The organism is Pantoea sp. AS-PWVM4 (assembly GCF_000468095.1).
GTDB classification, from domain to species: domain Bacteria; phylum Pseudomonadota; class Gammaproteobacteria; order Enterobacterales; family Enterobacteriaceae; genus Pantoea; species Pantoea phytobeneficialis.
In genome coordinates this window covers 1-115343 of the sequence record NZ_ASZC01000022.1, presented here as the reverse complement: position 1 = coordinate 115343, position 115343 = coordinate 1, and the positions used below count along the sequence as shown (strand labels likewise).

At 54.7% G+C, this 115343-nt stretch carries 111 protein-coding genes and 1 other RNA gene; 68 read left to right on the top strand and 44 right to left on the bottom strand.

What is annotated here, in order from left to right:
- Positions 1–206: 206 nt before the first annotated feature.
- Complete coding sequence (locus L579_RS19685; RefSeq protein WP_021185917.1) at positions 207–404, top strand: hypothetical protein; 198 nt, start codon at positions 207–209, stop codon at positions 402–404.
- Positions 405–481: 77 nt separating this feature from the next.
- Here the strand turns inward: L579_RS19685 and L579_RS19680 are convergent, their stop codons facing one another.
- Positions 482–1843, bottom strand: coding sequence for an amidohydrolase family protein (locus tag L579_RS19680; RefSeq protein WP_021185916.1), 1362 nt, complete (start codon positions 1841–1843; stop codon positions 482–484).
- 89 nt (positions 1844–1932) lie between these two features.
- Complete coding sequence (locus L579_RS19675; RefSeq protein ID WP_036627585.1) at positions 1933–2793, bottom strand: LysR substrate-binding domain-containing protein; 861 nt, start codon at positions 2791–2793, stop codon at positions 1933–1935.
- Between the two features lie 87 nt (positions 2794–2880).
- Between L579_RS19675 and L579_RS19670 the strand changes: the two genes are divergently transcribed.
- From L579_RS19670 to yniD, 6 genes are all read left to right on the top strand, one after another.
- Positions 2881–4053, top strand: coding sequence for a cyanate transporter (locus tag L579_RS19670; RefSeq protein ID WP_021185915.1), 1173 nt, complete (start codon positions 2881–2883; stop codon positions 4051–4053).
- Between the two features lie 215 nt (positions 4054–4268).
- Entirely contained in the window at positions 4269–5924 is a 1656-nt protein-coding gene (gene lldP, locus L579_RS19665; RefSeq protein ID WP_021185914.1) for an L-lactate permease, read from the top strand.
- A complete protein-coding gene (gene lldR / locus L579_RS19660; RefSeq protein WP_013508051.1) occupies positions 5921–6706 on the top strand; it encodes a transcriptional regulator LldR in 786 nt (261 codons plus the stop codon). Before lldP ends, lldR begins: the two co-directional genes overlap by 4 nt.
- Positions 6706–7896 (top strand): FMN-dependent L-lactate dehydrogenase LldD, encoded by a 1191-nt coding sequence (gene lldD / locus L579_RS19655; RefSeq protein ID WP_021185913.1) that lies wholly within the window; start codon positions 6706–6708, stop codon positions 7894–7896. Before lldR ends, lldD begins: the two co-directional genes overlap by 1 nt.
- Positions 7897–7957: 61 nt before the next feature.
- Complete coding sequence (locus L579_RS19650) at positions 7958–8386, top strand: OsmC family protein (protein WP_021185912.1); 429 nt, start codon at positions 7958–7960, stop codon at positions 8384–8386.
- 80 nt (positions 8387–8466) lie between these two features.
- On the top strand, positions 8467–8574 hold the full coding sequence (gene yniD, locus L579_RS24215) for a small membrane protein YniD (protein ID WP_223300457.1): 108 nt from the start codon (positions 8467–8469) through the stop codon (positions 8572–8574).
- Positions 8575–8689: 115 nt separating this feature from the next.
- Here the strand turns inward: yniD and L579_RS19640 are convergent, their stop codons facing one another.
- Together L579_RS19640 and L579_RS24070 are read right to left on the bottom strand one after the other, a co-directional pair.
- Entirely contained in the window at positions 8690–8920 is a 231-nt protein-coding gene (locus L579_RS19640) for a hypothetical protein (protein ID WP_036627577.1), read from the bottom strand.
- Between the two features lie 112 nt (positions 8921–9032).
- Positions 9033–9203: a hypothetical protein gene (locus tag L579_RS24070; RefSeq protein ID WP_021185909.1), complete on the bottom strand. Its 171-nt coding sequence runs from the start codon at positions 9201–9203 to the stop codon at positions 9033–9035.
- Positions 9204–9418: 215 nt separating this feature from the next.
- On the opposite strand from L579_RS24070, the gene L579_RS24065 reads away from it, so the two are divergent.
- On the top strand, positions 9419–9586 hold the full coding sequence (locus tag L579_RS24065) for a hypothetical protein (protein ID WP_013508057.1): 168 nt from the start codon (positions 9419–9421) through the stop codon (positions 9584–9586).
- An 85-nt stretch (positions 9587–9671) separates the two neighbouring features.
- Here L579_RS24065 and L579_RS19635 read toward each other — a convergent pair whose 3' ends face one another.
- Positions 9672–10322, bottom strand: a complete 651-nt coding sequence (locus L579_RS19635; RefSeq protein WP_021185908.1) for a CPBP family intramembrane glutamic endopeptidase — start codon at positions 10320–10322, stop codon at positions 9672–9674.
- Positions 10323–10541: 219 nt separating this feature from the next.
- On the opposite strand from L579_RS19635, the gene L579_RS19625 reads away from it, so the two are divergent.
- Both L579_RS19625 and L579_RS19620 read left to right on the top strand, forming a co-directional pair.
- Positions 10542–13115, top strand: a complete 2574-nt coding sequence (locus L579_RS19625; RefSeq protein WP_036627574.1) for a bifunctional diguanylate cyclase/phosphodiesterase — start codon at positions 10542–10544, stop codon at positions 13113–13115.
- 271 nt (positions 13116–13386) lie between these two features.
- The gene (locus L579_RS19620; protein WP_021185905.1) at positions 13387–13686 is read left to right on the top strand and encodes an I78 family peptidase inhibitor; all 300 of its coding nucleotides are present in this window, start codon (positions 13387–13389) and stop codon (positions 13684–13686) included.
- 173 nt (positions 13687–13859) lie between these two features.
- Here the strand turns inward: L579_RS19620 and L579_RS19615 are convergent, their stop codons facing one another.
- Positions 13860–14111: a biofilm development regulator YmgB/AriR family protein gene (locus L579_RS19615; protein ID WP_021185904.1), complete on the bottom strand. Its 252-nt coding sequence runs from the start codon at positions 14109–14111 to the stop codon at positions 13860–13862.
- A 391-nt stretch (positions 14112–14502) separates the two neighbouring features.
- Here L579_RS19615 and L579_RS19610 point away from each other — a divergent pair, with 391 nt between their 5' ends.
- Positions 14503–15807 carry a multidrug efflux MFS transporter gene (locus L579_RS19610; RefSeq protein ID WP_036627572.1) on the top strand — a complete coding sequence of 435 codons (1305 nt, stop codon included), beginning with the start codon at positions 14503–14505 and terminating at the stop codon, positions 15805–15807.
- On the opposite strand, the gene L579_RS19605 is transcribed toward L579_RS19610, so the two are convergent.
- Positions 15746–18814, bottom strand: coding sequence for a beta-galactosidase (locus L579_RS19605; protein WP_036627568.1), 3069 nt, complete (start codon positions 18812–18814; stop codon positions 15746–15748). The two genes, L579_RS19610 and L579_RS19605, sit on opposite strands and share 62 nt — an antisense overlap.
- A gap of 253 nt (positions 18815–19067) precedes the next feature.
- Here L579_RS19605 and L579_RS24060 point away from each other — a divergent pair, with 253 nt between their 5' ends.
- The 4 genes from L579_RS24060 (at position 19068) to L579_RS19590 (ending at position 21804) form a co-directional block, all read left to right on the top strand.
- Positions 19068–19226, top strand: coding sequence for a hypothetical protein (locus L579_RS24060; protein ID WP_021185903.1), 159 nt, complete (start codon positions 19068–19070; stop codon positions 19224–19226).
- 220 nt (positions 19227–19446) lie between these two features.
- Complete coding sequence (gene iraP / locus L579_RS19600; protein ID WP_021185902.1) at positions 19447–19701, top strand: anti-adapter protein IraP; 255 nt, start codon at positions 19447–19449, stop codon at positions 19699–19701.
- A 106-nt stretch (positions 19702–19807) separates the two neighbouring features.
- The gene (locus L579_RS19595; RefSeq protein WP_021185900.1) at positions 19808–20110 is read left to right on the top strand and encodes a PsiF family protein; all 303 of its coding nucleotides are present in this window, start codon (positions 19808–19810) and stop codon (positions 20108–20110) included.
- Between the two features lie 167 nt (positions 20111–20277).
- Entirely contained in the window at positions 20278–21804 is a 1527-nt protein-coding gene (locus tag L579_RS19590; RefSeq protein WP_021185899.1) for an FAD-dependent oxidoreductase, read from the top strand.
- 55 nt (positions 21805–21859) lie between these two features.
- On the opposite strand, the gene proC is transcribed toward L579_RS19590, so the two are convergent.
- The gene (gene proC, locus L579_RS19585) at positions 21860–22672 is read right to left on the bottom strand and encodes a pyrroline-5-carboxylate reductase (RefSeq protein WP_021185898.1); all 813 of its coding nucleotides are present in this window, start codon (positions 22670–22672) and stop codon (positions 21860–21862) included.
- Between the two features lie 133 nt (positions 22673–22805).
- Here proC and L579_RS19580 point away from each other — a divergent pair, with 133 nt between their 5' ends.
- Positions 22806–23252, top strand: a complete 447-nt coding sequence (locus tag L579_RS19580; RefSeq protein WP_021185897.1) for a YaiI/YqxD family protein — start codon at positions 22806–22808, stop codon at positions 23250–23252.
- Here the strand turns inward: L579_RS19580 and L579_RS19575 are convergent.
- Positions 23249–23953, bottom strand: a complete 705-nt coding sequence (locus L579_RS19575) for a DUF2076 domain-containing protein (RefSeq protein WP_021185896.1) — start codon at positions 23951–23953, stop codon at positions 23249–23251. The two genes, L579_RS19580 and L579_RS19575, sit on opposite strands and share 4 nt — an antisense overlap.
- 284 nt (positions 23954–24237) lie before the next feature.
- Here L579_RS19575 and aroL point away from each other — a divergent pair, with 284 nt between their 5' ends.
- The 8 genes from aroL (at position 24238) to L579_RS19535 (ending at position 31049) form a co-directional block, all read left to right on the top strand.
- The gene (aroL, locus tag L579_RS19570; RefSeq protein WP_021185895.1) at positions 24238–24762 is read left to right on the top strand and encodes a shikimate kinase AroL; all 525 of its coding nucleotides are present in this window, start codon (positions 24238–24240) and stop codon (positions 24760–24762) included.
- A 182-nt stretch (positions 24763–24944) separates the two neighbouring features.
- The gene (locus L579_RS19565; RefSeq protein WP_021185894.1) at positions 24945–25136 is read left to right on the top strand and encodes a YaiA family protein; all 192 of its coding nucleotides are present in this window, start codon (positions 24945–24947) and stop codon (positions 25134–25136) included.
- Between the two features lie 281 nt (positions 25137–25417).
- On the top strand, positions 25418–26170 hold the full coding sequence (locus tag L579_RS19560; RefSeq protein WP_021185893.1) for an IclR family transcriptional regulator: 753 nt from the start codon (positions 25418–25420) through the stop codon (positions 26168–26170).
- A 160-nt stretch (positions 26171–26330) separates the two neighbouring features.
- Positions 26331–27890, top strand: a complete 1560-nt coding sequence (locus L579_RS19555; protein WP_036627561.1) for an OPT/YSL family transporter — start codon at positions 26331–26333, stop codon at positions 27888–27890.
- 14 nt (positions 27891–27904) lie between these two features.
- Positions 27905–28837 carry a DUF1177 domain-containing protein gene (locus L579_RS19550; RefSeq protein WP_021185891.1) on the top strand — a complete coding sequence of 311 codons (933 nt, stop codon included), beginning with the start codon at positions 27905–27907 and terminating at the stop codon, positions 28835–28837.
- Between the two features lie 2 nt (positions 28838–28839).
- The gene (locus L579_RS19545) at positions 28840–29517 is read left to right on the top strand and encodes an AroM family protein (RefSeq protein WP_021185890.1); all 678 of its coding nucleotides are present in this window, start codon (positions 28840–28842) and stop codon (positions 29515–29517) included.
- A 104-nt stretch (positions 29518–29621) separates the two neighbouring features.
- Positions 29622–29906, top strand: coding sequence for a pyrimidine/purine nucleoside phosphorylase (gene ppnP / locus L579_RS19540; RefSeq protein ID WP_021185889.1), 285 nt, complete (start codon positions 29622–29624; stop codon positions 29904–29906).
- A 294-nt stretch (positions 29907–30200) separates the two neighbouring features.
- Positions 30201–31049, top strand: coding sequence for a hypothetical protein (locus L579_RS19535; protein WP_021185888.1), 849 nt, complete (start codon positions 30201–30203; stop codon positions 31047–31049).
- An 87-nt stretch (positions 31050–31136) separates the two neighbouring features.
- Here L579_RS19535 and rdgC read toward each other — a convergent pair whose 3' ends face one another.
- Positions 31137–32048, bottom strand: a complete 912-nt coding sequence (gene rdgC, locus L579_RS19530) for a recombination-associated protein RdgC (protein ID WP_021185887.1) — start codon at positions 32046–32048, stop codon at positions 31137–31139.
- A 130-nt stretch (positions 32049–32178) separates the two neighbouring features.
- On the opposite strand from rdgC, the gene mak reads away from it, so the two are divergent.
- Positions 32179–33090, top strand: coding sequence for a fructokinase (mak, locus tag L579_RS19525; RefSeq protein WP_021185886.1), 912 nt, complete (start codon positions 32179–32181; stop codon positions 33088–33090).
- 86 nt (positions 33091–33176) lie between these two features.
- Here mak and eat read toward each other — a convergent pair whose 3' ends face one another.
- Positions 33177–34541: an ethanolamine permease gene (gene eat / locus L579_RS19520; RefSeq protein ID WP_021185885.1), complete on the bottom strand. Its 1365-nt coding sequence runs from the start codon at positions 34539–34541 to the stop codon at positions 33177–33179.
- Positions 34542–34804: 263 nt separating this feature from the next.
- Here eat and L579_RS19515 point away from each other — a divergent pair, with 263 nt between their 5' ends.
- The gene (locus tag L579_RS19515; RefSeq protein WP_021185884.1) at positions 34805–35809 is read left to right on the top strand and encodes a phosphotransferase enzyme family protein; all 1005 of its coding nucleotides are present in this window, start codon (positions 34805–34807) and stop codon (positions 35807–35809) included.
- A 161-nt stretch (positions 35810–35970) separates the two neighbouring features.
- Entirely contained in the window at positions 35971–37026 is a 1056-nt protein-coding gene (locus L579_RS19510; RefSeq protein WP_021185883.1) for an AraC-like transcriptional regulator QhpR, read from the top strand.
- Here the strand turns inward: L579_RS19510 and L579_RS19505 are convergent.
- The 3 genes from L579_RS19505 to sbcD form a co-directional block, all read right to left on the bottom strand.
- Positions 36986–37414 (bottom strand): cell envelope integrity TolA C-terminal domain-containing protein, encoded by a 429-nt coding sequence (locus L579_RS19505; RefSeq protein ID WP_021185882.1) that lies wholly within the window; start codon positions 37412–37414, stop codon positions 36986–36988. The two genes, L579_RS19510 and L579_RS19505, sit on opposite strands and share 41 nt — an antisense overlap.
- A 123-nt stretch (positions 37415–37537) precedes the next feature.
- Positions 37538–41065 carry an AAA family ATPase gene (locus tag L579_RS19500; protein ID WP_021185881.1) on the bottom strand — a complete coding sequence of 1176 codons (3528 nt, stop codon included), beginning with the start codon at positions 41063–41065 and terminating at the stop codon, positions 37538–37540.
- Entirely contained in the window at positions 41062–42279 is a 1218-nt protein-coding gene (sbcD, locus tag L579_RS19495) for an exonuclease subunit SbcD (RefSeq protein WP_021185880.1), read from the bottom strand. Before sbcD ends, L579_RS19500 begins: the two co-directional genes overlap by 4 nt.
- A 196-nt stretch (positions 42280–42475) precedes the next feature.
- On the opposite strand from sbcD, the gene phoB reads away from it, so the two are divergent.
- The 6 genes from phoB (at position 42476) to proY (ending at position 49968) form a co-directional block, all read left to right on the top strand.
- A complete protein-coding gene (gene phoB, locus L579_RS19490) occupies positions 42476–43165 on the top strand; it encodes a phosphate response regulator transcription factor PhoB (RefSeq protein WP_021185878.1) in 690 nt (229 codons plus the stop codon).
- Between the two features lie 14 nt (positions 43166–43179).
- Positions 43180–44493 (top strand): phosphate regulon sensor histidine kinase PhoR, encoded by a 1314-nt coding sequence (gene phoR / locus L579_RS19485; RefSeq protein WP_021185877.1) that lies wholly within the window; start codon positions 43180–43182, stop codon positions 44491–44493.
- A 124-nt stretch (positions 44494–44617) separates the two neighbouring features.
- Positions 44618–45544 carry a PstS family phosphate ABC transporter substrate-binding protein gene (locus L579_RS19480; protein ID WP_021185876.1) on the top strand — a complete coding sequence of 309 codons (927 nt, stop codon included), beginning with the start codon at positions 44618–44620 and terminating at the stop codon, positions 45542–45544.
- A gap of 175 nt (positions 45545–45719) precedes the next feature.
- Positions 45720–46826 (top strand): cobalamin-independent methionine synthase II family protein, encoded by a 1107-nt coding sequence (locus L579_RS19475; RefSeq protein WP_021185875.1) that lies wholly within the window; start codon positions 45720–45722, stop codon positions 46824–46826.
- A 402-nt stretch (positions 46827–47228) separates the two neighbouring features.
- A complete protein-coding gene (gene brnQ / locus L579_RS19470; protein WP_036627602.1) occupies positions 47229–48548 on the top strand; it encodes a branched-chain amino acid transport system II carrier protein in 1320 nt (439 codons plus the stop codon).
- A 67-nt stretch (positions 48549–48615) separates the two neighbouring features.
- Positions 48616–49968: a proline-specific permease ProY gene (gene proY, locus L579_RS19465; RefSeq protein WP_021185873.1), complete on the top strand. Its 1353-nt coding sequence runs from the start codon at positions 48616–48618 to the stop codon at positions 49966–49968.
- 103 nt (positions 49969–50071) lie between these two features.
- Here proY and L579_RS19460 read toward each other — a convergent pair whose 3' ends face one another.
- The 4 genes from L579_RS19460 to L579_RS19445 form a co-directional block, all read right to left on the bottom strand.
- On the bottom strand, positions 50072–52024 hold the full coding sequence (locus tag L579_RS19460; RefSeq protein WP_036627599.1) for an acyltransferase family protein: 1953 nt from the start codon (positions 52022–52024) through the stop codon (positions 50072–50074).
- Positions 52025–52340: 316 nt separating this feature from the next.
- On the bottom strand, positions 52341–53618 hold the full coding sequence (locus tag L579_RS19455; protein ID WP_021185871.1) for a histidine-type phosphatase: 1278 nt from the start codon (positions 53616–53618) through the stop codon (positions 52341–52343).
- A gap of 15 nt (positions 53619–53633) precedes the next feature.
- Positions 53634–54443 carry an inositol monophosphatase family protein gene (locus tag L579_RS19450; protein WP_021185870.1) on the bottom strand — a complete coding sequence of 270 codons (810 nt, stop codon included), beginning with the start codon at positions 54441–54443 and terminating at the stop codon, positions 53634–53636.
- 165 nt (positions 54444–54608) lie between these two features.
- A complete protein-coding gene (locus tag L579_RS19445; protein ID WP_021185869.1) occupies positions 54609–55190 on the bottom strand; it encodes an acyl carrier protein phosphodiesterase in 582 nt (193 codons plus the stop codon).
- Between the two features lie 102 nt (positions 55191–55292).
- Between L579_RS19445 and queA the strand changes: the two genes are divergently transcribed.
- Genes queA through secF form a run of 5 tightly spaced genes read left to right on the top strand, consistent with a single transcriptional unit; the run spans position 55293 to position 60727 of the window.
- Positions 55293–56363, top strand: coding sequence for a tRNA preQ1(34) S-adenosylmethionine ribosyltransferase-isomerase QueA (gene queA, locus L579_RS19440; RefSeq protein WP_021185868.1), 1071 nt, complete (start codon positions 55293–55295; stop codon positions 56361–56363).
- Positions 56364–56393: 30 nt separating this feature from the next.
- Complete coding sequence (tgt, locus tag L579_RS19435; protein WP_013508102.1) at positions 56394–57518, top strand: tRNA guanosine(34) transglycosylase Tgt; 1125 nt, start codon at positions 56394–56396, stop codon at positions 57516–57518.
- Positions 57519–57542: 24 nt separating this feature from the next.
- Positions 57543–57875 carry a preprotein translocase subunit YajC gene (gene yajC / locus L579_RS19430; RefSeq protein WP_013508103.1) on the top strand — a complete coding sequence of 111 codons (333 nt, stop codon included), beginning with the start codon at positions 57543–57545 and terminating at the stop codon, positions 57873–57875.
- A 25-nt stretch (positions 57876–57900) separates the two neighbouring features.
- On the top strand, positions 57901–59748 hold the full coding sequence (gene secD, locus L579_RS19425) for a protein translocase subunit SecD (protein ID WP_021185867.1): 1848 nt from the start codon (positions 57901–57903) through the stop codon (positions 59746–59748).
- 10 nt (positions 59749–59758) lie between these two features.
- On the top strand, positions 59759–60727 hold the full coding sequence (gene secF, locus L579_RS19420; protein ID WP_021185866.1) for a protein translocase subunit SecF: 969 nt from the start codon (positions 59759–59761) through the stop codon (positions 60725–60727).
- A 92-nt stretch (positions 60728–60819) separates the two neighbouring features.
- Here the strand turns inward: secF and L579_RS19415 are convergent, their stop codons facing one another.
- The gene (locus tag L579_RS19415) at positions 60820–61371 is read right to left on the bottom strand and encodes a DUF3251 domain-containing protein (protein WP_036627548.1); all 552 of its coding nucleotides are present in this window, start codon (positions 61369–61371) and stop codon (positions 60820–60822) included.
- 194 nt (positions 61372–61565) lie between these two features.
- Here L579_RS19415 and nrdR point away from each other — a divergent pair, with 194 nt between their 5' ends.
- From nrdR to pgpA, 6 genes are all read left to right on the top strand, one after another.
- Complete coding sequence (gene nrdR / locus L579_RS19410; RefSeq protein WP_021185864.1) at positions 61566–62015, top strand: transcriptional regulator NrdR; 450 nt, start codon at positions 61566–61568, stop codon at positions 62013–62015.
- A 3-nt stretch (positions 62016–62018) separates the two neighbouring features.
- Positions 62019–63122: a bifunctional diaminohydroxyphosphoribosylaminopyrimidine deaminase/5-amino-6-(5-phosphoribosylamino)uracil reductase RibD gene (gene ribD, locus L579_RS19405; RefSeq protein ID WP_021185863.1), complete on the top strand. Its 1104-nt coding sequence runs from the start codon at positions 62019–62021 to the stop codon at positions 63120–63122.
- Positions 63123–63203: 81 nt separating this feature from the next.
- On the top strand, positions 63204–63674 hold the full coding sequence (gene ribE / locus L579_RS19400) for a 6,7-dimethyl-8-ribityllumazine synthase (protein ID WP_013508109.1): 471 nt from the start codon (positions 63204–63206) through the stop codon (positions 63672–63674).
- Between the two features lie 19 nt (positions 63675–63693).
- On the top strand, positions 63694–64113 hold the full coding sequence (nusB, locus tag L579_RS19395) for a transcription antitermination factor NusB (RefSeq protein ID WP_021185862.1): 420 nt from the start codon (positions 63694–63696) through the stop codon (positions 64111–64113).
- Positions 64114–64157: 44 nt separating this feature from the next.
- Complete coding sequence (thiL, locus tag L579_RS19390; RefSeq protein WP_021185861.1) at positions 64158–65135, top strand: thiamine-phosphate kinase; 978 nt, start codon at positions 64158–64160, stop codon at positions 65133–65135.
- On the top strand, positions 65122–65616 hold the full coding sequence (gene pgpA, locus L579_RS19385) for a phosphatidylglycerophosphatase A (RefSeq protein WP_021185860.1): 495 nt from the start codon (positions 65122–65124) through the stop codon (positions 65614–65616). The genes thiL and pgpA overlap by 14 nt, the downstream gene beginning before the upstream one ends.
- 35 nt (positions 65617–65651) lie before the next feature.
- Here the strand turns inward: pgpA and L579_RS19380 are convergent, their stop codons facing one another.
- From L579_RS19380 to xseB, 4 genes are all read right to left on the bottom strand, one after another.
- Positions 65652–66626, bottom strand: a complete 975-nt coding sequence (locus L579_RS19380; RefSeq protein WP_021185859.1) for an aldo/keto reductase — start codon at positions 66624–66626, stop codon at positions 65652–65654.
- Positions 66627–66707: 81 nt separating this feature from the next.
- The gene (dxs, locus tag L579_RS19375) at positions 66708–68573 is read right to left on the bottom strand and encodes a 1-deoxy-D-xylulose-5-phosphate synthase (protein WP_021185858.1); all 1866 of its coding nucleotides are present in this window, start codon (positions 68571–68573) and stop codon (positions 66708–66710) included.
- Positions 68574–68592: 19 nt separating this feature from the next.
- Positions 68593–69492, bottom strand: a complete 900-nt coding sequence (ispA, locus tag L579_RS19370) for a (2E,6E)-farnesyl diphosphate synthase (RefSeq protein ID WP_021185857.1) — start codon at positions 69490–69492, stop codon at positions 68593–68595.
- A complete protein-coding gene (gene xseB / locus L579_RS19365; RefSeq protein ID WP_013508116.1) occupies positions 69492–69734 on the bottom strand; it encodes an exodeoxyribonuclease VII small subunit in 243 nt (80 codons plus the stop codon). The genes ispA and xseB overlap by 1 nt, the downstream gene beginning before the upstream one ends.
- A 234-nt stretch (positions 69735–69968) precedes the next feature.
- Between xseB and thiI the strand changes: the two genes are divergently transcribed.
- Positions 69969–71417 (top strand): tRNA uracil 4-sulfurtransferase ThiI, encoded by a 1449-nt coding sequence (thiI, locus tag L579_RS19360; RefSeq protein WP_021185856.1) that lies wholly within the window; start codon positions 69969–69971, stop codon positions 71415–71417.
- Positions 71418–71499: 82 nt separating this feature from the next.
- Here the strand turns inward: thiI and yajL are convergent, their stop codons facing one another.
- Positions 71500–72108, bottom strand: coding sequence for a protein deglycase YajL (yajL, locus tag L579_RS19355; RefSeq protein ID WP_021185855.1), 609 nt, complete (start codon positions 72106–72108; stop codon positions 71500–71502).
- Complete coding sequence (gene panE / locus L579_RS19350) at positions 72062–72982, bottom strand: 2-dehydropantoate 2-reductase (RefSeq protein ID WP_021185854.1); 921 nt, start codon at positions 72980–72982, stop codon at positions 72062–72064. The genes yajL and panE overlap by 47 nt, the downstream gene beginning before the upstream one ends.
- Positions 72983–73108: 126 nt before the next feature.
- Here panE and L579_RS19345 point away from each other — a divergent pair, with 126 nt between their 5' ends.
- A complete protein-coding gene (locus L579_RS19345; protein ID WP_021185853.1) occupies positions 73109–73600 on the top strand; it encodes a YajQ family cyclic di-GMP-binding protein in 492 nt (163 codons plus the stop codon).
- On the opposite strand, the gene L579_RS19340 is transcribed toward L579_RS19345, so the two are convergent.
- Positions 73597–75369 carry a sigma-54-dependent Fis family transcriptional regulator gene (locus tag L579_RS19340; RefSeq protein WP_021185852.1) on the bottom strand — a complete coding sequence of 591 codons (1773 nt, stop codon included), beginning with the start codon at positions 75367–75369 and terminating at the stop codon, positions 73597–73599. The two genes, L579_RS19345 and L579_RS19340, sit on opposite strands and share 4 nt — an antisense overlap.
- Before the next feature lie 291 nt (positions 75370–75660).
- Between L579_RS19340 and L579_RS19335 the strand changes: the two genes are divergently transcribed.
- Positions 75661–77181: an acetaldehyde dehydrogenase ExaC gene (locus L579_RS19335; RefSeq protein ID WP_021185850.1), complete on the top strand. Its 1521-nt coding sequence runs from the start codon at positions 75661–75663 to the stop codon at positions 77179–77181.
- Between the two features lie 32 nt (positions 77182–77213).
- Positions 77214–78254 carry an alcohol dehydrogenase AdhP gene (gene adhP / locus L579_RS19330; protein WP_021185849.1) on the top strand — a complete coding sequence of 347 codons (1041 nt, stop codon included), beginning with the start codon at positions 77214–77216 and terminating at the stop codon, positions 78252–78254.
- A gap of 32 nt (positions 78255–78286) precedes the next feature.
- Here the strand turns inward: adhP and L579_RS19325 are convergent, their stop codons facing one another.
- From L579_RS19325 to L579_RS19290, 8 genes are all read right to left on the bottom strand, one after another.
- A complete protein-coding gene (locus L579_RS19325) occupies positions 78287–79651 on the bottom strand; it encodes an MFS transporter (protein ID WP_021185848.1) in 1365 nt (454 codons plus the stop codon).
- 132 nt (positions 79652–79783) lie between these two features.
- Complete coding sequence (gene cyoE / locus L579_RS19320) at positions 79784–80671, bottom strand: heme o synthase (RefSeq protein WP_036627589.1); 888 nt, start codon at positions 80669–80671, stop codon at positions 79784–79786.
- A gap of 12 nt (positions 80672–80683) precedes the next feature.
- The gene (locus L579_RS19315) at positions 80684–81013 is read right to left on the bottom strand and encodes a cytochrome o ubiquinol oxidase subunit IV (protein WP_036627544.1); all 330 of its coding nucleotides are present in this window, start codon (positions 81011–81013) and stop codon (positions 80684–80686) included.
- Positions 81013–81630 carry a cytochrome o ubiquinol oxidase subunit III gene (locus tag L579_RS19310; protein WP_013508127.1) on the bottom strand — a complete coding sequence of 206 codons (618 nt, stop codon included), beginning with the start codon at positions 81628–81630 and terminating at the stop codon, positions 81013–81015. The genes L579_RS19315 and L579_RS19310 overlap by 1 nt, the downstream gene beginning before the upstream one ends.
- Positions 81630–83612 (bottom strand): cytochrome o ubiquinol oxidase subunit I, encoded by a 1983-nt coding sequence (gene cyoB, locus L579_RS19305; protein ID WP_021185845.1) that lies wholly within the window; start codon positions 83610–83612, stop codon positions 81630–81632. The genes L579_RS19310 and cyoB overlap by 1 nt, the downstream gene beginning before the upstream one ends.
- A 4-nt stretch (positions 83613–83616) precedes the next feature.
- Positions 83617–84543 (bottom strand): cytochrome o ubiquinol oxidase subunit II, encoded by a 927-nt coding sequence (cyoA, locus tag L579_RS19300; protein WP_021185844.1) that lies wholly within the window; start codon positions 84541–84543, stop codon positions 83617–83619.
- Positions 84544–84980: 437 nt separating this feature from the next.
- Entirely contained in the window at positions 84981–86474 is a 1494-nt protein-coding gene (ampG, locus tag L579_RS19295) for a muropeptide MFS transporter AmpG (protein WP_021185843.1), read from the bottom strand.
- 53 nt (positions 86475–86527) lie between these two features.
- The gene (locus tag L579_RS19290; RefSeq protein ID WP_021185842.1) at positions 86528–87106 is read right to left on the bottom strand and encodes a lipoprotein; all 579 of its coding nucleotides are present in this window, start codon (positions 87104–87106) and stop codon (positions 86528–86530) included.
- A 269-nt stretch (positions 87107–87375) separates the two neighbouring features.
- Here L579_RS19290 and bolA point away from each other — a divergent pair, with 269 nt between their 5' ends.
- From bolA to L579_RS19245, 9 genes are all read left to right on the top strand, one after another.
- A complete protein-coding gene (gene bolA, locus L579_RS19285; protein ID WP_013508132.1) occupies positions 87376–87690 on the top strand; it encodes a transcriptional regulator BolA in 315 nt (104 codons plus the stop codon).
- A 305-nt stretch (positions 87691–87995) separates the two neighbouring features.
- Complete coding sequence (gene tig / locus L579_RS19280) at positions 87996–89300, top strand: trigger factor (RefSeq protein ID WP_021185841.1); 1305 nt, start codon at positions 87996–87998, stop codon at positions 89298–89300.
- 339 nt (positions 89301–89639) lie between these two features.
- Positions 89640–90263, top strand: a complete 624-nt coding sequence (gene clpP / locus L579_RS19275) for an ATP-dependent Clp endopeptidase proteolytic subunit ClpP (RefSeq protein WP_013508134.1) — start codon at positions 89640–89642, stop codon at positions 90261–90263.
- A gap of 128 nt (positions 90264–90391) precedes the next feature.
- Positions 90392–91663, top strand: a complete 1272-nt coding sequence (gene clpX, locus L579_RS19270) for an ATP-dependent protease ATP-binding subunit ClpX (protein ID WP_021185840.1) — start codon at positions 90392–90394, stop codon at positions 91661–91663.
- Between the two features lie 190 nt (positions 91664–91853).
- A complete protein-coding gene (gene lon, locus L579_RS19265) occupies positions 91854–94208 on the top strand; it encodes an endopeptidase La (protein WP_013508136.1) in 2355 nt (784 codons plus the stop codon).
- Positions 94209–94421: 213 nt separating this feature from the next.
- On the top strand, positions 94422–94694 hold the full coding sequence (gene hupB / locus L579_RS19260) for a nucleoid-associated protein HU-beta (protein WP_014606441.1): 273 nt from the start codon (positions 94422–94424) through the stop codon (positions 94692–94694).
- 240 nt (positions 94695–94934) lie between these two features.
- Positions 94935–96803: a peptidylprolyl isomerase gene (gene ppiD, locus L579_RS19255; protein ID WP_021185839.1), complete on the top strand. Its 1869-nt coding sequence runs from the start codon at positions 94935–94937 to the stop codon at positions 96801–96803.
- Positions 96804–96942: 139 nt separating this feature from the next.
- Entirely contained in the window at positions 96943–97266 is a 324-nt protein-coding gene (locus L579_RS19250; RefSeq protein ID WP_021185838.1) for a ComEA family DNA-binding protein, read from the top strand.
- Positions 97267–97368: 102 nt separating this feature from the next.
- Entirely contained in the window at positions 97369–97767 is a 399-nt protein-coding gene (locus L579_RS19245) for an acyl-CoA thioesterase (RefSeq protein WP_021185837.1), read from the top strand.
- A gap of 41 nt (positions 97768–97808) precedes the next feature.
- Here L579_RS19245 and queC read toward each other — a convergent pair whose 3' ends face one another.
- On the bottom strand, positions 97809–98504 hold the full coding sequence (gene queC / locus L579_RS19240) for a 7-cyano-7-deazaguanine synthase QueC (RefSeq protein ID WP_021185836.1): 696 nt from the start codon (positions 98502–98504) through the stop codon (positions 97809–97811).
- 26 nt (positions 98505–98530) lie between these two features.
- Positions 98531–100258 (bottom strand): SgrR family transcriptional regulator, encoded by a 1728-nt coding sequence (locus L579_RS19235; RefSeq protein WP_036627523.1) that lies wholly within the window; start codon positions 100256–100258, stop codon positions 98531–98533.
- Positions 100259–100352: 94 nt separating this feature from the next.
- Here L579_RS19235 and cof point away from each other — a divergent pair, with 94 nt between their 5' ends.
- Positions 100353–101177: an HMP-PP phosphatase gene (cof, locus tag L579_RS19230; protein WP_021185834.1), complete on the top strand. Its 825-nt coding sequence runs from the start codon at positions 100353–100355 to the stop codon at positions 101175–101177.
- 34 nt (positions 101178–101211) lie between these two features.
- Here the strand turns inward: cof and L579_RS19225 are convergent, their stop codons facing one another.
- The gene (locus L579_RS19225) at positions 101212–102246 is read right to left on the bottom strand and encodes a PLP-dependent cysteine synthase family protein (RefSeq protein ID WP_021185833.1); all 1035 of its coding nucleotides are present in this window, start codon (positions 102244–102246) and stop codon (positions 101212–101214) included.
- A 115-nt stretch (positions 102247–102361) separates the two neighbouring features.
- Between L579_RS19225 and L579_RS19220 the strand changes: the two genes are divergently transcribed.
- The 5 genes from L579_RS19220 (at position 102362) to amtB (ending at position 108302) form a co-directional block, all read left to right on the top strand.
- On the top strand, positions 102362–102823 hold the full coding sequence (locus L579_RS19220) for an Lrp/AsnC family transcriptional regulator (RefSeq protein WP_021185832.1): 462 nt from the start codon (positions 102362–102364) through the stop codon (positions 102821–102823).
- A gap of 23 nt (positions 102824–102846) precedes the next feature.
- Positions 102847–104616 carry a SmdA family multidrug ABC transporter permease/ATP-binding protein gene (locus L579_RS19215; RefSeq protein WP_021185831.1) on the top strand — a complete coding sequence of 590 codons (1770 nt, stop codon included), beginning with the start codon at positions 102847–102849 and terminating at the stop codon, positions 104614–104616.
- Entirely contained in the window at positions 104609–106384 is a 1776-nt protein-coding gene (locus L579_RS19210) for a SmdB family multidrug efflux ABC transporter permease/ATP-binding protein (RefSeq protein WP_021185830.1), read from the top strand. Before L579_RS19215 ends, L579_RS19210 begins: the two co-directional genes overlap by 8 nt.
- 258 nt (positions 106385–106642) lie before the next feature.
- On the top strand, positions 106643–106981 hold the full coding sequence (gene glnK / locus L579_RS19205; protein WP_007886947.1) for a P-II family nitrogen regulator: 339 nt from the start codon (positions 106643–106645) through the stop codon (positions 106979–106981).
- Between the two features lie 31 nt (positions 106982–107012).
- Positions 107013–108302: an ammonium transporter AmtB gene (amtB, locus tag L579_RS19200; protein ID WP_013508147.1), complete on the top strand. Its 1290-nt coding sequence runs from the start codon at positions 107013–107015 to the stop codon at positions 108300–108302.
- A gap of 72 nt (positions 108303–108374) precedes the next feature.
- On the opposite strand, the gene tesB is transcribed toward amtB, so the two are convergent.
- Positions 108375–109238, bottom strand: coding sequence for an acyl-CoA thioesterase II (tesB, locus tag L579_RS19195; protein ID WP_021185829.1), 864 nt, complete (start codon positions 109236–109238; stop codon positions 108375–108377).
- 206 nt (positions 109239–109444) lie between these two features.
- Between tesB and L579_RS19190 the strand changes: the two genes are divergently transcribed.
- Positions 109445–110002, top strand: a complete 558-nt coding sequence (locus L579_RS19190; RefSeq protein ID WP_021185828.1) for a YbaY family lipoprotein — start codon at positions 109445–109447, stop codon at positions 110000–110002.
- Between the two features lie 53 nt (positions 110003–110055).
- On the opposite strand, the gene L579_RS19185 is transcribed toward L579_RS19190, so the two are convergent.
- Entirely contained in the window at positions 110056–110370 is a 315-nt protein-coding gene (locus tag L579_RS19185; RefSeq protein WP_013508150.1) for an MGMT family protein, read from the bottom strand.
- A 168-nt stretch (positions 110371–110538) separates the two neighbouring features.
- Between L579_RS19185 and ffs the strand changes: the two genes are divergently transcribed.
- Positions 110539–110635, top strand: an RNA gene (ffs, locus tag L579_RS23430) — signal recognition particle sRNA small type.
- A 133-nt stretch (positions 110636–110768) separates the two neighbouring features.
- On the opposite strand, the gene L579_RS19180 is transcribed toward ffs, so the two are convergent.
- The 3 genes from L579_RS19180 to L579_RS19170 form a co-directional block, all read right to left on the bottom strand.
- On the bottom strand, positions 110769–110987 hold the full coding sequence (locus tag L579_RS19180; protein WP_013508151.1) for an HHA domain-containing protein: 219 nt from the start codon (positions 110985–110987) through the stop codon (positions 110769–110771).
- A gap of 24 nt (positions 110988–111011) precedes the next feature.
- On the bottom strand, positions 111012–111389 hold the full coding sequence (tomB, locus tag L579_RS19175; RefSeq protein WP_021185827.1) for an Hha toxicity modulator TomB: 378 nt from the start codon (positions 111387–111389) through the stop codon (positions 111012–111014).
- A 146-nt stretch (positions 111390–111535) separates the two neighbouring features.
- Positions 111536–111889 carry a hypothetical protein gene (locus tag L579_RS19170; RefSeq protein WP_036627521.1) on the bottom strand — a complete coding sequence of 118 codons (354 nt, stop codon included), beginning with the start codon at positions 111887–111889 and terminating at the stop codon, positions 111536–111538.
- Positions 111890–112240: 351 nt separating this feature from the next.
- Here L579_RS19170 and L579_RS19165 point away from each other — a divergent pair, with 351 nt between their 5' ends.
- From L579_RS19165 to L579_RS19155, 3 genes are read left to right on the top strand one after another with little or no spacing between them, the layout of a single operon-like run.
- Entirely contained in the window at positions 112241–112897 is a 657-nt protein-coding gene (locus L579_RS19165; protein WP_021185824.1) for a metal ABC transporter ATP-binding protein, read from the top strand.
- Positions 112894–113733 (top strand): metal ABC transporter permease, encoded by an 840-nt coding sequence (locus L579_RS19160; RefSeq protein WP_021185823.1) that lies wholly within the window; start codon positions 112894–112896, stop codon positions 113731–113733. The genes L579_RS19165 and L579_RS19160 overlap by 4 nt, the downstream gene beginning before the upstream one ends.
- Positions 113734–113755: 22 nt before the next feature.
- Positions 113756–114634 carry a metal ABC transporter substrate-binding protein gene (locus L579_RS19155; protein WP_021185822.1) on the top strand — a complete coding sequence of 293 codons (879 nt, stop codon included), beginning with the start codon at positions 113756–113758 and terminating at the stop codon, positions 114632–114634.
- A 45-nt stretch (positions 114635–114679) separates the two neighbouring features.
- Here the strand turns inward: L579_RS19155 and ykgO are convergent, their stop codons facing one another.
- Together ykgO and L579_RS19145 are read right to left on the bottom strand one after the other, a co-directional pair.
- Complete coding sequence (ykgO, locus tag L579_RS19150) at positions 114680–114823, bottom strand: type B 50S ribosomal protein L36 (RefSeq protein ID WP_013508157.1); 144 nt, start codon at positions 114821–114823, stop codon at positions 114680–114682.
- 11 nt (positions 114824–114834) lie between these two features.
- A complete protein-coding gene (locus L579_RS19145; RefSeq protein ID WP_021185821.1) occupies positions 114835–115095 on the bottom strand; it encodes a type B 50S ribosomal protein L31 in 261 nt (86 codons plus the stop codon).
- Between the last annotated feature and the right edge of the window lie 248 nt (positions 115096–115343).

The window sequence follows — 115343 nt, the reverse complement described above, 5'->3', positions numbered from 1 at the left end:
CTCATGATCATAAAACCATCGCAACTGAAAAAAAGCTGAGTTAATCAGACGATAGCGGCATGCTGGCGGCACGATGGCGACCATTTGCTGCTGTTATGTTTATGTGTCCCGTCTGTTACAGGAAATTCCGATTAAAATCGTTCTCTGGATTGTTTTATATTTAGCGCGCCATTTGGCGATATAAAACAACTTCAGAGGTCACTTCATTGAGTCACTACGTCCAGGGACAAAACGAGGACATTCTGAAAATCGTCGGCCGCGCCGTGTTAACCCTACACATTCACGGAGAGACGCTGTCATCTGACAAAGTCAGCTCCATGATTGCCTGTTACGCGGAAGAAGAGCCTGTCAGCGACGAAGAAAACCAGCGGCTCTATGCGCTGGCTATTCAGATGTTATCGTAATAATCCAGCACGGCAGGGGACGCACCTTGTCCCAGCCTTTACGTTCATAAAGCCTCCTTCCCGGAGGCTTTTTTGCTTCAGGCGGCGTACACGGCGGTACCGCGTCGGAAAGTGGCATGAACCGGCGCAATGCGCGCCACCGCTTCGGCGGAGCAACTGGCTGCCACCAGCATCATGCTGGCCTCATCCTGGAGCTGTGGCCACTGACGTTCACCCTGATTGGATAACGGCAGAATACCGCCGGTGGCGATATGCAATGCCCGGCTCAGGCCAAACTCATCGGAGCCACGGTACAGTTGCGCATACAAATTGGCTTTCTCCAGCATGCTACCGCTGCCAAACGGCGACCAGTGATCGATCACGCTATCGGTGCCGGTCATCACCGTAATTCCTGCCGCCTGCAATTGCGGCAGCGGCATAGTCAGCTTGCCGATAGGGATGGTGGAGGCCACACTCATCTGCTGCTCGGCCATCCCGTCAATCATTTGATCCAACGCTTTTCCTTCCAGCGTGCCCAGTGCAAAGCCGTGACTCAGGGTCACTTTCCCCTTGAGCTGCGGGTTTTTCGCGATGGTATCCACCATATATTGAATCGCCGCCACGCCTGCCGGGGAGGTTTCATGCAAATGGATATCCACGCCGCGCTGGTAATCAAGGGCGATCTGGAACATCGCATCCAGCGATGCCTGCATGGCGCCGTCCACGTTAGTGGGATCGAGGCCGCCGACATATTGCACGCCAAGCGCCATCGCTTCGCGCATCAAGCCATCCACCTTTGAATGCAGCAAACCGTGCTGGGGAAAGGCGACAATTTCGCAGTCGAAATCCGGGTGATTAGCCAGCGCCAGCTTGAGGTGTTCCAGGCTTTTCAGGCCGCTGACGGGATCGATATTGCAGTGGCTGCGCGCTGCGGTGCTGCCCTTACTTTGCAGCAGGCCAATCAGTGCTTCTGCCCGTGCCTGCGAGGTGGGCAGCAGTTGTGGGATCAGCACCTGCTCACGGGCGATCATATCCATAATGGTTTTGCCCTGACGTGGCCGGGGTGCCTGCCAGGGGCCGCTGTAAAAGGTTTTGTCGAGATGGATATGCATATCGCGGGTGCGTGGCAGCAGCAATAAACCCTGTGCATCCCAGTTGGCTAAGTCGCTGTTACGCGCGCTTCCGGCCGGATCGATGGCGATAAATTTCCCGTCGTTAATGGTGATGTCATATAACGCGGTACGCGTGGCAATCACCTCGTTACCTTCACGTTCGAAACCCTCTTCGAGACGTACATTCAACAATTGGTAATGGCGGGTGCGGGGTAGGGCTGGACGTTCGGAGTGGGTGACAACGGTCTGGCTGGCGTGGCCCATACCCGCCGCCAGCAGGCTACCGGCGGCGGTCCAGCGAACTGTCTGGCTAAGGAAATCACGACGGCTGGGGGAAGAGAGTTGCATCAGAGGCTCCAGTCAAAAGGGAAAAACCTAATCTGGCAAAAGCCTCGCCGCTGCGCTGCGATATTTACCACTGGCTGGCAGTGGAAAAATCACTGCCAACGCAACTGACAAAAATCCACCAGCGCGGCGGCCAGTGCCTGTTGCAGAGCGTCCTGTGGCTGACGGCAAAACAGCGCCAGCTCGAAATGGCTGATTATCGGCAATCCCTCGGCCTCGCCCAGCACACGATGTTGCGGCAGGCGGCAACTGGCGGGGAGTAATGTCAGCCCCAGACCCGCCGCCGCCGCGCTGGCTAACGCCACCAGGCTGGTGCTGCTGTAGCTGATGCGCCAGCTACGACCCAGACTATCCAGCGTCTGGCACATCTCCTCGCGATACAAGCCCAGTTGCGGAAAAACCACCAGCGGCAGCGGGTTTTGTGCAAAGCAGGGGTGATCGGCGCTATCGAGCCACAGCAGCGGTTCCGGTCTGGCTGCCAGCGGGCGTTCGCCGCCCGGCTGCTTAATCAGCATGATATCGAGCTCTTCTCGCTGCCATGCCGCGTGCAAATCAACATACATTCCGCTCATCACATCCAGCCGCAATTGCGGGTGCTGGCGGCTAAAATCGGCCAGCAGACCCGCCGTGGGGGCGGCAAAATCTTCCGGCACACCGAGACGCAAAACACCATCCCGCCATTTGTCGCTCAGCACATCGTGTGCCTCACCGTTCAACGCAATGATGCGGCGCGCGTAGCCCAGCAGTTTTTCCCCCTCTTCGGTGACGGCCACCTGATGTGAGGTGCGTTGCAGCAGCGCTTTGCCCACCATCTCCTCCAGACGTCGCACCTGCTGGCTGACGGTAGATTGCGACAAATGCACCCGGTCGGCGGCGCGGGTAAAGCTGGCGGTTTCACACACCGCGACAAAGCTTAATAACTGTTGCGGGGTAAACATCGGCTGACGATTCATTTTTCCACTGTTCACTATGGTGTTATTTCATTTCCAAATAGTAACCGTCCCTGCCATCCTGACAACCTTTTCCCCGCAGGATTGTGTATGACCCGACATTCCAACGGACCGACGCTCGCCGCCCTGGTGCTGGCCGGGCTGAATATGCGTCCGTTACTCACCTCCGTCAGCCCGTTGCTGGGACAGTTACGTCAAAGTATCGGCCTCTCTCCGCTGGCAGCGTCGTTATTGCCCGCCGTCCCGATGATGATGATGGGCGCGGTTGCGCTGCTGGGCGCACCGCTGATGCAGCGCCTGCCATTGCGACGCCTGCTGCTGGCAGGATTAACGTTATTGTTGGTGGCGTTGGCGGCGCGTGGCGCGATCGTCGAGGGGCGCTGGCTGGTGTTGAGCGCATTATGCGGTGGGCTGGGCATTGGTATCGTGCAGATGGTGATGCCAGGGCTGATTCGTCAGCACTTTTCCCGACGCAGCACGGCGGTGACCGGCTTATGGGCCGGGGCGTTGATGGGCGGCGGTGGCCTGGGGGCGGCATTATCGCCGTGGTTGAGTACGCATCTTGGCTGGTCGCTGGCGTTAAGTGATTGGGCGCTGCCGGTGTTGCTGGCGATCCTCATCTGGCTTTGGCTCCGGGTGCCGGGCACTCACGAGAGCAACCCGCTGCCGTTGCCGTCCTTGTGGCGCAAGCCCCGCGCCTGGACTTTGGCGCTGAGTTTTGGCCTGGTGAATGGTGGCTATGCCACCTGTGTCGCCTGGTTGCCGGATGCGTATCAACAACTGGGCTGGTCGGCACAGGCCGGTGGCGCGTTACTCGCGGTGATGATTGCGTTACAGGTGACGGGCGCGTTGCTGATGCCGTTGCTGGCGCGCCGCAGCGATCGTCGTCCACAACTGATATTTAGCCTGGCGTGCCAGCTGATCGGTATGGCTGGTTTTCTGCTGGCCCCGTTGTTGGTTCCGTGGTTATGGGCGGCGATTGCCGGTTTTGGTCTTGGCGCGGCCTTTCCATTGGCAATGGTGCTGGCGCTGGAGCATCTGCCGCAGCCACAGGCTGGCGCGCGGTTGGTGGCTTTTATGCAGGGCTGGGGCTTTATCATCGCGGGCTGCATGCCGTTTATTGCCGGCCAACTGCATGCCGTCACCGACAGTTTTACCCCCGTGTGGTTGATGCAGGGAGCGGTGGTCGTGGGGCTGATCGCGCTTAATTTTCGCTTCCATCCCCGCAGTTATCGTCAGGCCTTTGGTCAACCTGGTCTTTGATTGGTCCTACCAATGTAGCAAAAATGTTTCCAGGAGGTCACATAACACGAAAAATCACGCCAGTTCCGTTGCTTTAGGTTAACAATGCGTTAACTATCTGGAGCCAGAAAGCCCGGGAAACTGATTTTTGGTCCGACCAATTCAGTGATAAACACGGGCAGTAACGCGTGGCGCAACCGTCACGCAGGCTTCTGATGACCTCTGGAGATCACGCTATGCAGGTCTGGCAACAAAATTACGATCCTCTCAATAATATCTGGCTCTCCAGCCTGGTGGCGGTGATCCCGATTGTGTTCTTTTTCTTCGCACTGATTAAGCTCAAGCTGAAGGGCTATCAGGCGGGCACGGCAACGGTGGTTATAGCGCTGCTGGTGGCGCTGCTGTTGTACGGCATGCCGGTGGGACAGGCGCTGGCCTCGGTGGCGTATGGGTTTCTTTATGGTTTGTGGCCAATTGCCTGGATCATTGTCGCTGCGGTCTTTGTCTACAAAATCTCGGTTAAAACCGGCCAGTTCGATATCATTCGTGCCTCGATCCTGTCGATCACCCCTGACCAGCGTTTGCAGATGCTGATTGTCGGCTTCTCTTTTGGCGCTTTCCTCGAAGGGGCGGCGGGTTTTGGCGCACCGGTGGCGATCACCGCAGCCTTGTTGGTGGGGCTAGGCTTCAATCCGTTATATGCTGCCGGGCTGTGCTTGATCGTCAATACCGCGCCGGTGGCATTTGGCGCGATGGGGATTCCGATTATCGTTGCCGGGCAGGTGACCGGGCTGGACAGCTTTCATATCGGACAGATGGCCGGACGTCAGTTGCCATTCCTGACCATCATCGTGCTGTTCTGGATCATGGCGATCATGGATGGCTGGCGTGGAGTGAAAGAAACCTGGCCTGCGGTGATGGTGGCGGGGGGATCGTTTGCCATTGCGCAGTTCCTCAGTTCTAACTTCCTTGGCCCGGAATTGCCGGACATCATTTCGTCACTGGCTTCCCTGATTTGCCTGACCTTGTTCCTGCGCCGCTGGAAGCCGGTCCGTATTTTCCGTTTTAACGACATGGGCGCTTCCATAGTGGATCAGGATCTGTCGCGCCAGCGCTATAGCGCCGCTCAGGTGATCCGTGCCTGGATGCCGTTCCTGTTCCTCACGGCAACCGTGACGCTGTGGAGCATTCCGCCGTTCAAAGCGTTGTTCGCCAAAGGCGGGGCGCTGTATGACTGGGTGTTTACCGTGCCAGTGCCGCTGCTGCATGAGCTGGTGGCACGCATGCCGCCGGTGGTGGCAAATGCCACGCCTTACCCGGCGCTGTTCAAGTTTGATGTGGTATCAGCGACCGGCACCGCGATTCTGGTGGCGGCGGTGCTGTCGGTACTGTGGTTACGTATGAAGCCAAAAGCGGCGATTGAGACCTTCGGCGAAACCCTGAAAGAACTGGCGCTGCCGATTTACTCGATTGGTATGGTGCTGGCCTTTGCCTTCATCTCCAACTATTCCGGTCTTTCCGCCACTTTAGCCCTGGCGCTGGCCCATACCGGCGATGCATTCACCTTTTTCTCACCGTTCCTCGGCTGGCTGGGCGTGTTCCTGACTGGCTCGGATACCTCCTCCAACGCGTTGTTTGCGGCACTCCAGGCCACCACCGCGCAGCAGATTGGCGTATCGGATGTGCTGCTGGTGGCGGCCAACACCACCGGTGGCGTAACGGGTAAGATGATTTCACCGCAGTCGATCGCCATTGCCTGTGCGGCCGTGGGCCTGGTGGGCAAAGAGTCGGATCTGTTCCGTTTTACCGTCAAACATAGCCTGATTTTTACCTGTATGGTCGGCGTGATCACCACGCTTCAGGCGTATGTCCTAACCTGGATGATTCCATGACTGAAAACACGCCGCGCTTAGCGGATACGTTGCGGGCGCGGCTGCGCGCCTGGATTGATGAGCATCAGTTGCAACCCGGTATGCGTTTACCGGCGGAGCGGCAGCTGGCGGCGGAATTCGGCGTCTCACGATCGTCGTTGCGCGAGGCGATTCAGCAACTTATCAGCAGCGGCGTGTTAATCAGCCGGCGGGGCGGCGGCACCTGGCTGCGTCAGCCGCAGGAGCCGTGGTCAGAGCAACGTATCGTCGAACCGATTCGTCAGTTACTGGCCGCCGACCCGGATTATCGCTATGACATCCTCGAAGCGCGCCACGCCATCGAAGCCAGCACCGCCTGGCACGCGGCGTTACGCGCCACCGAGGCGGATAAAGAGAAGCTGCAATACGCCTTTGACGCCACGCTGAAACTGAAAGAGAGCGACGACCCGGACCTGGCGGCTCAGGCGGATGTGCGCTTCCATCTCGCCATCGCCGAAGCCTCGCACAACGTGGTGTTGTTGCAGACCATGCGTGGTTTCTTCGATCTGCTGCAATCCTCGGTGATGCAAAGCCGTCAGCGCATGTACACCCAACCGGTGATTTTTGACCGCCTGACTGAACAGCATCAGGCGCTGCTGAACGCCATTCTGGCGGGCGATGCCGAAGCCGCACGCCTGGCGGCAATGGACCACCTCGGGTTTGTGCATACCACGCTAAAAACCCTGCATGAAGATGAAGCGCGACAGGCGCGCATTACCCGCCTGCCGGGCCATGACCTGGATAAACGCAAGGAAAAACCCTGATGATCATTTCTGCTGCAAGTGACTACCGCGCCGCGGCGCAACGTATTCTGCCGCCATTCCTGTTTCATTACATTGACGGGGGAGCTTATGCGGAGCATACGTTGCAGCGCAACGTGGCGGATCTTGCTGATGTGGCGTTGCGTCAGCGCGTGCTGAAAAACATGTCCGATCTCAGCCTTGAGACCAAATTGTTTAATGAAACCTTATCGATGCCGGTGGCGCTGGCACCGGTTGGTCTGTGCGGCATGTACGCGCGGCGCGGCGAGGTACAGGCGGCGCGTGCTGCGGCGCTGAAAGGTATCCCCTTTACCCTGTCGACGGTGTCGGTGTGCCCGATTGAAGAGGTGGCACCGACGATTAACCGCCCGATGTGGTTCCAGTTGTATGTGCTGCGCGATCGCGGGTTTATGCGTAACGCCCTGGAGCGCGCCAAAGCGGCGGGGTGCTCAACGCTGGTGTTCACCGTGGATATGCCGACACCGGGCGCGCGCTACCGCGATGCGCATTCCGGTATGAGCGGCCCGCATGCTGCGCTGCGTCGTTACTGGCAGGCGGCGACCCATCCGCAATGGGCATGGGATGTGGGCCTGCATGGTCGCCCGCACGATCTCGGTAATATCTCCACTTATCTCGGTAAACCCACCGGGCTGGAAGATTATATTGGCTGGCTGGCGAACAACTTTGATCCGTCGATCTCATGGCAGGATCTGGAGTGGATCCGCGAATTCTGGGATGGTCCGATGGTGATCAAGGGCATCCTCGATCCGGAAGATGCCCGCGATGCGGTGCGCTTTGGGGCCGACGGGATCGTGGTATCGAATCACGGTGGGCGTCAGTTGGATGGTGTGCTGTCATCGGCGCGTGCGTTACCGGCTATTGCCGACGCGGTGAAGGGCGATATTACCATTCTGGCCGACAGTGGCATTCGTAACGGTCTGGATGTGGTGCGCATGATCGCCCTGGGTGCCGACAGCGTGCTGCTTGGACGTGCCTTCCTTTATGCCCTCGCCACCCACGGTCAACGTGGGGTGGAAAACCTGCTGAATCTTATCGAGAAAGAGATGAAGGTGGCGATGACGTTGACCGGAGCGAAAACTATCGCCGATATCACGCGAGATTCGCTGGTGCAGGCCAATGCGTTGTTGTCCGAGGCGGGGTTGGCCCCGGCGCGTCCGCGTGCGGTGAGTTGATCCGTCAGAGTGAAGGGGGTTGGCTATACTTACTCCCTGTCTGACTAACCGGAGGAATGACATGACCATTCACAAGAAAGGATCTGCCCATTGGGAAGGTGACATCAAAGGGAAAGGCACCGTAAGCACCGAGAGCGGCGTACTGAGCAATCAGCCTTATGGCTTCAATACGCGCTTTGAAGGCGCAAAGGGGACCAATCCGGAAGAGTTGATTGGTGCTGCGCACGCCGCCTGTTTTTCCATGGCGCTGTCGTTGATGCTGGGTCAGGCGGGACATCCGCCGGAAAGCATTGATACCACTGCGGATGTGTCGCTGGACAAAAAAGGCGAGGGATTTGCCATCACGAAAATCGCGCTGACCAGTAGCGTGACGTTGCCAGGCATTGATAACGCGAGATTTGATGAGATTATTCAGCAGGCGAAAGCCGGTTGCCCGGTTTCCCAGGTATTGAATGCCGAGATCACCCTCGACTACACGCTGAATAATTGATCGCCTCAATCGCAGACCAGAGCTAGAATCGATGATGCGCTTACGGGCGCATCGTTGCTTTCTGCTGATCGGGAGGAGACTTGGCAAAATATCTGGCTGCGAAAAAACACTGGAAAATGGTTTTGGTGTTGCTGTGTATTTGCGGTGCGCTGCTATTGATTCGCTGGGCGGCGATGATATGGGCTTAAAGGATTGGATCAGCCGACATAAGCTGGGTGTGCTGGTGATGGTGATTCTGGCCCTGGAGCTGGTGCATTACCTGCTGACCGCCAGTTGGCTACCCTGGCAACTGGGCTAAGATTCTCAGGCGTATTCGTTGTCAGGGCGCGCCGTACGGATGTTACTGCGGGCGATACGATAGGCTTTGCGCGGGTCCCCCACCACAAATTCAAAGGTCGGCGAGTAATAAAACGGCAGCCAGCCACCATAGCCGCTCTCCCACTCCCAGCGCACCGGGCACGGCCAGAGAATGCCATCATACAAAATGTAATAAACCCAGCGTCCGTTAGGACGGCGGGGGCGAGTTGTTTTCATGGGAGTCACAACAGTAATAGTGTAAATCTGCTTATATTTTGAACGCTAAACCCGGCACTTGCAACGCCAGTGGCGTAATTTATCTGCACCTGATTGCCTTGCTGGTAGCAAATTAACGGTGTACCTCGCCGCAAATCAGGACCACGTTAGGGCGCACTTTATGAATGCGTGCCGCCATCTGCTCACAGGCCACTTTGGTCGGATAAATATATTCCGACACTGGCAACGCGTCACAGGCATCATGTCCACACGCGCTCACTAACAATACAAAACCAATCAGCATGGTTTGGCTCCTGATACACATTTTCTCTGGCACGGAAAGTGTGGCTGTTTGTTCCCTTTTAACGATCCAGTATAGCCAAACGAAACGGGAGCGGGTTATCACCCTGAGCGGCTTTTTTTTGCCCTAACGACCGGATTATACCTGGGCCGGTGCACAACATCAGCGCATTCTGAGCTAAACTGTGCGGCCCTGGAAAAATGAGAAGTGAGTAACACATGTCGATTGAAATTGCCCATCCGGCCAGCAGCCCGAAACAAGCCGCCCTGCAACTGGTGATTGAACTGGTGCGCGCTGGAAAACTTAGCCCGCTGCACGGCGACGCCTCGAATATGATTTCCATCTACGAACAGTTCAAAAACCACTTCGAAGCAGAAAAAGAGTAACGGCGCGATACCCGAAAAGTCCGCGCGACAAATCGCGCTGCTACGGAATGGGAGTCGCCCTGTAGCGGCGCGATTTATCGCGCGTCTACCCGGCGTAATACCAGACCGGCAGAATCGCGATTAGGTTATTTAGCGTGTGCAGGAACACCGGCAGTGCCAGGCTGTTGCTGCGCAGGCGTGCATAGCACAGCAGCAGTGAGAACAGCGTCAGCGCCACAATGGTTTCCCAATGCACGTATTGGGTATGCATGGCGGCGAACAGCAGCGAGGTCAGCAACATGCAGGCAAAGCGGCTTTTCGGTGCCCACAGCAGGAACCCCTGCAACAGAAAACCGCGAAACAACACCTCTTCAAATACCGGAGCCAGCAACACCGCCGTCAGCAACAGGATCAGCATCGAGCTGCGCCCCTGCTGCGTTTGTGCCACCAGCCATCCTTCCGGTTGCATAAACTGCGTTTGTGCCGCCATCAAAATGAATAACGCGCCAATAAACAACAGGGTCTGACCGGGACGGAGATAGCCGAGCGGGATGTCATTACGACGCTGGCAATAGAAGCGGTACAGCGGATAGATCACCGCAAATTCGAACAGACAAAGTACCGGCACCAGCAAACCGTCATTACGCAGCACGCCGTAGTTAGGAAACAGCGTAATCAGCATGGTAACGAGGTAATAAACCACAAAGCTGCCAACGTAAAACAGCGTCAACGTGACTTTGTCGGATTGGGTGTCCATAGGCGACTCAGCGAGCAGAGGAAATCGCATAGTAGCAATGGCGATGATCGCTGTCGAGGGCGCGGTGGGGAGATTTCTGCTGCTCAAATATTCTGCCATTGGGCTAAATCTGGCGCGCGCCGCGCCGATAATCGAAAAAATCATTACAGGGTACAGTTGCGTCACCAATGCGACCTGCATCCTCTTTTTTGCAGTCTGTTTTTTTCGCGAGCATTGCGCATGAATTCTGAGTCTCACTGGTTTGCCAGGGCCAACAGGGAAGCACTTACGGTACGCGTGACACGACGTAGCCTGCGTACGCTCACCGCATTGCTGTTTGGTGTGCTGGTGCTCTCAATGGTGATGGTGATGGCGATCGCCCATCATCAAAATAATGTTTCCATCGAACATGACGAGATGCTGTTACGCCAGGCGTGGCATGCCCGTCAGCAGGAGATGTTGATCGATGTGCGCGATTACGCCTTCTGGGGGGAGGGCTATAAAAACCTGCATCTTCAGCTCAACAAGGTCTGGGCGTTTGATGAAGAGAACCTTGGCGCGAACCTGTACAAGGAGTACCACTACGAAGGGGTGTTTGTGGTTGATGGCGCGGGTCAGACGCGTTACGCGATCATCAATGGTGAGATGGTAGACACTCCGCTGGAAAGCTGGCTGGGTGCACAAACCGCCACGCTGTTGACGGTAACGCGCAAATTAGGGCACGAAGCCATCGCCCGTAACGTGCAGATATTTGGCCAGCCCGCTTTGGTCGTCTCTGCTCCGATTACTCCAGGTAAAGTCCCCAATTTACCCACTCTCCCCGGCCCGCCATCGGTGCTGGTATTTGTGAATATTTTTACCCCGGCGAAACTTCAGGCGATGGGCAAAGCGATGGATGTCATCAATCCACATGCCCCCACCAGCAGTGATGATGCGCAGGATGAGCCCCGGTTGGTGGAGACGACTGCTGGGGGTGAACCGGTGGTGATTCGCTGGCAGGCCAAGTCCCCAGGCATGGGGTTGATTTGGTTACTGCTGCCGCTGCTGGTGTTGATGGCGCTGACCATTGCGCTGGTGACCCGTCGGGTGGTGCGTCATGCGTTATATAACGCGGTCCTGTCCGATCGCCGTTTTGAAATGCTCACCATCAGCCAGCGCGAACTGGCCGACAGTGAGGAGCGTTTTCGCGATCTGGCTGAAGCGGCATCCGACTGGATCTGGGAAACGGATGACCAGGGGCGTTTATGCTACCTTTCCGCGCGGTTTACCGAGGTCACCGGGCATGAGGTGAAACGCTGGCTTGGCCGTCATCTTGATCATCTGCTCAGTCATCCCAGCCATTCACTGGTGACCTGGTTGATGCGCCAGGGGGAAGATGTCCCCCGCGTGCCGTTGCGTTGTCAGTTTATGTCGGCAACCGGTGAACGGCGCATTGGGCAACTGATGGCAAAAACCATTCGGCGCAACGGCTTGCGGTCCGGCTTCCGTGGCACCGTGTCGGATATCACCTATGAAGTGGACGCACAGGCGCGTATTCAGTTTCTGTCACGTCACGACATGCTGACTGGTCTGGCAAATCGCATGCAGTTGCAGGAGTTTCTTACCTCACATCTCAACCAGGCGACGGATGATGATCCGTTGATTGTGATCAGTCTCGATCTTGATCAGTTCAAGCCCATCAACGACACCTGGGGACATACGGTAGGGGATGCGGTCCTGAACCAGATTTCCCAACGGTTGCAAAGTCTGATGGGCGCGCATGAACTGGCGGCGCGCCTGGGAGGCGACGAGTTTATTTTGGTGATGCGTGAGGCATCTCGCGCCGGGGTTGAGTATCGTTGCCGTGCGCTGCAACGTGCGATCCACCAGCCGGTGCTGAGTGGTTCACACCAGCTCAGCCTGACGGCCAGCATGGGGATCGTCTGTGCGCCGCAGGATGCCAGCCATCCAGAGGCGTTGCTACGCCTGGCGGATATTGCGCTGGGGCAGGCACGCGCTGCCGGGCGTAATCAATGGGTGTGGTACTCCAATGAGATGGCGAGTCATTTGCAATCGAAGCGTGAAATGGTACAGGCGATTGAAGTCGCGCTCGGCAGTGAGGCCTTCAGCCTGCATTATCAACCACGTTATCAGTTGCAAAATGGTCAGTTGGCCGGTGCTGAAGCCTTGATTCGCTGGCAGGTGGCTGAGGACAAATGGATCACCCCTGACCGTTTTATTCCGCTCGCCGAAGAGAATGGTTTGATCAATGCCATCAGTGATTGGGTGCTGATGCGCGCCTGTACTGATGCACGCGACTGGGGGGATCAACGGTACGTTTCCGTTAATATCTCGCCGGTGGAGTTTCGTGGCAGCGATCTGGTGCAGCGTGTCGCTCGGGCGCTGGAGGCCAGCGGTTTACCGGCAACCCGGCTGGAGCTGGAAATCACCGAAAACATCACTTTTGAGCACCCGGATCGCGCCCTGGAAATCATGCAGGGACTGCGCGCTCTGGGGGTACGGTTAACGGTGGATGATTTTGGTACCGGCTATGCGGCGCTGGGTTATTTGAAAACGTTCCCGTTTAACGGCCTGAAGATTGATCGCTCGTGGATGAAGGAGTTTCCTGAGTCGCCGCAGGCGCAATCGGTGGTCGCGGGGATTGTCGGGTTGGCGCGCGCGTTTGCGCTGACCATCACAGCCGAAGGGATTGAAACCGAAGCGCAACTGAACGAATTGAAAGTGTTGTCTTGCGAAGAAGGGCAGGGCTACTTTCTTGGGCGGCCGATGCCGCTGGCGGCGTTCAGAGCGCTACTGAATCAACAAGATGTTTAACGCACTTTAACGGCCACACAGGTCATCAAAATTGCAAAACCAATAAAAATCGCGAGTTCCATAATCATCACCTCAGATAAATCTTAGGTAATTTTACTCAATGGTTGCTGAAATATTGGGCAGATTGTGTGATTAATCCGAAAAAGTGCGATCGCGATCGCCTCGGGATGCGGTTTTTCTGCGATACGTCTGATGGTAATTTTTATGTTTCACAGGCACGCTTGGCTACTCTCGGGCAACCGGTTGTCTGATTATCCAGGAGGAGAAAAACGTGAAACATTATGGAAAAGCGCTGCTGGTGATGGGGTTCCTGACCCTGACTGCCTGCCAGTCAGCGAGTAAACCTGACACCGCTGCGAGCACGGCCCAGGACGCGGAAAACGATATGTGTGGCGCATCGCAGTATCAGAATTACATCGGCCAGCCTTTATCGGCCTTGCAGAAGCAACGTTTTGACGTGCCAGTGCGCGCCATTCCGTGGAATTCTGCGGTGACGATGGACTTCAATCTGCGCCGCCTGAATTTTACCGCTGACCAAAGCGGCAAGATTGACAAGGTCTACTGCGGGTAACATCAAACCGACATCGCATTGTCATCGCGCTGTCACAGCGTCGGGCGAGGATAGCTGCGCATTACGGAGATTTCCTCGTCACTCTCGAATATGCAATGCTCGTCTTGTTTTCCCGCCTCTGGCGGGATTTTTTTATGTCTGAATGCACGAAACCGTAGCGGCGCGATGGGGTTTTATTCATGCGGTCGCGCTTCCAGCAGTTGGGCCAGTAAGTTGCGATAACTTTGCAGGCGCTGCTCATCTCCCTCAAACTCCAGCTTCGCGATCACCCGCGCGATCACCGCCTTGCTGGTCGCGGGCTGACCCGCATCCATCAGTTCGCGCATAATGGCCGCCAGCAGATCGCCCTCATGCGGCGCATGCCAGGCTGGACTGTTAAAATAATCGGTAATCGCCCGACTGGCGCTGTTGGGATGCACTCTCATGGCTGACCTCCGCAGAGACAACGATGCCCGCTGCCTGGGACAGGCAACCGCGGGGAGATTTCGGGTTAAGTCTGCATACTGCCCAGAACGGGCAGCGCCCCACCAGCGGCGGCTGGTGGTTTTTTAAACATAGTTGCGGCGTCAAAAATTGTCAGTAACCGTCAGAAATATTTTTTCACGATTTGAGCTATGGACGATTTAGCAATTTTTTTTCGGGTTTGTTTTTGCACATTAACCCGCTGTAAATCGCCCTCTGCGTAATATTTGCTGTGCGCAGAGGTAAGCTGACTAGCGGAAAACTGCGTTTTTATCCCTATGCCATGTTTTGCCGTCCGGCCCTGTCAATGGATTGTTAAACTGAACCCTCATTTCAATTTTGATGTGCTCTCTCATGTTACGCTCCGTAGAACCCTGGAAAATCAATCTGATCTCGGTCTGGTTCGGCTGTTTTTTTACCGGGTTGGCGATTAGCCAGATCATCCCGTTTCTGCCGTTGTATATCGAACATCTTGGGGTGCGCGGGGATAATGCGCTGAGCTTGTGGTCAGGGTTGACCTTCAGTATCACTTTCGTGATTTCTGCGGCGGTGGCACCGCTATGGGGCAGCCTCGCCGATCGTAAAGGGCGTAAGCTGATGCTGCTGCGCGCTTCGTTCGGCATGGGCGCGGTGATTTTGTTGCAGGCATTTGTCACCCATGCCTGGCAACTGCTGCTGCTGCGCGCCCTGATGGGGTTGACCTCGGGTTATATTCCCAATGCGATGGCGCTGGTGGCAGCGCAGGTGCCGCGTGAGCGCAGCGGTTGGGCGCTGAGCAGTGTCGCAACCGGTCAGATAGGCGGGGTGATCCTTGGGCCGATGATTGGCGGTCTGCTGGCTGACTGGCTCGGTCTGCGCATGGTGTTTATCGTTACCTCGGTATTACTGATGATCAGCTTTCTGGTCACACTTTTCCTGATTAAAGAAACCGGCTATACCCCGATTGGTAAAAAAGACAAGCTGAGTGGACGCGAGGTGTTTCGTAGCCTGGAAAATCCGCGTTTGATGGTGTGCCTGTTTATCACCACGATGGTCATCCAGATGTGCAACGGGTCGGTGAACCCGATTCTGACTCTGTTTGTGCGTGAACTGGCCCCTTCTGCTGAGAACATTGCGTTCCTTAGTGGTGTGATTGCCGCACTGCCGGGTATTTCGGCGCTCATCTCGGCACCGCGACTTGGCAAGCTCGGCGACCGCATTGGCACTCAGCGCATTCTGATCGCCACCATGATTACCTCGCTGGTGCTGCTCACCGCCATGTCATTTGTCACCAGTGCCACGCAACTTGGCGTGCTGCGTTTTCTGCTGGGCTTTGCCGATGGCGCGATGATGCCTGCGGTGCAAACGCTGTTGGTTCGCCATTCGAGTGATAATATCACCGGGCGTATTTTTGGTTATAACCAGTCGTTTATGTATTTGGGCAATGTGGCTGGCCCGCTACTGGGGGCCGCAGTTTCCGCCGCAACGGGCTATCGCTGGGTGTTCTTTGCCACTGCGATGGTGGTGCTGATTAATGTCTTGTTGCTGCGTCGTTTCTATCGCCGCCCGAAAACCACGCTGGCGCACCCGGTGAGCCAGCGTGACGAGGTGGAGAAGGCTACTGACGCAGCGTCAGGGAGAAGTGCCAGCGCTGTTGAGAAAGCAAAAACTCCGGGCTGACGCTTGGACTCCAGGAGTCATCACCGCCGACCCCCATATGGAAACCATCGAGATGCAGCCAGCAGCCCGCTTCTGGCTGCAACAGGTGGCGATGTGAGGTGTCGCGCAACTGCTCCAGGCTGTGCTGACTGAGCGAGAAGGCAAAGTCACCGCTTACCTGCCAACTACCGGTATCGAGCTGGCGTGTTCCGCCGCGCAGACCATTCTCTCCGGGAAAAACGTATTCGGTGCGCATCGCACTCAACGGCTGCTGCCAGCGGGAGAACTGCGCTGCCAGTTGACGATCCGGATAGTTTTCATGCGGGCCGAGTCCCAGCCAACTGACCTGCTGCGGGGCGTGGGCCAGTTGTGTGCGTAAGCCGATACGTGCTGGTGGCGGCAAGCCTGCCGTCTGTTCGACGTCCACGTCGATGGTGAGTTCGCCATTGCCGCGAATCTGATAACGTTTGCGGCTGGTAAAAATCAGCTGACCGGCAAAAAGCCACTGATGCCGCGTTTCGATCAATACGCTGTGCTTCAGACTATCGATCTCCATCGCCACCAGCTGTGGCTCCAGTTGATCATAACCGGCGCGTTTCCAGCGTTCGACCCAGGCATTGGGATCCACATTAGCCGCTTCGCTGGTGCCGATATCGTTATCGATTGGCGCACGGATAAAACAATCTTCGAGCGGCGTCAGCAGGGTTTCCTCATCATTCACCAACCACTGCACCATCTCCCCACTGCGGCGGGAAAAATGCCAGCGCTGCTGCGGCAGGTAGACGGCGATGAGATCATGATTGGACTCGATCTGCGGGGCCGGTTCAGGATTCGTCTGCGTCTCCAGCGGCAGGGCGGCAGGCAAGGACCATTGATGCCAGGCGACGCGTGCATCCGCCTCTGACCAGGAAGTGGCGCGTGGCTGGTGCACCGCCAGATTGAGCCAGCAATTCCCCTGCAATCCTTCTGCCGGTGGGAGATCAAAGGTCTGGCTGGCGCGTGCTGCGATATCGAGCGGCAGTTCGCCACGGGCAATGACTTGTCCCTCCTGCTCAATCGACCAGCGCAGCACTTCGTTATCGCTGTGGCGGAACAGATAATCGCTGCTGACGGTAAAACGGTACGGGTTCTGCGCATCAGGCGTGAACTGGAAAAACTGCTGTGCACGCTGGGCCTCGAACAATGCCGGATGCGGGGTGCGATCGGCAAACACCAGGCCATTCATACAGAACTGGCGATCATTCGGCGTATCGCCAAAGTCTCCGCCGTAGGCCTGCCACGGCTGGCCTTGCGCGTCATAGCGCGTCAGGCTTTGATCAACCCAATCCCAGACGAAGCCGCCCTGCAAACGCGGAAACTGGCGGAAGGCCTGCCAGTATTTGGCAAAGCCGCCAAAGCTGTTACCCATCGCGTGGGCATATTCACACAGGATCAGCGGGCGGGTTTCGCCGGGCAGTCCAATCCACTTTTTCAGTGACCATTTGGGGACAGCCGGGAAGGGCTGGTCCTGATCGACGCGTGCATACATCGGGCAAACAATATCGGTAGCGGCGGTATTGGCTCCGCCGCCTTCATATTGCACCGGGCGTGTTGGATCGCTGCTTTTTACCCAGCGATACAGCGCATCATGGGTGCTGCCGTGACCGGACTCATTGCCCAGCGACCAGATAATGATGCAGGGGTGATTACGGTCACGCTGCACCATGCGGGTGACGCGTTCGCTGTAAGCGGCAAACCAGCGCGGATCGTCAGAGAGTCGATTCATCGGCTGCATGCCATGGGTTTCGATATTGGCCTCATCGACCACGTACAAACCATATTCATCGCACAGGCGATACCACAGCGGGTGATTAGGGTAATGGGCGCAGCGCACCGCATTGAAGTTATGACGCTTCATCAGCTCGATATCACGACGCATGCTGGCTTCATCCACCACCTGACCCTTTTCCGGGTGATGTTCGTGACGGTTAACACCGCGAATCAGCAACGGCTGACCATTCAGGCATAACAGGCCATTTTCAATCGCCACGCGACGGAAACCGACATCGTATGCTTCCGCTTCCAGCAGATTGCCTTGATCATCCAGCAGCGAAACCACCGCACGGTATAAATGCGGCGTTTCGGCGCTCCATAACCTGGGGTGATTAACGGGCAAAACCAGCAAAGCGCGTTCCGGGTAGTGGCCGCGTTCGTCAATGATGGCGCTGCCGGGCGTTTGTTGGTGTTCGCCGATCAGCGTTTCCCCCTGCCACAGGCTCAGACGCAGTCGGCAGGGCTTGAGATGCTGGATCTTTACGCTGACACGCAAATCCGCACGGATATATTCCGGGCTGAGTTGCGTTTCGATCTGCACGTCAGACAACTGTGTCTCGGGTTTATGCAGCAGGGTGACGTCACGAAAAATGCCGCTCATACGCCACATATCCTGATCTTCCAGGTAGCTGCCATCGCACCAGCGCAGCACCATTACCGCCAACCGGTTACTGCCTGCTTGCAACGCGGCGCTGAGATCGAATTCGGCCGGTAAGCGACTGTCCTGCGAATATCCTATCCAGTGACCGTTGCACCACACAAAGAAGGCGGAGTTTACGCCATCAAAGATAATGCGCGTCTGGCCCTGCTGTAGCCAGCTATCGTCAACATTAAATGTGAGCGAGTAACATCCGGTGGGGTTATTCGCCGGAACCAACGGCGGATTGACCGGAATAGGATATTGCACGTTGGTGTAAATGGGGGCGTCATAACCGTGTAATTGCCAGTTTGCGGGGACGGGAAGGGTGCCGGCATCCGGGAGATCCTGCAACAGCCAGCTTTGTGGCACCGCTTCTGGCTGGCTGAAATAACTGAACGTCCATTGACCGTTCAGACAACGACGGGAAGGCGAAGGCCGATTGTCGCGGGCGGCCTGCTCGTCACGCCAACTGGCAAAAGGGGGATGCGCATCCAGTCGGTTCAGGCTGGTGATCACCGGGTTTTCCCAGTCGCGCCGCGCCAGGATTTCATTCAGGGAAACAGAGACAGATGTCATATTAGGATCTCATTAATTGTAATGCGCTCACATTGCGTTAAATTGCGCCAACTGTAAAGCGCTGCTACCTGCTGTCGGGCAGGAATTTTTATCGCTTTTATTACGCCTTTGTCGGTTTTCTCCTGGCGTAGTGCCAGTAAATTGTTAAGCATGGTGAGCAGGGATGAATAGCGCCGGGTTGCGGAGAATTCTGTATTGTCGGGCGCGCTGGCGACTCATACACTCAGCGCGATTTCTCCATCCTGAGGTAATTATGGTCCGTATTGTTAAAATCGCAGCCGTTGTGGCATTGGTGACCGCGCTGAGCGGTTGTATTTTCCCGCCTCCAGGTGGCGGTGGTGGTTGGGGCGGCGGTGGCGGCGGTTGGGGTGGCCACGGTGGCGGTCCGGGTCGCGGATTTATGGGGCCATAAGCCATTAACCTCCCGGGTTAATTGCTGCTATAGCGCGCGAAACGTTTCACAAAAGCATTATTTATCAGAGAAACGTTTCGCCGCTTAATAATAAAATCCTGCACCAAGTTTTCTTTCCCGCCTTTTTTAACTGAGTTAACAGGATCGCATAAAAATCCCTGTTGTTTTATTCTGCTCAATGCTAACGTCAGCATTTCCCTCAACTAATTGAGTTGGTCGCATGAAAAATCTGATTGCGGAACTCCTGCTTAAGCTGGCTGAAAAAGAAGAAGAGTCTAAAGAATTAGTGGTCCAGGTTGAGGCGCTGGAAATTGTGGTCACGGCCTTGTTACGCAAACTTGAGCCGGAACAATTAAAAGGGATTACATTGGGTATTGAAAACGCGATGACACCGGCAACCGAGCCAGAAACGTCTCCCGATGCCCTGCTGCTACGTAATTACGTTGAAAAACTGCTTAACCATCCCCGCATATGATTTTCTCAACGCCTGTGATCGCCACAGGCGTTTTTCATTATATTTATTTCTGCTTTGCTTATCTCATGCCAGGCTTATCAGGCGATAACTCTATGGAGAAGATGCAATGAAATCGTTTTTTATGGCAATGATGGCTGCGGGCTTATTGTTAGCGGGTACTGCGAGTGCCGCAGAGAAAACGGCGCAGCAGGAAAAAATGACCATGTGTAATCAACATGCGTCATCGCAAAACCTGAAAGGTGATGCGCGTAAAAGCTTTATGAGCGACTGTCTGAAAAAAGACAGCAAAATGGGCAGCATGACGCCGCAGCAAATGAAGATGAAAACCTGTAACACCGAAGCGGGTGATAAAAAACTCAGCGGCGATGCACGTAAAACCTTTATGAGTTCGTGCCTGAAAAAAAGTTAATCTCCTGATAGCGGTCTGAGGGCCGCTATTTTTTATTACCCGCTAAAAAACCCGGCTTAACAGACTGTTACCCGTCTCCCTTTATTATCAGCCCCCCTAAATTATCAGGCTTTGCCAAACTTACTGTTTGTATGGATTTATGGCATCTACAGTAAGGGAGGCCAAAGGTGAGTTATCAATCTGTCGTTGAATTGAAAAAGCTTAAGCAGCATAAACCGACCAAATTTACCGTCGGTGATAAAGATATTTTGCTGATCCGTGCAGGTGATCGTGTCCATGCTTTGCAAGCCAAATGCCCCCATGCTGGCGCACCACTCGAACAAGGGGCGGTATGCGGAGATGAATTGGTGTGCCCCTGGCATAAGGCGGTGTTTGGCATTGAAGATGGCAGGATGCATGAACCGCTGGCTCTGGCGGATTTGAAAAACTATCCGGTACGTATCGAACAGGGGCAGGTATGGGTCAACACCAAAGCCATGTCCTCAGCCACGCTGCCTGCGACTGAACGAGAAAAACCGGTTTGCGTCGTGCTGGGATCGGGGGCGGCAGGCAGCGCAGCGTTGTGGACGCTGCGACACGAAGGCTTCACCGGGCATCTGGTTCTGATTGAGCGCGAAGCTGAGGCACCCTACGATCGCACCGCGTTAAGTAAGTTTGTCCCGGCGGGGAAAATGGCTATCGAAGAGGTGCCGCGTTTACTGAAAGACGATGTGCTGGGGCATGTTGAGCGTATTCAGGCCAACGTGGTGGAGCTGGACAGTGCGGCGCAACAGTTGACGTTCTCCAATGGTCAGACCTTACCCTTTGATCAGCTCCTGATTGCCAGCGGTGGTAGCGCGCAGCCACTGGACATTCCTGGACGGGATTTACCTGGTGTTCACCTGTTGCACTCGCTCAGCCAGGCTGCATCGCTGCTGGAGGATGTTGATGAAACCCATCAGATCGTGATTGTTGGCAATAGCTTTATTGGTATGGAGTTGGCGGGCGCGCTGCGAAACCGGGATGTTGATGTCACCGTATTGGCGCGTCACCCACTGCCGTTTGCTAAACAATTTGGTGATGAAATTGGCCGATATTTTCGCGAACTGCACACCGGAAATGGGGTGAAGATGGTGCAGGGGGAACCTCAGGCGCTGATCGGTACTGAACACGTTGAAGCCATCACGCTGAAAAATGGTAAGCAACTCACGGCAAGTCTGGTGCTGTTTGCCACCGGTATTCAGCCAGTTACCGGATTTATCCATGATCTGGCAATGCAGGCAGATGGCAGCCTGACCACGGATAGTCAGCTACAGGTGGCGAAAAATATCTGGGCAGCGGGTGATATTGCCAGTTATCCCACGCCAAATGGGCCACTGCGTATCGAGCACTATCGGGTGGCGCAGCAACAGGGTCGAATTGCTGCTCTGAACATGTTGGGGCAACGCCAGCTGTTTGACCGTGTGCCCTTTTTCTGGACCGCACACTACGGCACGCGCTACGAATATCTGGGACATGCCACAGAATGGGATGAATACCGTTTACTGGGATCATTACAGGACAAGCGTTTTATCGCCTTTTATGGACAGCAGGGAAAGCTGGCGGCAGCTTGTTCAGCGGGCATGTATACCTTGACGGCAACGCTGGTAGAACTGATGCAGCAACCGATGACAATGGCGCAGGGAATAGCGCTGTTTGAAGAACATCAAGGTTAAATACGCATTTCGTAGCGGCGCGATAAATCGTGCCGCTACGACAGAAGGGGCTAAATTACTGCTTACTTAGCGCATCGGATTTCTTCATACATTGCTGCATCGCTTCGATCACCGCAGCACGGAAGCCTTTCTCCTCCAACACTTTCACCGCTTCAATGGTGGTGCCGCCGGGAGAACACACCATATCTTTCAGTTCACCGGGATGTTTGCCGGTCTCCAGCACCATCTGCGCGGATCCCTTCACGGCCTGCGCGGCAAACTGATAGGCCTGGGCGCGGGGCATGCCGCCCAGTACCGCAGCATCGGCCATCGCCTCAATAAACATAAACACGTAGGCCGGGGCTGAACCGCTGACGCCGACCACCGCGTGAATCAGATATTCGCTGACCACTGCGGCCTTACCGAAGCTTTCGAAAATCGCCACTACTTCATCCGTTTCATGCTGCTCAACCAGCACATTCGGTGTTACCGATGTCATCCCTTCATTGACCAGCGAGGGTGTGTTCGGCATCACGCGGATGATTTTACGATCGTGGCCCAGCACGGCAGCCAGCGAATCCAGCGTCACTCCGGCGGCAATCGACACCACCAGCGCCTCTTTTTTTAGCTGACTCGTCAGATCCTTCAGCACTTTGAGAATGACATTGGGTTTCACCGCGCCAAACAGGATATCGACTTCCGCTGCCAGGCTTTCGGCACTCTCTGCCGCCGTCACGCCATACTGCTGCGCCAGAGCCTGATTGGTTGCCGGTTTGCGATCATAAACCAGGATATTGGCCGGGGCGATCCGCCCGCTGTTTACCAGACCGCTGATAATCGCTTTTGCCATATTACCGGCACCGATAAACCCGATTTTCTTCTCCAGCATTGCGTGATCCTTAAGATGGTTCAATTTTCTGTATCGGCTAGCTTACGTGGCTGGACGGCGCGATCAAATTAAATTTGCCATTCTGGCGCAGAACGGCAAGATCACACTCATTCACTGTAAGAAAGGATCCATTATGTCGATTTGGGTTGATGCTGATGCCTGCCCCAATGTCATCAAAGAAGTGTTGTACCGCGCCGCAGAACGCACACAAACCCTGGTGACCTTTGTGGCTAACCAGCCGCTGCGCGTGCCACCTTCACCGTGGCTGAAAACCTTGCAGGTTGCGGCAGGTTTTGATGTGGCTGATAACGAGATTGTCAAACGCGTTGAGCCGGGTGAGTTGGTGATCACCGGTGATATTCCGCTGGCAGCGGAGGTGCTGGAGAAGGGGGCGGCGGCGCTGAATCCGCGTGGTGAACGTTATTCGCCGGATACCATTCGTCAGCGCTTAACCATGCGCGACTTTATGGAAACCATGCGCGCCAGCGGGATTCAAAGCGGCGGCCCGTCGGCTCTCAGCCCACGCGACCGCCAGCAGTTTGCTAATGAACTGGATAAATGGTTACGTCAACGGCGTTAGACAAAACTGTCGTCGTCGTTAAAATCGTCACTGCCGCCGAAATCGCTGAAGTCATTGTTGTCGGCGAAGCTGTTATCCCAGCCGCTGGTATTATCGTTCAGGAACGCGTTGTTGCTGTCGTTGACACCATTAAAGGTATCAAGATTGTCATCAACTTGTGGCAGCGCTGGCTCGTTGATGATGTTCACAATCTCTTCCGGCTGCGAATGATGGAACAGGCTGGTCAACATATCCGCCATCACCACACCACCGGCCACACCCACTGCGGTCTGCAATGCGCCGCCGAGAAAACCGGTGCCACGCGCCGCTGGAGCACTGGCATACTGCGGCTGCTGATATTGCGGCTGCTGGGGTGGTGCGCTGTTCCACACCGGTTGCTGCTGCTGCGGTTGTGCCGCCGGACGTGAACCGCCGCCAAACAGGCTGGAGAGGAAACCGCCGCTGCTCTGCTGCGGTGCCTGCTGCTGTTGCTGCGCCTGCGCCAGACGATTCTCCAGCTCACCGATTTGCGCATTGAGCTTTTTCATCGCGGCTTCCTGAATCAGGATCGCCTGCGCCATGTAATAAGGTGCACCGGGCTGTGACAGCAAGTGTTGTTTGATTAACTGCTCTGCGCCCGCATCACGCGGGCCACTTTGACTCTCAGCCTGTTTCAGACGGCTGAACAGGCTTTCAATTAACTGTTGTTCTTCGCTCTGCATGGTAAACCTCCGTTTGCGAGTTATCCCACTATATGCGGGCGGGATGACAGAAAGTAAATCAACGCGCTGGTAAGCAAATGTTGCCCGAACTTACACTTTTGCGGATGCACAAAACTCGCATGATTTTTCCTTTATTAATTATATAGATATGAGATTGTATGGGCAAGATACGCGTAAATCGTGCTTCGCCGGTGGCTGATGAAATGAAATCCAGGTATCATGCGACGCAATATTGACCTGATGACAATGCCCGTGCGGCAAAACACGGCGGAGGATGAGCCAGGATGTCATTACCCATCTATCTGATCGGCGCACGCGGTTGCGGTAAAACCACCATTGGCCAGGCGCTGTCGCAGGCGCTCGGTTACGCCTTTCGTGATACCGACCATCACCTGCAAATCACCACTCAGCGTACCGTGGCGGAAATCGTGGCGGCTGAAGGCTGGGATAGCTTTCGCGCGCGCGAAAGCGAGTCGCTTCAGGCGGTCACTGCGCCCGGTACAATCATTGCCACCGGTGGTGGTATGGTGCTGGCCGAGGTGAATCGTCGCTTTATGCGTGAGCATGGCCAGGTTATCTGGTTGAATGCGCCTTCAACGGTGCTGGCCGACCGACTGGTGCGTCAGCCAGAAGCGGCGCAACGCCCGACCTTAACCGGCCGTCCGATTGCCGAAGAGATGGGCGATATCCTGCGTCAGCGTGCGCATCTTTACCATCAGGCCGCGCACCATGAGGTGAATGCCATGCAGTCGCCGGATTTGGTGGTGGAAGCGATCCTGCAATCCCTCTCTCTGGCGCGTGCCAGCTAACGTCTGCAAATTCCCCGTAACGGCGCATTAAATCGCGCGCTTTTAAACCTCGCGCGCTTTTAAACCTCGCGCGATTTAACGCGCCGCTCCGTAAATTATCGTGATCCTCGTTGTCTATACTTAAAAACGGACAGGGGATTACTGCTGTCCGTTTGGATAACTGAGTTACCCAGGAGGGCAATATGCCATCAAGACCACCTTACCCGCGCCAGGCCCGCATCGTCACCGTTGAAAAAGGCACGGCGGGCAATACCGTCACCTGGTACGAATTACGCGCCGATCATCCACGCCCGGACTCGCTAATTAGCGAACATAAAACTGAAGCGGAAGCGCAGGATGCCAAAAATCGCTATGAAGATGTGGAAAAAGAGTAATATCGGCTGGCAAGGATGCCAGTAATGACTTGCCGTTATTAACCATATTTTTCTCTTCCCGTGAATTCGCTGCAAAGCGGCCAGAAAGTCATCGTCTTTTCTGCGCTTAATTCTCTCTGCCTGATAAAATCACTCATTTTTTACTTTATTCCTCATTTTATGCTGCCTTAATTTCCTGCCATTTTTTCTGGTACAAAATTTGCGCTTGACCACAAAAACCTGACGTTTTAATTTCGGGGTATTGACTCAGGAACTCAGTTCCAAATAGTGAAACTACTTTTATGACCACACTCGAAAATGCCGCCGCAGTGCTTAAGTTATTCCAGCGCTTTGGCGTGACGCAGGGGCATCCCGGCCTCACCTTCACCGAGGTGGTTGAGGCATTAGAACTGCCAAAAAGTACCGTTTCCCGTCTACTGGCGACGATGGAAAGTCAGGGGTTACTGGAACGCGATCCAGACAGCCGCTGCTTCCATATTGGTCGCGTACTGCTGTCGGTTGCGGGGCATTATCTCTCCACACCGTTGGTGGATAGTGCTTCGGGCGCGATGGCGCGCCTGGCCTCCAGCACCGGATGCATGGGGTATATCTCGGTGTTGGATGGGCACGATATCCTTGTGATGCGTATGTATCACGGACGCCTGTTTACCCAGTTGATTACCCCTCCGGGCACGCGGATGCCGGCTGCGGGGACGTCCACCGGTCGCGTGTTGCTGGCACAAAGCAGCGATGAAGAAGTCCGGGCGCGCTTTGCCGACGAGTGGCATGCCGCCTCACTTAACTCTCCGCTGGATGTTGATGCGCTTTGCACCGAGCTGGCCACTATTCGTCGCCAGGGGTGGGCGCTGGCACGCAATGAAACCTTACCGGGCATCAGCTCGATGGCGGTTGCCGTCACCAATAAACATCGCGGCGAAAGTGTCGCACTCTGTCTCTCATTTCTTTCACAGGAAGCAGCCCCGGGTTATCCGGAAGCGTTGCTCAATGAATTACGCGCCACCGCGGCCATCATGGCCGAAAAATATGGTGCCTGATTTTACGGCGTAATATTTCGCGCCACACCAGGGAAATAACAGGCCTTCGGGCCTGCTTATTTCAACCGTCAGGGAATGATTATTTAACTCAATACCGCCGTCCCGCGTGTCGGGCGGTGCGTAATCACGTTTTCGCCAGGGTGAATTTACGGGGAATAACATGCGTCACACTAATCCAATAAAAAGTCTCGGAGTGGGTTTAATGCTGGTATTGCTGTCCGTTGCGGGCGCAATTATCGGCGTACAATTAATTACGACCATCGGGGTCACCCCCAATACCTCAATTATCGGCGCGCTCTTTGCCATGCTACTGGCGCGTATTCCGTTGCAATGGTTTCGCCGCTACCGTTCGGTCGAAGTGCAGAACCTGGCGCAAACGGCCATCTCTTCCGCCACTTTCGGTGCTGCCAACAGTTTGCTGATGCCGATTGCTGTGCCCTGGGCGTTGGGTGAACCGCAGTTGGTGCTGCCGCTGTTTGTCGGCGTCAGCGCGGCCATGCTGCTGGATGCTTATCTGCTCTATCGCCTGTTTGATACCCGCGTATTCCCGGCCAGCAACGCCTGGCCGCCGGGCGTTGCGGCCGCCGAAGCGATCAAAGCCGGTGACAAAGGTGGCCGTCAGGCGTGGCTGCTGGTGGTGGGGATTGTCGGCGGGATTGTCGGATCAATGCTGAAGATCCCGATGTCGGCATTTGGCACCGCGTTTATCGGTAATATTTGGGCGCTGACGATGCTTGGTGTTGGCTTCCTGTTGCGCGCTTATTCCCAGCCGGTGGCGGGCATTGATATCAACGCGCTATATATCCCCCACGGCGTAATGGTGGGTGCCGGTCTGGTGGCGTTGATTCAGGTGGTGCAGGTGATCCGCAGTGGTCGCAACGAGGCGATCAATGTCAGCCGTAGCGACAGCGAAGTGAAGCGCTCGCTCGGTTTCGGCACCGTTGGTTACATCGTTATCTCGGCATTACTGGCGCTGGCGGGCGGTTTGTGGAGTCAGATGGGCCTGCCGATGCTGGTGTTGTTTATCGTCTATGCCGCCTTTGCTGCCTTTGTGCATGAGTTGATTGTCGGTATTGCCGCGATGCACTCCGGCTGGTTCCCGGCGTTTGCTGTGGCGCTGATTACCTTAATCCTGGGTATTTTACTCGGCTTCCCGCCGTTGGCGCTGTGTCTGCTGTGTGGCTTTACCGCCGCTACCGGCCCGGCGTTTGCGGATATGGGCTACGACCTGAAAGCCGGTTTTATCCTGCGTGGTAACGGCGCGGATGTGCAGCAGGAGCTATGGGGGCGTCGCATCCAGCTGATTGCCGCGATGATCGCTTTTGTGATCGCCATTCCGGTGGTGTGGTACGCCCATAACCTGTTCTTCGCAGAAAACCTGCTGCCGCCAGTGGCGCGCGTATATGCCAAAACCATTCAGGCCGGTGCAGAACCGGGTATCGCAGGCAGCCTGCTGATGTGGGCCATTCCTGGCGCGATCATTCAGTTGATTGGCGGACCGAAGCGTCAGCTTGGCGTTCTGCTGGCGACCGGCTTGCTGATTAACAACGCGGCTGCCGGATGGGCGGTGCTGGTAGGGATTGCGCTACGCGTTCTAATCCTGCGCGTCTGGGGCGAGCGTGGCCGGTCACCGATGGAGGTGATGGCGGCAGGTTTTATCGCCGGAGATGCGCTCTACAGTTTCTTCCATTCACTTTTTGCCAGTAGCAGTAAGAAATAATCAGGGAATCCAACATGAGTTTACAGCAGACACTGCAAGTCTTTGAGTTACTCGATAGCGCTTTCGTCGATGGTCAGCAGGTGGTTGATCTGTTCGCCGCCTATCCGGGCGTCAGCGCCAGCACCAAACGCGTCAGCGGCCCGAAAGGACGTACCGACTTTGTGCGCATCGATATTCCGGGGGCACAGGGTAAAAGCAAGGGCGGCAGCGCCCCAACGCTCGGCATCATTGGCCGTCTGGGCGGTATCGGTGCGCGCCCGACGCGCATCGGCATGGTGTCGGACGCCGACGGTGCTGTGGCAGCGGTCAGCAGCGCGCTGAAGCTGGCGCAGATGCAGACCAAAGGCGATGTGTTGGCCGGGGATGTGATCATCACCACCCATATCTGCCCGGATGCGCCGACCCGTCCACATGAGCCGGTGGATTTTATGGATTCACCGATCGACGATGTCACCATGAACGATAACGAAGTGGTGGCGGGTGTGGATGCCATCCTCTCCATCGATACCACCAAAGGCAACCGTATCCTCAATCACAAAGGTTATGCGCTGTCGCCGACGGTGAAAGAGGGTTACATCCTGCGCGTGTCGGAAGATCTGTTGCGTATTATGGAGATGACCAGCGGTCGCCCGGCGGTAACTTTCCCGATTACCACCCAGGACATCACGCCGTACGGTAACGGGGTTTATCACCTCAACAGTATCCTGCAACCTTCAACCGCGACCGATGTGCCGGTGGTGGGTGTGGCAATTTGCGCGGAATCGGTGGTGCCAGGTTGTGGCACCGGAGCCAGCCACGAAGTGGACATCGCCAGCACGGTGAAGTTTGCCGTGGAAGTGGCGAAAGAGTTTGGCCGCGAAACCTGCCAGTTCTATGACGCGCAGGAGTACGCACTGCTGCTATCTTTGTATGGTAGCCTCAGCCATCTGCGTTCCCGGAAATCATAAGTATGAAAACATCCCTGATTACCCTGACCATCGGTCAGTCTCCACGCAGCGACATTCTGCCGCTGTTGCAGGCCCATCTGCCAGCAGAGCAGGTGGAGCACGCCGGTTTGCTTGACGGCCTCACCCTTGCGGAAGTGGAGCAGCACTATACGCCGGTTGCCGGTGAGAAAGTGCTGGTGTCGCGTATGCTGGATGGGCAGCAGGTGCGTCTGTCGGCGTATCAGGTTGAGCAGGGATTGCAGCAGAAGATCTATGCACTCGAGGAGCAGGGTTACAACACGATCCTGCTGCTGTGCACTGGCGAATTTGGTTCGCTGAAAACCCATAAAGCGCTGCTGCTGGAGCCGGATCGTATTATCCCGCCGTTGGTCGGCGCGATTGTGCATGGGCACAAAGTCGGGATCGTGGTGCCGGTAGAGGAGCAGATCGCGGAACAGGCCAATAAGTGGCGCAATCTGGGTACGCCGCCGTGTTTTGCGGTAGCCAGCCCCTATCTGGCGCAACAGGCGGATTTGGTGGAGGCGGGGCTGTCGCTTCAGGAGCAGGGAGCTGATGTGGTGGTGCTCGATTGCATCGGTTATCACCAGAAGCATCGCGATTTTCTGCAAAAGATGTTGGGCATTCCGGTGCTGTTGTCCAACGTGCTGGTCGCCAAGCTGGCTGCGGAATTGATCGTTTAATGCATGGGGATCACAAGTTGTGATCCCTTTTGTCATTTCGCGTGACAGATCAGCGAGTTCCCTTGTAATCTGCCTGTTATCTTAATGTGCTGTGAGGAAGTGATATGCTCAACGTGAGTGAGTATTTTGACGGAAAAGTGAAGTCCATTGGTTTCGATAGCGTCACCATTGGTCGCGCAAGCGTGGGCGTAATGGCGGAAGGCGAATACACCTTCGGCACCGGCCAGCCGGAAGAGATGACTGTGGTCAGCGGCGCGCTGAAAGTGCTGCTGCCGGGTGAAAGCGAGTGGAAGTGGTATGAAGCAGGCAGCGTGTTCAACGTGCCGGGCCACAGCGAATTCCATTTGCAGGTGGCTGAGCCAACGTCTTATCTGTGCCGCTATCTGTAAGTATCCTATCCAGGCCGCAGCGTTTCGCTGCGGCCTTTTTTATTATCGGTAGCACAGGCCTGGTGCTAACACCGTTAAATCGAAAATTCAGAAAATATTTTATCTGTATTTAAAACGGTTATTTGTTTTATTTTTCTTCATTCCTTTCAAGAAATTAAAAATATTCTTAGTTACTTGATGTTGTAATAATACCATGAAAAATATAACTTTTTCTTTATTGGCAAGGTTGCGAACGATGGTCATGTAGATTAAAAAGTATATTCACATCGCATGATGTATTTATCTGGAGGCTGTATGTCTTTTGCTAATGTCTATCGATTGCCGCCCGGGATAACCCGGCACTTATTTAATCCTGTTACAGCACGAGCAACCACGGAAATAAATAAAGCGGTTAAGTTTATTGGTCATAACTGTGCCTGCCTGTCTACCAATCAATGCAAAAAGCACAGCGTGAACGAGGGGCTGAAAGAGTTACAACCGACCAATAAACACTGGTTTATGAAGGATTCTCCTTTGCTTCCGCGGTTGGTTGGCGTGCCGGGATCAGTGAAGTTAACCGGTAATGCGGTAACACCTTTCAGTGCAGGAACATTGAAGAATGAAAAAGAATCTGGCAAGGAGAAACTCAGCCTGAATAACTTGTGGGCCTGTTATCCCGAGAAAACAACGCCATGCCCGGTGGAGTTGAAAAATAAGCCCGGTGCTACGTTGTCTGAGTCCGAACAGGCGGATTCCGGGGTTGAAAGTCTCTCGGAGTCGGAATCGCCGGATAACGTTTTTATTACTAACTGGGATAATCTTGGTAAGGAGAGTTTTTCGGTACAAAAAAATCCGGAGCAGACCAATAATTTACCGGAAGAAAGTGAACCGGGCGAGTATAACCCATTCCGTATTATCGTTGCGGAAAATGCCGGAAAGTTCTCGCATAAAAGGGCGTGGCAATTTAGTGAGAAGTTTGAGAATTATCATCCGCAGTTCAAAACGATAAAAGAAGAACCGTCTTCTCAGACACCTGTTGAAGAAACCATTATCCGGTATGAGAAGGTGTTGATCGTCGGCGAAAAATTAAAAATGAAGAATGTGCAGAATATCTTTGCAATAAAAAGAGATGATCTTTATCAGGAGGAAACGACACGACTTTAAATATTCTGTAGCGGCGCGATTTATCGCGCGCCATTGACGCTAATGTTGCGAACAACAAGCGCGATAAATCGCGCCGCTACGAATAAGTCAGCGCTGCGCTTCTCCGCCCAGAGCTTCCACCAGATTACTGAGCAATGCCGCCAGTTCACTGGTCATCAGAATAAAATCAGCATCGAAACGCTGAGCAAAATCATCACGATCAATATCGTCATTTTGCTCACGCAGGGTATCGCTGAATTTCAGGCGTTTCACTGACGAATCATCAGCGATAACAAACTGAATCCGCTCCTGCCAGTCGAGCGCCAGTTTGGTGACCACTTTACCGGCTTCGATATGGGTAGCGATTTCGTCCGACACCAGATCCTGCTTTTTACAGCGAATCACGCCGCCTTCTTCCAGCAGTGCTTTTAGCTCGGCTTCATCCATCAGCGCGAAACCGGCAGGCAGCTCGCCTGAACGCACCCACTCGGTCAGGGTCAGTTCAATCGGGCTTTCCAGGGTTAATGGCACCACCGGAAGCGAACCGAGGCTTTTGCGCAGCAGTGCCAGGGTATCTTCGGCTTTTTTTGCGCTGGCGCAGTCAACGATAATCAGATTGTTGACGGTGTCGATCCACATAAAGGTCTGGCTGAAACGGCTAAAGGCGCGTGGCAGCAAGCTGTGGAGCACTTCATCTTTCAACGAATCCTTTTCGGTCTTCTTCAGCTTGCGACTTTGTTCCGCTTCCAGCTTGTCGATTTTGGCTTCCAGCGCCTGCTTTACCACCGGCGAAGGCAGAATTTTTTGCTCGGTACGGGCACAGATCACAATCTGACCATTAACTACGTGCGTCAGCGCCTCGCTACGGTTACCCATAGGGGAAACCCAACCGGTTTTTGCCATATCCTGGCTACCGCAGGGCGAGAAGGTGAAGGCATCGAGCTGTTTTTCCAGATCGTCTGCGGACAGCGGAATGTCACGATTCAGACGATAAACCATCATATTTTTAAACCACAACATCGGGATTCCTTACCGGGGGAAATCTATCAGTCAGCGCGCATCATAGCGAAACATCGGCTGGGTTTCATTGCCTTTACCGCAACGGCTCTCTACTGTGTCTCTCAACCTAACGAATAATGAGGAATAAAACGTGCGTATTGGTATCGATTTAGGCGGCACCAAAATTGAAGTGATTGCACTCTCAGATCAGGGGCAGGAATTGTTTCGTCACCGCGTGAATACCCCGCGTGACGACTATGGTGCGACGGTACAGGCGATTGTTGATCTGGTGCATCTGGCAGAAGAGAAGACCGGGCAGCAGGGGACGGTGGGATTGGGTATTCCGGGCACCATTTCGCCCTATACCCAGCGGGTAAAAAATGCCAACTCCACCTGGCTCAATGGTCAGCCGTTGGATAAGGATTTGACGCAGGCGCTGAATCGTGACGTGCGTATCGCCAACGACGCGAATTGTCTGGCGGTATCTGAAGCGGTTGATGGTGCCGGTGCGGGAAAACCGCTGGTATTTGCGGTGATTATTGGCACCGGTTCTGGCGCCGGGGTGGCAATTAATGGTGAGTCACGCATTGGCGGTAACGGCAATGCCGGTGAATGGGGCCACAATCCACTGCCGTGGATGGACGAAGATGAGCTGCGTTATCGTGCGGAAGTACCGTGCTATTGCGGCTTGCAGGGCTGCATCGAGACGTTTGTGTCCGGTACCGGATTTGCCATTGATTATCAGCGCTTGAGCGGCAACGCGCTGAAAGGGGCGGAGATCATCAAGCTGATTGAGCAGCAGGATCCGGTGGCGGAGCTGGCGATGCGCCGTTATGAAATGCGTCTGGCAAAATCGCTGGCGCAGGTGGTGAATCTATTGGACCCCGATGTGATCGTGCTGGGCGGCGGGATGAGCAATAACGATCGTTTGTATCAGACCGTGCCGACGTTGATGAAGCAGTGGGTGTTTGGTCGCGAGTGCGAAACGCCAGTGTTGAAGGCGGTGCATGGTGATTCCAGTGGCGTGCGTGGTGCGGCGTGGCTGTGGCCTTTAAAAGACTAAATGTAGTGCTGTGACGTAGCGGCGCAATTTATTGCGCGGTTTTTTCGTGTCTCGCGCGATAAATCGCGCCGCTACGTTACGTTTCCTTATTCCCCGACCAGCATCGAATCCTGTGGTGCGTTGTCGCGCTGCGCCTTGGTCGCGAGGAAGTAGATATAACCCACCACCATAATCGCGACAAACAGGCCGCCAATGACCGGGTTAAACCACAGCATCGCCACTAAACACACCAGCGACAGCACCAGGGCGATGCCCGGCACAATCGGGTAACCCGGGGCGCGGAAGCTGCGTTCCAGATCCGGCGCAGTACGACGCAGTTTGAACAGGCTCAGCATGCTCATCAGATACATCACAATCGCGCCAAATACCGCCATGGTGATCATGGCTGCGGTCAGGCTCATGCCTTGCAGGTTAATCCAGCCGTCGCTGTAAATCGCGGCGATACCGATCACGCCACCGGCGATAATGGCGCGATGCGGCGTCTGGAAGCGGGACAGTTTCGCCAGACCCTGTGGCAGATAACCGGCACGCGCTAGGGCAAAGAACTGACGTGAATAGCCGAGGATGATGCCGTGGAAGCTGGCGACCAGACCGAACAGGCCAATCCACACCAACATATGCATCCAGTTGGAGTTTTCACCGACGATCATCTTCATCGCCTGCGGCAGCGGGTCGTTAATGTCGGACAGTTTGCGCCAGTCACCGGCACCGCCCGCCAGCAGCATCACGCCAATCGCCAGCACCACCAGCGTCAGAATACCGGTGATATAGGCTTTCGGAATGGTGCGCTTGGGATCTTTGGCTTCTTCTGCCGCCATCGCCGCGCCTTCAATGGCGAGGAAGAACCAGATGGCAAAAGGAATCGCGGCAAAAATACCCGACACCGCAGGCATACCAAAATGCTCGCTACCGGCCCAGCCGTTGGCGGCGAAGTTGGCAATGCTGAAGCCCGGAGATACCACGCCCATAAACACCAGCAGTTCCAGCACCGCCAGCACCGTCACTACCAGCTCAAACATTGCCGCCAGCTTCACGCCAAGGATATTCAGCGTCATAAACACCAGATAGGCACCGACCGCTGCGGTTTTTGGGTTGAGTTCTGGATACTGTACGTTGAGATAAGCACCAATCGCCATCGCAATGGCCGGAGGGGCAAACACAAACTCGATCAGCGTTGCCAGACCGGCGATCAGGCCACCGGTTTCGCCAAAGGCGCGGCGGCTGTATGCAAACGGACCACCGGCATGTGGAATCGCGGTGGTCAGTTCGGTGAAGCTAAAAATAAAACAGGTGTACATGGTGGCGATCAGCGCCGTGGTAATGAGAAATCCCAGCGTCCCTGCTACGCCCCAGCCGTAACTCCAGCCGAAATACTCCCCGGAAATGACCAGGCCAACCGCGATACCCCAAAGATGCAGGGTTCCCAGGGTGGGTTTGAGCTTGCTCGTCATAATCTTATCCCCGTCGTTATTGTTGAGTGCGGTTGATTCACCGCGCCGGTTTATCGTTTGCGCTACAGTGAAGGGGATAATGCCGCTGCCTCTCACGGGAAAACTTGACGCAGGCGCAGTGAGTTTTGTCCTCCACGGTCAACTCTGACGCAAGAAAAGTGCCAGATGCTCGCTGCGGTCAACTTTGGGTCATCTGCGGTCAAGCAGTCAGGACGACGTCATCCCATGCTGATAACACTGTTGTCATCCCTGGAGCCTGATGAATGAGTGCCAAACAATCCGACACCCTGACAAATGCTGAAATCACCGTGCTGGCGCAACAGGCGCTGGCCTGCTATCCCGCCGCACTTCAGGGCGAGCTGAAATTGCTGTGCCGTTCCGAAAACGCCACTTTCCTGTTGCTGGCGGGAGGGAAACGTTACGCCCTGCGCCTGCATCGTCCTGACTACCACAGCAAAGCTGATATTCTCAGCGAACTGCTGTGGCTGGATGCACTGCGCGAAACTGGCATCATGGTGCCGGAAGCGATCCCGGCCAACGATGGCGAAACCGTGTTGTCCCTGCACCTGCCCGATGGCGAAATACGCCATGCGGTGCTGTTCCACTGGATCGAGGGCGACATGCCGACCACCGATGTCGATCCCAAAGCCTTCCAGCAGCTCGGTCATATCACTGCCCGCCTGCATCAGCACAGCAAAAACTGGCAGAAACCGCAGGGCTTCCAGCGCATCATTTGGGATCATCACACTATGGTGAGCGAGCAGAGCCACTGGGGACGCTGGCAGGACGCCCCCAACCTCAATCCGGCTGATCATCAGGTGGTGGAACAAGCGATCGCCCGTGTTGGTCAGGAGTTGCAGGGGTTTGGCAAAGGCGCGGATCGTTACGGGTTGATCCATGCCGATCTGCGTTTAACGAATCTGCTGCTGCACAAAGGGGAAACCCGGGTGATCGACTTTGACGATTGCGGTCTGGGTTGGTATTTGCACGATCTGGCGGCAGCGATCAGTTTCGTGGAACACCATCCGCGTGCCGAAGAGTGGGTGGAGAACTGGATCCGGGGTTATGAGCGGGTGGGGCATATCAGCGATGCAGAGATGGCGCTGGTACCGACGCTGCTGATCCAGCGCCGTATCCAGCTTACCGCGTGGATGGGATCCCATGCCGAAACCGAGATGGCGTTGAGTCTTGGGCCACGCTGGGCGGATCATTCGGTACGCCTGTGTCGTCGCTATCTGGAAAACAGTCAGCTGCCGGTCGGGGCCTGATGCACCATCAGTGAGCGTGGCTGCGCCGTCACGGTGCTCGCCACGTTCACTATCTCGTCTGATCATCGTTTTTTCTGCGTTGCCCGCCTGGTACGAAAATTGCTGGATACGGTAATTCGATTCACTCCTGCGTATCCTGTGAGGTCAGCATGAATTCACTGATGAGACAGTCCGAGGCGTTCAGCGCCATATCGGCTCAGGCCAGCGCCAGCAACCGTGGTGTGCTGGCGGCAGCGGCCACCGGCCTGAGCGACTTTATTACCGGCAAAGGCGGCGATGTGGATCGCATCTTTGGCATCAGCGGCATCGATTCCGAGCTGCTCGCCAGTCCGACCCTGAGTCTTGGTCTGGTTAACTATTGCCGCGTGATGGAAGAGGCCGCGCGACATTCTGGTTTTGATAACTTCGGTTTGCACTACGGCAGGCAGTTCAAACCGCAGTCATTAGGCCTGATTGGCTACATCGGACTGTGCTCGCCGACGCTGGAGCAGGCGCTGCATAACGTGGTTAATGCTTTTCCGTGGCATCAGCACGATACCCTGACGCGGTTGGTGGATAAAGGCGACTGCTGGCGGCTTGATTATCAGGTGCGTCACGGGGCGATTTTGTCGCGGCGTCAGGATGCGGAGTTGACGCTCGGCATGTTTCTCAACCTGATTCGTCATGTGGCGGGGAAAAACTGGGCACCGCGTGAGGTGCATTTTGAACATCCGCGCCCGGAGCAGTGGCATGAGCACTGCAAAGTCTTTGATGCCCCGGTCTGGTTCGATCAACCTTTCAACTCGCTGGTGATCCCGAAACGCGATCTGCTGCGTGCAATGCCGGAGCAGGACCCGATGTTGCTGATGGTGATGCAGGATGCGATCCGTCGCCTTAACAGCAGCGCCAGCCAGCAGAGCGTGGTGGAGCAGGCGCGCTCGCAGGTCAATCTGTCGCTGATCCAGGGCGAACCGGTACTGGAAGAGATTGCCGATAAAATGGGGCTGTCGAGCTGGTCGTTGCAGCGTCGTCTGCGCGAGGAGGGCATCAGCTTCAGCGCGCTGGTGGACAAGGTGCGTTGCGAGATGGCAACCCATTACCTGCAACAGAAACAACTGCCGATTTCCGAAATGGCGCTGCTGCTGGGTTATTCCGAGGTGAGCGCCTTTTCCCGCGCCTTCCGTCGTTGGTTCGGCATCAGTCCGCGCCAGTGGCGGCAAGATGGACTGGCAAGCTGACCTGTTGCGGCGCAAAACCAAACCACGCTGGCTGCCCGCGATCGGGCGGCGGCGGTAATCCCTGCGATTGACCAATCAGTTGCCAGGCCCGCAGACACAGTGGCTCATCGCCCTGTGTCTGGGTGACGGCATAGCGTCCACTTTTTTCCCACTCCAGTTGCACCAGACAACGCTGGCCCGCATAGTGGCTGGCATCGTGGAAGGCCCGTACCAGTTTTTGCTGCATCTCATCAGCCCATTTGCACGATACACTACCCGGCGCAATTTCAGGCTGACACAAATTTGCTTGTGCATCTTTCTGATCGGATTGAAAATTTTGACAGGCGCTCAACGACACCATCATCGCTATCCCGCCTGCCAGACTCGCCATTTTGTTAATTAAATTCATTCATGTGCCATAGTTTTCGCGAAAGTTCGGATTGCACCCGTTTTCCAGTCTACAGACCGACTCTGCAAATGCTATGGCATTCATCCTGGTGTCGATAAAACCAGAATTTGCCGCACCGTGCGGTTACGGCAATTCCAGTTTGCTGTATCCCAGACCATTCATCTTACGTACCCTGATCTGCACCGGAATACGCTCCTTCATCGCTTCCACATGGCTGATAACGCCAATGGTTTTGCCGCTGGCATTCAACGCATCGAGCGCGTCCAGCGCGGTGTCGAGCGTCTCGGCATCCAGCGTGCCAAAGCCTTCATCAAGGAACAGCGATTCGATGCGGGTTTTGTGGCTGACGAGGTCGGATAACGCCAGTGCCAGCGCCAGGCTGACCAGAAAACTCTCGCCACCGGACAGCGTGCGGGTGTCGCGGGTGGCATCGGCCTGCCAGGTATCCACCACATCCAGTTCCAGCTCATCCGTGGCACGACGTTGCAGCAGATAACGACCATGCAGGCGATCGAGCTGACGGTTCGCCAGCCATACCAGGTGATCAAGGGTTAACCCTTGGGCGAAACGGCGGAATTTGTCACCTTTGGCGGAGCCGATTAACTCGTTAAGTTGGCTCCATTGCACCAGTTCCGCTTCGTGGCTGCTGATTTGCGTCAACAGCGCCTGCTGCTGCTCACGTAGTTGCGTGTCGCTGGACAACTGTTGCTGTGCCTCTCCCTGTTGACGTGCGTTGTCGCGTAGCGCCACGCGCAAGTTTTCCAGCCGGGGGCCGATCTCTGCCGCCAGTTCGTCGCTCAGTTCGGCCAGACGTTGTTGCTGGTGGGCAGTGGCGCGCTGCGTCAGTTGTTGGCTCAGGGTGATGTGCTGTTGATGCTGCTGTTCCAGCGCCTGTAAACGCTGACGCAGTTGCTCAACGTCGGTAGCATCAAGCAGCGCTGCGCGTAGTGCGGCCTCGTCGGCAAAATCACTGCGCTGCAAAGCGCTGAGGAAATCTCGGGTTGCTGCCTCCAGACGAGCGGTTTGTGCCTGTTGCTGCTGTTCGATTTGCGCGCGTTGGCCGTCCAGGCTGTGCGCGGCGCTTTGCGCCTGCTGCCAGGCCTGTAATTGCTGCGCTACTTCCTGTTCGCATTTGTGTAGCGCCGCCTGGTGCGCCTGACGTTCGGCCTGCACCTGGCGGTCGCCAAACAGTTGCTGCCGACGATGTTGCTGTTCGCTGCATTGCTGTTGCAAGGTGCTGAACGTTTGTTGCAACGCCGCGAGACGCTGCTGTTCACGCGCAAGATTCTGTTGCAGGTTGTGGTGCTCGCTGTTGGCTTTCGCCAGCTGCGGTTGCAGGGTGGTGAGTAACCGCTCACTCTCCTGCCATTTCTGCCAGCGTAGCTGCAACGCGCTCAACCAGTCTTCACGCGCCTCGCGCGCGGGTAGGGTGAGCTGATGTTGGGTCAGTTGCTGTGCCAGTTGTTGGCTGAGTTGCTGCCACGCAGCCCGCTCGGCTTCGCTACGCTGGTTGAGATCGTTCAGCGTCTGCTGCACGCTGGTAATTTGCTGCTGTGCCAGTTGCTGCTGTTGCAGATGCTCCAGCCATTCCCGTAGCTGATTTTCCTGCTGATCCTGCTCGCGTTGCCAGCGGGTCACATCGTCCTGCTGCTCCAGCGTGAAGGTGAGCGCCAGCTCACCGGTCAACCGTTGCCACTGTTCACTCAGCGTGCTGAGCTGCTGCCCGATTTCCTTGAGTTCCTGCTGCAACGCCTGCTGTTGCAGCAATGACAGGCGTTGCTGCTCACCTTTGGCGGTGCCGGATTCTTTGAGCTGAGCAACACGAGTTTGCAATGCCGCAAGACGCTGTTGATTCTCGCCAGGTTCCAGTTGGCGATATTGCTCAATGGCTGGATGCTGACAGGAACCACACAGCGGGCAAGGATGATTAGGCTGCAAGCGGGCACGTTCATCGGACAGTTGAGCGATTGTGCGTTCCTGGTCACATATGGTCTGCACATCAAGCATCGCCTGATTCTCACGCTTCCACTCCTCGCGCAGCGCCTGTAAAACCTGTTCTTCCGCCTGATATTGCTGGGAGAGCGTATCCAGTTTTGCCTGACGTTGTTGTTGCTGTGGCTGGAGTGAACGCCACTGCGCCGTCAACAGGGTCAGTTGCTGACGTGATGCACGTTGCACCTGATGTTGCGCTAACGTATCACGGACCTGATCGATAGCAGGAGGCGCGGCCGGCAGCGCCTGCTGACGGGCAGCGAAAGCTTGCTGGAGCTGGTCAAGCTGCTGTTGTTGCTGCTGTTGCTGATTGCTCAACTGGGTGACGGCCAGCTCACGTTCATCCAGCCGGGTAATGTCGGATTGCCAGCGCGCCAGATGCTCGCCCCAGGCCGCGACGCTGGCTTCGCGGGTGCGCCATTGTTGCTGCTCATCCCACAGTTGTTGTAAGCGTTCACTCTCCTGTTGTTGCTGGCTGAGTGCGGTGCTGTTTTGCTGCACCAACTGCTGTTGCGCCGTTATCTGGCGCTGCTGGTCGCTGACCTGCTGTTGCAGGGTCGCGATGTGTTGATCAAGTGGGATGACCTGCTCGGTCAGCAGCGTTTCCAGTTGTTGTTGTGCGTGCTGTGCCTGCTCGCGCACCTGTTGGGCCGTGTGGAAACGTGCTTCGCCTTGCTGCTGGGCATGGATCGCCTGTTGATGCTGCGCTTGCACCTGCTGCATTTGCCGGGCGAGGGCGATATTTTCCTGTTCCAGCTGTGTGCGCTGTTGCAGTTTATCGCGTAATTTTTCCGCCGGTTCGGCGCGCGCCAGCCTCTGACGTTCAGGTTCGGCCTGGTGCCACGCGTTTTCTGCCGCCTGCAACGCCTGTTGCGCCTGCTGCTGTTCGCCAGCCAATTGTTGTGACTGACTCAGCCACTGTTGTTGCTGCTGCGCAGTGGTGAGCTGCTGGTTCAGCGTGACCTCGGCTGCATTGAGTTGTTCCAACTGACTTGCCAGCTCAGCCCGCCGCGTCTCATCCAGCAACGACATTCCTCCGGCGCGGGCGCGCAGCGTATCGAGATCGGCACGCGCGCTTTTGTAGCGCTCGAAAATCTGGATTGAGATTTGCCCGTAGATCTCAGTGCCGGTCAGCTCCTCCAGCAGCTCGGCGCGCTCGCCCGGTTTGGCATTCAAAAAGGCAGCAAATTGCCCCTGCGACAGCATCATTGAGCGGGTAAAGCGGGCGAAATCAAGACCGGATAGGGTTTCGATCAGTTTTAATTTGTCGCCCACTTTGTCGGCAACAATTTGGTTGTCGGCACAACGCGCCAGCTCAACGCGCGGAGCCTGCAATTTGCCGTCGGCCTGACCACGGGCGCGGTTCTGGCTCCAGAAGGCACGCCAGGCTTCACCCTTGATCTCAAACTCCACCTCGGCGAGGCATTCGGCGGTATCCCGGGTGATCAGTTCGTTCTGGGTTTGTGACAGCACGCCGAGGCGTGGCGTCTGGTGATACAGCGCCAGACAGATGGCATCGAGCAGGGTGGTTTTACCGGCGCCGGTGGCCCCGGTAATGGCAAACAAACCGTTACTGGCAAACGGCTCACGGCGAAAATCGATAAACCATTCTCCGCGCAGGGCGTTGAGGTTTTTAAAACGCAGCGTCAGGATTTTCATGCAGAGGGGTTCTCCAGCGCGGCAAGGGTGGTGCGAAACAGTTGTGTAAGGTGTGCTGCCTGGTCGGCATCCAGATCTTCTTCCAACGCCAGACGACGCGCAAACACCTCTTCAACCTGCAATTCACTCAGGGTTTCGTTATCCAGTCGCGCCAGGCTGCGGCTGCGCTGTTCGCGACTGCGGCGGACCAGTAGCACCTCCACCGGTAAGTTTTCCGTCAGTTGTTCCACGCGGCGTTGCAGGTCGCTCAGGTGCTCCTGAGTGGTGATTTCAATATCCAGCCACACCGCCAGGTCGCCCTCTTTTTCTTTGAACAGCGCCAGTTGCCGTTCGATATCCGCCAGCGATCCTTTCAGCATCTGCATTGGCTGGAACAGCGGGATGGTCAGCGGCGTCACGGCATCAAGGCCGGTGCTGAAATCCAGCAGAAACACGCTCTTGTCGCGGCCCAACTCATCAAAGCTGAGTGGAATGGGCGAACCGCTATAGCGAATATGATCGCTGTCAGCAATGCGTTGAGCACGGTGAATATGGCCGAGGGCGATGTAATCCGCCGCAGGGAATGCCTGTGCCGGAAAGGCATCGAGGGTGCCGATGTAGATATCGCGCACCGAGTCGCTTTTGGTTACGCCGACGGTGGTGAGATGGCCGGTGGCGATAATCGGCAGTTTGCCCCCGAGTGCTGCGCGCTGCGCCTCTGCGGCGGCAAAGCAGTGCTGATAATGTTGTTCGATGGCTTCCAGCAGCGACAGCTGTTTTTCCCGCCCGGACTGTCCGGCCTGGCTGCGCAAAATATCGCGCGGGCGCAGATAAGGGATGGCGCACAGCAGCGCGCCTGGCGTACCGTCGCGCTGCTTCAGGGTCAGCACCTGCTGCTCGCCCTGCGGCGTAGCGCTGGTGATCACCTGCGTGTTGAGGCAGGCAAGCAGTTCGCGTGATTCATTGAGCGTTGCCACCGAATCGTGGTTCCCTGCCAGAACGATCAACTGGCAGCGGCTGGCCTGCAACGCCACCACGAAGCGGTTAAACATTTCACGCGCATAGCTTGGCGGTGAGCCGGTATCAAAAAGGTCACCGGCGATAATCAGCGCATCCACCTGATGCTGGTCAATCTGCTGGCGCAGCCAGTCGAGAAATGCCTGATGTTCAGCAGCGCGACTTTTGCTGTAAAAGAACTGGCCCAGATGCCAGTCTGCCGTATGGATGATGCGCATGGATGCTCCCTGCCAGAAAAAGCGATGGGGAATTATAACGACTTCACCACGAAAGCAAAAAAAACGCCTCACGGCTGTCACATTTCTGTTTTTCCACTAAATTTCCAGGGTTGGGTTTTTCATAAAAGTGTCATAAAACTGACGCATAATGACGCCGCAAATCCCAGTGACAGCCGTCATATCAGCAGGAGTAATAATGGCTAAGCGCATTTTGGTTGTGGAAGACGAAGCTCCCATCCGTGAAATGTTATGTTTCGTGCTGGAACAGAACGATTACCAGCCGATTGAGGCGGAAGATTATGACAGCGCAGTAGGGAAGCTCATCGAACCCTGGCCGGATTTGATTTTGCTGGACTGGATGTTACCAGGCGGTAGCGGTATCCAGTTTATCAAGCACCTGAAACGTGAAGCCATGACGCGCGATATTCCGGTGATGATGCTGACGGCGCGTGGCGAAGAAGAAGATCGTGTACGCGGTCTGGAAGTGGGCGCTGACGATTACATCACCAAACCGTTCTCTCCGAAAGAGTTGATGGCGCGTATCAAAGCGGTGATGCGGCGTATTTCGCCGATGGCGGTGGAAGAGGTGATTGAGATGCAGGGGCTGAGCCTCGACCCGTCATCACATCGCGTGATGTCCGAAGCCACGCCGCTGGAGATGGGACCGACTGAGTACAAATTGCTGCACTTCTTTATGACGCACCCGGAACGCGTTTACAGCCGCGAACAACTGCTGAACCATGTCTGGGGCACCAATGTGTATGTCGAAGATCGTACTGTCGATGTGCATATCCGTCGTTTACGTAAAGCGCTGGAGGTCTCCGGCCACGATCGCATGGTACAAACCGTACGCGGAACAGGGTATCGTTTCTCTGCTCGCTACTAAACGGAGTCTTTACCGTGCTGGAACGACTCTCCTGGAAGAGATTATTGACCGAACTGGTGCTGGTCTGTCTGCCGGCACTGATTTTAGGTCTGGTATTTGGCTATCTCCCCTGGCTGCTGCTGATCGCGGTGCTGGGTTTGCTGTTGTGGCATTTCTGGAACCTGATGCGACTCTCCCATTGGTTATGGGTTGATCGATCCATGACGCCGCCCGGTGGACGCGCCAGCTGGGAACCGCTGTTTTACGGGCTGTATCAAATGCAGTTGCGTAACCGTCGTCGTCGTCGCGAGCTGGGCAACCTGATCAAACGCTTTCGCAGCGGTGCGGAATCGCTGCCGGATGCGGTGGTGCTGACCACCGAAGAGGGTATCATTTTCTGGTGTAACGGCCTGGCGCAACAGCATCTCGGCCTGCGCTGGCCGGAAGACAATGGTCAGAACATCCTCAACCTGCTGCGCTATCCTGAATTTTCCCGCTATATCCGCCAGCGTGACTTTAATAAGCCGCTGACGTTGGTGCTGAATAATCAACATCATATGGAGTTTCGCGTGATGCCCTACAGCGAAGGGCAGTGGCTGATGGTGGCGCGTGATGTGACGCAAATGCATCAACTGGAGGGCGCGCGACGTAACTTCTTCGCCAACGTCAGCCATGAGTTGCGTACCCCGCTGACGGTGTTGCAAGGCTATCTGGAGATGATGAACGATTCGGTGATGAACGAACGTTCACGCAGCAAAGCGTTGCAAACCATGACGGAGCAAACGCGTCGTATGGATAGCCTGGTGAAGCAACTGCTGACGCTGTCGCGCATTGAAGCTGCTCCCGCCCTCGATATGAAAGAGACGGTAGATGTGCCAACCATGCTGTTGCTGCTCCAGCGCGAAGCGGAAACTTTGAGCCAGGGACGTCATGAGATCCATTTTCACACCGATCCGCATCTCAAAGTGCTGGGTAATGATGAACAGTTGCGCAGCGCCATCTCCAACCTGGTGTATAACGCGGTCAACCATACGCCGGAAGGGACGCGCATTGATATCAGCTGGCTACGTAATAAACAGGGTGCCGAGTTTAAGGTGTGCGATAACGGGCCAGGGATCAGCCCGGAACATCTGCCACGTTTGACCGAACGTTTCTACCGGGTGGATAAAGCGCGTTCGCGCGCTACCGGTGGCAGCGGCCTCGGGCTGGCGATTGTTAAGCATGCCCTCGGTCACCACAACGCCCGGCTGGAAATCACCAGCGTGCCGCATCAGGCAACGTGTTTCAGCTTTATCCTGCCGCCACGGTTGATCGTCGCCAGCCAGATACGGGAGAATGTGGCGCAATAAGCGTTCTGATTTCCCCGTAGCGGCGCAGTTTATCGCGCGCCGTTCAATTGGAACACCAAAAAACTGCGCGATAAATCGCTCAAAAGACTGCGCGATAAATCGCGCCGCTACGTGGAATCCCTGCATGAAATCGTTGCTGCTGTTCATTTTGCTGTCGTTCTCTGTGCTGGCGCAGGGGCAACAAACCATGCTGGCGGGCAATCTGAGCAGTGTCGGTTCTGATACCCTCGGTTATCTGATGACGTTGTGGGGCGAGGATTTCAGCCGTCAGTCACCGGGGGTGAATGTGCAGGTACAGGCGGCGGGTTCATCAACGGCACCCACTGCGCTGGCGGCGGGTGCTGCCCAGCTTGGCGCGATGAGCCGTCCGATGCAGGTGGATGAGCGCCAACTGTTTATCGCGCGCTATGGCTATCCTCCGCTGGCGGTGCCGGTGGCAATGGATGCGCTGGTGGTGGTGGTCAATCAGGACAATCCGCTGAAGCAAATTGCGCCACAGCAGCTTGATGCGCTGTTTTCAGTAACGCGTCTGTGCGGTGCGCAGCAGGTGCCGCAGCGCTGGGGGGATGTCGGTCTGACCGATCCACATTGGGCCACGCGTAGTATCCAACGCTACGGACGTAACTCCGCGTCCGGCACCTGGGGCTTCTTCAAGCAGCAGGTGCTGTGCAAGGGCGACTTCCGTGCTGATGTGGCGGAGTTTCCCGGATCGGCGGCGGTGGTGCAGGCGGTGGCAGCGACGCCCAACAGCATTGGTTACGCCAGCTTTGGCTTTCATCTCAGTGGGGTGAAGACGCTGCCGGTGGTCACCAATAGCGGTGAAAGCGTGATGCCGGATGCCGATTCTATCCGTAGCGGCCGCTATCCGTGGTCGCGCCCGCTCTATATCTACGTCAATAAAGCGCCCGGGAAACCGTTGCCGCCGTTGGTGTCGGCATTTCTGCATCAGGTGCTGTCACCCCAGGGGCAGCGTCGGGTCAGTGAGGCGGGATATCTGCCGTTGTCTGAGAGTCAGATGGCGCAGGCGCGTGCCGCCATTGAGGAAAATTGAAGAACGAACATCGCAACATGAATTTTCTTCATGTCACCTGAATTTTCTTCGTTTGCCCAAATCCGTCCAACATGTCACTCTCCTTAGCCATATAGCCATCCAGATGGCCAAAAATAACCAGGTGAAATTATTACCTGACGCAACCATGCGTTTACGGCTTTAGCCAGGAGTGATCATGCAACGAGTAACCGCCCCGTTCCGCGCCGATACCGTCGGCAGTTTTCTGCGTCCCGCCGCTATCAAACAGGCTCGCGAGCAGTTTGCTAAGGGTGAAATTGATGCCGCCGCGCTGCGTCAGGTCGAAGATGACGCTATCCGTCATGTGGTGGAGCAGCAGCGTGCCAACGGTCTGAAAGTGGTTACCGATGGTGAATTTCGCCGCGCCTGGTGGCACTTCGACTTCTTTGATGATCTGATTGGCGTCGAGCGTTACGAAGCGGAGCAGGGCATTCAATTTAATGGCGTGCAGACGAAAGCGCGTGGCGTGAAAGTGACCGGCAAAGTGGCGTTTAACCCGAACCACCCGATGCTGGAGCACTTCCGCTTCCTGCAAAGCATTGCCGGTGACGCAGTGCCGAAGATGACCATTCCCAGCCCAAGCGTGCTGCACTTCCGTGGCGGCCGTAAAATGATCGACGCCAACGTTTACCCTGATCTGCAAGCGTATTTCGCCGATCTGGCGCAAACTTACAAAGATGCCATTCAGGCGTTTTACGCGGCTGGCTGCCGTTATCTGCAACTGGACGATACCGTCTGGGCCTATCTGTGTTCCACCGATCAGCAACAACAGATCCGCGAACGTGGCGAAGATCCGCAAGAACTGGCGCGTATCTACGCTCAGGTGCTGAATACTGCGCTGGAAGGTAAACCGGCAGATCTGACCGTCGGCCTGCATGTGTGTCGTGGTAATTTCCGTTCCACCTGGATCTCCGAAGGCGGCTACGAGCCGGTGGCTGAGGTGTTGTTTGGCGGGGTAAATATCGATGCCTTCTTCCTCGAATATGACAACGAGCGCTCTGGTGGTTTCGAGCCACTGCGCTTTATCAAGCCGGGTCATCAGCAGGTGGTACTGGGCCTGATCACCACCAAAACCGGTGAGCTGGAAGACCCGGCCCAGGTGAAGGCACGTTTGCAGGAAGCGGCACAATTCGTCAGCCTGGATCAGATTTGCCTCAGCCCGCAGTGCGGCTTCGCCTCAACAGAAGAGGGCAATAGCCTGAGCGAAGATCAGCAGTGGCAGAAAATCCGCCTGGTGGTCGACATCGCAAATCAGGTGTGGTGATGCTGTAAACTTGTGCAAACAGGCGCGTAAATCGCGCCTTTTGTGCATCTTAAACCTCGGTTATGCGCGGATATCTCCCGCGTTGTGGAAAGTTTAAGCAAATCATCTGATGTGATTTCGAGCTTATCTATATTGATTCACTGCTTTTTATCTGTTTAGTGCTATATCCTTCTGGTTTTCCGATCCCGTATTGCCTTTCTCCGCTATAAACGTTTTACTACGCGCCGTTGTCGATTCTTCCCTCTGTGAACAGAAGAAAAGCAGTCTAAATCACCTGCGCTTTAACTATCTGACGAGCATAACGCACTGGCGTTGATGGATAAGTCGTTGTTTTGGCGCGGTCAGGGGGCAACACAAACTCAACTTTCACCGCAACATCAGCTACAGGCCGTACAGAAGTTTATGACTTATCGTTTAACCCCGAAGGATATCCTCGCGCTGGGCTTTATGACGTTTGCCCTGTTTGTTGGCGCAGGAAACATCATTTTCCCACCGATGGTGGGTATTCAGTCTGGCGAACACGTTTGGATTGCTGCCATTGGTTTCCTGATCACTGCCGTGGGCCTGCCGGTGATGACCGTTATCGCGCTGGCGCGCGTTGGCGGCGGTATCGATGCCCTCAGCTCACCGATTGGCAAAGCCGCCGGTTTGCTGCTGGCTACCGTCTGTTATCTGGCTGTTGGCCCGCTGTTTGCCACACCGCGTACCGCGACCGTGTCATTTGAAGTGGGTATCGCCCCGCTGACCGGTGACGGCGCGCTGCCGCTGTTTATCTACAGCCTGATTTACTTTTCGCTGGTGATCGTGATCTCCCTCTATCCGGGCAAACTGCTGGATACCGTGGGTCACTTCCTCGCACCGCTGAAAATTGTTGCCCTGACGGTGCTGGGTGTTGCCGCGCTGCTGTGGCCTGCGGGTGGCCTTTCCCCGGCGACGGCAGATTATCAGCGTGCGGCGTTCTCCAGCGGCTTTGTTAACGGCTATCTGACGATGGATACCTTGGGCGCGCTGGTGTTCGGTATCGTTATCGTTAACGCGGCGCGTTCACGCGGCGTGGAAGATTCCGGCCTGTTGACCCGCTACACCATGCTGGCCGGTATTATTGCCGGTGTGGGGTTGACGCTGGTGTATCTGTGCCTGTTCAAGCTGGGTTCAGACAGTGGCGCGATTGTTGATCAGAACGCCAACGGCGCGGCGATTCTGCACGCTTACGTGCAGCAGACCTTCGGTGGCATGGGCAGCTTCTTCCTTGCGGCACTGATCTTCGTGGCCTGTATGGTGACGGCGGTCGGCCTGACCTGCGCCTGTGCAGAATTTTTTGCGCAATACCTGCCGTTGTCGTATAAAGCGCTGGTCTTTATCCTCGGCCTGTTCTCAATGGTGGTGTCAAACCTGGGTCTGAGCCATCTGATTCAGATTTCCATTCCGGTGCTGACGGCGATTTATCCGCCCTGCATCGTGCTGGTGGTGCTGAGCTTCACCCTGAACTGGTGGAACAAGAGCAGCCGTATTATCGCCCCGGCGATGCTGGTGAGTCTGTTGTTCGGCATTGTCGATGCCATCAAAACCACCAGCTTTAAAGACGCGCTGCCGTTGTTCAGTCAGCACCTGCCTCTGGCCGATCAGGGACTCTCCTGGTTGCCGCCGTCGCTGGTGATGCTGCTGATTGCCGCGGTGGTGGATCGCGTAAAAGGACGCGAACAAGTCGCCGTTCACCAGTAAGCGACATTGCTGTTAATTTCGACCACGGGCCTGCCCGTGGTTTTTTCATTTGCAAGGTACTGTAGTTATGCAAGAAACCAATAAGCTCAAACGCGGACTGAGCACGCGCCACATTCGTTTTATGGCACTGGGTTCGGCGATTGGCACCGGGTTGTTTTATGGCTCGGCAGATGCCATCAAAATGGCCGGTCCCAGTGTGCTGCTGGCGTACATCATTGGCGGGGCGGTCGCCTATATCATCATGCGTGCGTTGGGGGAGATGTCGGTCAACAACCCCCAGGCCAGCTCCTTCTCGCGTTATGCGCAGGATTATCTTGGCCCACTGGCGGGGTATATCACCGGCTGGACTTACTGCTTTGAAATTCTGATCGTCGCCATTGCCGATGTCACCGCGTTTGGTATCTACATGGGGGTATGGTTCCCCGAGGTGCCGCACTGGATTTGGGTGCTGAGCGTGGTGTTGATTATTGGTGCCATCAACCTGATGAGCGTGAAGGTGTTTGGTGAGGTGGAGTTCTGGTTCTCCTTCTTTAAAGTCGCCACCATCATCATCATGATCATTGCCGGTTTCGGCATGATTTTCTGGGGCATCGGCAATGGCGGTCAGCCAACCGGTATCCATAACCTGTGGACCAACGGCGGGTTCTTTGCCCACGGCGTGGTCGGTATGCTGCTCTCCTTGCAGATGGTGATGTTTGCTTACGGCGGCATCGAGATTATCGGCATCACCGCCGGTGAAGCCAAAGACCCGAGCAAATCTATCCCGCGTGCGATTAATTCCGTGCCGTGGCGTATCCTGGTGTTCTATGTCGGTACGCTGTTTGTGATTATGTCGATCTATCCGTGGAACCAGGTGGGTACAGCGGGCAGCCCCTTTGTCCTGACTTTCCAGCATCTCGGTATTGCCGCAGCGGCCTCGATCCTCAACTTTGTGGTGCTGACGGCGTCCTTGTCGGCGATCAACAGCGACGTGTTCGGTGTGGGACGTATGCTGCACGGAATGGCGCAGCAGGGACATGCACCGAAGATGTTTATGAAGGTGTCTGAGCGCGGTATTCCGTGGGTTACGGTACTGGTGATGATGGTGGCGATGCTGGTCGCGGTTTACCTTAACTACCTGATGCCGGAAAAAGTGTTCCTGGTGATTGCCTCCCTCGCCACCTTTGCCACCGTGTGGGTGTGGATCATGATTTTGCTGTCGCAGATTGCCTTCCGCCGCAAAATTGGTAAGCAGGAAGCCGGGAAGCTGCAATTTGCTCTGCCGGGTGGCAGCACCACGGCATGGGTTGGGGTGCTATTCCTGGCCTTCATTATCGCGTTGATCGGTTACTTCCCGGATACGCGCGTGTCGTTGTATGTCGGATTTGCGTGGATTTTGCTGTTGCTGCTGGCCTGGCCACTGGTGAAGCGTAACAAGTAAAGATCGCAAACATTTGTAGCGGCGCGATTTATCGCGCTGTTGTTTTTTTGTCCCCTGAAGGCATTGCGCGATAAATTGCGCCGCTACAATAACTTGCGAATAATTACCAGCTCTTGCCTAACGCTATCTCGCCACCATAAGGGCTAAGGTGGTTGTTGTCGTAATACAGTGGCAGACCACCGTTGGCGAACATGCAACCGTGGTCATTACAAAGCTTGTCACGCAAAGACAGCACCCGTACCCCTGACGCCTGATAACTTTGCAAGAGTTCATCCACAGCGGCTTCCGGGTACTGGAACAGTTTGGTGCGCGCGGTGGGTAAGGGCGGCGTATCCCAGCGGCCCAGCCAGTCACTCAACTCGCGGCGGATCGGGATATTGCGATTGTTGCTGTAACGCAACGGATCGATATCCAGCGATGGAGCGTCTTCGATGATGGTGATTTTTTTCCCCGCCTTGCGCAGTTCAGCAATCACGTTATCCATGCCGAATTTCAGCGCTTCCAGATTGTCCTTCTCAGGGTTTGCCAGTTCACGGAAGCCTGCTCCGGGCAGGATACTCATGCCGGATGCCCAGAAGGCGCTGATCACCACTTCATCAATCTTGTCACTCAGCACCATCTTCAGTACCTCGCGATTAAAATCGACGCATTGTTGTGCGTGTGTCGGCACCTGGCTCACCACACGCGTTACGCCTACCAGAAACGGGCAGGAGGCTTTGGTGAGCTGGAATAAGGGCTTGTGCTGACGCAGGGCATACGCGGCCACCGTGGCGCGCAGCGCCGCAGCATGGCTGTCGCCGATTAACGCGATACCGGGTTGGTCAGTAACCGGGTGGCACTGCGCATCGGACGACGGGAAATTGGCACCATAATCCAGCAGGCAGGGATTGCGCTGCGCTGAAATCTTCCAGGATTCGCCGTTGACCACCAACTCGCTGACACGGTATTTCATCCCACCGGTTTGCCACACCACCAGCATGGCACCGGCAGCCACCAGCGACGAGGCGCAGTAAACCGGGATCACCAGGCGAGTGCCTCGTTGGGGATGACGGAAAGGTTGTTCGACAAAGCGCCATGACAGCCAGGCAATCAGTAAGGCAAGGGCGCTGATCATCAGACCCTGCCACGCGGTTAAGGGATGATCGCTAAAGATCCGCGCCAGACTGAGCAGTGGCCAGTGCCACAGGTACCAGGAGTAGGAGACGGTACCGATAAAACGCATCACGCGGTTTTCCAGCAGCAACTGGTTCAGTCGACCACGCGCGCCAATCATCAGACAGCCTGCCGCGACCGGCAATATCGCCAGCCAGCCGGGGAAGTCGTCATCGCGCGTCAGGACCGTGGCGCTGACAACGATCAACAGCCAGCCCAGCAGATTGCACAGGTTGGCGGCGCGTCCGTTGATGGGTTGTGGTTGCCACAACGCCAGCAGCACGCCAGCCCCCAATTCCCAGGCGCGGGTGGGGAGCAGGTAGAAGGCATGGGTGCTGTCAGTGGGTGTCAGCCACAGGCAGGCGGCCAGTGAGGCGATGCTGATGACTAAAATCACCCCAGCCATCGAGCGTTTGAAACGTGCCGCCAGCAGCAGGATAAAGGGGAGCACCACGTAGAACTGTTCTTCGATACCGAGCGACCAGGTCATCAGCAGCGGGTTTAAATCAGAATCGCTGCTGAAGTAGTCACCGCTTTTCATCAGCAGCATATTGGGCACGGAGATAAACACCGCCACGCTGTATTTTGCCAGCTGGCTGAATTCAAGTGGTGACAGCAGGATATAGCCGAGCAGCAGCAATATGGCCATCATAAAAAACAATGCAGGCGCGATACGACGAATACGCCGTAAATAGAATTGATAAAAGGAGAAGCGCCCAGCGGAGATTTCCCGACTGATAATGCCACCGATTAAAAAACCGGAAATAACAAAGAAAATATCAACACCGATAAAGCCACCCGGCAGAAAGCTGACACCGGAATGGAACAACACCACTGACAGAATGGCGACAGCGCGCAGGCCGTCAATATCCGCGCGATAACGGAAGCTGTCCGATTTGGTCATAATACCGCCCGTTGATTTTTTAATTACCTGACGCAGATGGCGCAAAAAAAATAAATCGGCGACTCCTTGTCGCCGAAAAACAAGGGTAAAAAATAATGAATCAAGGGATGATTGACGTTGACAGGTTAACCCGAGGTTAAGGGAATACGAACGCCTGACGGGAAATATAGAAAATCCTCAGAAGAGGCTAACAAATAGCTAACGAAATCTTAATGGTTGTATTTTGTTCAGATAAGCCACAGGCACAGCGGCTCGCTTTATCGCGCGCCCGTTAGTTGACCACCAATCCGTGAACACCGTGCGATAAATCGCGCCGCTACGGATAATTGACGGGAATAATGGCCTGCTTATCCAGCGCCTGGCGGAAGGAATCCAGGGTGGATTGATAAGGACATAAGGTACCGACTTCCGTCACTCTACAGTTTTTCTCATGCCACTCCTGACGCAGTAACGGATGACGATCATCCACCGGCGTTAAATGTCGCAGGTCATCGAGGCTTTGTGCCTGGAAATAGATACGCACGAAACGTTGCCCGCTTTGTGTGTCGCGCCAGCGTTCAAACACCAGGCTGCTGCCGGGCGGGACATTGCCGCGTGAGTATCCCGGGAGCTGCCAACTGAAGTTCATCAGGGTGCGCACCCGTGCGATATTGGTATCGTGCGCCACCAGCAGTAACCAGCGGGTATCCGGTGAGCTATTGCCATCGCGGTTGATGCCTTGTTCCAGCCCTTTTATCACCGCATCCAGCAAGATCGAGCCACGGCGTTGCGCCATGTAAGGGATATCGTTGCTGAGGTCATAGCTGGCGGTCAGAATCGGCAACAAGGCGCTGATCTGAGCGGAAGAGGTGATATTGCCCCAGGCCAGTTGGTTTAACGGCAGGTTTTCGCTCCAGCCGAGGCGCAGCGTTTCGACCATGCTGGCCAGCACGCTCAGCCCTTGTACCCAGGTATGGCCAGATTGGGTTTCTTTTAATTGCCACGGACGGGTGAATGCCGTGCAGTCGCTACCGGGGGCGCATACTGCCTGCCTGAGTTGTTGGATGGCGGGCTGGAGTTGCTGTTGCAGCGCGGCTAAATCACCGGCTTTGGCGACCAGTGCGGCGCGTTCTTTGGTCGGGTCAAGCTGGGCAAATGGCTCCTTTTCGCTCTGGAACAGCGGATCGATATCGCTATCCACATGATGAATTGCCACGCCACAGGCAGGAAAGGCACCATCCACCAACGCTTCAGCGGTGGCGCGCGTGCGTTGCAACGGACTGGCGCGCACGTAAATATCCGCACCAGTCGGGCATCCACGGGTGAGCAGGCCCAGTTGACGGTAATGCTCACCTTCCCAACGACCTTTGTTAACCACCGCGGCGTAGCCGTGACCAGTCAGCTCACCATCGTGGGTGGTCCATTGCGTCCAGGGGCGTTGTGTGGCGGCTTCGATCTCTTTACGGTTACCTGGGGTCGGTGGCCGCACGCCGTGTCGGCTGATTTCGACTACCTTTTCCAGTTGATAGTGTTCCGCCGCCTGGCTATTGCCGAGCAACAACCACAGAAAACTTGCCAGCAGCAGGCGTACTGACAGAGAGCATCGAACGGACATCCGCGCATCCTTTTATTACAAGGGGAAAGAGGCAGGCAGCATCGCTTTTAATTGTGGATAAAGCGTTGCATTGGCGAGCAGCACCGGATTACCGTTCTTCAGCCCGTCATTGTGCAGATAATCATTGGTGACGCCACCCGCTTCACGCATCAGCACGATGCCGGGCAGGCCATCCCACGGATTCATATGCGCTTCGTAATAGCCAATCAAACGCCCGGCGGCTGCCCAGGCGCTCATCAATGCGCCCGAACCGGTGCGTATGAACATGCCACCCTGATGCAGCAGTGCGGAGATAAAGCTGGTGAGCGGTTCAGCGGGCTGGCTGTTAGAACTGCTGATGCCCAGTACGCCCTGATTAAGCTGTTGGGCGCTGTGGGCCTGAATCCGTTTGTCGTTAACCCAGGCACCTTTGCCACGGCAGGCGTGGAACAGCTCGTGATGATTGGGATCGCACACCACGCCAATTACCGCCTCATCTTCACACACGATAGCCAGCGATACGCACCAGTTATGCAGACCGTTAATGAAGCTGCTGGTGCCGTCAATCGGATCAACCACCCAGACAAAACGGGCACCCTGGGTGTCGCCGCCACTCTCCTCACCCAACACCGCATCATCCGGAAAACGCTCGGTGATCATGTATTTAATCAGTTGTTCGACATTACGATCAGCTTCGCTGACCACATCCTGTGGGTCCTTCTTGTGCTCGACCACCAGTTGCTGACGTTGCTGATACCAGGAGAAAGCGCGGCTGGCAGCGGCGGTGGCGACATCACGAGCAAAGTGGTAACGCGCGTCAAGTTCAGTAAGTGATGCTGATGACATCTTTCCCTCTTATGATTTATACCCTTCGTGTTTCAAGCCCCATTCAGGGGATAGGGAAGGGTGACAGGCGAAATGACTGTGTGATCCAGGTAACGAAAGATAAGAAAGGCTTCATTAAGCCGCAGATGTTTGCGGCTGGCAAGAGGGGAGAGGATTCAGAATATGTTACAGCTGCTGCGTACGTGCCAGTTCCATCAGTCGCGGATAAAGCTGGAAGAATTGTTGCTCCAGTGCGGCATAATTTTCGACGAAATCCTGATACGAATCGCGTAACGCGGCGAGACGTGGACGACGCATCGCCATGCCATTCAGCACACGCGCCAGACGAGTGGGTTCAGCGTAATGTTCCAGCCAGCGCTCGCGCCACATTATCGCGTTCAGCTCGACAAAGCCTTCCGGTGTACCTGACAACTGCGGCGTAATTTCCCGTTCTGCTGCGGCGGAAAAAGCGGCCAGTGACTGGATGGGATGGAACTGATCCCAGTGCCGTGCAAGGAAATGGTCCCAGATGACATCCAGGGTGATCGGTGCCACGCGGCGGGTTTCGGCGCGGAACCATTGCCGCGCTTCGCGTACTTCCGGCAGGCTATCGGTCAGGCTATCGAGACGTCGATGCAGCATAATGCCGTCGGCAATCGGAGTTGACCATTGCTGATGGGGATTACCGCGTACAAAGTCGGCCATTAAGTTGCCAAGCAGTGAGCTGTCAGCCAACTGGGCCAGATGGAGGTGAGCGAGAAAGTTCATGCCGCATTATAGGCAGAATCAACGAGGCACAGCCAGTTGTTCAGAATTGGTCGCTTTTCCGCTAAACTATGCCGCCTGTTTTTAGTCCTGAAGAAGTTGAGCATGCGTGTAGCGGATTTTTCTTTTGAATTGCCGGAATCTTTGATCGCCCATTACCCCCAGGCGCAGCGAAGCGGTTGCCGTCTGTTGTCGCTGGATGGCCCAAGCGGTGCGCTGAGTCACGGCGTGTTTACCGATGTGCTGGAGAAGCTCAATCCGGGCGACCTGCTGGTATTCAATAATACCCGCGTTATCCCGGCGCGCGTTTATGGTCGTAAAGCCAGCGGCGGTAAAATCGAGATGCTGGTGGAGCGCATGCTGGACGACAAACGTGTGCTGGCGCATGTTCGGGCGTCAAAAGCACCGAAGCCGGGTGCAGAATTGCTGCTGGGCGATGACGAAAGTGTCAAAGCGACGATGGTGGCGCGTCACGATACGTTGTTTGAAATTGCGTTCGAAGATGACCGTGCGGTGCTGGATATTCTTAACAGCGTCGGCCATATGCCATTGCCGCCGTACATCGACCGCCCGGATGAAGAAGCTGACCGTGAGTTGTACCAGACGGTGTACAGCGCCCGCCCCGGCGCGGTTGCTGCGCCGACGGCCGGTTTGCACTTCGACGATCCGCTGTTGCAGGCGTTAAAGGCGAAAGGCATCGAGATGGCCTTTGTCACGCTGCACGTAGGGGCCGGGACCTTCCAGCCGGTGCGTGTGGAGAGTATTGAAGATCACACCATGCACTCCGAGTACGCCGAAGTGCCGCAAGAGGTGGTGGATGCGGTGCTGGCCTGTAAAGCACGCGGCAATAAAGTGGTGGCGGTAGGGACGACCTCGGTACGCTCGCTGGAGAGCGCCGCGCAGGCAAGTAAAGACGCGCTGATTGCACCGTTCTTCGATGATACCCAGATTTTTATCTATCCCGGCTATCAGTATCAGGTTATCGATGCGTTGATCACCAATTTCCACCTGCCGGAATCGACCCTGATTATGCTGGTGTCGGCGTTTGCCGGTTATCAGCACACTATGGCGGCCTATCAGGCGGCGGTGGCTGAGCAGTACCGTTTCTTTAGCTACGGGGATGCCATGTTCATTACCCGTAATGTGAATGCACCTGACGAGAGCGTCGGGTCTTAAACGTCAGACTGTTTCTCTGATGAGGTCAATGTGAAATTTGAGTTAGACACAACTGACGGGCGCGCACGCCGTGGCCGTCTGATTTTTGATCGCGGCGTGGTGGAAACCCCGGCATTTATGCCTGTGGGCACCTACGGCACCGTCAAAGGCATGACGCCGGAAGAAGTGCAGGATACCGGTGCACAAATCATCCTCGGCAACACTTTCCATCTGTGGCTGCGTCCGGGCCAGGAGATCATGAAGTTGCATGGCGATCTGCATGATTTCATGCAGTGGAAAGGACCAATCCTGACCGATTCGGGAGGTTTCCAGGTGTTTAGCCTCGGTGATATCCGTAAGATCACCGAATCGGGTGTGCATTTCCGTAACCCGATCAATGGCGATCCGATTTTCCTCGATCCGGAAAAATCGATGGAAATTCAGTTCGATCTTGGCTCCGACATCGTGATGATTTTCGACGAATGTACGCCTTATCCGGCGGACTGGGACTACGCGAAGCGTTCAATGGAAATGTCGTTGCGCTGGGCGAAACGTAGCCGTGACCGTTTTGATTCACTCGGTAACAAAAATGCGCTGTTTGGCATCATTCAGGGCAGTGTTTACGAAGATTTACGTGATGTCTCCGTGAAAGGTCTGGTAGAGATTGGCTTTGATGGGTACGCTGTGGGCGGCCTGGCGGTGGGTGAACCGAAAGAGGACATGCACCGCATCCTGGAGCACGTCTGTCCGCAAATTCCGCACGACAAACCGCGTTATTTGATGGGCGTTGGCAAGCCGGAAGATCTGGTGGAAGGCGTCCGTCGCGGTATCGATATGTTTGACTGCGTTATGCCGACGCGCAACGCGCGTAACGGTCACCTGTTTGTCACCGATGGTGTGGTGAAAATCCGTAATGCGAAGCATAAAGATGACACCTCGCCACTGGATGCAGAGTGTGATTGTTACACCTGTCGCAATTACAGTCGTGCCTACTTGCATCATCTCGACCGCTGTAACGAAATACTGGGCGCGCGTCTCAATACCATCCACAATCTGCGCTATTACCAGCGTCTGATGGCGGGTTTACGCCAGGCCATCGAAGAGGGTAAATTAGAGCACTTTGTTAGCGAGTTCTACCAACGGACGGGCAAAGCGGTTCCGCCGTTAAACGTCTGATAATTCATCAATGAGGGAAATTTAATGAGCTTTTTCATTTCTGACGCTGTGGCTGCAGCAGGCGCACCGTCGCAGGGAAGTCCTTATTCTCTGGTGATCATGCTGGTGGTCTTTGGTCTGATCTTTTACTTCATGATTCTGCGTCCGCAGCAGAAGCGTTCCAAAGAGCACAAGAAGTTGATGGATTCCATCTCCAAAGGAGATGAAGTGCTGACCAATGGTGGTCTGGTAGGTCGCGTGACTAAAGTTGCTGAAACCGGCTACATCGCTATCGCCCTGAACGACACCACTGAAGTAGTGATTAAACGTGATTTCGTGGCTGCCGTTCTGCCGAAAGGCACCATGAAGGCGCTGTAATTTTTTCTTCCCGAAGGAAACTGCCGTGTTAAACCGTTATCCTTTGTGGAAGTACATCATGCTGGTCGTCGTGATTCTCGTCGGCCTGCTCTATGCGCTTCCCAACCTTTATGGTGAGGATCCGGCCGTTCAAATCACTGGTGCGCGCGGTGGCGCCGCCAGTGAGCAAACGTTGGATCAGATCCAGTCTGTTTTACAAAAAGATAATATCCAGAGCAAATCCCTCGTTCTGGAAAATGGCGCGATTCTTGCGCGCTTTGCGAACACGGATGTGCAGCTGCGCGCCCGTGAAGCGATTACGAATGTCCTTGGCGAGAACTACGTTGTAGCACTTAACCTGGCACCGGCTACGCCGCGCTGGTTGAGCATGCTGGCCGCAGAACCGATGAAGCTCGGCCTTGACCTGCGTGGCGGTGTTCACTTCCTGATGGAAGTCGACATGGATACCGCGCTGAGCAAATTGCAGGAACAGAATGCAGATGGTCTGCGCAGCGACCTGCGCGACAAAGGCATTCCCTACGTTAACGTGAATAAAATCGCTAACTATGGCGTGGAAATCCGTTTCCGTGACGGCACCAGCCGTGATGCGGCCATCAGCTATCTGTCTCCGCGTCATCAGGATCTGGTGATCTCCAGCCAGGGCAGCGATACCCTGCGCGCGGTGATGACCGATGCACGCCTGAGTGAAGCACGCGAATATGCGGTGCAGCAGAACATCAATATCCTGCGTAACCGTGTTAACCAGCTTGGCGTCGCTGAACCGCTGGTACAGCGTCAGGGTTCTGACCGCATCGTGGTTGAACTGCCAGGTATTCAGGATACTGCTCGCGCCAAAGAGATTCTGGGTGCTACGGCAACCCTCGAATTCCGTCTGGTGAACACCACGGTTGATCCGAGTGCGGCGGCCAGTGGTCGTGTGCCGGGTGATTCTGAAGTGAAAATGACGCGTGAAGGCCAGCCGGTGGTGCTGTACAAGCGCGTGATTCTGACCGGTGACCATATCACCGATTCCACGTCCAGCATGGATGAGTACAACCAGCCGCAGGTGAACATTTCACTGGATGGCGCGGGCGGTAACATCATGTCTAACTTCACCAAGGACAATATCGGTAAACCGATGGCGACCCTGTTTGTGGAGTACAAGGACAGCGGCAAGAAAGATGCCAATGGCCGTGCGATTCTGGTGAAACAGGAAGAAGTGATTAACGTGGCGAACATTCAGTCGCGCCTCGGCAACAGCTTCCGTATCACCGGTATCAGCAACCCGAACGAAGCCCGTCAGCTGTCGCTGCTGCTGCGTGCCGGTGCGTTGATTGCGCCAATTCAGATTGTGGAAGAGCGTACCATCGGCCCAACTATGGGTCAGCAGAACATCACGCAGGGTCTCGAAGCCTGTCTGTGGGGTCTGATCGCTTCCATTATCTTTATGGTGGTGTTCTATAAGAAATTTGGTCTGATCGCGACCAGCGCACTGCTGTGCAACCTGGTGTTGATCGTCGGCATCATGTCACTGCTGCCAGGTGCGACACTCACCATGCCGGGTATTGCCGGTATCGTGTTGACGCTGGCGGTGGCGGTGGATGCGAACGTACTGATTAACGAACGTATTAAAGAAGAGTTGCGCAACGGTCGTTCCGTGCAGCAGGCGATTCATGAAGGCTACAAAGGTGCCTTCTCCAGTATCGTCGACGCTAACGTTACGACGCTGATTAAAGTCATCATTCTTTATGCGGTCGGTACCGGTTCAATCAAAGGTTTTGCGATTACCACCGCTATCGGTATCGCGACCTCCATGTTTACCGCTATCGTCGGCACCCGTGCCATCGTTAACCTGGTGTACGGCGGCAAACGCATCAACAAGCTGTCTATCTAAGGAGTGCGTTGTGGCACAGGAATACAATATTGAGCAGCTGAACCACGGGCGTAAAGTCATTGACTTTATGCGCTGGGACACGCTTGCCTTTATCATCTCCGCCTTGCTGATTGTGGCGTCTGTCGCCATCGTTGGTGTGCGTGGCTTCAACTGGGGCCTCGACTTCACCGGCGGAACGGTGATTGAGATCAACCTGGAAAAACCGGCCGATCTGGATACCCTGCGCGTTGCGCTGGTGAAAGCGGGTTTTGATGAGCCGTTGGTACAGAACTTTGGCAGCAGCCGTGACGTGATGGTGCGTATGGCTCCGGTGCAAGGTCCGGCAGGCCAGGAACTGGGCAACAAAGTGGTGTCGGTGATTAACGAAACCGCACAGCAGAATGCCACCGTGAAGCGTATCGAGTTCGTGGGTCCGAGCGTGGGCAGCGATCTGGCGCAGGCGGGGGCGATGGCGCTGTTGTCGGCGCTGATCGCGATTCTGATCTACATCGGTTTCCGCTTTGAGTGGCGTCTGGCACTGGGTACCGTACTGGCGCTGGCCCATGACGTGATCATCACCTGCGGCATCCTGGCGTTGACCCACATCGAAATCGATCTGACCATCGTGGCATCCCTGATGTCGGTGATTGGTTACTCGCTTAACGATAAGATCGTGGTTTCCGACCGTATTCGTGAGAACTTCCGCAAGATCCGTCGCGGTTCTTCATACGATATCACCAACGTGTCGTTGACCCAGACGTTGAGCCGTACCCTGATCACCTCGCTGACAACGCTGGCGATGATCCTGATTCTGTTCATCTTTGGTGGTGCGCTGCTGAAAGGCTTCTCGCTGACCATGCTGATTGGTGTGACCATTGGTACCATCTCATCAATCTATGTCTCTTCGGCGCTGGCGCTGAAGCTGGGCATGAAGCGTGAACATATGCTGGTGCAGAAAGTGGAGAAAGAGGGCGCCGATCAGCCTTCAATCATGCCGTAACTGCTGACCAGAAAGATCAAGGGCTGCCAGATGGCAGCCCTTTTTTTTGCCGTAAACCGCGCGATAAATCGTGCCGCTACAGAAACTGCGCATCACGGCGTGGTTGCGCCGGTCACATCATGCACACGAACATAGCCAAGTTGATCCGGTGAAAGGCCGCTCAGGCGCAGTGGTACCACCACGGAGCTGCGTGGCGTCAGACTGCCGGGCGCAGTGATGGTCTGGCTGAGACTGCCGGCATTTAACGGTTTACCGCTGGCCGGGTCCATTTCTCCCCAGACGACAGTCGCACTCAGCGCCGGAACCGGTTTGCCATCGGTCGAGCGGATCGTCAGATTGGCGTGACTGCCAGTCGCTTCACCTTCGACCTGGCTCAGCGACAGGCGTAATTTACCCAGTTGGGTTTGCAGTTCCACCGGCGTATTGGACTGAGGTAACAGCCAGGCACCCTGATTGGATTGGCTGTTTAGCTGGCCCTGAATTTCCAGTGCAGCGGCCTGATTCGTTAACTGGCGCATTTGCTGATTCAGCTGCCCCACTTCCTGATGTAACTGAGTAACCTGTTTGGTGCCGGGTGTTGAGCTGCAACCGCTAAGTACCAGCAAAGAAAGCGCTGCTGGCGCCCATAACATCCTGATCGTCATGCAATGTCCTTTCCATTGTGGGGGAGGGCTAATGTTGCGCGATAAATCGCGCCGCGACAACCCGTGAACTGTATCGTCGCGGTGTGATTTATCACGCTGTTTTAACCATTGCCGCCCTTTTCATCTCAACACATTTTGTTGAAACCGAGATCGCGCTACACTGTGTGGCCCAAATTCTCGCGACAGGAAACGTCATGCATTGCCCATTCTGCTCCGCTGTGGACACCAAAGTGATAGATTCGCGCCTGGTCAGTGAAGGCTCTTCGGTGCGTCGCCGTCGCCAGTGTCTGGTGTGTCATGAGCGTTTTACCACCTTTGAAGTGGCTGAACTGGTGATGCCGCGCGTGGTGAAAAGCAACGATGTGCGTGAACCCTTTAACGAAGATAAACTCAGCAGCGGCATGATGAAGGCACTGGAGAAGCGTCCGGTGAGTGCCGATGCGGTGGAGAGCGCCGTCAACCATATCAAAACGCAACTTCGTGCCACCGGCGAGCGCGAAATCCCCAGCAAGCTGATTGGCAATCTGGTGATGGACGAGCTAAAGAAACTCGACAAAGTGGCCTACATTCGCTTCGCGTCGGTTTATCGCAGTTTTGAAGATATTCGTGATTTTGGCGAAGAGATCGCCCGCTTGCAGGATTAATCCATGATCGACGAACGCTATATGGCGCGCGCGCTGGAACTGGCGCGTCGCGGATGTTTTACCACCACGCCAAACCCGAATGTTGGCTGTGTGATTGTGCGGGACGGCGAAATCGTCGGCGAAGGCTGGCATCATCGCGCGGGCGAACCGCATGCGGAAGTGCATGCGCTGCGCATGGCGGGAGAGAAAGCCAGGGGCGCAACCGCCTATGTCACGCTTGAACCCTGTAGCCATCATGGTCGCACGCCACCCTGCTGCGATGCGTTGATCGCCGCCGGCGTCAGCCGGGTGGTCGCGGCGATGCAAGACCCCAATCCGCAGGTCGCCGGTCGTGGCCTGTATCGTCTGCAACAGGCGGGTATTGCGGTGAGCCACGGTTTGATGATGAACGAGGCTGAGGCGATCAATCGCGGTTTTCTGAAACGGATGCGTACCGGTTTCCCGTGGATCCAACTTAAATTGGGCGCGTCACTCGATGGCCGTACCGCTATGGCGAGTGGCGAAAGCCAGTGGATCACCTCGGCAGCCGCAAGGCGCGATGTGCAACGTTTTCGTGCCCAGAGTTCGGCTATTCTTACCACCAGTGCCACGGCGCTGGCGGATAACCCTGCGCTGACGGTGCGCTGGAGTGAACTGAATGATGAGGTTCGCCAGCAACTGGACGAGCAGCAACTGCGTCAGCCAGTGCGGGTGGTGATTGACAGCCAGCAGCGCGTGACTCCGCAGCATCGTTTGGTCAACCAGGCGGGCGAAACCTGGCTGATGCGCAGTGAAGCCGATCAACAAGCCTGGCCGGAGACGGTGTCGCAGATTGTGGTGCCGCAGCGTGAGAGCCAACTGGACCTGGTGGCGATGATGATGTTGCTCGGTCAGCGGCAAATTAACAGCGTGTGGGTCGAAGCGGGTGCATCGCTTGCCGGTGCGCTGTTGCAGGCGGGACTGGTGGATGAGCTGATTGTCTACATGGCACCGAAACTGCTGGGTAATGCCGCTCGTGGCTTGTGTGAATTACCGGGTCTGGAACATCTGGCCGATGCGCCAGCCCTGAATTTTAGTGACGTGCGCCTGGTGGGCGAAGACTTGCGTCTGACGCTCACCCCGCGCTGAAAAGCCTGAGCGCGTCGTCAAAGAGTATGATAGAATCCGCCCCCTTCTGCGGGGCTACAATACAACACCCAAAGGATATGTATGAAAGTTATCGAAGCTCCTGTTGCCACGCCTGATGCTAACATCGCCATCGTAATTGCGCGTTTTAACAACTTCATTAATGACAGCCTGCTGGACGGTGCGGTTGATGCGCTGAAGCGTATTGGTCAGGTGAAAGACGAAAACATCACCATCGTCTGGGTACCAGGTGCCTATGAACTGCCGCTGGCGGCGCGTGCGCTGGCAAAATCCGGTAAACATGATGCCATCGTGGCGCTGGGTACCGTGATCCGTGGCGGCACGGCGCACTTCGAATATGTGGCCGGTGAAGCCAGCTCAGGTATTGCCAACGTGGCAATGACCAGCGATATCCCGGTGACTTTCGGCGTGCTGACCACTGAAAACATCGAGCAGGCGATTGAACGCGCCGGCACGAAAGCGGGTAACAAGGGTGCCGAAGCGGCCCTGACTGCCCTCGAAATGATTAACGTATTGAAAGCCATCAAAGCCTGATTTTTGTAAGGGGAATTTTGTGAAACCTGCTGCTCGTCGTCGCGCCCGTGAGTGCGCTGTCCAGGCGCTTTACTCCTGGCAGTTGTCCAACAACGACATTGCCGATGTGGAATACCAGTTTCTGGCGGAACAAGACGTCAAAGACGTCGATATCAGTTACTTCCGCGAACTGCTGGCCGGTGTGGCGACCAACAGCGCATACCTGGATGGTCTGATGAAACCTTACCTGTCGCGTCAGCTGGAAGAGCTGGGCCAGGTAGAAAAAGCCATCTTGCGTATTTCGCTGTATGAGCTGAGCAAACGTGATGATGTGCCCTATAAAGTGGCGATCAACGAAGGTATCGAGCTGGCTAAAGTATTTGGCGCAGAAGACAGCCACAAATTTGTCAACGGCGTGCTGGATAAAGCCGCTCCACAAATTCGCCCCAACAGAAAATAGTGCAAAAGGCCGGTCATCCGGCCTTTTTTCATTGAGACCTGACTATGCCCTGTGGTGAATTCGAACTGATCGCACGTTATTTTAACCGCGTCACCAGCTCCCGCCGCGATGTCGAGAAAGGAATTGGTGACGACTGCGCATTGCTTAACGTGCCAGAAAAACAGACGCTGGCTATCAGCACCGATACGCTGGTAGAAGGCGTGCATTTCCTGCGTGATATCCATCCAGCCGATCTCGGTTATAAAGCGGTTGCCGTCAACCTGAGCGATCTGGCTGCTATGGGCGCCGATCCGGCATGGCTAACGCTGGCGCTGACGCTGCCGGAAGTGAACGAGAGCTGGCTGGCGGCCTTCAGTGACAGCCTGTTTGAGCTGCTGGATTACTACGATATGCAGCTGATTGGCGGCGATACTACGCGCGGCCCACTGAGCATGACGTTGGGCATCCACGGTTTAGTTCCGGTAGGGCGTGCACTAAAACGCTCCGGTGCGAAGCCGGGTGACTGGATTTTCGTCACCGGCACGCTGGGTGACAGTGCTGCCGGTCTGGCGTTGTTGCAGCATCGTTATCGTCTGTCGGACCCGGCGGTGCACGAAACGCTGATCAAACGTCATTTACGCCCGATGCCGCGCGTCTTGCAGGGGCAGGCGCTGCGAAGCCTGGCCACGTCAGCGATCGATGTGTCGGATGGATTGCTCTCCGACCTCGGCCATATTTTGCAGGCCAGCCGTGTCGGCGCGCGCTTGAATGTCGATGCACTGCCGCTGTCGGCAGCACTGCGCGACCATTTCGACGCAGACCAGGTGCAACGCTGGGCGCTGGCAGGAGGGGAAGACTATGAGCTGTGCTTCACGGTGCCGGAAGTGAACCGTGGTGCGCTGGACGTGGCGCTCGGTCATCTCGGCGTGCCTTATACCTGCATTGGTCAGATAGCACCGGAAGCCGATGGACTCACGTTGCTGGAAAATGGCAAGCCGCTGAGCTTCAATCACAAAGGATTTGATCACTTTGACGTTAAATAAAGATGTGGCAAAGAGCCGCCTGCGTATGTCCAATCCGTGGCATCTGCTGGCGACCGGCTTTGGCAGTGGATTAAGTCCGATCGTACCGGGTACTGCGGGATCGCTGGCGGCGATCCCGTTCTGGTGGTTGATGACCTTTTTGCCATTGCAGATCTATTCGCTGGTGGTGCTGATCGGTATCAGCGTCGGCGTCTATCTGTGCCATCGCACGGCCAAAGACATGGGTGTCCACGATCACGGCAGCATTGTCTGGGACGAGTTTATCGGTATGTGGATCACCCTGATGGCGATTCCGCTGATGAGCTGGAAATGGGTCCTGGCGGGCTTTGTCATTTTCCGCATTTTTGATATGTGGAAACCCTGGCCGATTCGCTGGTTCGATCAGAACGTGCATGGCGGCATGGGGATTATGGTCGACGATATTATCGCCGGGGTGATTTCAGCGGTGATTTTGTATGTGTTAGGGCATGTGATGCTTTGATTTCTTAACGGCGCGATTTATCGCGCCGTTACGTCTTATTCGAACCCTACCGCCGGGTGCGGTTGATACACCGTCTCCAGCTCGGCAATATCGGTTGTAGTCAACTCCACGTCCACCGCTTTGACCAGCTCAGCAAACTGCTCTGCGCGTGATGCCCCGATAATGGGTGCCGTCACCACTGGCTTATGCAGCAACCAGGCCAGCGCAATCTGCGCACGCGTGACGCCTTTATCCGCTGCCAGGGTGGCGATACGTTCCGCGATAGCTGCATCGTTCTCTTCGGTGTCGCGGTAAAGTTTAGCCATAACCTCATCTGACACGGAGCGGGCGGTGGTTTCACCCCACGGGCGCGTCAGCTTACCGCGAGCCAATGGACTCCAGGGCAGGACGGCGATGCCTTCGCGCAGACACAGCGGATGCATGGCGTTCTCCTCTTCCCGTTGAATCAGGTTGTACTGATCCTGCATGCTGACAAAGCGCGCCCATCCTTCACGAGTCTGGAGCTGAAGCGCCTGCTCAAATTGCGCCGCATGCATTGAGGATGCGCCGATATAACGCGCTTTACCGGCCTGCACCACGTCGTGCAGCGCCTCCAGCGTCTCCTCAATCGGCGTGTCGTAATCCCAGCGGTGAATCTGGAGCAGGTCAACATGATCCATGCCCAGCCGTGTCAGGCTGTCATCAATTGATTGCAGGATATTGTTGCGCGACAGCCCCTGGGTCAGATTACTTAATGGGAAATAGACCTTGGTGGCGACCACGACTTCGTCGCGGCGGGCAAAATCTTTCAGGGCGCGCCCGACAATCTCTTCGCTGCTGCCGTCGGAATAGGAGTTGGCGGTATCAAAAAAGTTGATGCCTGCTTCCAGCGCTTGCTTGATTAACGGGCGGCTGCTCTCTTCCGGTAACGTCCAGGCGTGATTGCCGCGCAGTGGATCGCCATAGGTCATACAGCCCAGGCAGAGACGGGAAACCTGTAATTCAGTCTTACCTAAAGGAATTTTTTTCATTGGGACGTCTGCTCTCGCATCAGGGAAATCCCTTAAGCATAGCAGCAGGCTCGCTCACCGGGCGGCGAGCGAGCAGGGGGATTACTGGGCCAGCCAGCAGGTGATTTGTTGCTGAATACCGGCGGCATCCAGTTGGTAGTCATGGCGCACTTCTTCCTGGGTACCCTGCGGGATGAACTCATCAGGCAGACCGAGGTTCAGCACCGGAATACGCAGGCGTTTTGCCATCACAAATTCGTTCACGCCGCTACCCGCGCCGCCCATGATAGCCCCTTCTTCCAGGGTGATCAGGGCGTCGTGGCTGCCCGCCAGTTCCGTAATCAACGCCTCATCCAGCGGTTTGACAAAACGCATATCCACCAGGGTGGCATTCAACGCTTCGGCGGCCGCAGTGGCTTCCGGCAGCAAGGTGCCGAAGTTGAGAATCGCCAGCTTCTCGCCCTGACGTTTTACCACGCCTTTACCCAACGGCAGGCTCGCCAGGGGTTCCAGCGCTGCCCCGGTACCGGTACCGCGCGGGTAACGCACTGCACTGGGGCCATCCTGATAGTGGTAACCGGTGTACAACATCAGGCGGCATTCGTTCTCGTCGCTTGGCGTCATGATCACCATGCCAGGGATACAGCGCAGATAAGCCAGATCGAACGCACCCTGATGGGTTTGTCCGTCGGCACCGACAATGCCGCCACGATCGATAGCAAACAACACCGGCAGCTTCTGGATCGCCACATCGTGGATCACCTGATCGTATGCGCGTTGCAGGAAGGTGGAGTAGATCGCCACAATCGGTTTGTAGCCGCCAATCGCCATCCCTGCCGCGAAGGTTACCGCGTGCTGTTCAGCGATCGCCACGTCGAAATATTGCTGCGGATAGTCACGGGAAAAACTCACCATGCCGGATCCTTCGCGCATCGCCGGAGTGATGGCCATCAGGCGTGCGTCATCAGCCGCGATTTCGCTCAACCAGTTACCAAATACTTTGGAGTAGCTCGGCAGACCACCTGCGCTTTTCGGCAGCGAACCGCTGGCCGGATCGAATTTCGGTACGGCATGCCAGGTGATGGGATCTTCTTCCGCCGGCGCATAGCCTTTGCCTTTTTTGGTCATGATATGCAGGAACTGCGGGCCTTTCAGGCTACGCATGTTCTTCAGCGTACTGACCAACGCGAGGACATCGTGACCATCCACCGGGCCGATGTAGTTAAAACCGAGTTCTTCAAACAGCGTACCCGGTACCACCATGCCTTTCAGATGTTCTTCAGTGCGTTTGACCAGCTCTTTGATCGGCGGCAGGTTGTCCAGCACCCGTTTGCCGCCTTCGCGCAGGCGTGAATAGGTCTTACCGGAGAGGATCTGCGCCAGACGATTGTTCAGCGCACCCACGTTCTCGGAGATCGACATCTCGTTGTCGTTGAGGATCACCAGCATATCCGGTTTGATATCGCCCGCGTGGTTCATGGCTTCAAATGCCATGCCCGCCGTGATGGCACCATCACCAATGATGGCCGCAGTACGACGCCCTTTACCTTCACGCTCGGCGGCGACGGCCATACCGAGGGCGGCGCTGATGGAGGTTGACGAGTGACCGACGCTCAGTACGTCGTATTCGCTCTCTTCACGCCACGGGAAGGGGTGCAGACCATTTTTCTGACGGATGGTGCCGATGCGATCGCGGCGACCGGTCAGAATTTTATGCGGGTAGGCCTGATGGCCAACGTCCCACACCAGATGGTCAAACGGGGTGTTGTAAACATAATGCAGCGCCACTGTTAGCTCGACGACGCCCAGACCCGAAGCGAAGTGACCACTGGAGCGGCTGACGCTGTCCAGCAGATACTGACGCAGCTCGTCACAGAGTGCCGGAAGCTTCTCTTTTGGCAGTAAATGTAATTCCTGTACCGTGCTTGCCAGCGCCAGTGTCGGGTATTTTGCAATATCAAAACTCATCAGAGACTCATTATGAAAGTTATTTATCGCGTTCAATTATGAAGCTAGCCAACGCTTGTAATGCTGTGGTGTTAAAGGATTGCGCGGCCAGAATATCCAACGCGCCCAGTGCCTCCTGATAGAGATCCCAGGCTTTTTGACGGGCATTATCCAGCCCCATCAGCGCCGGATATGTGCTTTTGCCCAGTGCCTGATCGGCCCCCTGGGTTTTGCCCAATATCGCGGTGTCGCCGACCACATCCAGGATGTCATCCTGCACCTGAAACGCCAAACCAATGGCATTGGCATAGACATCCAGAACGGGCAGGGCGGCACGGCCTTGCTCACCCGCCGCCAACGCGCCGAGTCGTACGGCAACGCGGATCAATGCACCGGTTTTATGACGGTGAATCTGTTCCAGTTGCGCCAGGTCGATGCTTTTACCCTCGGCGGCGAGGTCCAGTGCCTGGCCGCCGCACATACCTGCGACACCACTGGCCTGAGCCAGTTCGGAGATCATGGTAATACGGGCTTCTGCACTTACGCCAGGCATCGGCTGGTCGGCCAAAATAGAAAACGCCAGCGTTTGCAGGGCATCGCCTGCGAGAATCGCCGTGTCTTCACCATATTTGATATGGCAGGTTGGCTGCCCACGACGCAATGCATCGTCGTCCATCGCAGGCAGATCGTCATGAATCAAAGAGTACGCATGGATACATTCTACCGCCGCAGCGGGCGCATCCAGGCTGGCCGGATCGGCCTTTAACATTTCACCCGTAGCGTAAACCAGAAAAGGGCGCAGACGCTTACCGCCTAATAGTGCCCCATATTGCATGGCATTCACCAGAGGAGAACTCTGAAAAGGAAGTGGATCTAACAAGCGCGTCAGCGCGAGGTTTACCCTTTCGTGATAGGCGCTTAGCAGTTTGGCGAAATCCATCAATTATCTTCCGGCGTAAAAGGGGTGAGCGCGGCGTCTTTATCATCGCTCAGCAAAATCTGCACGCGCTGTTCCGCCTGTTGCAGGGTTTGCTGGCCGCTACGTGCCAACTGAACACCGCGTTCAAATTCTTTTAGCGCCTCTTCCAGCGGCAGCTCACCACTTTCCAGGCGGCTGACGATCTGTTCCAGTTGCTGTAGAGCGCTTTCAAAACTGGCGGGCGCTTCGGCTTTTTTCGGCATAATCAGTGTCGACTCACAGGTTGGGACATCATCTTGCAGTCGGTCATGGTATCTGACGAGGATTAATTAGCAAAATAATGAATGTGACTGCGGTTGCAGAAGAAGTCACCAGACAAAGGTGATATACTCTCGCGCCTCGGATGCGGACGCTCCTGCTTAGCCCGCAATTATATGATTTTACCAGCTAAGTGCCGATGCTTTTAGCACTTATTTGCCCAACGAAGCTGTGTCGCCATGAAGTTTATTATCAAGCTCTTCCCCGAAATCACCATCAAGAGTCAGTCGGTGCGACTGCGTTTTATCAAGATTCTGACCGGAAACATTCGTAACATTCTGCGCACTCTGGATGATGAGATCGCGGTTGTGCGTCACTGGGACCACATTGTGGTCCGGGCGAAGAAGGAAACGTTGCGCGCAGCGGTGATTGCCGAACTGACGCGTATTCCGGGTATCCATCACGTACTGGCGGTGGAAGATCATGAATACACCGATATGCATAACATCTTCGAACAGACGCTGGCGCTGTATCGTGAACGTCTCGAAGGTAAAAGCTTTTGCGTGCGCGTGAAGCGTCGCGGCAAGCATGAGTTTAGCTCGCAGGACGTGGAACGCTACGTAGGCGGCGGTCTGAACCAGCATATCGAAAGCGCTCGCGTGCAACTGAATAATCCGGATGAGACGGTCAACCTGGAGATTGAAAACGATCGCCTGCTGCTGATCACCGGACGTTATGAAGGACTGGGCGGCTTCCCGATTGGTACCCAGGAAGATGTGCTGTCACTGATTTCCGGCGGTTTTGACTCCGGTGTCTCCAGTTATATGTTGATGCGCCGTGGCTGCCGCGTGCATTACTGTTTCTTCAATCTTGGCGGTGCCGCGCATGAAATCGGCGTACGCCAGGTAGCGCATTATTTGTGGAATCGTTTTGGTCGTTCGCATCGTGTGCGTTTTGTCGCCATCAATTTTGAACCGGTGGTGGGTGAGATCCTCGAAAAAGTGGATGACGGCCAGATGGGTGTGGTGCTGAAGCGTATGATGGTGCGCGCGGCGTCGATGGTCGCGGAGCGTTACGGCGTACAGGCGTTGGTGACCGGTGAAGCGCTGGGCCAGGTTTCCAGCCAGACGCTGACCAACCTGCGTTTAATCGATAACGCCTCCGACACGCTGATTCTGCGTCCGCTGATTTCCCATGACAAAGAGCACATCATCAAGCTGGCGCGTGAGATTGGCACGGAAGATTTTGCCCGCACCATGCCGGAATATTGCGGCGTGATCTCAAAAAGCCCGACGGTGAAAGCGGTGAAGGCGAAGATCGAAGCGGAAGAGACGAATTTCGATTTTGCTATTCTGGATCGCGTGGTGCAGGAAGCCAGCAACGTTGATATCCGTGAAATCGCCGAGAAAACTGAAGAAGAAGTGGTGGAAGTTGAGACGGTTGCGTCGTTCACCACCAATGATGTGGTACTGGATATTCGCTCGATTGATGAGCAGGATGACACGCCACTGGCGCTGGAAGGGGTTGAGGTTAAATCGCTGCCATTCTACAAACTCAGCACCCAATTTGGCGATCTCGACCAGAGCAAAACCTGGCTGTTGTATTGCGACCGCGGCGTGATGAGCCGTTTGCAGGCGCTGTACCTGCATGAGCAGGGCTTTACCAATGTGAAGGTGTATCGCCCGTAACGGTCGATACACCTGCGTAGCGGCGCGATTTATCGCGCATGTTAAAAGGCAGGGCGCGCGATGAATCGCGCCGCTACGTTTTTCAGCGTTCTTCGAATTCCTGGTAGTTATAGATTCCTGCCGCCAGCACCAGTTGCGATGCCACTTCGCGTGCTTTTTCTTTGTTCACCAGCAGATCAATCAGTTTCAGCGCAAAATCCATCGAAGTGCCCGGCCCCTGGCTGGTCAGCAGATTGACGCGGGGATCCCACACGACACGGCGTTCCATCCATTTCGCTTCCGGGATGGTTTCTTTCAGGCCGGGAAAACCGGTCATGTTCCCGACCGGGAACAGATCGTGCGGCACCAGGACCGTACCGGGTGCGGCGCAAATCGCCGCGACAATGCGACCAGAAAGATGAAACTGGCGCACGGTTTCCACCAGCAAAGGACTGTCGCGGAAGGCTTGTGCGCCTTTAAGACCGCCGGGCAACACAATGGCGGCATAATCGTTATCTGCCACCTCAACCAGCGGCGCATCAGCCAGCAGGCGCACACCACGCGAGCAGACGATCTCCCGGCTGCCATCGCTTTCGACACTGGCGGTAGTGACCTGCAAACCGCCACGCACCAACAAATCGATGGTGGTGACCGCTTCGGTCTCTTCACTGCCATGTGCCAGGCAAACCAGAACCGATGCGTTCGTGCTCATATTGGGACTCCTTGCGTTTAATCAAATCATACAAACGGGTGTTCTCCGGCAATGCAATGCCCTGCGCGCGTGCGCGGCGCAGCAGGTAACCGGTGATGTAATCAATTTCGGTCTGGCGCTGCGCCCGAACATCCTGCAACATCGATGAGACGTTGGCTGCCGTGGTGTCGATGACGTCATAGATGATGTCACGCAGATTATCGACGGCAATGTGTTGGCCTTCGCGCTCCATCACCCAGGCAATCTCCTCGCACAGTTTGGCGATTTGCTCAGGCCAGGCACGCAGCGCACCGTTCTGGCAATCATGTTCGACGGTCATCGGGTTGATCACACAGTTGACCGCCAGCTTACGCCAGCAGGCAGAGGCGATATTGTTATGCCAGGCAACATCGGGCAAAGCCTGATGCAGGATATCCGCGATATCACTCATCGCTTCACTCTCGCGACTGGCCGGGCCAATATGGGTGATGCCCTGCGCCACATGTTTGATCACCGTGCCATCACGCATCGCCGCGTGCGTCGTAATCCCGCGCAGCAGCGGCTGCTGGACATCTTTCAGCTCTTCCAGGGTGCCCATCCCATTGTGCAACAACAGAATCGGCGCATGTGCCGGTAATACGCTTTGCAGGTTCTTCACGGCGGGAGAAACCTGTGGGGCTTTTAGCGTCACCAACAACAATTGGCTCTCCGCCAGAAACAGCGGATCGTTGGCAATAAAAGTGTGGTTGCTGACGTTGCCTTCAGGATCGATCACATTGACCGAACAATAGGGCTGCGGTACGCGCAGCCAGCCCTGAACATCATGTCCCTGGCGTGCGAGGGCGGCGAGCCAAACCTGACCCAGGGCGCCGCAACCCAACACGGTAATTTTCATTGTGCCTCCCGCTGACGGGTTATCGTTTTCACTACACACTATCAGTATAGCTTTCGGTGTATCGTGTTTTATTAGCGCGACAAGACGCGTATTATGCATGTCACTTTAGCGTCAGGAGAAGACAAGATGCCATCTTTCGATATCGTTTCCGAAGTCGAACTACAGGAAGTCCGTAATGCGGTGGAAAATGCGAGCCGTGAACTGTCTACCCGTTTTGATTTCCGTAACGTCAGCGCCAGCATTGAGCTGAACGAAAAGAATGAGACCATCAAAATCACCACGGAGTCTGATTTTCAGGTCAAGCAGCTGGTGGATATTTTAAGAGAAAAGCTGCTGAAGCGCGGAATTGAAGGGGCGGCAATTGAAGTCCCGGAAGAGATCGAGCACAGCGGTAAAAGCTGGAGCGTCGAAGCCAAACTGAAAAAAGGCATCGAAAGCGACGTGGCGAAGAAACTGGTGAAGCTGATCAAAGACAGCAAGCTGAAAGTTCAGACGCAGATTCAGGGTGATGAACTGCGCGTCACCGGTAAATCGCGTGACGATTTGCAAGGCGCGATGGCGCTGGTGCGTGGCGGCAATCTCGGTCAGCCATTCCAGTTCAAAAACTTCCGCGATTAATCGCCTTTATCGCGCGCGGCACGGCGATACAGCGTGCTGCGCGCGATACCCAATGCCTGCGCAGTTTTACTGATATTGCCATTAAAGCGTTGTAGCGTTTCGGCAATCAGCCGTTCATCATGACTTTGCAAATTCTCGACCACCACCGGAGCGGCGGCACGACGGTATTCAGCGGGCAAATGCACTTCGCTTACTTCTTCCCCTTCATCCGCCAGTGCCAGCAATACGCGCAACAGGCTGCGCAACTGACGCACATTGCCTGGCCACGGGAGCTGAGCCAACGAGGTCAGCAACGAGGGCGACAACTGAATATCGCGATCGCCACCTCCCAACTCCAGCCACAAACGCTGAATAAAGCCCGCTAAATCTGGCCACTCGCGCAGCGGGGGGATAGTCATGGAAAATTCCTGTAAGCGATAAAGTAAATCCTCGCGGAACTCGCCTTCAGCCACGCGTTGCGCCAGATCGCGATGCGTGGCGCAAATTACCGCAAAGTTGACTGGCCAACTGCGGCTGGAACCCAGCGGCGACACTTCTTTTTCCTGCAACACGCGCAGCAGGCGGGTTTGCAACGCCAGCGGCATATCGCCAATTTCATCCAGGAACAACACGCCACCGTCGGCTTCACGGATTTTACCGATATAGCCGTTTTTACCCGCACCGGTAAAGGCACCAGGCTGATAGCCAAATAACTCAGATTCAATCAGTGATTCCGGGATGGCGGCGCAATTGATGGCGACAAATTTGCCTTCCCGCCAGCGGCTTTGTTGATGCAACGCACGGCTGACAAACTCTTTTCCGCTGCCGGTTTCACCATGAATACACAATGAAACGCCGGCGTTCAGCAGACGTACCATTTTCTCGCCATCACGTCGTAACGAGAAGGGCAGCTCCGTATGGCTGGCGGCGGGTGTGGCGAAGTGGGTACGGTGGGGTGCGCGCAGGCGGAAATAAAAGGTTTGCGCGCAGTAATTTAACGGTACCGGGATGGTGTTGGCGGCCTGCTCCTGGTGGGGGAACAGTTGCTGGAACGTCAGGGAACCGAGTTGCTCCGCGCTGAGAGCCAGTTCGCGCATTGCGAGGCGATTCGCTGCCATCAGCACATTATCGGAGAACACCAGCAGCAACTCGTCGCTGGTATCGATACCCTGTGGTTGCGCATGCAGGCTCATCAGCCACTGCTGCGGGTGCAGGCTCTGCTTAACCCACAGATACTCAATTTGTTTGGCTGCGGCTTTCACCCAACTGAAGGTTTGTGGATGCGGGAAATGCGCCGGACCCGAGATATCCAGCACCCCGGCAATCTGACCATTGGGCATCTGGAGCGGCATGGCTGCGCAGTACAACCCCTGATTACGCGTGAGAAAATGTTGCTGTCCGTCTATCTCGCAGCCATCGTCAATTGCCAGCGCGGTGCCAATGGCGTTGGTGCCACGGCCACACTCGCTCCATAAATTGCCGGGTGCCAATGCGTAGCGCTGCGCTTTCTCCATCGACTGCATATCGCCAAAGGTATGTAGCACCATGCCGCTGGCATCCGAGAGGATCACCACCGATTGCTTCTCCGCCATCTTCTGCGCCAGTTGGTTGATCACCGGCTGGGCAAACTGCTGCAATCCGCTGTTGCTGGCGAGCAAATCCGCCAGTTCACCCTGACGTACCCGGGGAAAGTCATCAGCGGTGCGATCAAGTCCATATAGCTGGCTACGAAACCAGGAATCGCTAAGAAGCGGAGTTGCGTTGATCGCGGCGGATGAATTTCCCTGCATTGCTAACCTCATGCCCTGGCAAAGTGTTGCGACATTGTAGCTATTTGGTTTTTGTGGTGTTGCGATATGCAACACAGATGGTGATTTTTACCGTACCATTCCATTAAGTTATTACGGTTATTTTTTATGTAACTCTATGTTGAGTATCACTATTTTTTAATCCATCGCAAGCTGAAAAAAACTGGCACGCGCGCTGCAATAGTGATGCTGGCAGCGGGCTGTTCAACCTGGCGACCCTCAGGTTGCCGCTGCCAGCTCCAGAACATCTGACCCTACATTAAGGAGTTTGCGATGCGTTATGCACATCCCGGCACGCCCGGCGCTTTGGTTTCTTTCAAAGCGACTTACGGCAACTACATTGCGGGCAAATTCACAGAGCCGCTCAGCGGCCAGTACTTTACTAACACCTCGCCAGTTGATGGCAGCGACATTGCGCAGTTCCCTCGATCGGACGCGCGTGATATCGACTTAGCACTGGATGCAGCTCATCAGGCTGCTGACGCCTGGGGAAAAACCAGTGTGCAACACCGTGCCAATCTGCTGTTACAGGTGGCGGATCGTATCGAAGCCAATCTGGAAATGTTGGCCGTAGCCGAGAGCTGGGACAACGGTAAGCCGATCCGTGAAACGCTGAATGCGGATCTGCCATTGGCGGTTGACCACTTCCGTTACTTCGCGGGCTGCCTGCGCGCGCAGGAAGGTAGTACGGCAGAGATCGATGAAAACACCGTCGCCTACCACTTCCACGAGCCGTTGGGCGTGGTGGGGCAGATTATCCCGTGGAACTTCCCGTTATTGATGGCGGCCTGGAAACTGGCTCCGGCGCTGGCTGCGGGTAACTGTGTGGTTCTGAAACCCGCCGAGCAGACGCCGCTGGGTATCACTCTGCTGCTGGAATTAATCGGCGATCTGTTCCCGGCGGGGGTGCTTAACGTGGTACAGGGTTTTGGCCGCGAAGCGGGTGAAGCGCTGGCGACCAGTAAACGTATTGCCAAAATCGCCTTTACCGGTTCGACCCCGGTGGGACGTCATATCATGGCGTGCGCGGCGGAGAATATTATTCCCTGTACCGTCGAACTGGGCGGTAAATCTCCCAACATCTATTTTGCCGATGTGATGGACGGTGAGCCGGAGTTTATTGAAAAAGCGGTGGAAGGTCTGGTGTTGGGCTTCTTCAATCAGGGCGAAGTTTGTACCTGCCCGTCACGCGCGCTGATCCATGAATCGATCTATGCCCCGTTTATGGAGCGGGTGATGGCGAAGATTGCCACTATTCGCCGTGGAGATCCGCTGGATACCGAAACTATGATCGGTGCCCAGGCTTCGCGTCAGCAGTTTGATAAAATTCTCTCTTATATCGACATTGCGCGGCAGGAGGGAGGTCAAATCCTGACCGGCGGTGAGCGCGCCAGCATTGCGCCAGCGTTCGATAATGGCTTCTATATTCAGCCGACGCTGATTAAAGGCGATAACCAGATGCGCTGTTTCCAGGAAGAGATTTTTGGGCCAGTTATCGGTGTCACCACCTTTAAAGATGAGGCCGAAGCGCTGGAGATTGCCAACCAGACACAATTTGGCCTTGGGGCCGGTGTCTGGACACGAAACACGAATTTGGCTTATCGCATGGGGCGTAGTATTAAAGCCGGTCGCGTCTGGACCAACTGCTACCACATCTACCCGGCACACGCTGCTTTTGGCGGCTATAAACAATCCGGAGTAGGGCGCGAAACGCATAAAATGGCGCTTAACGCCTACCAACAAACGAAAAACCTGCTGGTTAGCTACGACATCGCACCACTGGGGCTCTTTTAACCCCTTAACAGACCCTTTTGGAGAGTGAATTGATGAACATGAAGATCAAAACCACGATGAAAGCGGCAGTTGTGAAATCGTTCGGTGAACCTTTGGTGATTGAAGAAGTACCGGTGCCTTCGGTGGGCCCGGGCCAGATTCTGGTAAAAATTGCCGCCACCGGGGTTTGCCATACCGATTTGCACGCTGCTGAAGGTGACTGGCCGATCAAACCTAATCCCCCCTTTATTCCCGGCCATGAAGGTGTTGGTCAGGTTGTAGCGCTGGGCGAAGGTGTGAAACATCTTAAACTTGGCGATCGCGTGGGTGTGCCCTGGCTCTACTCGGCCTGTGGTCATTGCGAATATTGTCTCGATAGCTGGGAAACGCTGTGTCTGTCGCAGCAGAATGCCGGTTATTCAGTCAATGGTAGCTTTGCAGAGTATTGCCTGGCGGATGCTAACTACGTCGGTATTCTGCCGGATAACATTGAGTACCATGAGATCGCGCCGATTTTGTGTGCCGGGGTCACGGTGTACAAAGGGCTGAAGATGACGGATACCAAACCGGGTGACTGGGTGGTGATTTCCGGTATCGGTGGTCTGGGACATATGGCTGTTCAGTACGCGGTAGCGATGGGACTTAACGTGGCTGCTGTTGATATTGATGACGAGAAGCTGGAGTTTGCTAAACGTCTGGGTGCCAGCGTGGTGGCTAACGCGAAAAATGTCGATCCGGCGAAATTCTTCCACGAAAGCTTCGGCGGCGCGCACGGTGTGCTGGTGACAGCGGTTTCACCGAAAGCCTTTGAGCAAGCATTGGGAACCATGCGTCGTGGCGGTACGATGGTGCTGAATGGCCTGCCGCCGGGCAAATTTGACCTGTCGATTTTTGACATGGTGCTGGACGGTATTACGGTACGCGGTTCAATTGTCGGCACCCGTAAGGATTTGCAGGAGGCGCTCGACTTCGCTGGTCGTCACAAAGTGAAAGCCAATGTAGCGGTGGAGCCGTTGACCAACATCAACGACATCTTTGCCCGCATGCATGCCGGTAAAATTGAAGGCCGTATTGTTGTTGATATGTCGCTGTAAACAAAAGCCCGGCGCAATGGCCGGGCTTGGTTTTAACTGCTGGCGAGCAGCGCTTCCAGTTCAACGCGGCTCGTCACTTTACTGTCTATCTTGATGTAGGCGCTTTTCTCTTCCGGCACGATAAACACCGACGCAACACCGGGCTGGGCTTTCAGACGTTTCTCCAGATTGGGAACTGCCAGCACCGCATCGCTCAGGACAATACGCAGGCTGCTGACATAAGGGGGTTCCTGCATCGACATGCTGATAAACAGCCAAATCGCCGCGACCACCGCACCCACCAGAAACACCGTTTGTGCATCAAAATGACCAAATACCCAACCGCCCATGCTGCCGCCAATGGCGACGCCGAGGAATTGGCTGGTGGAGTAGATGCCCATCGCCGTGCCTTTATAACCCGGCGGAGATTCTTTACTGATTAAGGACGGCAGAATCGCTTCCATCAGGTTGAAGGCCAGGAAGAACAGCTGCACGCCAATCACCAGCGTCCAGAAGTGGCTGCCTGCTCCCCACAGTACGATTTCCGCCACCACAATCAATCCGACACAACTGACAAACACTCGTTTCATGCGGCGTTTGACTTCGGCATAAATAATGAACGGGATGACGCTGACAAAGGAAACCAGCATGGTCACCAGATACACTTTCCAGTGCTCGGAGGCCGGGAATCCAGCTTGTTCAAACTGGCCGGGCAGCGCCACGAAGCTCGACATCAGCAGGATGTGCAGACACAGGATACCAATATTCAGTTTCACCAGGCGTGAATTGGTCAGTACCGCGCGGATGCTGCCTTTCACCATGCCGGACTCACGGTTCAGCACATGGTTTGGGGCATTGGGCACCACCAGCAGCGTAATCACAATGCCACAGCTTGCCAGAATCGCAATCATCCAGAACAATGCATGCAGGCCGAGTGCATGGGTGACAATTGGACCGAGAACCATCGCAATAGCGAAAGTGACCCCGAAGCTGATGCCGATAAAAGCCATTGCTTTGGTTCGGTTCTGCTCACGGGTTAAATCGGACAATAAGGCCATCACGGCCGCGGCGATAGCGCCGGAGCCTTGTAAGGCACGACCAAGAATGACACCCCAGATAGAGGTGGTGGTAGCCGCAATTACGCTACCTAAAACAAACAGCAGCAGGCCACCGACAATCAGCGGTTTACGACCGATACGGTCCGAGAGTAAACCAAAGGGAATCTGGAAGATCGCCTGTGCCAGGCCATAGATACCTATCGCCAGGCCAATTAATGTTTCACTGGCACCCTGTAGCGCCATGCCATAGGTGGTGAGCACCGGCAGCACCATAAACATTCCCAGCATACGCAGGGAAAAAACCGTACCCAAACCCCATGTAGCACGCAGCTCTACCGGAGTCATTTTATTATCTTTCATTGCAACCTCTGTTAATTTGCTGCACTTATTCTAGGGAGCAGGGCAGGGCGGGTAAAACAATTGTTTTTAAGCGATGGTAACAAAAAGAAAGGGCGCGAAAATCGCGCCCTTTCATGGATTTGCGGAGCTAAATTACCAGACGTAAGTCAGCAGATCTTTTGACGCTGGGGTCATAAAATCCACCGACATCATTACGCTCAAAGCAGTGACAGCAACAATGGAGAAGACAAACAGTTTACGCGCCCAAACTTTATCGTTTGAGGTTTTGTAACCTGAAAGCGCCATCCCGAGCCACCAGACACTCACTGCCGCAGCAACGACCAGATATTTGTAGCCAGCGTAGCCGCCCAGCGACAGCATCAGCGTGGCAATCATAAACGCCAGGATATACAGCGTAATATGGTTTTTCGCCACGGAGATGCCTTTCACCACCGGCAGAACCGGGATGTTCGCTGCCTGGTAATCTTTAAAGCGGAAGATGGCAATCGCATAGGAGTGCGGCATCTGCCACAGGCTAAAGATCGCCAGCAAAATCAGCGCGCCAGCATCAAACTCGTTAGTCACCGCGCAGTAACCAATCACTGGCGGCATTGCGCCAGAGAGGCTACCAATCAGCGTACCGTAGACCGAATTACGCTTCATATAGAGGCTGTAAATGCCGACGTAGACTACGAAGCCCAGCACCGCCAGCCACATGGCCAGCGGGTTAGCACCGAAATAAAGCAACGCAAAGCCAGCAATACCTAATGCGGTTGCATAAACCAGGCTCACTTTCGCCGAGATAAGGCCTTTAACCAGCACTCGATTCCGCGTTCTCTCCATCTTGATATCGATATCGCGGTCAATCACGTTGTTGAAAACACAACCTGATGCGACAACCAGCGATACACCCACCAGTGAGATGACGAACAAGGTGTAATCAATGCTGCCTTTCGAAGCCAGCAGGAATCCACCGATCACAGAAATTAAATTGCCGAAAATAATTCCTGGTTTTGTTACTTGCAGGTATTGCTTAATCATCATGGGCGACTCTTAGTGGACCATCATGTTGTAGTTGAGGTTCCACATAATCCACAGTGAGCCTACTACGACAATCAAAATAATGACGGCCGCAAAGACAATGGCCACCATGTTCCAGCCACCCTCAGATTTGCTATCAAGGTGAAGGAAGTAGACCAGGTGCACCAGCACCTGAACCACCGCACACACCAGAACGACAGCCAGAATGGTGCCTTTAGAGGCGCCGCCATCCATCACCATCCAGAACGGGATCGCCGTCAGGATGATCGACAGGATGAAGCCGATCATGTAGGACTTCACGCTACCGTGTGATGCACCATGTTCGGTTGCTGAATGACTCATTACATGGCCCCCATCAGGTAAACAATGGTAAATACGCAGATCCACACCACATCCAGGAAGTGCCAGAACAGGCTCAGGCACATGATACGGGTGCGGTTAGTGGCGCTCAGACCACGCTTGGAGATCTGGAACATCAGCACTGCCATCCAGATCAGACCAGAGGTCACATGCAGACCGTGCGTCCCAACCAGCGTAAAGAATCCGGACAGGAAGCCGCTACGGTTTGGACCGAAGCCTTCCATGATCAGGTGATGGAATTCATAGATTTCCATCCCGATAAATCCGGCACCGAACAGGAAGGTCAACGCTAACCAGCTGATGACCGCGCCCTTGTTCTGGTTGTTCATCGCGATCACTGCCATACCATAGGTAATGGAGCTGAGCAGCAGCAGCGCGGTTTCTACCAGTACAAACGGCAGTTCGAAGATGTCTTTACCTGCCGGGCCACCGGCAGTGTTGTTGACCATAACTGCATAGGTCGCAAACAGCGTTGCGAAGATAATGCAGTCACTCATCAGGTAGATCCAGAAGCCAAAGATCTTATTGGCTCCTGCATCGTGATGCCCATGCTCCGCATGGGCGTCGTGGTGGTGTGTCGTCACAGTTTGAGTTGACATTATTTCAGACCTGCTTTGCTGATTTCGTCAAAGTGCTTCTTCTCGATCTGCTCGATTTCCGCAACCGGTACGTAGTAATCCACGTCTTCATCGAAGCTCTTCACAATCCAGGAGATGATCATGCCCAGGAAGGAAACAACCACCAGCCACCAGATGTGCCAGATAGCCGCGAAGCCGAAAATCGTACCGAAGGCAGCGATAACAATGGCAGCACCACTGTTTTTCGGCATATGAATTTCTTCATATTTAGCCGGCTGCTGATACGCTTCGCCTTTCTCTTTCATTTCCCAGAAAGCATCGCGCTCGTGAACGTGCGGGATTACAGCAAAGTTGTAGAACGGCGGCGGTGAAGAGGTTGCCCACTCCAGCGTACGACCACCCCACGGGTCACCGGTCAGATCACGGTTCTGGTCGCGGTCACGCACAGAAACGTAGAACATGATCAGCTGACACAGGATGCCACAGGCAATCAGCGCAGCACCGCAAGCCGCAACCACCAGCAGTGAGTGGAACTGCGGGTCGATGTCCTGGCTAACACGACGGGTCATACCCATGAAGCCCAGCGCATACAGCGGCATAAACGCTACGAAGAACCCGATGATCCAGAACCAGAAGGCGCGTTTGCCCCAGGTTTCGTTCAGGGTAAAGCCGAAGGCTTTCGGGAACCAGTAAGTCACACCAGCCATACAACCGAACACCACACCACCGATGATAACGTTGTGGAAGTGCGCGATCAGGAACAGGCTGTTATGCAGAACGAAGTCCGCACCCGGTACCGCCAGCAGAACACCTGTCATACCACCAATGGAGAAGGTTACCAGGAAGCCGATGGTCCACAGCATTGCTGAGTGGAACTCGATACGACCCTGATACATGGTGAACAGCCAGTTGAAGATTTTCACGCCGGTCGGAATCGCGATGATCATCGTCATGATACCGAAGAAGGCGTTAACGTTGGCACCGGCACCCATGGTGAAGAAGTGGTGCAGCCAAACGATGAACGACAGTACGGTAATGGCGATGGTCGCCCACACCAGAGAGGTGTAACCAAACAGACGCTTTTTCGAGAAGGTGGCAGTGACTTCAGCGAAGACACCAAACACCGGCAGGACAAGGATGTATACTTCCGGGTGACCCCAGACCCAAATCAGGTTGACGTACATCATCATGTTACCGCCCATTTCGTTAGTGAAGAAATGGAAGTCGAGGTAACGGTCGAGGGTCAACAGTGCCAGCGTTACGGTCAGTACCGGGAACGCAGCGATGATCAGGACGTTAGTACACAGAGCAGCCCAGGTGAATACCGGCATTTTGAACAGGTCCATGCCCGGTGCACGCATCTTCAGAATGGTCACGAAGAAGTTGATACCGGTTAACGTGGTCCCGATACCGGATAGCTGGAGACTCCAGATCCAGTAATCGACCCCGACGCCAGGACTGTACTCCGCACCCGAAAGCGGCGGATAGGCCAGCCAGCCAGTCTGCGCGAACTCGCCCACACCCAGAGACAGGTTAACCAGAATCACACCGATCGCAGTGAACCAGAAGCTCAGGTTGTTCAGGAACGGGAAGGCAACGTCGCGTGCACCAATTTGCAGCGGAACCGCAACGTTCATCAGACCTACCACGAAAGGCATCGCCACGAAGAAGATCATAATCACGCCGTGGGCGGTGAAGATCTGGTCGTAGTGGTGCGGTGGTAGTATGCCTGCTTCCCCGGCGGAAGCCATCACCTGTTGGGTACGCATCATGACTGCATCAGCAAAGCCACGCAGCAGCATGACGAATGCCATGATGATGTACATGATACCCAGTTTTTTGTGGTCGATTGACGTCAGCCATTCAGACCAGAGATATTGCCATTTACCAAAGTAGGTGATGGCGGCAATGATAGCCAGACCACCTATGATGATACCGGCAACCGTGACCATGATAATCGGCTCATGGTACGGCACTGCATCCAGTGTTAATTTTCCGAACATCGTATTATTCCTCGGCTCCCGCGGAAGCGGCGTGACTCATGTCCATGCCTTCGTGCTCTGGCATGTCCATCTTCCCGTGGCTCATCTTGAACTTATCAATAACTTGTTTGAACAGTTCAGGATTGGCCGTAGAGAAATATTCCACCGGGTGATTTTCGCTTGGCGCAGCCAGTTTTTCGAAATCATCCATGGTGGTCAGCGTGTCTGGAGCCGCTTTCACTTTGGCTACCCACTGCTGGAATTCCGCGTCGTCTTTGGTGGCAATGGCTTTGAACTTCATGCCAGAGAAACCGCGACCACTGAAGTTAGCAGACATACCGTCGAAAATTCCCGGCTCGTTGGCGATCAGGTGCAGTTTGGTCTGCATGCCCGCCATCGCGTAGATCTGACTACCCAGCGTAGGAATAAAGAAGGAGTTCATGACGGAGTTGGAGGTGATCTTGAAGCTGACCGGAGTATTTGCCGGGAAGGCAAGCTGGTTAACGGTTGCAATACCCTGGTCCGGGTAAATAAACAGCCATTTCCAGTCCAGCGCGACAACGTCGATCTCAACCGGTTTGACGTCAGAGGCCAGCGGTTTGCTCGGCTCCAGCGCGTGGGTTGATTTCCAGGTCAGAACGCCGAGGAAGAGAATGATCAGGATCGGAATGGTCCAGACCACGGCTTCCACTTTGTTAGAGTGTGACCAGTTGGGGCTATACTTCGCATTGGTATTGGTTGCCCGATATTTCCAGGCAAAAAACACCGCCATAAAGACTGCCGGGATTACGACGATCAACATCAAGCCAAAAGCTGTCAGAATCAACGAACGTTGCTCCAGTGCAATCTGTCCTTTGGGATTTAACAACGCACTATCGCAGCCACTGAGTAATACAGCGCCTGCAATTAATGACAAAATCCCCAAACTTTTATTGTATTTCCTGAGTCTCATTTAACGACCTCAATGACAAAGGGCTCTATTGTCGTTTAAGTGTGCGCGCATTTTACGGGAAGGTTTATGCAGTGTAAACCAGCTTAAGGATGTGTCAGAAGGCTGTTGACACCTTTTGCTAAGGGTGTCACAGATGTTGCGCAGGGTGACAAATTATTAACGCAGACAAGCAGTTGGCATTATTATAACAAAATCAAATGATAGAAACCGCAGTAAAATCAGGGAAAGCATAAACCGTACTTTTAATACCCATTTATTTAACAATTTTGCATCATTTTTGCGATAATAAATCTACAAAATAATTGCTCACCGGTTTTTAATATTCACGGCAATTGTTAATTTAATGTTTCTTTTTTGCGTTGTAAAAAAATGCTATCCGATAAAATTTAGTCGCTGATATTTTTTAGTCAATTAATTCGACGACAAGAATATAGCGGCTAAACCTGATGGGTTTTTACCTGAGGGTGTTTTCGCAATGCGAGGCAATCAAGAGTCACCCCGAATGCCACCGCGATCAACGCCAGGCCCATTCCCACTTCAAACAGGTGAGCCAGTAGATTACCGGGTTGCCAGAATCCTGTGGCGCTCAGCGCCAACGCCAGCAGCCAGACCGCCAGCATGGCGCAGCCAAGGCTAAACAAACGCACCGTCCAGCGATACCCTTGTTGCCACTGGCTGCGGGGGAGAAATTCGCCGCTTTGCTGGATTGCATTCAGCGTGTTACGGCACACCCACAGCAGAAGCAGACCAGGCAAACCTGCAACGACGGTAAAGGCATAGAATGTTGGCCATCCCCAGAGTTCCACTAACCAGCCTGCGGCTGGCCCGACATACACTCGACCCACAGCGGAAAGTGCGGAAAGCAGGGCAAACTGTGTCGCAGAGAATGATTTGTTGCACAGTGTCATCAGCAGCGCGACAAAGGCGGCTGTCCCCATACCGCCGCACAGGTTCTCAATAAATACCGCCCCTGCCATGCTCCATAAATGAGGCGGTGTTACCGCCAGTAGCCAGTACGCAAAATTCGATACCGCCTGCAACAGGCCAAAGATCATCAGCGCCCGGAACAGACTCAGGCGTTGCATCAGCACACCGCCATACAAAGCACCAATGATGGTTGCCAGCAGCCCAAGCGTTTTGTTGACCAGGCCAACATCGCCCGGATTAAAGCCAACGCCACGGATCAGAAAGGTCGTGGTGAGTGAGGCGGCAAAAGCATCGCCCAGCTTATAAAGGATGATAAGCGTAATCAGTAGCCAGGCATTATTGCGCTGGAAGAAATCTTTCAGCGGCAACGAGACGGCCTGGCGCAAATTACGAGGCTCATTCGCCGGAACTTCAGGTTCTTTAGCCAGCAAGGTCGCGATCAGACCTGGCAACATCAGTATGGCCATCAACCAGTAAGTGGCCTGCCAACCGAGATAACGATCGGCCAGCCACAACGCAAGACCGCCGGAGATCAGCATCGCGAGGCGGTAGCCTAAAACGGTAATGGCTGCACCGCTGCCGCGTTCTTCGGGCGGTAAGATGTCGGTTTTCCAGGCATCAAACACAATATCTTGCGAGGCAGAACAGAACGCAACCAACACCGCTACTGCGGCCAGCAGCGTTAAATCCCGGGCGGGCTGCATAAAGCCCATTGCCACGATGCCGCCGATCAACAACAACTGCGTGACCAGCAACCAGCCGCGACGCCGACCGAGGAACGGCGGCGTATATCGGTCCATCATGGGTGACCACAGGAACTTAAAGACGTAGGCCTGGCCAACAAGGGAGAAGAAACCAATGGTTTTCAGGTCGATGTTCTCAACGGTCATCCACGCCTGCAACGTGCCAGCGGTTAACGCCAGCGGAAGTCCGGAGGCGAAGCCCAGTAACAGCAAAACGGCAGCATTACGTTGGGTAAAAATGCGCAGATAGTGAGAAGTCATAACGAACCTGAAGTGAAACCCGGCCAGCAATGACCGGGCGAAGAGCGACGGAATTAGCGGGCGTTCTGTTTAATGAAATTGTGGACGCTCGTATCTTGCGCCATATCAGAGATTACGTCACTTAACGTAGAGTTAACCGCGTTAGTAATTTTGTCATTCGTTGCAGTGAAGGCGCCTTCTACACTATAGGTCTGGCGGTAGTTTTTGACCTGCTTGTTACCATTTTTTGCGGTAGCAATAATAGAAATATCCGCTTTAGTGGTAATGCTGTAACGCACGTTGCCCTGGGTAACATCGGCATACAGGCCATTGACTACGATTTGCAGATCAACCGCACCGTTCGGGCCAACCATATAGCCTCGTGCGGTCATCTGTTTCTCCAGCACTTCCTGTAACAGGAAACGCATATCACGCGACGGCGTCAGGGTGACCAACTGACCATCGCGGTTGACTTTAGCCAGCGCCTGGTCGCTACGCTGATCGGCACCATTGATACTGACAGTCACGCCCATCAGGCTTGGGTCCTGCTGCGGCAGCTGAATTTTTGGTTGAATATTCAGCGTTGTATTATTGCTGGCACAGCCGGCCAAAATTAAGGCAGCCAGCAGAGGAAATAACAGTTTTTTCAACATACTCATTCTCATTAGCGGTATATGGGTTGGTTTGCAAAACTGCGGCCATCATAGCATTGCGTGAGTGTGAAAAAAGCCCTATGCCAGTGGAAATTGATTGTAAAGGGTTTTTTCAGATGGATGGAGATAAACCGGCGTTGACCTGGGTGACAGTATGGTTAAGATGCACACCCGGTATTATTTTTTCCTGCTTCCCTGCGGAAATGGCGAAAAACCTACTAATATTTAAACAGATGAGGCACAGCGCTCGCCGTAGAGGAGTGTTACCAATGATTCGCGAAGAAATAGAAGAAAAGCTGCGTAAGGCGTTCGAACCTGCACACCTCGAAGTGCATGATGAGAGCTACCGTCATAACGTGCCTGCTGGTTCTGAAAGTCACTTCAAAGTGGTGATCGTCAGTGACCGCTTTACCGGCCAGCGTTTTCTGGCTCGCCATCGCTCCATCTATAGCGAGCTGACGGCAGAGTTTGCCGGAGGAGTGCATGCGCTGGCACTGCATACCTACACACAAAAAGAGTGGGATGGTTTACAGGATACGGTACTGGCTTCCCCCAATTGCCGTGGTGCGGGTACGCTCGCCTGATTCTTCTCACTTCACCTGCCTAAAAAAACGGCCTGCGGGCCGTTTTCACTTCCTTATTTACGCTTAAACGCGATCTGCGGCGCAAAAAAGCAGCAAAGTCGTTCAAAAGTGGTGACTTTGCAGCCTCGACTAGCCTGTATGATGCCGCTATAATGCGGCGTCTATTTTTCCGGAATGTCTTCGGGAGCTTCTGACAACAGGGAACAGGTTCTGTCAGCAGATGCCCTCCCGCTAGTTGGATACGGCGCATTTCATATGTGTGGTGTCTGAAGTTGACCGAGCACGCGATTTTTTGAGGTAGCAAGATGACAGTTTCAGTAGAAACCACTCAGGGTCTGGGCCGTCGCATTACGATTACTGTTGCAGCTGACAGCATCGAAAGCGCAGTGAAGAAAGAACTGGTGGATGTGGCGAAGAAAGTCCGTATCGATGGTTTCCGTAAAGGCAAAGTGCCGATGCAGATCGTAGCGCAGCGCTACGGTGCTTCTGTTCGCCAGGACGTGCTGGGCGATCTGATGCAGCGCAACTTTGTTGACGCCATCATTAAAGAGAAAATCAACCCGGCTGGCGCACCGAACTACGTGCCAGGCGAGTACAAGCTGGGTGAAGACTTCACCTACACCGTAGAATTTGAAGTCTACCCGGAAGTTGAGCTGAAAGGTCTCGACGCCATCGAAGTTGAGAAGCCGGTTGTTGAAGTGACCGACGCTGACGTCGATACCATGCTGGAAACCCTGCGTAAGCAGCAGGCGACCTGGAAAGAGAGCGATGCAGCGGCTGGTGCTGAAGATCGCGCGACCATCGACTTCACCGGTTCTGTTGACGGCGAAGAGTTTGAAGGTGGTAAAGCCTCTGACTTCGTACTGGCAATGGGCCAGGGCCGTATGATCCCAGGTTTTGAAGATGGCGTTGTGGGTCACAAAGCGGGTGAAACCTTCACCATCGACGTGAAATTCCCGGACGACTACCACGCGGAAAACCTGAAAGGTAAAGACGCGAAGTTCGAAATCGTACTGAAGAAAGTTGAAGTACGCGAACTGCCGGAACTGACCGAAGAATTCATCAAGCGTTTTGGCGTGGAAGATGGTTCAGTTGCGGGCCTGCGTACTGAAGTGCGTAAGAACATGGAACGCGAGCTGAAAGGTGCAATCCGTAACCGTCTGAAGTCTCAGGCGATCGACGGCCTGGTTAATGCCAACGCTATCGACGTACCGGCTGCACTGATTGACAGCGAAATCGATGTTCTGCGTCGCCAGGCGGCTCAGCGTTTCGGTGGCAACGAGAAGCAAGCGCTGGAACTGCCGCGCGAGCTGTTCGAAGAGCAGGCGAAACGCCGCGTTGTTGTTGGTCTGCTGCTGGGCGAAGTAATTCGCACCAACGAACTGCAGGCTGATGAAAACCGCGTTAAAGCGCTGATCGAAGAGATGGCTTCTGCCTACGAAGATCCGCAGGAAGTGATCGAGTTCTACAGCAAGAACAACGAGCTGATGAACAACATGCGCAACGTTGCGCTGGAAGAGCAAGCGGTTGAAGCGGTGCTGGAAAAAGCGAAAGTGACCGAAAAAGCCACCAACTTCCAGGAACTGATGAACCAGACCGCTTCGGCCTGATTCGTTAGTTAACACGAAGTGCGAAGCCCGCGACAAAATGTCGCGGGCTTTTTTTATTTTCTCACGCTGAAAAGTCTGGATTTGTCTTCTATTTGATTAATTAACCGGCAAATTATCCGATAAGCTCTTTTTCCGTGTTAGCGAATAGGGAAAAGGTTGTTATGCTTGAAATAACTGGGCAGCATCCCCAGATACAGGGAGAATGCATGAAGACAGTGAAACTGGCTGATTAACCGTCCTGTTGGTGTCGGAGTGAGGAGGCAGCGCATAGTTTTCATCGCGCGTCTCACGTAAAATCGGTACAGAATGTTGCCAACGAAATTTATCCAGGAGACGGTAATGTCATACAGTGGCGATCGTGAATTTACTGCACCGCACATGGCGCTGGTGCCAATGGTGGTCGAACAAACCTCGCGTGGCGAGCGTTCTTACGACATCTATTCCCGCCTGCTCAAAGAGCGTGTGATCTTTCTGACCGGCCAGGTTGAAGATCATATGGCTAACCTGATCGTGGCGCAGATGCTGTTTCTGGAAGCGGAGAATCCTGAGAAGGACATCTACCTCTACATTAACTCACCGGGTGGTGTGATTACCGCCGGTATGTCAATTTATGACACAATGAAATTCATTAAGCCGGACGTTAGCACCATTTGTATGGGCCAGGCCTGTTCAATGGGCGCGTTCCTGCTGACGGCAGGCACCAAAGGCAAACGCTTTTGCTTGCCTAACTCACGCGTGATGATCCACCAGCCGCTGGGTGGCTATCAAGGGCAGGCAACGGACATTGAGATCCATGCGCGTGAGATTCTGAAAGTGAAGCAGCGTATGAATGAATTGATGGCTGAACACACCGGTAAATCGCTGGAGCAGATTGAGCGTGACACCGAGCGTGATCGTTTCCTCTCTGCCAGTGAAGCGGTAGAGTATGGCCTGGTCGATTCTATTCTGACGCATCGCCAATAAGACACATCTGCCGGGTCCCTGGGCTATAGTTAACTGGACAACAGGCAGATGAGTTGAATGAATATCGGCCGTAACGTGCGGCCATTGCCGTACGCCCGTATGGCCCGAGAATGAAAAGAGGTTAGCTGATGACAGATAAGCGCAAAGACGGTTCAGGTAAGTTGCTGTACTGCTCTTTTTGCGGCAAAAGCCAGCATGAAGTGCGTAAGCTGATTGCCGGGCCGTCAGTGTATATCTGCGACGAATGTGTCGATTTATGTAACGACATCATTCGCGAAGAGATTAAAGAAGTCGCCCCGCATCGCGAGCGCAGTGCACTACCGACGCCGCATGAAATCCGCCATCATCTCGATGATTATGTTATCGGGCAGGAAAAGGCGAAAAAGGTGCTGGCTGTAGCGGTATATAACCACTACAAACGCTTGCGCAATGGTGACACCAGCAATGGCATCGAACTGGGTAAAAGTAACATTCTGCTGATCGGTCCAACCGGTAGCGGTAAAACCCTGCTGGCGGAAACGCTGGCACGCTTACTGGATGTACCATTCACCATGGCCGACGCCACCACGCTGACCGAAGCGGGTTACGTGGGCGAGGATGTGGAAAACATCATTCAGAAGCTGCTGCAAAAATGCGATTACGATGTGCAGAAAGCCCAGCGCGGTATTGTCTACATTGATGAAATCGACAAGATTTCACGTAAGTCGGACAACCCGTCTATCACCCGTGACGTATCGGGCGAGGGCGTACAGCAGGCGTTACTGAAACTGATCGAAGGTACCGTGGCAGCCGTGCCGCCGCAGGGTGGTCGTAAGCATCCGCAGCAGGAGTTTTTGCAGGTTGATACCTCAAAAATCCTGTTTATCTGTGGTGGTGCTTTCGCCGGTCTCGACAAAGTGATTTCTCAGCGCACAGAAACCGGTTCAGGCATTGGTTTTGGCGCAACGGTGAAAGGCAAATCGCAGAAAGCGAGCGAAGGTGAACTGCTGTCTCAGGTAGAGCCGGAAGATTTGATCAAGTTCGGTCTGATTCCTGAGTTTATTGGCCGTCTGCCCGTCGTGGCAACGCTGAATGAACTGAGTGAAGAAGCCCTGATCCAGATTCTGCGTGAGCCGAAAAACGCCCTGACCAAACAGTACCAGGCATTGTTTAACCTGGAAGGCGTTGAGCTGGAGTTCCGTGACGAAGCGTTAACGGCGATTGCCAAAAAAGCAATGTCACGCAAAACCGGTGCGCGTGGTCTGCGTTCGATTGTTGAAGCTGCCTTACTCGAAACCATGTACGACCTGCCTTCAATGGAAGACGTCGAAAAAGTGGTGATTGATGAGTCAGTGATTGATGGCCAGTCCGAGCCAATGTTGATCTACGGAAAGCATGAAGCTCAAGCCTCTGGCGAATAAATAAACAATTAAACCACGTTGTTATCTTATAAAAGGGGAAAATCTTTCCCCTTTTGTTTTTCTCACGCCTGTGACATTGAATGTCGGATAAGCATCCCCATATACTCAATATCCTGTGGGTTTAACTGCATATTGATTGTGATCAGGCGGTTCCCATCACCTGGCGGACATTAAACTAAGAGAGAGCTCTATGAATCCTGAGCGTTCTGAACGCATTGAAATCCCTGTGTTGCCTCTGCGCGACGTAGTGGTTTATCCGCACATGGTAATTCCGTTGTTTGTGGGTCGGGAAAAATCGATTCGGTGCCTCGAAGCCGCGATGGATCATGATAAGAAGATCATGCTGGTTGCACAGAAAGAGGCTTCAACGGATGAACCTGGTATTAACGATCTCTTCTCTGTAGGGACCGTCGCTTCGGTATTGCAAATGCTGAAGCTGCCGGATGGTACGGTTAAAGTGCTGGTTGAAGGTTTGCAGCGCGCACATATCACCACGCTGGCAGATAATGGTGACCACTTCGTTGCCCAGGCTGAGTATCTGATCTCGCCCGAAATCGAGGAGCGCGAGCAGGAAGTGCTGGTCCGTACGGCCATCAATCAGTTTGAAGGCTACATCAAGCTTAATAAAAAAATTCCTCCTGAGGTTTTGACCTCACTTAACAGTATTGACGATGCAGCCCGTCTGGCTGACACCGTTGCGGCACATATGCCGTTGAAACTGGCCGACAAACAATCGGTGCTGGAGATGTCCGACGTCAATGAGCGTCTGGAATATCTGATGGCGATGATGGAGTCAGAAATCGATCTGCTACAGGTTGAGAAGCGTATTCGCAACCGCGTGAAAAAGCAGATGGAAAAAAGCCAGCGCGAGTATTACCTCAATGAGCAAATGAAGGCGATTCAGAAAGAGCTGGGCGAGATGGATGATGCGCCTGACGAATATGAAGCGCTGAAACGCAAAATTGAAGCGGCGAAAATGCCGACCGAAGCGCGTGAAAAAGCCGAAGCGGAATTGCAGAAGCTGAAAATGATGTCGCCGATGTCAGCAGAAGCGACCGTGGTACGTGGCTACATCGACTGGATGGTGCAGGTACCGTGGAACGCGCGCAGCAAGGTGAAAAAAGACCTGCGTAAAGCGCAGGAAACGCTGGATACCGACCATTACGGTCTGGAGCGTGTCAAAGACCGCATCCTTGAATATCTTGCGGTCCAGAGCCGTGTCAGCAAAATCAAAGGGCCGATTCTGTGCCTGGTCGGACCGCCGGGGGTAGGTAAAACCTCGCTGGGTCAGTCGATTGCGAAAGCAACTGGCCGTAAATATGTCCGTATGGCGTTGGGTGGGGTGCGTGATGAAGCAGAGATTCGTGGACATCGCCGTACTTACATCGGTTCAATGCCGGGCAAATTGATCCAGAAAATGGCGAAAGTGGGGGTGAAAAACCCGCTGTTCCTGCTGGATGAAATCGACAAAATGTCGTCCGACATGCGTGGTGATCCGGCTTCGGCACTGCTTGAAGTGCTGGATCCGGAGCAGAACATTGCGTTTAACGATCACTATCTGGAAGTGGATTACGATCTGTCAGACGTGATGTTTGTGGCGACCTCAAACTCGATGAACATCCCGGCACCGCTGCTGGACCGTATGGAAGTGATTCGTCTGTCTGGTTATACCGAAGATGAAAAACTGAACATCGCCAAACAGCACCTGCTGCCGAAACAGATTGAACGTAACGCGCTGAAAGAGAAAGAAATCAGCGTTGATGATAGCGCCATTATGGGCATCATTCGCTACTACACTCGTGAAGCGGGCGTGCGTAGTCTGGAACGTGAACTCTCCAAACTGTGCCGTAAAGCTGTGAAAGCGCTGCTGATGGACAAAGCGAAAAAACACATCACCATCAACGGTGATAACCTCAAAGATTTCCTTGGGGTTCAACGCTTTGATTACGGTCGCGCGGATAGCGAAAACCGTGTTGGTCAGGTAACCGGTTTGGCGTGGACGGAAGTGGGCGGTGACTTGCTGACCATCGAAACCGCCTGTGTTCCGGGCAAGGGTAAACTGACTTACACCGGTTCGCTGGGTGAAGTGATGCAGGAGTCAATCCAGGCAGCATTGACTGTTGTGCGTGCGCGTGCAGAGAAATTGGGTATCAACGGTGATTTCTATGAGAAACGTGATATCCATGTGCATGTGCCAGAAGGTGCCACACCGAAAGATGGTCCTAGCGCGGGTATCGCGATGTGTACCGCGCTGGTGTCCTGCCTGACAGGTAATCCGGTGCGTTCTGATGTGGCAATGACCGGTGAGATCACTTTGCGTGGTCAGGTGCTGCCAATCGGTGGTTTGAAAGAAAAACTGCTGGCAGCGCATCGTGGTGGCATCAAAACGGTGTTGATCCCGGACGAGAACAAACGCGATCTGGAAGAAATTCCGCAGAACGTGATCGCCGATTTGACCATTCATCCGGTGAAACGCATTGAAGAAGTGCTGAACCTGGCATTGGAAAATGCCCCTTACGGTATGCAGGTTGCGACGGCAAAATAGTGATTAACGGCAAAAACCGTTAAAAAGCGAGGCGGGCAGGCGAAATGGTGCTTGCCAGCCTTTTTTTGTGCCGCTAAGTTAGGGGGCTGCTGGATCAACGATTAAGACGAATACCGTTGTTTCGGCTCAACAGGCTTGATATAACTGGCTGCGCGTTCGTATCCGGCGGGAAGCGCGGATGCGATGTGAATAATAAAAGAGGGGATGAATAGAGTGAATAAGTCACAGTTGATCGACAAAATTGCTGCAGATGCGGATATTTCTAAGGCAGCAGCTGGACGTGTATTAGATGCATTCATGGGTTCCGTTTCTGACGCGCTGAAAGGCGGTGATGAAGTGGCATTGGTTGGTTTCGGTACATTCTCTGTTCGTGAGCGTGCTGCTCGCACAGGCCGTAACCCGCAAACCGGTAAAGAAATCACCATTCCGGCTGGTAAAGTGCCGGGCTTCCGTGCTGGCAAAGCACTGAAAGACGCTGTCAATTAATGACCGCTGTCACATCCGTTGAAGCATTTTCTTCAGCGGATTGAGGACGCAAAAGCCGTTCTCATGTAACATACGGGCACATCAATTTTGATGTGCCTTTTTTTATTCTGATGCGCAGCAAATGGCCCCTTTGGCTGTTGTCTCCGCAGGGTTGTCAGCTGCCAGCCTGAATTGCAGTTGCGCGATGATGACATCGTGTCAGAGCTTTACATTCACACTACAGCGGAGTGTTGTCATACCATGATGGACAATTTACGTGCGGCGGGTAATCACGTCGTGCTCAAAATCATTCTGGGATTGATTATCCTGTCCTTTGTTCTGACTGGGGTGGGTAACTACCTGATTGGCGGTAACAGTGATTATGCTGCCAAAGTTAACGGACATGAGATCAGTCGTGGAGAGCTGGAGCAGGCGTTCAACACTGAGCGGAATCGTCAGCAGCAGATGCTGGGCGACCAATTCTCTCAGCTGGCCAGTAATGAAGGCTACATGCAGCAGATGCGTCAGCAGGCCCTTTCTCAGCTGATTGACCAGGCTTTGCTCGATCAGTACATCAAAGATCTGCACATGGGTATCAGTGACGATCAGGTCAGGGATGCGATTTTCAATCAGCAGGCTTTCCAGACCAATGGTAAGTTCGACAACGCCAAATACAACGGTCTGATTACCAGCATGGGCTTCACTGCCGATCAATACGCTGAAGCGCTGCGTAAACAGCTGGCAAACCAGCAACTGATCAATGCCGTAGCAAACACCGACTTTATGCTTAAAGGCGAAACCAGCAAGCTGGTTGATCTGGTGGCGCAGCAGCGCGAAATTCGTCAGGCCATCATTGATGTCAATGCATTGGCGGCGAAACAAACAACCACCGATGACGAAATCAGCCAGTACTATCAACAGCATCAAAGCAGCTTTATGGCACCGGAGCAGTTCCGCGTCAGCTATATCAAGATGGATGCGGCGAGCTTGCAGGAAAACGCCAGCGAAGCGGATATTCAGAGCTGGTTTGATCAACACAAAGCCGACTACTCGCAGCCGCAACGTAACCGCTACAGTGTCATTCAGACCAAAACTGAAGCGGATGCCAATGCCGTGTTGGATGCGCTGAAAAAAGGCGAAGATTTCGCTACCCTGGCGAAAAGCAAATCCATCGACCCAATCTCTGCCCGTAAAGGCGGCGACATGGGCTGGCTGGAACCGAACACCACGCCGGATGAACTAAAAAATGCCAATCTGACCGAGAAAGGCCAGCTTTCAGGTGTGATCAAATCCTCGGTTGGTTTCCTGATTGCCCGTCTGGATGATATCCAGCCGGAGCAGGTTAAGCCGCTGTCAGAAGTGCACGATGCAGTTGCTGAAAAAGTGAAGCAGGAAAAAGCGGTTGATGCCTTCTATAAAATGCAACAGAAGGTCAGCGAAGCCGCCAGCAATGACAATGAATCACTGGCAGGCGCAGCAGAGGCTTCTGGCCTGAAAGTGGTTGAAACTGACTGGTTCAGTCAGGATAGCGTGCCGCAGGACCTGGATTTCGACGCGGTTAAACAAGCCATTTTCAACGGTGGCTTAGTCGGACAGAATGGTGCGCCGGGTAATAACTCCGACATCATCTCAGTGGATGGCGACCGCGCGTTTGTCCTGCGTATCAGCGAGCACAAACCTGAAGCAGTCAAACCGCTGGATCAGGTCAAAGCACAAATCGCCGATACCCTGAAGCATGATAAAGCAACTCAGCAGGCGAAAGAGCAGGCGAATAAGTTGCTGGCCGATCTCAACGCCGGTAAGCAGGATGTGCTGCAAGCCGCCGGTCTGACGCTGAGCGCCAGCAAAACCGTCGATCGCAATGCGCAGGACCCGGTTGCACAGTCTGCATTCAACCTGCCGCAGCCGGTTGACAACAAACCGTCATGGGGCGTGAGCGAAGACATGCAGGGTAATGTGGTACTGGTGGCACTGGATAAAGTCAGCACTGGCAGCATGCCACAACCGCAGATTGACCAGATGGTGAAAGGTGTGACGCAGAATAACGCGCAAATCGCCTTCGAAGCCCTGCTGGAAAACCTGCGCAAAGAGGCCAAGATCAAGTACGGCGCAGCCGCACAAATGCAGTAAGCCTCGCAAAAAAATCAGAATGGTTGAAACAGACAAAGGCCGCTTATGCGGCCTTTTCCATTTCTGAGATTCGGCTTTTGAGCCTGATTCTGTGCTGTGACACTCTGCCTCTGCTGTTAAACACAAGGAGAGACACAGCATGATCAAACAAACTTTTCAGGTCTTATTCTTCTCGCTGGCCCTTGGCGGTACGGTGTGTTCCACCAGTCTGGCAGCGGCAGAAAGCCCCAGTGAGACACAGGCAACGCAGGTATCACCGCCAGCGGAAGGACAGGTCAGCATCAATCAGGCAAGCGCAGAAGAACTTGCAGCTGCAATGAATGGTATTGGCCTGAAGAAAGCCCAGTCTATCGTTAGTTATCGCGAACAATACGGCCCATTTACCGCAATTGAGCAATTAAAGGAGGTGCCAGGTATCGGTAGCGCGTTGGTTGAGCGTAACAGCGCCCGCCTGAAACTGTGAGAAAGCTCGCGACTCAGGAAGGATGAGGTCAACCTGTATTTACGCTGTGCTATGCTCAACAGGTCCAACCAGTTGTCATTCACAGCGTAATCAGGAGCAATAATGCAGACCACGATCAAAGTGCGCGGTTACCATCTTGACGTCTATCAGCACGTAAACAATGCGCGTTACCTGGAGTTTCTGGAGGAGGCGCGCTGGCAATGGCTAGAGGATGTCGATGCGTTCAACTGGCTGGTACAGCAGAAGCTCGCTTTTGTGGTGGTGAATATCAACATTAACTATCGCCGCCCGGCAGTGCTGGGCGACGTGCTGACGATTGAGAGTGAGATAGCGCAGTTGAATGGCAAGAGTGGCGTTATTTCACAGCGGGTGTTGTTAGCCGGCGATGGTTCACCGGTTGCCGATGCGGCATTAACCTTTGTCTGCATTGACCTGCGTACGCAAAAAGCAGTGCCAATGGAAGGGGAGTTACGCGAACGGCTGGCGGCATTAATGGTATGACGAGAGGCTGGCGTCAGCGACGCCAGCAGGGTGAAGCGGGATCAGGCCAGCCCGCTTTTTTGTTTCATCTGCGCCATGATGGCTGAGGCATTAGCCTGATAATCTGCCAGACCACGGGCGCGCAGATGGCAGGCAGCACATTCGCCACAACCGTCACCTTTGACGCCGTTATAGCAGGTCAGGGTTTCTGCACGCACCAGTGGCAACTGTTGCCAGTAATCCGCCAGTGCCCATGTTTCCGCTTTGTTGAGCCACATCAGCGGCGTTTCGAAACGAATATTGCGCGCCATGCCCAGGCTGACGGCGTTATTCAACGCTTTGACGAATTCATCGCGACAGTCAGGGTAACCGGAAAAATCGGTTTCACACACCCCGGTGATGACGGCTTCGGCTTCCACCTGGTATGCATAAATCGAGGCCAGCGTTAAAAACAGAATGTTGCGTCCCGGCACGAAAGTACTCGGCAGGCCGCTGGCGTTGGGATCATAGGTCGGCACCGGGATGTTATCACGCGTCAGGCTGCTGACCGCCAATTCGTTCAGCAGCGTTACATCCAGCACCTTATGCGCGCGTGCGCCAAGTTTCTTTGCCAGTTCGGCCGCAACCTCAATTTCTTCGCGATGACGCTGGCCATAATCAAAGGTGACGCAATGCACTTCATCATACTGCTGCAACGCCTGAATTAAACAGGTGGTGGAGTCTTGTCCGCCACTGAATACTACAACGGCTCTTTTCATCTTTTCTTCCGTATAAAACCCAGCCCTTATGGTAATGGCTCAGCTGTGTGATGAACAGTATCGACTGCGGCGGGAGGAGGGATCCACGCGCGGGTAAAGTCGAACCAGCCCAGGCTGTTAAGTTGAATGCCTTCCACGCCGGGAGGGGCAGAGATTTGATAGCGATAATTAAATAACGGCAGTAGATACCCGGCGCGCATCAGTTGCTCAAACAGCTGGTGGCTAAGAATAGCACGCTGCCCCGGGTCCTGTTGTTGCGCAATTTCGCGCAGATGCTGACGTAAATGGATCGCACTTTGCGTTCCCCGGAGTGGCTGCCATAGCGGATCGTTCTCCAGCCAGCTTACGAGGGTAAACAGCGGCGCGTCACCAATCAGGCGATCGCCCATCACCAGATCGGCTTCGGCCAGTTCACGTTCATCGCGCCAACTTTTGACGTCATGAAATATGCAAGTCAGCTGGCAGCCCTGCGCAGCTAATAGCGGCTTCAGGGCTTCCGCCATCACATGTAATTCCACTGGCAGATGATAATGCAAGGTGAGTGCAGCAGGCAGTATGACCAGCGTTTCTTCCGAGGCAGGCACCGGCCAGCCTGGCAGCAACTCCTGGCTGGGAGTGATCAAGCCTTCATCCAGCGGCAACTGTTGGATCATGCCACTTCGCTGAATCAGGGCAATTAAGGTTTTAGCCTGCGCAGTACTCAGGCGTGCTGAGAGACGGGGAGCCAGATAACAGAATCCCAGACTGATGCTGCGATCGACCGGGCGCAGTGTATCCAGCTCGTCAGGATCGCCAATGGCGATTTGTACCGGATGGCGGCAACTGGTGCCCAGGGTGCGATCAAACAGTTGGGGGGTGATCCAGTATTCAACCGCCTGAATCAATGGTCGTTGCAGATGCCAGCGCGCATGACTTTCCAGTCGTACCAGCTCAGCGGCGAAATGCGTCAGTTTCCATGCACCGCTACCGATGTCATCACGTTCAGGATGTGGCAACAGGCAGTATTGGTGCGCCAGCCGTTGCGGCAGCCAGTAGTCACTGTGACGCAGGTGAATACGTAGCGCCAGTGGATGGGGCGCAGTGATACTTTCCACCGAGGCAAGCAGTCGCAACCCCGGAGTACTATGGCGGATCTTGTTAAACTGCGTGACCAGTTGTGCGGCATACAGCGGTTCATCGTTATGCCAGCTTAATTGCGGGCGCAACCAGAAAAACCAGTCACAGCCCGTGGCGTCATGTTGCCAGTGGTGAGCCAAATCACCCACGACATCGTCGCCGTTGAAGCGTGTCAGACCAGAGAAAATCTGGCGCGCCAGATGCTGTTCGGCACGTCCGGTTATTCTCAGCGGGCGCAAGGGTTCAAGGGCACGATAGTAGGGAATGCGTAGTACCGGAGCCTGGTTAAGCCACTGACCGCCCATCAACGGACGCAACATGTTCAACAGATGATCGGGTTGCACATCCAGCACCTGCAATGCCTGCACCGCTTCGCCTGCGGCGAGTTGCTGCTGCAAAAGTTGCTGGCGTAGCTGTTCCGGTGACGTGAGAAAGGTCAGGATTCCCTGTTTTCCGCGCCCCGCAGCACCCTGCCAACGCAGCCAGCCCGCGTCCTGCCACTGGCGCAGCAGGGTGCGAATATGGCGTTCGCTGCAAAAGCAGTGCTGTGCCATGGCTGAAACACTCAGTTGCTGGGGAGCACCCTGGCTAAGTTGCCAGAGCCGCTGGAATTGATTGACCCGATGAAGTTGCCGCATCGCCTAAACCCGGAACAGTTTTCGAAAAGTATTCACTATTAGTTCCGCAATTACCAGGCGATAGTGGGAGTATCACACCGACAGGAGAACTCGCATGGCCCGCCTCGCGGCATTTGATATGGACGGTACGCTCCTGCTGCCGACTCATCGCCTGGGTACAGAAACTCTCGCCAGTTTGCATGCCCTGCATCAACGTGACGTCACGCTGGCGTTTGCTACCGGACGTCATTTGCTGGATATGCAGCCGGTGGTGCGTGAGCAAATCACGCTACCCGCCTGGCTGATTACCGGCAATGGTACCCGCGTACACGATCTGGATGGCAAACAGTTATATGGCTGCGATCTGCCGCCTTCTATCGCCGAAGAGGTGATTCATCGCCACTGGCAAACACCTGCGACCATTCATATTTTCAATGATGAAGGCTGGTTTACCGACAAACCGCTGCCCTGGGTGCGGGAAGCGCATGTAATGAGCGGCTTCCACTATCAACTGCGTGATCTGCAACGTATGTCGGCGCATGAAGTCACCAAGATCTGTTTTATTGCCCCGCATGAGACGTTGTGTTTACTGAAAACCGAACTGGATGCGGCATTGGGTGAACGCGCGAATATCTGTTTTTCTGCCTGGGATTGCCTGGAAGTCTTACCGCTGGATTGTCACAAAGGAGCGGCTCTGGCGCGACTATGCCAGCATCTTTCCCTGTCGCTTGCCGATTGTATGGCGTTTGGCGATGCCATGAACGATCGCGAAATGCTGGACCGTGTCGGCAACGGTTTCATCATGGGCAATGCCATGCCTCAATTGAAAGCGGAGTTGCCGCATTTGCCGGTTATTGGACGTTGCGAGACACAGGCTGTGTCTCACTATTTAAATCACTGGATGACCACACCACACCTCGATTATTCCCCCGAATGCTGAGGCTTGCAGTGAACCGGACAGGATGTCCGGTTTTTTATTGCATCTCTCGCTGCCACGGCTGGATATCGCCAATCTGCTGCGCGACCCATTCCGCGTTGTAATAGGTATCCGGATAGCGTTCGCCGCTGTCGCACAGTATCGTTACCAGCGAACCTTGTTCACCCCGTTCACGCATACGTTTCGCCACCTGCAACATACCCCAGAAATTGGTGCCAGTGGAGGCTCCCGGACGACGGCCGAGAATCTGTTCCAGCTTTAGCATGGCAGCAACGGTTGCGGCATCCGGCACCTTGATCATCTCGTCAATCACATCGGGTAAAAACGACGGTTCAACGCGTGGACGGCCAATGCCTTCAATCATGCTGCCGCGATCGCTACTCAGTCCGCGCTCGCGGCTGTGCCAGAAATCAAAAAACACCGAGTGCTCAGGGTCGACCACCAGCAGTCGGGTGTCATAGCCCTGATAACGGATATAACGCCCGAGGGTGGCGGAGGTTCCGCCCGTACCCGCACTCATAATCAGGGTATGTGGCACCGGGCAAGGTTCATGCGCCATCTGGCGAAAGATGCTCTCGGCGATGTTGTTATTGCCGCGCCAGTCAGTGGCACGCTCAGCATAGGTAAACTGATCCATAAAATGGCCGTTCAACTCACGCGCCAGTCGTTCCGATTCGCTATACAACTGGCAGGGATCGGTCACGAAATGACACTCCCCACCATAAAAGCGGATCAACTCGATTTTACGTTTAGCCGTGCTGGCGGGCATCACGGCAATAAATGGCAGCCCCAGCAAACGCGCAAAATAGGCTTCTGAAACCGCAGTGCTGCCGGAAGAGGCTTCAATAATTGGTGTTCCCTGGCGGATCCAACCATTGGCCAGGCCGTACAAAAACAGCGAACGCGCCAGACGATGTTTCAGGCTACCACTCGGATGGGTGCTTTCATCTTTCAGGTAAAAACCAATGCCGGGAAAATCATCCAGGTTAAAGCGAATCAGATGGGTGTCGGCAGAGCGCTGAAAATCAGCGTTAATTTCGTTAATAGCGTGACGAATCCAGGGCGTTTGCATGCTAAGTTTCCGCAAAATTTAATCGCCACAGTGTAAGGCACTGGCAGGAAAAAGAGGTTGCTTTAATCAGTGTATAATGGCTCGATGAGAGAAAAATTTTCTCCCGGAGAGGCAAATGCTAGATAAAACTGACCGTAAACTGCTGGCGCTATTACAGCAGGATTGCACCTTGTCACTCCAGACGCTGGCAGATGCGGTCAATCTCACCACCACCCCGTGCTGGAAACGCCTGAAAAAACTGGAAGATGATGGCATTATTCGTGCGCGCGTGGCGCTGTTAGACGGCGATAAAATCGGTCTGGCGCTGACCGCGTTCATGTTTGTCAAAACCCAGCAGCATAGCAGCGACTGGTATCAGCAATTTGTCAGCGTGGTCCAGCAGATGCCGGAGGTAATGGCGTTCTATCGTATGGCCGGCGAATATGACTATCTGCTGCGTATTCAGGTGGCAGATATGAAAAGTTACGATGGTTTTTATAAGCGGCTGGTGAATGGCGTACCGGGTCTGATTGACGTGACCTCCAGTTTCGCGATGGAAGAAATTAAATACACAACCGCATTGCCGGTAGCACCCTGACGGGTAAAGAAAGAGACAGTCTTGTGCGATTATTCAGCCAGTTAAGTTGGTATTTTCTGCGCGAGTGGCGGCGATATCTGGGCGCGGTCACTCTGCTCATCATCATTGCGCTTCTGCAATTGCTGCCGCCACATTTGGTGGGCGTAATTGTTGATGGCGTCACCCAACATACCTTAAGCACCGGACGACTGATGATGTGGATCGGCGTGATGCTGGTCACTGCGGTGGTGGTTTATCTGCTGCGTTATGTCTGGCGCGTGCTGCTGTTCGGAGCCTCTTACCAACTGGCGGTGAAATTACGTGAAGATTTTTACCGTCAATTGAGCCGCCAGCATCCGGCATTTTACCTGCGTCATCGCACCGGTGATCTGATCGCCCGCGCCACCAACGATGTTGACCGCGTGGTCTTCGCCGCCGGGGAAGGGGTGCTGACGCTGGTGGATTCACTGGTGATGGGTTGTGTGGTGCTGGTGGTGATGAGCGTACAAATCAGCTGGCAGTTGACGTTACTGGCGCTGGTGCCGATGCCGATTATGGCTCTGATTATCCATCGCTACGGCAATCAGTTGCATGATCGTTTCAAACTGGCACAGGCGGCGTTCTCCAGCCTGAATGATCAAACTCAGGAAAGCCTGACCAGCATTCGCATGATCAAAGCCTTTGGTCTGGAAGATCATCAGTCGCAGCAGTTTGCGGCCATCGCGCGTGATACTGGCGAGAAAAACCTGCGAGTGGCAAGGGTAGATGCGCGTTTTGATCCCACCATCTATATCGCGATTGGTTTCTCCAATTTGCTGGCGATTGGTGGCGGGAGCTGGATGGTGTGGCATGGCAGCCTGACGTTAGGGCAGCTCACCAGCTTTGTAATGTACCTCGGCCTGATGATTTGGCCGATGCTGGCACTGGCGTGGATGTTCAATATCGTTGAGCGTGGCAGCGCGGCCTGGAGCCGTATCCGTGCGTTGCTGGCGGAAGCTCCGGCAGTGGAAGACGGCCAACAAATGCTGCCGCCGGAAGCCGGGAATTTGCAGGTGGCGATCCGCGAGTTTCGCTATCCGGCGAGTGCCGGTGTGGCGCTCAGCCATGTCAATTTTCAGCTCAAACCTGGCCAAATGCTGGGCTTATGTGGCCCCACTGGCTGTGGTAAAAGCACGCTGTTAAGTTTGCTTCAGCGCCATTTCGACCTTGAACAAGGCGATATTCGCTATCACAACACCCCGCTGTCGCAGTTGCGCATTGATAGCTGGCGCAGCCGCCTGGCGGTGGTGAGCCAGACGCCGTTCCTGTTTTCCGATACCGTCGCCAATAACCTTGCGTTAGGTCGACCCAATGCCAGCCAGCAGGAGATTGAGCAGGTGGCGAAGATGGCCTGCGTTCATGAGGATATCCTGCGGCTGCCGCAGGGCTATGAAACCGAGGTGGGTGAACGTGGCGTGATGCTCTCAGGCGGTCAGAAGCAGCGCATCGCTATTGCGCGTGCGCTGTTGCTGAATGCCGAGATCCTGATTCTGGATGATGCATTATCTGCGGTGGATGGACGCACCGAGCACGATATTCTGCACAACCTGCGGCAATGGGGTCGGGGCCGTACGCTGATTATCAGTGCGCATCGTCTGTCGGCGCTGACCGAAGCCAGCGAGATTCTGGTATTGCAGCAGGGTCAGGTGATGCAGCGTGGTGACCACGACGATCTGGTGGCAGAAAGCGGTTGGTATCGTGATATGTACCGTTATCAGCAACTGGAAGCGGCGCTGGACGAGGATGAGATCAGCGAAGGAGCGAGTCGTGGCTAAATCTGTGCGTCTGTGGCCAACCTTGAAACGTTTACTGGCCTACGGCAAACCGTGGCGTAAATCGTTATGGCTGGCCGTGGGCATGTTATGGCTGGCGGCGGCGGCCGAAGTCACCGGGCCGGTGTTAGTCAGTTATTTTATTGATCATCTGGTGGCGCAACACCAGATGCCGTGGGGCATTGTCGCTGGGTTGGTGGTCGGATTTATTCTGCTGCAATTGCTGGCAGCGGGCCTGCACTATTTTCAGTCGTTGCTGTTCAACCGCGCGGCGATCGGTGTGGTGCAAAAATTACGTTCTGATGTGATGAATGCCGCGCTACGTCAGCCGTTAAGCGCCTTCGATACCCAACCGGTCGGGCAAATCATCTCACGCGTGACCAACGATACCGAGGTGATCCGCGATCTGTATGTCACGGTGGTGGCAACGGTGTTGCGCAGTGCCGCGTTGATCGGCGCGATGCTGGTGGCCATGTTTGCGCTCGACTGGCGTATGGCGCTGGTGGCGATTGTAATTTTCCCGCTGGTATTGACGGTGATGTTGATTTATCAGCGCTACAGCACACCGATAGCGCGCCGGGTGCGTAGCTATCTGGCCGATATCAATAACGGCTTCAATGAAGTGATTAACGGCATGAGTGTCATCCAGCAGTTCCGCCAGCAGGCGCGCTTTGGTGAGCGCATGGGGGAGGCCAGCCGTTCGCACTATCTGGCGCGAATGGAGACGCTACGACTGGATGGCTTCTTGCTGCGTCCATTGCTGAGTTTATTCTCTGCACTAATTTTGTGCGGCCTGCTGATGCTGTTCAGCTTTGCTAACCCAGGCGTGTTTGAGGTGGGCGTTCTGTATGCCTTTATCACTTACCTCGGGCGTCTGAATGAGCCGTTGATTGAACTCACTACCCAACAATCGATGCTGCAACAGGCGGTGGTGTCGGGTGAGCGCATCTTTGAGTTGATGGATGCGACTCAGCAGGATTACGGCACGGATAACCGGCCACTGGCCTCCGGGCGTATTTCCCTGCGTGATGTCAGCTTCGCCTATCGCGCCGATCGTGACGTGTTAAGCCAGATCGATCTGGACGTGCCGCCCCGTGGCTTTATTGCGTTGGTTGGCCATACCGGCAGTGGAAAAAGTACGCTGGCAAACCTGCTGATGGGGTACTACCCGGTGACGCGCGGCAGTATCGAACTGGACGGTCGTCCATTGCCACAACTGACGCATCAGGCGTTACGTCAGGGGGTAGCGATGGTGCAACAGGACCCGGTGGTGCTGGCAGATACCTTGCTCGCCAATGTCCGTCTTGGGCGCGATATCACGGAGCAGGCGGTGTGGCAGGCGCTGGAGACGGTGCAGCTTGCCGATCTGGTGCGCGCTATGCCGGAGGGTATTCACACCCGGTTGGGCGAGCAGGGCAATAACCTGTCGGTCGGTCAGAAACAGTTGTTAGCGCTGGCGCGGGTGCTGGTATCGCTGCCGCAAATTTTGATCCTTGATGAAGCCACCGCCAATATCGATTCCGGCACTGAGCAGGCGATTCAGCACGCCCTGCGTGCCTTGCGTCAGCACAGCACGCTGGTGGTGATCGCGCATCGCCTCTCCACTATTACTGAGGCAGACCAGATTCTGGTCCTGCATCGCGGTCAGGTCGCTGAACGCGGTACGCATACCCTGTTACTGGCGCAACAGGGGCGTTACTGGCAAATGTATCAGCTGCAACAGGCGGGCGATGAACTCGCGGCGGGCATTCCCTTAACGACTGAAGGGTGACTTGCACCTTTTTTGCGCACCTTTATCGGATTATTCTGTAGAAATGCACTTCTTTGAGGCTGTAAGCACCAAAGAGGTGCAAACAATCCACTCCTTTCTTCCTTTCCTGCTGGTATTTGTGTTGTTCATCACAGAACGAAGCGCGCTGTAGCGCGGCTAATCTGCTGACTCTGCGGTTTTTTTATTTATGGCACACCCTTTGCTTATATCCCTGCGTGTCCGGTAAGACTCACTCATTAAATACCTGGAGGGGATCGTATGAAGCTGGTTACCGTGGTAATCAAACCATTTAAGCTGGAGGACGTGCGTGAAGCCTTATCCTCTATTGGCATTCAGGGACTGACAGTTACCGAAGTGAAGGGTTTCGGTCGCCAGAAAGGTCACGCAGAGCTTTATCGCGGTGCCGAGTACAGCGTGAACTTCCTGCCAAAAGTAAAAATTGATATCGCCATTGCTGATGATCAACTGGACGAAGTCGTGGATGTGATCAGCAAAGCCGCTTACACCGGCAAGATTGGCGACGGCAAAATTTTCGTTGCGGAACTGCAACGCGTTATCCGTATTCGTACTGGCGAGACCGACGAAGCAGCACTGTAACTAGGCCTTGATTGTGATGGGATGGAAAGAAATGAATAAAATGATGACGAAGTTAGGCCTGACCAGCCTGGCGCTGTTACCGTCTCTGGCCATGGCGGCAGCTCCTGCCGTTGCGGATAAAGCCGATAACGCGTTTATGATGATCTGCACCGCGTTGGTGTTGTTCATGTCGATTCCGGGCATCGCCCTGTTTTACGGCGGTCTGATCCGCGGTAAAAACGTATTGTCCATGCTGACTCAGGTAGCGGTAACCTTCTCTCTGGTTTGTGTGCTGTGGATGATTTACGGTTACTCGCTGGCTTTCAGCGAAGGCAATGCCTTCTTCGGTAGCTTCCAGTGGGCGATGTTGAAAAATATCGAGCTGAAAGCGCTGATGGGCACCTTCTATCAATATATCCACGTTGCGTTCCAGGCTTCCTTCGCCTGTATCACCGTGGGCCTGATTGTGGGTTCCATTGCGGAACGTATTCGTTTCTCTGCGGTGCTGATTTTCGTTGCGGTATGGCTGACTCTGGCTTATCTGCCGATTGCACACATGGTCTGGGCTGGCGGTCTGCTGGCATCTGATGGCGCGCTGGACTTCGCGGGCGGTACCGTTGTTCACATCAACGCTGCGGTTGCTGGTCTGGTCGGTGCTTATCTGGTGGGCAAACGTGCTGGCTTCGGTAAAGAAGCATTTAAACCGCACAACCTGCCAATGGTGTTCACGGGTACTGCAATCCTGTATGTGGGCTGGTTCGGCTTCAACGCGGGTTCTGCTTCTGCTGCCAACGAAATCGCTGCCCTGGCATTCCTGAACACCGTCATTGCGACGGCGGGTGCGGTACTGTCCTGGACCTTCGGTGAGTGGGCACTGCGTGGTAAGCCTTCTCTGCTGGGTGCCTCTTCAGGCTTCATCGCAGGTCTGGTTGCTATCACTCCGGCGTGTGGTTATGTCGGTGTTGGCGGCGCGCTGATTATCGGTCTGGTCGGTGGTTTGGCTGGCCTGTGGGGTGTCACCACCCTGAAGAAATGGCTGCGTGTTGATGACCCGTGTGATGTGTTCGGTGTGCACGGCGTGTGCGGCATCGTGGGTTGTATCCTGACTGGCGTGTTCGCTTCCTCTTCACTGGGTGGCGTAGGTTATGCTGAAGGCGTAACTATGGGCCATCAGGTGTGGATCCAGCTGTTCAGCGTGGGTGTCACCATCGTCTGGTCTGGTGTGGTTGCCTTCATTGGCTTCAAACTGGCCGATATGATTGTTGGCCTGCGTGTTCCGGAAGATCAGGAACGTGAAGGTCTGGATGTTAACAGCCACGGCGAAAACGCTTACAACCAGTAAGAGCCGGGCTGAAAAAGAGAGCAGTGCGCTAAAATAATAAAAAGCAGAAGGGGCGAGTCATCGCCCCTTTTTTTATTCGCTGCGTTGGCGCATCACCCCTTCCTGCACCGTGGTTGCCACCAGCGTGCCATCCTGAGTAAAAAACTCCCCGCGTACAAACCCGCGTGCACCTGATGCTGAGGTGCTGACTACGCTATACAGCAGCCATTCTGACAGGTCGAACGGGCGGTGGAACCACATTGAGTGGTCGATAGTCGCGACCTGCATGTCGGGCTCAAGGAAGCCTTTGCCGTGCGGCTGAAGCGCTACAGGCAGGAAGTTGAGGTCTGATGCATAGCCAAGCAGATATTGGTGAATTCGGCGATCCTGCGGCAGTTGGCCGTTAGCACGCACCCACACCTGACGTACCGGCTCATCAACACGGCCTTTCAGCGGGTTGTGAATCTGCACCGGACGAATATCGAGTGGACGTTCAGAGAGGAATTTTTCCCGTAATTTAATCGGCAGATGCGCTGCCAGCTTATGCGCCAGATCCTGTTCCGATGGCAAATTATCCGGGGCGGGGACCTGTGGCATGCTGTTCTGATGCTCAAATCCGCTTTCCGGTGCCTGGAACGAGGCCGTCATGTAGAAGATCGGTTGTCCATTTTGCACAGCGCTGACGCGGCGCGCGCTAAAGCTTTTGCCATCCCGTAGAGTTTCCACATCATAGATAATGGCTTTCTGGCTATCGCCCGGACGCAGGAAGTAACTATGGAATGAGTGAATGATACGTGCTTCCGGCACTGTCTGTTTCGCTGCATAAAGCGCCTGGCCAACCACCTGACCACCAAACACCTGACGCAGGCCGAGGTCTTCGCTTTGACCGCGAAATAATCCCTCTTCCAGTTTTTCCAGATTCAACAAATTAAGCAGGTTGTGCAGTGCCTGGCTCATAACGGATTCCTCAGTGATACCGGTCGGGCAAGTTTGAAAGATCCGACCAGTTGTCGTCAATCTTTTTGCCGTGGTTTCAGCAATCTAAGACCCGTCTTAAGCGCATTGCGGATTTTTGTGCCAGAATTAAGGGCATTCGGCGGTGGAATAGCTGCACATTATTTTTTCCCGCCGACAATCATAGTGTTCATAAGGAGACGACATCAATGAAACTCTGGCAAATCATTAGCGGTATGACATTGGCTGTGGCGGTCGCAGGGTGCGCGGATCACAGCAAACCGGTGGCAACGCCAACGTTGGGTGCAACGGTTGCCGGACAGCAAACGACCATTGCGCAGCCGAATGTAAGTGGCTCCATTTATATTCGCCAGCGTATTGCGTTACCGCCGGATGCGGTGCTGACGGTGACTCTGTCAGATGCCTCACAGTCCGATGCGCCATCCCGCGTGCTGGCGCAGCATGTGGTGCGTACCGAGGGTAAACAGGCACCGTTCCAGTTTGTGCTGCCCTTTAACCCGGCAGATATCCAGCCGAACGCACGCATTCTGTTGAGTGCAGCAATAGCCATTGATGGCAGACTGGCGTTTATCACTGATACGGTGAAACCGGTGATCAATCAGGGCGGAACCAAGGTCGAATTGTTGCTGGTGCCTACCACCAATATGGCGATGCCAACGCAGCCTGGTGCGGCAACGACCGTGCCGTCTACCTCTCCAACGCAGGTGACACCATCGTCTTCAGTGCCTGCGGCGACCAGTATGTAAACGGATATCGTCCCGGCGCGATTTATCGCACCGGGACGAATGTGTACCGGGTATCAATCCTGATCCCAACGATATCGCGCCAGTTCGATTTCTCCCGCATCACTCACCTCGATCCCTTCAGCTTCCAGCGCATCGCGCTGACGAAACAAATCATCACCCTGTAGCGAAATACGCCCGTGACGATTCAGGACACGATGCCAGGGTAACTGGCTGCCGGGCGGGAGACGTTTCAGCACGCCACCCACCTGACGTGCCGCACGCGGGGATCCAGCCAGACGGGCGACATCACCATAGGTCATCACTTTACCGGGGGGAATGGCGGCAACAATCTGCCACACGCGCTGCGGAAAGCTATCGTGTTCACTCATTGGGGCGTCCTGAATAACCGCAAAGGGCAGACTTTAACATGAACCAGGGCAGGTATAATCGCCTGTCTGTTCAAGAAAACAACGGTCATCCGGCGTTTGCTTGCAATTGCCGGGGGCTTACCTGATAATGCCAGCGCTCTCGTAATGAGGGCTAGTCAATGGGGGCCCTGTTGGTTCTCCCGCAATGCTAACTTGTGAACTCGGTCAGGTCCGGAAGGAAGCAGCCGCAGCAGGCGACGCGTGTGCCGGGATGTAGCTGGCAGGGCCTCCACCATTTCTGCCTCGAAAAAATCCCCTTAAATTCAATCAATAGCGTGCTGCTGGCACTCCTTTGCCAGTGAAAGGTCAATCCCTGAAAATCGGTTGATGCAACAGGCTGGGCAAGAGAGGGGAAAAACTTAGCGGACGAACTTCCAGACAGATCCGGGCACTTTATCGTAGAGCTTATTCATCGTCAGCTCTGCAAGGCGGTGATCGGCAGCCGAGTAAAATACCGCTAACTCGTCATCGGACAATTCATACTTGTTTTTTTCAATCACCCGCTCAAGGGTATCGATTGAGCGACAGCGGCGCAGTCGCATCAAATAATCGGTTTTGGTTAAGGCTTGATTGCTCATAAATAAATCGTTCTCACTCTGATGCTAAAAGGAATGGCTGGGTTGCTGTAGAAAAGCGCACTCTTCGGCAAACAGGTTAAATAAGCGTCGTGCTGAACGTTGCCAACGTTGAAGATCCTGAGTATTGATTCCGTAACTGCTAAACAACATAAAGGTATCGTCAAGATATTCATCGATTTGCGTTATCAGTGCTTCATCTTCAACATGCTTAATTTTGTAATTCATCGTGAAAGACGCGATATGCTCAATCAAATCGTTGAGCTGTAAATTGCTTTCAGAAGTAGGATCATTAACCCAGCCATGATGACTGTCAGTTAATGTTGCCATACTTTCGTCAAACAGGTTCTCACACAGAAATTTAAGCTGGGCAATATCATGCCGTTTCGGTGAGTATTCGTCCATCTTTTTCCCCTCCATAGCTAGCACGGTTACCGCAGCGCGGCGAGATTTGGAAAAGTGGCCAGGAAGCGATCACGAATAAAATGAATTCAGCGACTCCTCAAATATAATCCAGATTCATTAGTTTTGCTCACCTCCATTACCAAATATTACAATTCATCGGCGGGTGAAGGGCGTGTATTGTCTATCACTTCGAACACCAGTGCGCCCGGCTGGATATGAAACAGAACATCTTCCTGACGTGTAAAGGTTTCATTTAAATCCTGACAGGGACTAAATAAATTCCACTGGAAATCGTAAAGCATTTTAAATCGATTATTAGCGATAATCTTGATGGAAATAATGCGAAAACTCTCGGGAACTAATCGCGCATTTTGTGAATACCATTGTAAATCACCCGCCAGCGCTGAGGCTATTTTGAGAATATGCCCTTGAATTAATGCCTGCAACTTTGTGCAGTTATCCTCACCGACCGCAATATCACAATGAATAATGGCCTGCATCGTTAACCCGGTATAAAGGCTGTTGTTTCTATCATTGGGGTTTCTGACAAACATTGCAAGCTCACCTTAAGCATAAATAGCTATTGTTGTGATGAATTGCATTACGGGAGGTCATGAAAAGGAGGCGAATTCGAAAGGTGAGGGAGGATGCAGGATAGCGCTGGTTAACTTTTGAAACACTTTCCCCCTGACTAACCGACAGAAGAGTCTGATAGTGTATTGTTATGTTATAACATCCTGGTTGTGCTGTATGAATCATAGTGGATTACTGTTGTCGCTAGGCGGGCGCTTGCTGGTCGCGCTGCTGTTGGTTGCCCTGTTGGGATTGGCTATTGTGTGGGGCATGCAAAAATGATGCGTTTTCACCACTTGCAGGCTGGTTATCAAGGGCAAAGGGTTACGCCAACGATCAACGGTGAGTTGGTAGCAGGCAGTATGACGGCGTTGATTGGCGCCAATGGCAGCGGAAAATCGACGCTGTTGAAAACCATCGCCGGTTTACTGACGCCGATTTCAGGGCGTTGTGAGCTGAAGGTTTCCCGTAAAGAGCTGGGTTGGCTGCCACAGCGTACCGAGTTGGAAACGCGCTTCCCTGTCACGGCCTATGAGTTGGTCGCGATGGGGTGCTGGCCGCGTTGTGGTTGGTTTGGCGCGATTAACCGCGCGCTACGCAAAGAGATTGATGCGGCGCTTGATGCGGTGCAGATGCGTGATTTCGCGGATGCACAGCCTGCCACCTTGTCAGGAGGTCAGTTACAGCGCGTGTTATTCGCACGCCTGATGCTGCAACGCAGCAAGTTGTGGCTGCTGGATGAACCCTTTAATGGTATCGACAGCCAGACCGTGACCTTATTGATGTCAATCCTGCAACAGCAGCAACAGGCAGGCACCACCTTGTTGGTGGTATTGCATGACCGTCCTTTGGTAGAACGTTATTTTCAGGATGTGTTGTCGTTGGATGCAGTTGAATCCGCCCGCGTCTCTCTGTTGCAGAAGGTGGCATCGTGACCTTACTGCAACCTTTCATCGAATTCGGTTTTATGCGCCGTGCTCTGGTGGCCTGCGTGGCGCTGGCGCTGAGTGCCACACCACTGGGTGTGTTTCTCTCATTACGACGCATGAGCCTGATTGGCGATGCACTTTCTCACGCGGTACTGCCCGGCGCGGCGATTGGCTATCTCATCTCTGGTTTGTCGCTGGTGGCAATGGGGATTGGTGGCTTGATTGCCGGTCTGGCCGTTGCGCTTCTCTCCGGTGCTGTCAGCCGATATACCCCGCTTAAAGAAGATGCCAGCTTTGCCGGTTTTTATCTGGGTTCGTTGGCACTGGGGGTCACCCTGGTGTCACTACGCGGTTCCAGCGTTGACCTGCTGCATGTGCTGTTTGGCTCGCTACTGGCGGTGGATAACGCAGCAATTGTGCTGGTCGGCGGTATTGCTGCCTTCACGTTACTGATGCTGGCGATCATTTATCGTCCGCTGGTGATAGACGCCTTCGACCCCGATTTTCTGCGCGCACAGGGCAAATGGAGTGCCCCTCTGGTGCACGGCATTTTTCTCACTCTGGTGGTCCTCAATCTGGTGGCCGGTTTTCAGGTGCTGGGCACTTTGATGTCGGTGGGATTGATGATGTTGCCCGCCGCCAGCGCCCGTTTCTGGAGTCGCCATCTCGCCTGCATGCTCGGCGTTGCCATGTTGCTGGCAGTGATCGCTGCGCTGATCGGGCTGATGTTGTCGTGGCATTACTCACTGCCTGCGGGGCCGGCGGTGGTGCTGAGTGCCGCCGGACTTTTTTTGCTTTCTGTTTTGACAGGACCATGTGGCGGTTTACTGCGCCGCCGATAACGAAACCAATAAGGGGATATGTATGAAGAAGTTACCAATTAGCCTGGCGTTGGGTGCCATGTTGATCAGCCCGCTGGCGCTGGCAAAAACGGTGGATGCGGTAGCGAGTTTTACCGTGCTGGCGGATATCGTGAAACAAGTTGGTGGCGATCACGTTAAAGTTAAATCGCTGGTGGGGCCAAATGGCGATCCTCACACTTTTGAACCCACTCCGCAGGATAGCCAGGCACTGGCGCAGGCGGATGTGGTGTTCGTCAGCGGTCTGGGGCTGGAAGGCTGGATGGATCGACTGGTGAGCGCATCAGGTTACAAAGGCACGCTGGTGGTGGCCTCAACCGGCATCAATACCCGTGAAATGGTGGATGATGGTAAAACCATTACCGATCCGCACGCGTGGAACAGCATGGCGAATGGCGTGATTTATGCCACTAACGTTATGAACGCGTTAATCAAGGCCGATCCGGAAGATGCCGCCGCCATTCGTAAACAGGGCGAAAACTATATCCAGCAATTACAGAAACTCGATAGCTGGGCAAAAACATCCTTTGCCGCTGTACCGCAGAATAAACGCAAAGTGCTGACCAGCCATGATGCGTTTGGTTATTTTGGCCAGCGCTATGGCGTGGAATTCCTCGCCCCGGTCGGTTTCTCAACGGAAGCGGAAGCCAGCGCCAGCGATGTCGCCTCGATCATCAAACAGCTTAAGGCTGAGCACATCAATACCTACTTTATGGAGAATCAGACCGATCCGCGTCTGGTGAAGCAGATTGCCAGCGCAACCGGCGCCAAACCGGGTGGCGAACTGTATCCGGAAGCGTTGTCGGAAGCCAATGGTCCGGCCGCCAGCTATGAAGCAGCATTCAAGCACAACGTGAATGCCATGCTGAAAAGTATGCAGTAATAAAAAAGGCCGGGTATTAACCCGGCCAATTATCACGACACCATCCTAACGTTTTTTCTTCTTTCTTCCCTGTACCGCTTTAAAGCGCGGATTGGTTTTACAGATCACATAGATACGACCTTTACGACGCACGACTTTGCAATCTTTGTGACGGGTCTTCGCTGAACGCAATGAACTCAATACCTGCATGTGGTGCTCCGTTATGCCTTACCGCGACCGAGGAAACGACCAAAACGCTGGTTGAAGCGTGCCGCGCTGCCTTCTTTGGCAAAATCTTTCTGTTTGCCGGTGTAGTACACATGCGATTTTGAAGAGACATCGAGTGTGACATAGGGCAGCACTTCGCCTTCAAATTCGATAGTACGTTCAGTTTTGATGGTGGAGCCGACTTTAAAATATTCATTCGCCGTAGTGTCGTGGAACACCACCGGGCGGTAGTGGGGATGGATATCAGGTTTCATAATTTCTCGCCTTATGTAATGTTATAATATAACAATAGTATGAACCTGAGCGTCCCACAATGCAACTCGTAGCGTCACGATTTATCGCCCCACCCACGATGCCGCACCTGCCCCGTAGCGTCACGATTTATCGCTCCACCCACGATGCCGTACCAGCCCCCTAGCGTCACGATTTATCGCCCCACCCACGATGCCGCACCAGCCCCGTAGCGTCACGATTTATCGCCCCACCCACGATGCCGCACCTG

What these genes read in the sequence shown, in the direction of transcription:
- clpP (WP_013508134.1), top strand. Translation starts at nt 89,640, where the DNA reads ATGTCATACAGTGGCGATCGTGAATTTACTGCACCGCACATGGCGCTG.
- L579_RS19535 (WP_021185888.1), top strand. Translation starts at nt 30,201, where the DNA reads ATGTCTTTTGCTAATGTCTATCGATTGCCGCCCGGGATAACCCGGCAC.
- L579_RS19575 (WP_021185896.1), bottom strand. Translation starts at nt 23,953, where the DNA reads ATGCAGAGCGAAGAACAACAGTTAATTGAAAGCCTGTTCAGCCGTCTG.
- L579_RS19340 (WP_021185852.1), bottom strand. Translation starts at nt 75,369, where the DNA reads ATGCAGGGAAATTCATCCGCCGCGATCAACGCAACTCCGCTTCTTAGC.
- adhP (WP_021185849.1), top strand. Translation starts at nt 77,214, where the DNA reads ATGAACATGAAGATCAAAACCACGATGAAAGCGGCAGTTGTGAAATCG.
- phoB (WP_021185878.1), top strand. Translation starts at nt 42,476, where the DNA reads ATGGCTAAGCGCATTTTGGTTGTGGAAGACGAAGCTCCCATCCGTGAA.
- thiI (WP_021185856.1), top strand. Translation starts at nt 69,969, where the DNA reads ATGAAGTTTATTATCAAGCTCTTCCCCGAAATCACCATCAAGAGTCAG.
- nrdR (WP_021185864.1), top strand. Translation starts at nt 61,566, where the DNA reads ATGCATTGCCCATTCTGCTCCGCTGTGGACACCAAAGTGATAGATTCG.
- L579_RS19680 (WP_021185916.1), bottom strand. Translation starts at nt 1,843, where the DNA reads ATGCAACTCTCTTCCCCCAGCCGTCGTGATTTCCTTAGCCAGACAGTT.
- L579_RS19185 (WP_013508150.1), bottom strand. Translation starts at nt 110,370, where the DNA reads ATGAGTGAACACGATAGCTTTCCGCAGCGCGTGTGGCAGATTGTTGCC.
- L579_RS24060 (WP_021185903.1), top strand. Translation starts at nt 19,068, where the DNA reads ATGGTCCGTATTGTTAAAATCGCAGCCGTTGTGGCATTGGTGACCGCG.
- L579_RS19325 (WP_021185848.1), bottom strand. Translation starts at nt 79,651, where the DNA reads ATGAAAGATAATAAAATGACTCCGGTAGAGCTGCGTGCTACATGGGGT.
- lldR (WP_013508051.1), top strand. Translation starts at nt 5,921, where the DNA reads ATGACTGAAAACACGCCGCGCTTAGCGGATACGTTGCGGGCGCGGCTG.
- ispA (WP_021185857.1), bottom strand. Translation starts at nt 69,492, where the DNA reads ATGGATTTCGCCAAACTGCTAAGCGCCTATCACGAAAGGGTAAACCTC.
- thiL (WP_021185861.1), top strand. Translation starts at nt 64,158, where the DNA reads ATGCCCTGTGGTGAATTCGAACTGATCGCACGTTATTTTAACCGCGTC.
- yajL (WP_021185855.1), bottom strand. Translation starts at nt 72,108, where the DNA reads ATGAGCACGAACGCATCGGTTCTGGTTTGCCTGGCACATGGCAGTGAA.
- L579_RS19625 (WP_036627574.1), top strand. Translation starts at nt 10,542, where the DNA reads ATGAATTCTGAGTCTCACTGGTTTGCCAGGGCCAACAGGGAAGCACTT.
- L579_RS19670 (WP_021185915.1), top strand. Translation starts at nt 2,881, where the DNA reads ATGACCCGACATTCCAACGGACCGACGCTCGCCGCCCTGGTGCTGGCC.
- L579_RS19335 (WP_021185850.1), top strand. Translation starts at nt 75,661, where the DNA reads ATGCGTTATGCACATCCCGGCACGCCCGGCGCTTTGGTTTCTTTCAAA.
- L579_RS19505 (WP_021185882.1), bottom strand. Translation starts at nt 37,414, where the DNA reads ATGAATTTAATTAACAAAATGGCGAGTCTGGCAGGCGGGATAGCGATG.
- L579_RS19415 (WP_036627548.1), bottom strand. Translation starts at nt 61,371, where the DNA reads ATGACGATCAGGATGTTATGGGCGCCAGCAGCGCTTTCTTTGCTGGTA.
- L579_RS19245 (WP_021185837.1), top strand. Translation starts at nt 97,369, where the DNA reads ATGCAGACCACGATCAAAGTGCGCGGTTACCATCTTGACGTCTATCAG.
- proY (WP_021185873.1), top strand. Translation starts at nt 48,616, where the DNA reads ATGCAAGAAACCAATAAGCTCAAACGCGGACTGAGCACGCGCCACATT.
- rdgC (WP_021185887.1), bottom strand. Translation starts at nt 32,048, where the DNA reads ATGTTGTGGTTTAAAAATATGATGGTTTATCGTCTGAATCGTGACATT.
- L579_RS19250 (WP_021185838.1), top strand. Translation starts at nt 96,943, where the DNA reads ATGATCAAACAAACTTTTCAGGTCTTATTCTTCTCGCTGGCCCTTGGC.
- yajC (WP_013508103.1), top strand. Translation starts at nt 57,543, where the DNA reads ATGAGCTTTTTCATTTCTGACGCTGTGGCTGCAGCAGGCGCACCGTCG.
- glnK (WP_007886947.1), top strand. Translation starts at nt 106,643, where the DNA reads ATGAAGCTGGTTACCGTGGTAATCAAACCATTTAAGCTGGAGGACGTG.
- amtB (WP_013508147.1), top strand. Translation starts at nt 107,013, where the DNA reads ATGAATAAAATGATGACGAAGTTAGGCCTGACCAGCCTGGCGCTGTTA.
- iraP (WP_021185902.1), top strand. Translation starts at nt 19,447, where the DNA reads ATGAAAAATCTGATTGCGGAACTCCTGCTTAAGCTGGCTGAAAAAGAA.
- L579_RS19180 (WP_013508151.1), bottom strand. Translation starts at nt 110,987, where the DNA reads ATGAGCAATCAAGCCTTAACCAAAACCGATTATTTGATGCGACTGCGC.
- L579_RS19555 (WP_036627561.1), top strand. Translation starts at nt 26,331, where the DNA reads ATGCGTCACACTAATCCAATAAAAAGTCTCGGAGTGGGTTTAATGCTG.
- tig (WP_021185841.1), top strand. Translation starts at nt 87,996, where the DNA reads ATGACAGTTTCAGTAGAAACCACTCAGGGTCTGGGCCGTCGCATTACG.
- L579_RS19475 (WP_021185875.1), top strand. Translation starts at nt 45,720, where the DNA reads ATGCAACGAGTAACCGCCCCGTTCCGCGCCGATACCGTCGGCAGTTTT.
- L579_RS19480 (WP_021185876.1), top strand. Translation starts at nt 44,618, where the DNA reads ATGAAATCGTTGCTGCTGTTCATTTTGCTGTCGTTCTCTGTGCTGGCG.
- dxs (WP_021185858.1), bottom strand. Translation starts at nt 68,573, where the DNA reads ATGAGTTTTGATATTGCAAAATACCCGACACTGGCGCTGGCAAGCACG.
- cyoA (WP_021185844.1), bottom strand. Translation starts at nt 84,543, where the DNA reads ATGAGACTCAGGAAATACAATAAAAGTTTGGGGATTTTGTCATTAATT.
- L579_RS24065 (WP_013508057.1), top strand. Translation starts at nt 9,419, where the DNA reads ATGTCGATTGAAATTGCCCATCCGGCCAGCAGCCCGAAACAAGCCGCC.
- lldD (WP_021185913.1), top strand. Translation starts at nt 6,706, where the DNA reads ATGATCATTTCTGCTGCAAGTGACTACCGCGCCGCGGCGCAACGTATT.
- L579_RS19550 (WP_021185891.1), top strand. Translation starts at nt 27,905, where the DNA reads ATGAGTTTACAGCAGACACTGCAAGTCTTTGAGTTACTCGATAGCGCT.
- ppnP (WP_021185889.1), top strand. Translation starts at nt 29,622, where the DNA reads ATGCTCAACGTGAGTGAGTATTTTGACGGAAAAGTGAAGTCCATTGGT.
- L579_RS19650 (WP_021185912.1), top strand. Translation starts at nt 7,958, where the DNA reads ATGACCATTCACAAGAAAGGATCTGCCCATTGGGAAGGTGACATCAAA.
- bolA (WP_013508132.1), top strand. Translation starts at nt 87,376, where the DNA reads ATGATTCGCGAAGAAATAGAAGAAAAGCTGCGTAAGGCGTTCGAACCT.
- L579_RS19345 (WP_021185853.1), top strand. Translation starts at nt 73,109, where the DNA reads ATGCCATCTTTCGATATCGTTTCCGAAGTCGAACTACAGGAAGTCCGT.
- ribE (WP_013508109.1), top strand. Translation starts at nt 63,204, where the DNA reads ATGAAAGTTATCGAAGCTCCTGTTGCCACGCCTGATGCTAACATCGCC.
- cyoE (WP_036627589.1), bottom strand. Translation starts at nt 80,671, where the DNA reads ATGATTAAGCAATACCTGCAAGTAACAAAACCAGGAATTATTTTCGGC.
- queA (WP_021185868.1), top strand. Translation starts at nt 55,293, where the DNA reads ATGCGTGTAGCGGATTTTTCTTTTGAATTGCCGGAATCTTTGATCGCC.
- L579_RS24070 (WP_021185909.1), bottom strand. Translation starts at nt 9,203, where the DNA reads ATGCTGATTGGTTTTGTATTGTTAGTGAGCGCGTGTGGACATGATGCC.
- panE (WP_021185854.1), bottom strand. Translation starts at nt 72,982, where the DNA reads ATGAAAATTACCGTGTTGGGTTGCGGCGCCCTGGGTCAGGTTTGGCTC.
- L579_RS19290 (WP_021185842.1), bottom strand. Translation starts at nt 87,106, where the DNA reads ATGTTGAAAAAACTGTTATTTCCTCTGCTGGCTGCCTTAATTTTGGCC.
- L579_RS19310 (WP_013508127.1), bottom strand. Translation starts at nt 81,630, where the DNA reads ATGTCAACTCAAACTGTGACGACACACCACCACGACGCCCATGCGGAG.
- L579_RS19235 (WP_036627523.1), bottom strand. Translation starts at nt 100,258, where the DNA reads ATGCGGCAACTTCATCGGGTCAATCAATTCCAGCGGCTCTGGCAACTT.
- aroL (WP_021185895.1), top strand. Translation starts at nt 24,238, where the DNA reads ATGTCATTACCCATCTATCTGATCGGCGCACGCGGTTGCGGTAAAACC.
- L579_RS19605 (WP_036627568.1), bottom strand. Translation starts at nt 18,814, where the DNA reads ATGACATCTGTCTCTGTTTCCCTGAATGAAATCCTGGCGCGGCGCGAC.
- ykgO (WP_013508157.1), bottom strand. Translation starts at nt 114,823, where the DNA reads ATGCAGGTATTGAGTTCATTGCGTTCAGCGAAGACCCGTCACAAAGAT.
- sbcD (WP_021185880.1), bottom strand. Translation starts at nt 42,279, where the DNA reads ATGCGCATCATCCATACGGCAGACTGGCATCTGGGCCAGTTCTTTTAC.
- L579_RS19380 (WP_021185859.1), bottom strand. Translation starts at nt 66,626, where the DNA reads ATGAAAAAAATTCCTTTAGGTAAGACTGAATTACAGGTTTCCCGTCTC.
- clpX (WP_021185840.1), top strand. Translation starts at nt 90,392, where the DNA reads ATGACAGATAAGCGCAAAGACGGTTCAGGTAAGTTGCTGTACTGCTCT.
- L579_RS19510 (WP_021185883.1), top strand. Translation starts at nt 35,971, where the DNA reads ATGAGACAGTCCGAGGCGTTCAGCGCCATATCGGCTCAGGCCAGCGCC.
- ribD (WP_021185863.1), top strand. Translation starts at nt 62,019, where the DNA reads ATGATCGACGAACGCTATATGGCGCGCGCGCTGGAACTGGCGCGTCGC.
- L579_RS19610 (WP_036627572.1), top strand. Translation starts at nt 14,503, where the DNA reads ATGTTACGCTCCGTAGAACCCTGGAAAATCAATCTGATCTCGGTCTGG.
- lon (WP_013508136.1), top strand. Translation starts at nt 91,854, where the DNA reads ATGAATCCTGAGCGTTCTGAACGCATTGAAATCCCTGTGTTGCCTCTG.
- L579_RS19640 (WP_036627577.1), bottom strand. Translation starts at nt 8,920, where the DNA reads ATGAAAACAACTCGCCCCCGCCGTCCTAACGGACGCTGGGTTTATTAC.
- cyoB (WP_021185845.1), bottom strand. Translation starts at nt 83,612, where the DNA reads ATGTTCGGAAAATTAACACTGGATGCAGTGCCGTACCATGAGCCGATT.
- xseB (WP_013508116.1), bottom strand. Translation starts at nt 69,734, where the DNA reads ATGCCGAAAAAAGCCGAAGCGCCCGCCAGTTTTGAAAGCGCTCTACAG.
- L579_RS19635 (WP_021185908.1), bottom strand. Translation starts at nt 10,322, where the DNA reads ATGGACACCCAATCCGACAAAGTCACGTTGACGCTGTTTTACGTTGGC.
- L579_RS19165 (WP_021185824.1), top strand. Translation starts at nt 112,241, where the DNA reads ATGATGCGTTTTCACCACTTGCAGGCTGGTTATCAAGGGCAAAGGGTT.
- L579_RS19675 (WP_036627585.1), bottom strand. Translation starts at nt 2,793, where the DNA reads ATGAATCGTCAGCCGATGTTTACCCCGCAACAGTTATTAAGCTTTGTC.
- L579_RS19225 (WP_021185833.1), bottom strand. Translation starts at nt 102,246, where the DNA reads ATGCAAACGCCCTGGATTCGTCACGCTATTAACGAAATTAACGCTGAT.
- tesB (WP_021185829.1), bottom strand. Translation starts at nt 109,238, where the DNA reads ATGAGCCAGGCACTGCACAACCTGCTTAATTTGTTGAATCTGGAAAAA.
- L579_RS19615 (WP_021185904.1), bottom strand. Translation starts at nt 14,111, where the DNA reads ATGAGAGTGCATCCCAACAGCGCCAGTCGGGCGATTACCGATTATTTT.
- ampG (WP_021185843.1), bottom strand. Translation starts at nt 86,474, where the DNA reads ATGACTTCTCACTATCTGCGCATTTTTACCCAACGTAATGCTGCCGTT.
- L579_RS19445 (WP_021185869.1), bottom strand. Translation starts at nt 55,190, where the DNA reads ATGAACTTTCTCGCTCACCTCCATCTGGCCCAGTTGGCTGACAGCTCA.
- proC (WP_021185898.1), bottom strand. Translation starts at nt 22,672, where the DNA reads ATGCTGGAGAAGAAAATCGGGTTTATCGGTGCCGGTAATATGGCAAAA.
- tomB (WP_021185827.1), bottom strand. Translation starts at nt 111,389, where the DNA reads ATGGACGAATACTCACCGAAACGGCATGATATTGCCCAGCTTAAATTT.
- L579_RS19145 (WP_021185821.1), bottom strand. Translation starts at nt 115,095, where the DNA reads ATGAAACCTGATATCCATCCCCACTACCGCCCGGTGGTGTTCCACGAC.
- L579_RS19565 (WP_021185894.1), top strand. Translation starts at nt 24,945, where the DNA reads ATGCCATCAAGACCACCTTACCCGCGCCAGGCCCGCATCGTCACCGTT.
- L579_RS19515 (WP_021185884.1), top strand. Translation starts at nt 34,805, where the DNA reads ATGAGTGCCAAACAATCCGACACCCTGACAAATGCTGAAATCACCGTG.
- L579_RS19220 (WP_021185832.1), top strand. Translation starts at nt 102,362, where the DNA reads ATGCTAGATAAAACTGACCGTAAACTGCTGGCGCTATTACAGCAGGAT.
- L579_RS19580 (WP_021185897.1), top strand. Translation starts at nt 22,806, where the DNA reads ATGTCGATTTGGGTTGATGCTGATGCCTGCCCCAATGTCATCAAAGAA.
- L579_RS19155 (WP_021185822.1), top strand. Translation starts at nt 113,756, where the DNA reads ATGAAGAAGTTACCAATTAGCCTGGCGTTGGGTGCCATGTTGATCAGC.
- L579_RS19560 (WP_021185893.1), top strand. Translation starts at nt 25,418, where the DNA reads ATGACCACACTCGAAAATGCCGCCGCAGTGCTTAAGTTATTCCAGCGC.
- L579_RS19500 (WP_021185881.1), bottom strand. Translation starts at nt 41,065, where the DNA reads ATGAAAATCCTGACGCTGCGTTTTAAAAACCTCAACGCCCTGCGCGGA.
- eat (WP_021185885.1), bottom strand. Translation starts at nt 34,541, where the DNA reads ATGACGAGCAAGCTCAAACCCACCCTGGGAACCCTGCATCTTTGGGGT.
- cof (WP_021185834.1), top strand. Translation starts at nt 100,353, where the DNA reads ATGGCCCGCCTCGCGGCATTTGATATGGACGGTACGCTCCTGCTGCCG.
- L579_RS19595 (WP_021185900.1), top strand. Translation starts at nt 19,808, where the DNA reads ATGAAATCGTTTTTTATGGCAATGATGGCTGCGGGCTTATTGTTAGCG.
- L579_RS19450 (WP_021185870.1), bottom strand. Translation starts at nt 54,443, where the DNA reads ATGTCATCAGCATCACTTACTGAACTTGACGCGCGTTACCACTTTGCT.
- brnQ (WP_036627602.1), top strand. Translation starts at nt 47,229, where the DNA reads ATGACTTATCGTTTAACCCCGAAGGATATCCTCGCGCTGGGCTTTATG.
- lldP (WP_021185914.1), top strand. Translation starts at nt 4,269, where the DNA reads ATGCAGGTCTGGCAACAAAATTACGATCCTCTCAATAATATCTGGCTC.
- L579_RS19190 (WP_021185828.1), top strand. Translation starts at nt 109,445, where the DNA reads ATGAAACTCTGGCAAATCATTAGCGGTATGACATTGGCTGTGGCGGTC.
- queC (WP_021185836.1), bottom strand. Translation starts at nt 98,504, where the DNA reads ATGAAAAGAGCCGTTGTAGTATTCAGTGGCGGACAAGACTCCACCACC.
- L579_RS19315 (WP_036627544.1), bottom strand. Translation starts at nt 81,013, where the DNA reads ATGAGTCATTCAGCAACCGAACATGGTGCATCACACGGTAGCGTGAAG.
- L579_RS19455 (WP_021185871.1), bottom strand. Translation starts at nt 53,618, where the DNA reads ATGTCCGTTCGATGCTCTCTGTCAGTACGCCTGCTGCTGGCAAGTTTT.
- L579_RS19460 (WP_036627599.1), bottom strand. Translation starts at nt 52,024, where the DNA reads ATGACCAAATCGGACAGCTTCCGTTATCGCGCGGATATTGACGGCCTG.
- ppiD (WP_021185839.1), top strand. Translation starts at nt 94,935, where the DNA reads ATGATGGACAATTTACGTGCGGCGGGTAATCACGTCGTGCTCAAAATC.
- L579_RS19170 (WP_036627521.1), bottom strand. Translation starts at nt 111,889, where the DNA reads ATGCAGGCCATTATTCATTGTGATATTGCGGTCGGTGAGGATAACTGC.
- L579_RS19545 (WP_021185890.1), top strand. Translation starts at nt 28,840, where the DNA reads ATGAAAACATCCCTGATTACCCTGACCATCGGTCAGTCTCCACGCAGC.